The sequence below is a fragment of the Pseudoalteromonas sp. XMcav11-Q genome, from assembly GCF_040104525.1.
Classification (GTDB): Bacteria; Pseudomonadota; Gammaproteobacteria; order Enterobacterales; family Alteromonadaceae; genus Pseudoalteromonas.
Genome location: NZ_JBECOX010000009.1, coordinates 115,343 through 230,685, shown reverse-complemented (window position 1 = coordinate 230,685; position 115,343 = coordinate 115,343). Strand labels below are relative to the sequence as shown.

The following is a 115,343-nucleotide window of genomic DNA, read 5'->3' as shown; positions in this document are numbered from 1 at the left end:
TGTATAGAAGTGCTTACACACGCACTCAAGTTGAATGACGCTATTCAATGTATAATTCCTCCTTATATTTTTTGTTCCAATCTAAAATTACGACGCTTTTACCTAACACCATAGGAGCATCAATCACTACTCGATCCCCAATCCTTTCCTTAATAAGGATAGGAGTCCTAATAGCCTTACTCTGTTTATCCGAGTGAAGATATACGAATGTGGTATCACCTTTTTGAAACGTTGCTTCGGCTGGAAGTGTAGGTAGGATATTCTTATCGCTATTGGCAAGTTCTATTTCGACAGATTGGCCGACTTTAATGTTACCTTGCCATTCATCGGTATTTGGCATCTCAAGGTTCATTTTGAACTTTCCCTGCTTAATTAATGGGAATATTTTTAATATCTTTAAGTTAATATTTTTATTGTCTATCTTGGCTGTAGCTCTTGTTTCTTTATTGATTCGCTCTAGATAAAATTCATTTAACTCTACTTCAATTAAGTATTCACCCACCATATCTAGGGAAGCAAATTCTTCTTTAGGCAATATCTGTTGTCCTGACTCGACATCAAAGCCAACAAGGTTGCCTGTGATAGGGGCCCTAATAAGAAGCTGCTGCTCGCTCTCCTGAAGCTTGAGTAGCAAACTATTTAATATTTCCACCGTTTCACCTATCTGCTTTAGCTGATGTGTAATCTGATTATGTTGTGATTGGTAGTAATTAGTCAGAACACCTTGTTTCTCTTTCCATCGAGTCAGGTTACTTTTTATGTCTTCTACATCTGATTTTTGAGAAAGATTCTTTTCTAATAACCTGAGTTTTTGATCCAGTTCTCTTTCAAGTACATCTACGTTATAAAGGGCATCTTCTAATGACAACTTTGAAGAGGTAAGCTCACGCCTCAAATTTAATCTCATATTTTCCAAATTACTAATCTGTTCTGATATTTGAGCCATTTTTTCTGTCAACTTTAATGTGTAGTCATAGTTTTCTAGCTCTAAAATAACATCTCCCTTTTCTACAAGTGTATGTTGCCGATTGATAAAGCTTTTTACTCTGCCGCCAATGTCAGAGGACAGCTTGATAGATTTCATCGGACGTATCGTACCTATAGATGTAATTGCTGAATGAGAGTTTGTTACGGCAATAATTTTTGCTTTTTCATATGGTATACTTGATATCGACTTGTTGCTGTGGAATAAAAGAAAGAAAAAGATGAATGTCATTAATAAGAAGAACGCTACTATCTTTTTACGCTTACCTTTAGGGTTTTCTATTATAGTGTCCATTTAAATCTTTACTGCCTCTCTAGATACTTTTTGCTAACAACAAAAAAGCTAAGAATTATCACGCTGATGAAGATGGCTGCGATGGCCATAGAAGAAAATATATAGCTCGTAAAACCAAAGGAGAAGTTATCAGATATCAAAAGGTTGTCTTTAAGAATATAATAACCAATGCAAGTTCCAACTAAAGAAGAAAAAGTATATAAATAAATATTGTTTTTTAGGGTGTAAGAAAAGATATCTTTCAATCCAGCTCCTAGTTGCTTCATTATATCTAGAGTGTAACTATTACGCTCTACATCAACTAAGCTGTTGGCAATTGTATTTAGGGAAATCAAAACTATGTTCAGAGCGACAACCCAAAGTAAATAATTGGCGATTTTTGATAAGTCTGAATACTCTGACTCAAGTGCTGCATAGCTTGAGCTAAAATCTAATTTATTATTTATGCTTATACGATCGACAATTCGGTTAGAAGTGTTAAGTAATACCGATGTTGCTTTCTCTTCATTAAGGACAATCATAATAGGATCATGAAATGGTTTTACCTTACTTAAAAAAAAGTCACTAACTACTTTAACTATTTCAATTTCTTCTACGCCATTCCCCAAGTCAGCATAAAATTTATGCATTGATAACTTTTCGATAGGAATATTGTCATATAAATTTGCGAATGCTTGAGTTACTACAACCCTTGTCTTTCCATTTATATGGCTGTCATAATTTGAGTGAATGATACTGTCTAAGTCTAGCGGATTTAGACCAAATACTTTTATAAATTCTTCACCTGCATAAAAGTAGTTAATTGGTGTGATATTCTGATCTATTTTTTGTTGTGCTGTGGAAACCGTGACAAAGTGTGATGATTTATCAAATGGGTGCCAGCTAGCTACAGCAGAAACTTCTCCATATTCGGCATTGATTTTATTTCTCAGTGTAATAGGACTTACATCATTAACACCATCTAGCTTTATGAAGTGGATTTTTGCGATATCGTAGCCGTAGTCGGCCTTTTTTTCGGTAAACAGTTCATAAGTTAAGCTAACTGCGATAAAAATTACAATAGAAGTGATTAACATCTGAAGAAACACAGTGACTTTTGTAAGCCACATCGTTTTTAGTCCTGTCGATTTGGTGATGGACTCATTGCTTTGATACGACAGAACTCTCTTAATAACAAACACATTAGATAGAGTGTATAGGGATGTAATTGTTATTATTATCAAGGATAATGTAAATAATTTTTCCTCTGTGTTGATCGTAGATAAAATATCAAACTCACCGGAAAGAGGTGGGAGGATAAGGTAAAATAATATAGCTGATGTGATATTGGCTATGATAAGAGAGTTTTTGTTTTCTAGTAGAGAAATAAAGATAATCTGTATTTCGCTACCGCCAATGCTTGTTAATGTCTTTATACGATCTAATTGAGAGATTTTTATTGAGATTGTCGAGCTTAAAAATCCAACGGTTCCAAGAATGAAAGAAAATATGCAGATTCCAAAGATTAGATATAAGCTTGATTTTGAAAATGTAATTCCAAGCGCGTCAGGGTGATTCTTATCATAATGAAGATCTGAAACTGCTCTTTTTGAAAGGTTAATAAATGAACTTGGGGTGAAAGGCGCCCCAGGGCTCTGCGGTGCGTTACTACTAACGATTTTTTCTAGATCTAGGTCATTTCTGTTTACCAGTTCGACAAATAGATGAAGATGAGTGTCATACCAATCAGTATAACTTTCTTTTATTTTTCCATTATATAAATGATCGAAGTTAACAATCACATCTGGTTGGATTGATAAGGTGTCATCTATTTTTATTACTTTCTCTATTCTATATAAACCAGTATTGTTTATTTTTATTGTTTTTCCAATTATTTTACTCTTATCTTCCGCTATCTTTTCAGCGAGCGTGGACGAGATGAAAGCTCCACTTATACCCAGCTCTTCAGAGCCTAGATTTAGCATGAGTTGTGCAGTTTTATCTAATGCATAGACTTCAGTGCCTTTTAATTCTATATCATTATATAATATAGTTATATTCTCACGATAAACTTTGCCTACCCTTTTTACAGCTTGATCTTTTTCTAATACAGGTATAAGTGCAGCAGGCGCTTTAGAGCTTACCACGGTTTCACCGGATGGTAGGTTAAATTGGGTTTCAATTTTATATATGTCGCTGGAAAGTCCAGAATTTATAGAGCTGTCTGCTAGAAAAAAAATAAACATCAATCCAAGTAAGACAGCGCCCAGTGATAAAGATAAAACCCCGGTGACAGCGGAAAGTGCTTTTCCATCGCTCAATAGTTTAGACATCTTAACTACCTAAACTCTGCAAATTTTTGAGCGTGTCGAATAGTCTTTGTTCTATTTCAAACTTTGAATCAGTGATAGCATCTAAAAAGCTCGATGATGAAAAGCCTCTAGATGCTTGTTGTAGATAATAATATGCATTATCTGAAGGCTCATAAGCATACGCCTTTCGCCAGAAATTCTTCAAACCATACCAAGTGTAACAGGCTTGAATATAGGTATTTGGATCTAACATTCTACCTGTCCAAGGCGATTTGATGATACGAGAGTGAAATTTTGTTGGTAGACACGGCTCATACAATTCAGCTAGGTCAAATAGATTATGTGTCATCTCATGAACGATAGCATCGGCAATTGTTTCAACACTCACCTCACTAAGATTAGGATTAATCAAGACAATTAAGCCATTGCTAATATTAGTTGAAGCACAGTTAAAACGATTTTTTGTCTTATCAAACCGGATTGCTATTGAGCAAATGCTCTCTTTTAAAATTGTGTAGCACGGATCTGAAACCGCTTTTATGTAATCTAGCGCATTGTAAATTTTTGGAGTCGAGCATTGAATAAGCTCTGGAGTAATGCCCGTATCGTCCCAAGGAATATCTTTTTGGACACCTCTTGCTAGGTCACTAAAGTAGTCTAGAAGAATGTTTGAGTCGGGATGAACATTTTGATTTTTAAACAGTTTATCTGAGGATGCTTGATAACCAAGATCACCGCGTAAGTTCCAAGTGACTGAGGTTTCATCAATGAAATCACTTTGGATAATATAGTCAGGGTTAAATTCCAAGAAAGAAAGTTCTGTAATTAGTAATCTCTCTATCGTTGATTGATATTTTTCATCACCACGGCGTGCGATCAATGTATTCCAAAATCTTGGTAATTTTAAAAGCTGGTACAGATCATTAGTTGACAGTCTTTCAGAGAGCTTATCAAACAATTCTGAGAGCGGTTTGTTTGATAATACCTCTTTCTCAATGATATCTATCATTAATGTTAATTTACATCGCGTAAATATCTCAACAAAGGAGTCGTTCTCAAACTTCAGACAACTGGGTAATTCGCTCGTTAAAATATTCATAACATTCGTCCTAAATAAAGCTGTTAACACTGCACATCTTTAACAGCTAATCAACCAAAAGGTGGTTACTTCTCGAACGACTTAGACCAGTTCCAAGCGGTAATTGGTGGAGCAATCGCAATGCTATCAACACGAGATTGGTCAACGTTTGCAATATTTAGTGTTTGATCTGAAAAGCTAGCTTTTAACGCATCTAGTTTTTCTGCAACAGAAATTTTTTCTTTTGGTGCTTCAACGATCATTTTTAATTCCTTCTTAAAAGTTAAATTATACCTTGAGGATACATCCTCGAAATATTTGTACATTAAATGATAATGCAGTGTCAAATTTTTTATTTTAACTTGTTAGAGTATGACGTTGGTTTGCACTTATTTTCTTTAACTTAATTTTTTGTAAGTCATTGGATTGTTAGTTTTTATTGGTTTTTTATTTGATGGGCCTAGCTTGGGGCATGGCGAAGCTTACGCTGAGAATGAAGTTGTGTTGAATTTATGTTAATTTTATGGGTTTGTTGGTGGGCTGTTTGGCTATTTTTAGAGTTTGCATTATGGTGATAGATTTTTGGAAGATGTAGATGTAGATGTAGATGTAGATGTAGATGTAGATGTAGATGTAGATGTAGATGTAGAAGTGGAGTAATACATACTCCACTTATAAAACTTAATGCTGTGCTTTGGGAGGGAAGTTAGCCAATAGTTCTGAGATGGTTTTGTTTATTGACTCTGTTCTTTGATCCGGTGATTGATTGCTACGTAAGCGACCTTCTTTTGCTCCACGCCAAACTAGCTGGTTAGACGCTTTGTCTATCATATCGAGTACTAGCGTGCCCACTTCATATTCACGTGTTGTGGTCTGTGTTTGCCAGCCAATACCCCAGTAATTCCAACGCGCACCATATGTGGTGTGAAGCGAGTCAGATTCAATTTTTGTATCAACTGATGCGTGATAGTTAACCAGTAAGTCAGCCGATTGCGGATCGGTGAGAGTGAAACCTTGTTTGCTCATTTCGTTTTGAATTGCACTGCGGATCCGCTTTTCCATTAAGTCATTGACTTGGTATTCACGACCATTATTTTTTAGGTCCGCTTCAGGTGACCAAGCATAGGTTTTGTAGTTAGCGAATTGTACAGACTTATCATAATCCCAATCAGGGGTTTTGGCGCAGGCCGCTAACATCAGCACCAAAATGGCGATAACAATATTCTTAAACATGTGTCTTTACTCCTTAGTCGGATGTTTGCTCTACCTTAACGTGTTAAGGCGTTAAATGGTAGAGACAAGCACCCTTTAATAATTGTATCTAAGACATTAACTTGAGATTAATGTTCCACTTCTATCCAGTCTTTTTCATCTACCCAGTTTTGGCTACCTTGTGCAACACTGCGGATCGGCACTAGGTAGTCACAGCTGATCTGTGGTTTCACCGATGCAAAAATTGGCACAAACCCAAAGCTTAGTGCGGTTTCGATAATGGCCTTTTGGTTTTGTGGGTCGATATCCGCGGCTTCATCGATGTAAATCGGGATACGATACATTGCTTGCTCTTGATCAGATAACAGATAGCGAATAAATAACATGCCACATAAAAGCTTGATGGTGATCCGTGTACCGTTTGAGCCGGCCGAGTCAATTTTATCGAAGTGTTCAATGTCACCCGCGCGGTTGACCACTTCAAAGCGAATGTCAAAGAGGTCAGTTAACGTCAATCCCGCTTTATCACTTGCAAGTTTGATGATGTGATCTTTCGCCTCATTAACGGACTTTTCTGAGCTAGGCTGCTCGCTAAGTAAGTCTAAGCTTTCGCCTTTTTCGTATAAATCTGAAGTGCTGATAATGGTGTCTATGCTATCGATAAGCATTTTACGAGGGATCACATTAATCTTAAACGCTTGCAAGTTAGAGATACGATGCTGGCTTATGCCTTTGTTAAAGCTGTTCATCTCTCGGCGTAAGCGGTCTAAGTCTTGACGCAGTCCTTTAATGGTTGCGGCCACTTCAGTGAGCGCCACTCGTGCTTGTTTATCGACGGCATCTCGTTCGTTATCTAGGTTGTGATACGCGCTGATCAGCTTTTGATACTTAATAGTAACGTCTGACTCGTTTTCAAACTTAGTGATCCCAGCATTGTAGATATGCAAGTAGGTATTACGCACATTAACGTCTAAGTTTCTAAGCTCATTACAGTCTTTATTAAACTGGTGGGTCACTTCAGACAGGTTATCAAAATCAAGATTAATTTCGATTTCGTACGGTGCCAGTTTACCCGAGTATAGGTCTAGTGTGTGATCGATACGTTCTGACTTTACTTGTTTTAAGCGGTCGGCTTGGCGTACCAATAAGTCTTGCTTGCTTTTAATGATAGAGCGGCGATCTGAAATCGAACCGGCATTACGCTGAATATCATGTAAATATTCATCAACTTGCTCACGTTCCATCTCAAGCTGCTCTTTTAGTGCTTGCTGAGCATCGACGGATTGCAACATGGTTTGATATTGCTCAAAGCGTTTCATGGCCGCTTCGGTAGCCATTAGTTCATCATATAGAGCATCACGTTCTTTTTGTTTTTCAGCGACGTTTGCGGCGACTTCACGCTGCTGCTTTAAGTCGTTAAGCGACTGTTGTAGTGACTCCAGCTGTGCTTGCAGTTGGGCTTTGTTCTCACCGCTTTGCATTTGTACTGGACTCAGTTTTTTCAACTTAACGGTAGCACCAGGTACTTTAAGCTCACCACCTTGAACTGACTTAGATAGGGACTCCAAAAATGCGCCAAAGGCATCTTCGTCGGTGATATCAATTTCACCTTGAGAGGTGGTTGAAAACGATAACAAATCCGGATTCAAGATCCGTGAGATCTCTTCCACTTCTTTTAAAGAAAGATCTTCACGCATACGAGTAAACAGGTTGAACTCAAGGTTCTTGAGTTGCAGTTTTAAACTCTTAATCTGCTTTTGCGTTTCGTTGATGCGAAAATCAAGGGTATGGAGACTTTGCCCCTGTGCACTATTAATAGAGAAGGAAAGCTGCTCATATTCCTTTTTCAACAGAGTTAAATTGGTTTTAAGCGTTGCATGATTCGTTAGTTCAAATTCACGTTTTAACGCGTGGAAATCAGTAAACCATTGTTCTATTTGGGTTTGTTTACGCTCGATATCTCGAGACTGTTGGACGTACAGCTGCTGCTTAGACTCAAATTCGCGCTTTTCAGCTTCTATGTCTTCTAGCTGTGTTGCCAGCTCTGCAATTTGCTCATTGTGATAGTTATCATATTCAACCAAAGCTAAATCGAGTTTCGGTGCGTAAGCCGCCAGTTTACCTTTTAATACCGCCTCATTTTCAAGCATTTTCTCAAGGGCTGAAATTGGCTCTTGCATTGACTCCAGCGCATTTAGTTCACGACGCGCACGGTTAACCTTATCAAAAGCGCGACGCCAGACTTCATAAAAATCGACTTTCGAGTTCGACATATGGCGTTCGAACACCTTGAGCATAAAGCGCTTTACGTCTTGTGCACCGAGTTTGTGCAGATTCAAAATACGACGGAATATTTCTTTATATACAGGCGCATCTTGGACATTATTCAGTGGGATCATCTTCAGGTTGATATCGCCATCAAATGGTGTGGCGCCACCTGTGAGCAGGGCATTAAGTTCTTGTGCTTTTAGCTCTACAGGCTTAAGTTGTTTTTCCTGTAAGTGATTAAATAGCTTGGTGTACTTGATGATACTTTTACCCTGGGTGTAATCATCAAGATTCAGTTTGCCTTGATAGCAAAAAAATTGATGCGCGTAACCGGCGATTTTACCCAGTCCCGCAACGCCAATGACCACATCGCCGTGGGGGAGGTTGGCTTCAAGCAAAATATAGGATTGATCAGAAGAGAAGTAGAACTTACGCGTTTCTTCTAAATCGTGGCCATCCCATTCAGTCAGTCTTAAATCGTTGATAAGTGGAAACTGTAGCGCGTTGATCACCGAGCTTTTACCGGTGTTATTCGGGGCGCAGATAGACGCACTTTTATCCAGAGGAATGACACACTTAGCGTATCCGGCGGTATTTAATAATGCGAGTTTACTTAGGCCGTACAACTGCTCGCTCATAGCTCGTCCTCAATATCATATTGTTCTTCGTTTACTTCCATTAGCGCGTCAATGTAGCGATAAATCGGTGCAAGTAGCATAAAGCCTTGCTCAACCTCACGGGCTAGACCCAGTCTCACCATACGTAAAAACACGTCTTTTCTGAGATCTGAGCCCGAAAAAATCTCCAACTGGTCAAAAAGATGCTTATTGAGCTGTACTATGGTTTGCATTAGCTCTAAATCGCAGCTTTCATCAAATAGTACGCGAAGCGGATCTTTACCTTGGTTGGCATAGTGCTCAATTAAAATATAAATGGTTAGGGCAATCGCACGGGAAATTTTCCCCATATTTGGCGTGCTTTCATCGCTTGCCAAATAATAAAAACCACGGGCATCGTGCTGTAAGTCATGGCCTAAAGCTGAAAATAGCGCTTGATAGCTATCAATTTGCTGATCTAACTCTTGCCAAAGGGTAGTGTCTTGCTCACTGATATGATACCCGCTCACCAGTTTTTTATTAATGGCTTGGAGTTCATTGAGCATGTCTAAGTTAATTGTCGTCATAATGCTAATCTTGTTTTGCTTTGGCACTAAATGGATATAAAGAGAAGGTATGCGATGCGATAGTGATCTTACTCTTTTGTTGCTCTTGGCTAAGTGCCAAGTCAGATTCGTTGATCAGTTTTTGATAAAGGAACAGCATTTCGTCTGCTTCAAGATCAGGGTAGCTATCGCTTAAAAAGCCCAATAGTGCCTGGCGCTTTTTACCGGTTTGTTGAAATCTCGTTTTTACCGAGTTGTAATCTGGAATGTTAGGGCTTTGATAAGCTGGCACATCGTCGTGATCGGGCAGCTGATATTCTTCATGCTCAAATTCAACGAGACTTGCCATATATGCGACCATGTGACGCTTTTGCCCAAGGTTAAAACGTTGAATGTCTGACACAAATTCTGGTTGAACTGGTGAGAGTAAACGGTCAACACCGCGCTTTCTAATTTGTCCAAGGACTTTAGAGGCTTGCCGCGTAATGAGTGTATTGCGGCGTAGCTCTTCACGTAACGGCATGAGGAGATCGGCACTGCGGCTTAAACTTTCTCTACCAATGAGGTGCATATCTAAAATGCGTGTTCTGAGCTGCTCCAGCATGCGTTTGTCTGCAGCACCACGGCCTAATTGTTCAATCTCGTCAATTTGCTCACTGACCTGAAGCTCTATCTGATCGAAGCAGCGTTGGAAAGGGCCATGAATATCAACCATTTCCAACATAGGTTCGATATATTCGTCAAAAGCTTCTAATACGGCTTTATATCTCATGCCAAGAGACAGCGTTGAGGTGTCAGACTTTGCTTGTTCAACCAAGTTCATGATAGCGCTTTCGTTATGCTCGAACAGCTTAACAATTTTACGAACGCGTTCGTCCATAATGCGGCTAAAGCGGCGTAGCTCAGAGTAGTCAGCCTCTTCACCGGCTTGTGCGATGCGATTACCTAATCTTTCTAAGTCTTTTACCAGCACCGTGATCTCTTCCGCTAAACCGAGGCTTTCTTCTTGTAAAAGAAAGCTGGCGAAGTCAGCGATTGCACGGTTGATTTCTAACTGTGAAGATTTAGCTAAAGGAATAATAATTTCTTGTTGGAGTAATCGATTGGTTTCTTTATATATCCGTTCACTCGACCAGCTAGAATTTTTCTGCTTTAGGATGTTTTGTACATCTTTTAGACTGAAATCTGCGAGCTTAAATCGTTTAAAAAGTAGCTCGAGTACGCTCCAGTGTTCATTTATCGTATTTAATAATTTTTTTGCTGGGATCATAACTTTCCAGTGTGTAGTAGAGAAGTTTCATCACCACTTCATCAAATTGTCACAAAATGTTTATTGTACGTGGCATGGGGCCTGCGATGGTGCTAGAATCCGCCCCGAAATCGAACCCACCCCTTGTTACATTTAATTACAGGTTGTTTGCGCATTATGGTCACGCCCATTATTCTAACCCTGATCGCCATCGCTTTTATACTCATCGTTATAGAAGATATTATTCACGTAAACAAGGCCAAAACAACGCTTTTTTTTGGTACTTTATGTTGGATTATCGCCTTTATCTCTCCAATTCATGGTCAAAGCCCAGAAATTGTACAAATTGAACTAGACCATAACATTTTGGAAATCGCGACGCTTTGGCTGTTTTTAATGGCTGCCATGACGTTTGTGGCCTACTTGAACTCAAAAGGGTTTATCCAAAATATTGTTCACCGGATCATGCCAACCCATATTAGCGAACGCAAGCTAATGTTTTTGGTCGGTGCTTTTGCATTCGTATTTTCGTCAATATCGGATAACATCACCGCGACGCTTATTTCATTAGCTGTAGTCATGTCTTTGAAATTAGACCCGAAAAAGCTAATTAGATATGCGACATTAATCATCTTCAGTGTTAACTCCGGTGGGGTATCATTGATCACCGGTGATGTAACCACCTTGATGATATTTTTGGCCGATAAAGTAACCATCCCTGATCTGCTTTTACTAATTGCCCCTTCTATTTTTAGCGTATTTATCTTAGCTGCGATGCTATCAATCGGCATGAATGATAAGATCATTTTTGAAAAGGCTGAATTACGCAGAATTGAAAAGACCGATATCACCATTGCGCTCATCTTCTTATCAACCATTTTTGCTACGTTATTCTTAAGCGTGCAATACCATGTACCGCCGATGCTGACTTTCTTATTTGGCTTGTCTTTGATGTTCTTAATGGCGCAATTCTTGATGCGCAAGAAAGACGTTAATAAGAAAATCATCGACTATATCCGTGAAATTGAATACGACACCTTGTTGTTCTTTGTGGGTGTGCTGTTATTAGTTGGCGCGTTGAAAGAGGTCGGTGTACTGTCTAAGTTTACCGATTTATATCTGCATCTTGCACCGGAATACGCAAACTACTTGGTCGGTTTAATGAGTGCGGCGGTAGATAACGTGCCTTTGACGGCTGCGCTATTAAAAGCAGATATTACGATGACTCCAGCGCAATGGCTAACCTTTACTTATGCGACTGGGGTTGGTGGCTCTATGCTTATCATTGGTTCTGCAGCGGGGATCATTGCAATGAGTAAGGTTAAAGCGTTAACCTTCTCAAGCTATCTTAAAATGAGTATCTACCTGCTTATCGCATATACCATTGGATATAGTGGCGCGTATTTCGCGGGTCAGCTTATTTAAGACCAATGGATTTAATTTTTTAGCGCTTTGGGATAAGTTTTTCATAAATAACTTGACACCTAGACGGCTAAAAGATAATTTTCTCACATCGCCCGCATTTATTGCGGGCTTTTATTTTGCTTTTATTCAGATTAACAAAGGCAAAATAAACAGAAGAGGCGCGATGCTTAGGTAGTTAGTGTGAGGTGACGAGACCAATGACCACTAGTGAGGGAAGTATTCGCCGAGGAGAAAAGTTGCTCGTCGCAACGATTCTTCGGTTTACGAGGCTGAATCCTCGGAACTGTCACCGTATTGGTGGAGAGCTTCTGGCAAAGGTCATTTCAAGCGTTCGTCTTTTTAGAAATCCCATGCCGAGTTCTCCTTATAAAATTTGACTGTGCCAACAGTCGAGAGGAGAGAAAATGAATTCGCAGTATGTTGTAGCCAAATTTGGCGGTACCAGTGTCGCTGACTTTGAGGCTATGTCTCGTTGTGCTCACATTGTTCGTGACAACCCAAATGTTCGAGTGGTCGTTGTGAGTGCGTGTGCTGGCGTAACCAATCACCTTGTAACGCTAACCCAACAAAAGGAAGATGAGGCCGGGCGCAAAGCGGTTGTTGCAGCGGTTGAAAACATACAGCAAGCGATTATCGACCAAGTGTCTTTGGATGCTGATCTTGCTGAGGGTTACAAGCAAACTTTCAGTGAATTTGAAAGCCTTGCGAGTTTACCTGCACTTAGCAGACAGCAATGCGATGAAATGTTGAGCTTTGGCGAACGTTTTTCTTCTTATTTGTTTACCCAAATACTACGTAATAACCAGGTTCAGGCGTCGCGCTTTGATGTGCGTAAAGTGCTTAAAACAGATAATCAATTTGGTAAAGCGAATCCAAATGTTGCAGCTACGCGTGAAGCTGCGCAAACCAATTTGGTCGCGCTACTTGGCGACACAGTGCAGGTGACGCAAGGGTTTATTGGTAGTGACCAATACGGCCAGACGACTACGCTTGGTCGTGGCGGTTCTGACTATAGTGCAGCATTGTTAGCAGAGGCAATTGACGCGTCAAGTGTGCATATTTGGACCGATGTCGTTGGTATTTTCAGTACCGATCCGCGTTTGTGTGTAAAGGCTAGACCTATTCCTCGTTTGAGTTTTGATGAAGCGGCAGAAATGGCGACATTTGGTGCTAAGGTGTTACATCCCGCAACTATATTGCCAGCGAGTCGTAAAGGTATTTCAGTATTTGTTGGTTCAAGCCGTGATCCGCAAGCGGGTGGCACTTGGATTGAAAAAGAGAAAACGGCGCAAGCAGGCATTCGCGCAGTGACACAACGCAAAAACCAAATACTATTGACGTTAAAGAGCCCTGAAATGCTTCTTGCTAGCGGCTTTTTGGCTCGTATCTTCACCATTTTAAGCAATTACAATATATCGGTTGACTTGGTAACGACTTCGGAAATTAGTGTTGCACTTACGCTGGATAATGCGCCGAATGCTTCTCGACCAGAGCTAGAACAAGCTTGTTTGGATGAACTTGGCGAGTTTTGTCATGTGACCGTTGAAAATAATCTTACTTTGGTGGCCATGATAGGTTCTGAGATCCAGTTGAAGAAGTGCCAACTTAACCTGATGGATGTGTTGTCAGAGTTTAATATTCGATTGATATGCCATGGTGCGAGCAAGCACAATCTGTGCTTTTTAGTTGAGCAGCAGGAGTCAGATCAGGTCGTGCAGTCAATTCATGCTAAATTACTAGAGGTTGCGTAAGTGAATTTATTGTTTTTTAGGAACTAATAAAAAAGTTGCATTATTGAGTAATGGATGGCACTTTGTTTATAACGGTTAGGGTCTGCTGACCATCAAGTTTGTTTTTCCCTAGGAGTGCCATCATGAATTATAAAGACGTCTACGAATTCTGGTTTGTTGAATGCACTGAATCAGATTGGTGGAAGAAGTCTGCGGACTTTGATCGCATAATAAAAAATCGCTTCGGTATTTTGCACCAAATGGCGCACCAAGGTGAGCTTTCGAGCTGGAGAGCAACACCACTTGGCGCGCTGTGCGAAATCATTATCTTAGATCAGTTTTCACGCAATATATTCAGAGACACTCCAGAGGCGTTTGCCAGTGACGCATTGGCGCTAAGCCTCACCCAACACGCTATCGAAAAGGGCTATCACCGCCAGCTCAACGATACTGAATTGATGTTTTTATACCTACCTATGATGCATAGCGAAAGTCGCATCATCCATCGTGCCGCAGATCATTATTTTCGCGACCTGCCCAATTATGATTTTGAAGTCGCGCATAAAAAAATTATCGATAGATTTGGCCGATATCCCCATCGAAATGAAATACTCAATCGCGATTCAACAGAAGCAGAAATGGACTTTCTAGAGACGCCCAACTCGAGTTTTTGAGGCACGGCTCGAACCTCTCGCATTTTTAGCGGAAGTACGTATAATCGGCCGTCTACAAAAATAATGATTGATTACAGACATGGCTCATACGCGCGATGGATTTCAAAGCCGACTTGGCTTTGTGTTAGCAGCAGCTGGTGCGGCTGTTGGACTTGGTAATATTTGGGGGTTTCCCACACAAGCCGCAAACCACGGTGGCGGTGCATTTTTACTGGTTTATTTTGCGGTAATTTTCTTACTCGCATTACCTGCACTTTACACAGAATTGTACTTAGGCCATCAGGCACAAGCAAACCCAGTTAAAGCACTTAAGACAGCCTGGCGTGAAGGTAATCCGAAAATAGGAGCCGCGGCGGGGTATATCGGCCTTGCTGGTGCTATCGTGATGCTTAGCTTTTACTCCATTGTGGCTGGGTGGATGCTGTCTCATGCACTTGATCCTCTTGCGCAAATGGCTGAACTAGATGCTGCTCATCAGTTTCTTAGCGGTGATTCGATGCTGAGAAACTTTATCTTTACGCCACTAATGTTAATTTTGACTGCGAGCATTATTCTTAAAGGCGTAAAATCAGGCATAGAAGCTTGGTCGCGCAGACTTATGCCGTTGTTACTGGTATTACTGCTTTGCCTTATTGGCTATATGGCGACATTAGACGGTGCAGCAGAAGGGTTTAGAACGTATTTAGTTCCGGACTTTTCAAAAATTAGCGATCCTGACTTGATCATTGCGGCGATGGGGCAGGCATTCTTTTCGTTGTCGTTGGGTGTGGGCTGCATGATGATTTATGGCTCGTACTTAAAACCGAATGAAAATCTACCTAAGCTGACGTTTAGTGTTGCAATGCTAGACACCAGTGTCGCATTTTTGGCCGGTTTACTTATTATCCCTGCAATATTCGTTGCGCAGCAAAATGGTGTTCAAGTATTTCAAGACGGCAAATTAATCGGTGAAGGCCGGTTGATTTTTGCCATTTTACCCGAGCTATTTGCCAATATGGGTGAAATGGGATTATTAGTTAGCCTGACTTTCTTTGTGCTTATGTCTATTGCGTCGGTAACGTCTACCATTTCTTCAACAGAAATTCCGGTATCTTTCTTGGTTGAAAACCATGGCTTTCAACGTAAACAAGCGACTTGGTTGGTTACGTTAGTTATCTTATTAGCATCGAGCACGATTATTCTAAACTTTGATTGGTTGTTCGAATTGGTGATCAGTCTATTCACGCAATATCAGCTACCATTGATGGGGCTGTTCTACTTTATTACTGTTGGCTGGGTTTGGAAGCGCGGTAATCAGCTCCACTTAGAATCCCGTGGTGCACATTACTGGTTTGCTCAGTACGTTAGATTTGTTTGCCCAATCTTAATGACCGCGGTATTTATTAACGTAGCACTGGCAAAGTAGTGATCATTTATTCTCAAAAACGGGAAGCATTGGCTTCCCGTTTTGATTTTTATAACTAAGCTCAAAAATCTCGTGGGGAAACAAACTCCCCAGCTTGAATGCTTTCGTAAGTTCTTTGCGCCAATGAATCTAAGTTGGCTAAATCTTTTCCCATTGAAGCCAGTTGGTTTGTTACTGGAATAATATCGATATCTTCAACCCCAGAAAGCTGAGCTACTCTAGCAAAAGTATATGCATGCTTATACTTTTCGTGTTTGTAGAAAATACTGACTAAAGATGAATAGACTTCTGGGTTAGGGGTATGGCCTCTCTTGTTTAGCTCTAATACGCGGTAGAGAATATCAACGGTTTTATCGTCATCTACTTTGGCATAAAACTCTGCGAGGAAAAGCTGAATTTCGGGATCGTTTTGGACCCTAGGGTCGTCTTGCATATTCAGTAGCTTGTTCATTGCTGTGCGATCACTGTTACGAGACCAATGATAATAGAGCAGGCCTGGGTGGTTACTGCCTTTTGTTTCATTGTAAATACGCGTCATTTCTTTTAGTGCGGTGAGATGACCTTCCACTCGTGAAGTGGTTTTTTCTTTTAACTTGATGTGCTCAATTTTGGCGGCGCGAGAAACACATTGGTTGTAGCTTTCTAAATTTTGCAACAAGTCATATTTGTTTTCGTCCGTTGGAGACTTGTATTCGTGGTAGCGCGCGTAAATTAGCGACGCACGTTCGTCTTTACAGTGACTGTCTTTATTTAAGTCTTCACAAAAACCAGGCGTTTCGCTACACACTTGGTTCAAGGTTAGGGTGTCGTCGCAACCAGCAAGTAGTAACGCTGCAAAGACTAGCGACTTTTTAAACGCCATAGTTTGACCTCAATGATTTTTTATAATTATAGGGGGTTACGCCCGAATAAACAGGGTAGAGCTAATAGTTTACTAGTTTAACGCAATGAATTGTTCGGTAACAGTGGAGAATCACGGCAGTTTAAATTAGAATAGCCGTGCCCATTCGGGCTATCCGTTCAAAGAAAATTGTTTATTAGGCAGAAAAAATGACCTTATCTCACGAGCAAGAATATCAAAACAGCTGGCAAGAGCGTCAAGATTATGCAGAAAGCATGCAACCCCTAATCGGTCGTCTATACCGTAACAAAGGCGTTGAAATCTCTGTATACGGTCGTCCTCTTGTGAGCGCAAGCACCATTGATGTTATCAAAGCACACAAAACAGTAGCACGCTTTGAAGAGCGTAAACTACGTCTTCGTGAAAGCTTTCCATTCTTAGAAGTGATCAGCAAAATGGAATTAGCACCAGGTCGTGTTGACCTTGGTAAGCTAGCTTATGCCTACATTTATAAAAATGCAGGTGAAGGCCGCTCAATCGAAGAGTTTTTAAATGCAGAACTTGCAGAATTACTAAACCAAGGTGCACGTCCAGAGCCTCGTGACGTCGTTCTTTATGGTTTTGGTCGCATTGGCCGTTTATTAGCACGCCTACTTATCGAACGTGGCGGCTCTCACGCTGATTTACGCCTTCGTGCAATTGTTGTTCGCGGTGGCCGCGATGGTGATCTCGAGAAACGTGCAAGCTTATTGCGCCGTGACTCAATTCATGGTCCTTTCAATGGTTCAATCACAGTAGACCATGAAAAAGGTGCGATTAAAGCAAATGGTAACTACATTCAGATTATCTACGCAAACTCACCTGAAGAAGTGGATTACACAAAATACGGTATTGAAAACGCGCTTATCGTAGATAACACAGGTGTGTGGAAAGACGAAGATGGCTTAGGTAAGCACCTTAAGTCAATCGGTGCGTCTAAAGTGTTACTTACAGCGCCAGCTAAAGGTGACATCAAAAACATCGTTTATGGTGTTAACAACTCAGACATTCAGTCTGAAGACAAGATTGTGTCTGCAGCAAGCTGTACAACTAACGCAATCACACCGGTATTAAAAGCACTTAACGACAAGTTTGGTATTAAGAATGGTCACGTTGAAACGGTTCACTCTTACACCAATGACCAAAACTTGATCGACAACTACCACAAAGCTGAGCGTCGTGGTCGTAGTGCAGCATTGAACATGGTTATTACTTCAACCGGTGCTGCGAAAGCGGTTGCTAAAGCACTTCCAGAGCTTGCTGGTAAACTAACTGGTAACGCAATTCGTGTACCAACACCAAACGTATCAATGGCAATTCTTAACCTAAACCTAGGTAAAGAAACAACTGCTGAAGAGCTAAATGAATTCCTTCGTGAGTCTTCACTTTACTCTGAACTACGTGACCAGATTGACTACACTGCATCAACAGAAATCGTGTCTACTGACCTTGTGGGTAGCCGTTATGCAGGTGTGGTTGACTCAAAAGCAACCATCGTTGATGGCGACCGCGTAGTACTTTACGTATGGTACGATAACGAGTTTGGTTACAGCTGTCAGGTTGTACGTGTAATGCAAGACATGGCGGAAGTAAAATTCCCGAGCCTACCTCGCTAACACGAAATTTACGACAAAAAGCCAGCACCAGCTGGCTTTTTTAGTTTTTGAAACAAATTGGTTGTGGTAGGCTTGCAAAGATAGGTCAGCTACAATTAGCTAACAAAAAGTTACACCTTAACTTTGTGCAAAGGCAGGCACAGTATTACCTCTTTTTGAGGCTTAATATTGTTCTAGACTGAAGCAAAGTTGAGTATGGTAACAGTGTATTTACACAACAGTTTTTAACTTATTTAGGGAAACCTATGCGCATTACGAGTAATTTCGATAGTGGTAATATCAAGGTGGTAAAAGCAGAATCACCTGCGGATATTCAACTAGAAATCAATAAAGACAATGAGTCTGACTTTTTTCAATGGTTTCACTTTAGACTTGAGTCTACGCCTTTTTTAGAGCACAAAATTCATATCAACCAACTACTAAACTCAGCATACCCTGAAGGTTGGGATGACTATCATGCGGTTGCATCTTACGATCGTCAAACTTGGTTCCGTGTGCCAACCCGTTATGAGAATGGCACATTAACTATCGATTTTGAGCCTGAATGTGTTCATACCTACTTTGCTTATTTTGCTCCTTATAGTTATGAGCGCCATTTAGACTTAGTCTACTGGGCTCAAGCCCACGATGCGTGCGTTGTAGAGACGCTAGGTCAAACACTTGACGGCCGTGATATGAGCTTACTCACTATTGGTGAGCCGTCAGATGAGAAGAAAAAGATTTGGATCACGGCGCGCCAGCACCCGGGTGAAACGATGGCAGAGTGGTTTGTTGAAGGTCTACTTCACAAACTATTGGATGACGAAGACCCACATGCTGCTGCACTGTTATCGAAAGCGATATTTTATGTCGTGCCAAATATGAATCCGGACGGCAGCGTTCGTGGTCATCTTCGCACTAATGCAAAAGGCGTTAACCTTAACCGTGAATGGCAAACCCCGACACTTGAGAACTCACCTGAAGTTTATTATGTATTAAATAAAATGCATGAAACTGGGTTGGATATGTACCTAGATATTCATGGTGACGAAGCACTACCGTATAACTTCGTTGCGGGCAGTGAAGGTATTCCGAGTTATGATGAGCGCCTACAGCGTTTGGAAGAGTCTTTCAAGGCGGCACTGTTAACTATCACACCTGAGTTCCAAGATGAATTTGGTTACGATAAAGATGCACCGGGTGAAGCAAACCTTACTGTAGCATCATGTGCTGTTGGTGAAGCGTTCAAAGCGTTGGCTTATACCGTTGAAATGCCGTTTAAGGATAATGCAAATCTGCCGGATCCATACTTCGGTTGGTCAGACCGACGCTCATATCAGTTTGGTCAAGACACCTTAGCTGCAATCTTAAATGTGGTTGACGACTTAAGATAAGCTTAAAGACGGGTAATCACCATATTGATTACCCGCTTATTTTTGTGCGTTTAAAAGAACAACAAAATAATATTTAAAAATAATAAGGTAGAACACCTCAACAGGGTGTAATAACAACAATAAAGGGGAATATTCGTGGATGCGTTAGGCAGCTTATTAGATAGCTTGGATGGAATGTTAGGTGGTTCACCTTGGTTCCCGTATGTACTGTTAGGGGTAGGTTTGTTTTTTACAATCTACTTGAAATTTCCACAGATCCGATATTTCAAACATGCTTGTAAAGTCGTTACCGGAAAATATGATAAAAAGGGCCTAGAAGGGGATACCACACACTTCCAAGCACTCGCAACGGCACTCTCTGGCACAGTTGGTACTGGTAATATTGGTGGGGTGGCGCTGGCAATTTCAATCGGCGGGCCAGCAGCATTATTTTGGATGTGGATGACGGCCTTTTTTGGTATGACAACCAAATTTGTGGAAGTCACGCTATCGCATAAATACCGTGTACAAACAGATGATGGCACAATGGCTGGTGGTCCAATGTATTATATGGATCGCCGCTTAAACATGAAGTGGCTAGCGGTATTGTTTGCAATTGCTACTGTGATTAGCTCATTTGGTACAGGTAGTTTGCCGCAGATCAACAACATTGCTCAAGGTATGGAAGCGACCTTTGGTTTTGCACCGATGGCAACAGGTGCGGTGCTTTCTATTCTACTTGCTTTGGTTATTCTTGGTGGTATCAAGCGTATTGCTGCCATCACTTCTCGCGTTGTGCCATTAATGGCTGCGATTTATATTCTTGGCTCTTTTGCCGTTATTTTCTACAACATTGAGAATATCGTTCCTTCTTTCCTTTCTGTATTTACAGATGCTTTCACGGGATCTGCGGCAGCGGGTGGTTTCTTAGGGGCTTCTTTTGCGTATGCATTTAACCGTGGGGTTAACCGAGGTCTGTTTTCCAACGAAGCGGGTCAAGGTTCAGCGCCAATCGCGCACGCCTCGGCAAAAGCCGATGAGCCAGTGTCTGAAGGTATGGTTTCCATTCTTGAACCGTTTATTGACACAATTATTATCTGTACCTTGACGGGATTGGTTATTTTGTCATCGGGTGTGTGGACCGAAAAGTTCGAAACTCATTTTGAGCGCTCGTCTATGGTTATCTTAGACGGTAAATATGACGAATCGAATCAACAAGACCGAGATGCATTGTACGCCTACTTGAATGGTAAAAAAGAGCATACTGTCAAACCTTTCAATGGTGAGATTGAAGTCGTACAGGGTAAGGCGGTAACAGAAAACTTTACCGTGATCCACTCGCGTTCTATTGGTGAGCAAGTACGTTTTGGTATTACAGAGCGTCACAAGTACACAGGTACCGTCGAAGTGAAAGACGGCTTGCCAACAGACAATAGCATCAGCGTGATTGGTTACTCTTTAGTGCATTCGGCAGAGCTGACAACCAAAGCATTTACCCGAGGTTATTTGGGCGAAAATGGTAAATACATCGTTTCGATTGGCTTGTTGTTATTCGCGTTTTCTACGGCAATTGCGTGGTCATACTATGGCGACCGCGCGATGATTTATCTTCTGGGTAGCCGCTCGGTCATGCCATATCGCGTATTCTATGTTGCAGGTTTCTTCTGGGCGTCGTTTGCTGATACGACACTAGTGTGGAAGTTGGCTGCAGTGGCCATTGTAGTGATGACCTTACCTAACTTATTTGGTATTTTACTACTCAGAAAAGAAATGAAATCTTCAGTTAAAGAATACTGGGAAGATTTCAACAAAGAACACAAACAGTGAGTGAATTTTAATTAAAATTATCTTGTCATTTAAGGACAAGAGTTTGCAAAGGTAGTAGAATAGGGCGCCTCACAGGTGCCCTTTTTTGTATTATGGAGAAGTAACACGATGGCAATAGCACAGTGCCCAAGCTGCGGTAAATCTATTTCCTCCAAACATAAGTCCTGCCCGCATTGTGAAACCAATTTAGCAGACTTTTCTCAAGAAGACAGAGAGAGAGCGGCCTCTAGAAACCGTGTAAAACGTCAGCAATCAGTAATGAATTACTCGTTTATTGCACTGATCTTAGTGCTAGGCGGATTCTTATATATCTATTGGCAGCAGCCTGAACCTAACTCGTTTGAAATGATCGCAAGCAAAAGCGCTATAGGCATAGGTGCGGTTTGGTACTTAATTAATCGAGTCATCCTCGTTATTTTGAAAAAGAAAAAGTAGTAATGAATGTAGATAGCTTAGTTCAAAATATTACCCCTGAAGTATTCGAGCGTTTGCAATACGGCGCGTCAACTGGAAAGTGGCCTGATGGTACGTCGCTAAGTGATGCGCAAAAAGAGCAAACCGTGCAGTTGGTCATGCTATATCAAGCAAAAGTAGCCAAGTCCAATGAGCAGTTCACCATCAACGAAAAAGGTGAAATGGTGCAAAAATCCAAACGCGAATTACAACAAGAATTCAAAGCCGACAACGAAATAGCTAGGTTCAGTGAAAATGATCTTTAAACACCTTTTTACACCGAAATGGAAACACCCTAAGGTTGACGTTCGCTCACAAGCAGTGGACAAGTTAGACTTAAGCAAAGACGCAACTTTACTACATACGCTAGCACTTGAGGACGAGTCTGCACAGATCAGAAAAAAGGTACTTACTAAGGTAAATGACCTTGGTCTTTGGTGGAAAGTTTATAAGCAAGATAGTGAGCTAAAAGAGCTTGCTGAGCAGAAAATTTCGAGTGCGGTTATTAATCAAGACACCGCACTGCAGAGCAACATTCGTGATGAATACATTGAACGCTATGCACCAGCTAAAACGCTTGAGAAAGTCGCGTTAATTGAAACCGATTTAACGAACAAAGTTAAACTGCTTAAGCGCCTTGCGAACGCCACGTTAATCGAAAAATCCTTCAAAGAAGGTGATGAAGCACTTCAGATCGCTATGTTGGAACTGATTGCACAGCATTCACTTGAAAAGAGTGTCCTAAAAGCAGCCAAAGGTGAAGCGCTGACTTCTCTTACTGGATCACTGGAGCAGCAGCGATTAGCAAAAGAAATGCCTACTCAAGTTGCTGAGCAAACGCGGGTTGTACTTGCCAAGTTAAACGCGCTAAGAGATAAGCAAAGCTATGAAATTGTGAACGCGCAAGCACAACAGTTATTTGCACAGTGGCAAAGCATTGAGCTTAAGTGGTTAGATGCTGAAACGGTAACTGCACTAGATGAAAAGTATCAACAAGTAGCAGATAAATTAAACCGTCATCTCAATGAGTTACAAGTTAAACATCAAGCGCAGCAAGCTGAGTTAATGCAAAAGCAAAATGAAGCCCTAGAGGTTGCTGAATTAACTGCTGAACTTGAAGCCATTGAAAAATCGGTCGAAATTGCATGTAAAACACTAGACTTAGCCTCGCACGATGTACTGGTTAAGCGTAGTGAAGTATTAAAAGGCAAAGTGTCTGCACCTCAATATGTCACCGTTGAAGCGCTTGGCGAGTTCACCCGAAAACTGCAAAATATTGAGCGTGATCTTGCCGATTTGCCCGCACTTATTGCTGCAAGTGAAACCTTCAATAATGCCTTAGCAGAGTTGAAAGCAGTTGAAGTACCAACTTCATTAGAATCGCTTGATACCCAAGTGCAAGCACAAAAAGACCGCTATGTTGCAGCGCGTAAAGCACTAGATTCACTGCCTAAGGTATTGCATAGATCAGCAAAAGCTGAGCTATCAGATGCAAGCCAAGTGTTTATGACAGCTATCGAGCCGCTGAAAAATGAGCAAGAAAAAGTACTCAAAATCGCGAAGAAGAAAGCACGCGATGTGCAACGATTAATTGATCAGGGCCGATTTAACGTGGCATTTGGCGTTTTTAATGGCTTTATCGAGCAGTTTGAGTTGCTAACGCCAAGCTACAAAAAGCAGCTCGAAAACCAGCATGAAAGCTTGTCTCAAGCATTAAAAGATCTTAAAGATTGGCAAAAGTATGCTGCTACACCTAAACGTGAAGAATTGCTTGCGGAGCTTGATAACAAACTCGCTGAGGAGGCGGTTGACCCAGTTAAGCGTGCTGAGGAAGTAAAATTACTTAGAGTACGTTGGAACGAGCTTGGTCATGTTGAAACGGAACAGGAAAAGGGACAAGCCGCTCAATTTGATGAAAAAATTGAATTATTGTTTGTACCGTGTCGCACTTACTTTGCGGAGCAAGAAGTACAGCGTGAGCAGGCAAAAATTGCACGTGAAGCGCTGATCGAGGAAGTGAAAGCGCTGCTTGGTACTTTGGATAACGAAGGTATTGATTGGCGAGAAGTTGAAGCACAATTTAATCGCCTAGCCAAAGCATGGAAAAATGCTGGCAATGTGGATGCCAAAGTCTATCAAAAGCTGAATTCGATTTACCGTGAGCACCATCAAGCGGTTTACGAGAAACTTAAAGCCTTCCATCAAGCCAATGCCGTTGAAAAGACCAAGCTAGTTGAAACTGCACAGCAGCAGCTAGAGGCTGAAGATTTGGCAGCAGCTTGTGACTTACTGAAATCATTGCAAAAACAGTGGCAGCAAATTGGTTTTGCTGGTGCCAAACAAGAGCATACTCTGTGGAAAGCATTTCGTGCCCATAATGATGCCGTGTTTGAAAAGCGCAGCGCACAATATGCAGAGCAAAAAGCACAGGAGAAGTCGCAGGAAGCCGAGCAGCGTCAGTTGTTAGCAGAGTTCGACAACAAGGTCATAGAAGCGGTAACTCAAAATGAACTGGTTGCTATTCGTAACGAACTCAATACGTTTATTGTAGTGCCAGGACTGAAGCAAGAAAAGAATCGTTTATTGTCTCAAGTGAAGTCGAAATTAGATGATCTATTTTCTTCACAGCGTCGTGAAAAGTTCAATGAACTGGTGGAAGCAGTAGACACTGACGGTGATATTCCTAGCTCTTGGCAAGGCAATAATAAAACCTCGCTAAACGCTGCTCAGTTGCTATTGAGGCTTGAGATTTTAACGAATCAGTCATCACCGGAAGCGTTGCAAAGCGAAAGAATGTCTGAGCAAGTCGCGATGCTGGATGCAAAACTGCAAGGTGAAGAAAGCAGCCTTGAGACTTACCTTATCAGTTATCTAGCTGAGGCTGAAAAAGCCGATATAGTGACTTCAAAGGGGAGATTATTGGCGGTCTTAAACGCTTAACTTCCTATACAGCCAACTTAAACCGTGCGGTTTGAGTTGGCCTCTTTCCGAATCAAGACCTTCCATTATTTTTCTCCTTGTTATCGCTACTTTGTTGATTATATATTTGGATTGCGTTGATTTCGGCCTGATACAAGCTCAATCACTTTCAAACCCACCTAAATCTTAAGTTCATCAGACATGATTAACTTGCTTGATATCAGCTTTAGTAATGAGCACGAAAAATTTAGTTAAGAAAAGCTATTTTATAGATCTATCTATAACAACTTGTGATACTGTTAATTTTAGTAAGATATTGATAATAAGTGAAAGGCAAGCTTCTACACCCCTAGATAATTTAAATTGGAAGCGGTTTATGACTGAAAAAATTTTGCACGACTTTCTAACCATATGGGTCACCATCGACCCTATTGGCACTATGGCGATATTCGTTGCGCTTACAGCTAATCTCTCTACTGAAGAACGTAAGAAGACGGCGATCAAAACTATAGCCTATGCTTCCATCATTTTGATAGGGTCCATAATTATTGGACAAATTCTATTAGGAGCTTTGGGTATTAGCCTACTTTCTTTTCAGGTTGCTGGTGGAGTTATATTGTTCTTATTTGGATTACAAATGGTTTTTTCTAAAGAATCCAGCGAGAATACGAAAGAGCCGATGCATGATATTTCCGTTTTTCCTTTAGCAATACCTTCTACTGCATCTCCTGGTGCAATTTTGGCAGTAATTTTAATTACTGATAATCACGTTTATACCATTCAAGAACAGCTAGTTACAGCTACTACTATGTTGGTTGTATTATTTATCACACTTTTAATGTTACTTTATTCCACGCGAATACTTCAATTTATCGGAGTTGCAGGAGCGTCACTACTTACTCGACTTATGGGCATGATACTCGCAGCATTATCAGTAGAGTTCATTATGGAAGCCATTGGCGTCAGCAAGTGGGTAGAAAACGCGCTATGATTTCATTAAGTATATGCATGCTAATCAATGTGGTTACTACTGTAATAATCCAAATCAGTTTAAAAGGAAAGCCCAAACTCAGAAAGTAAGATTACCTATTGCTATAAGCACTAAGCTGCGTGAGCGTAATACGCTCACTTGTGCTCTTACTTAGCGCTAAGTATTTGCGCTAGTTTGTGTACATCATCAATAGCACGTTGTTTTGAGTGCTTATGCCTGTCATCTCCAAACTCTTGATACTCAGATGCGATTTCATAAAACGCCTCAGCACCTAAATATGGAGCCAACTGCTCGATATGGCTACTTAGATGATTCAAATGATATTGTGACTCACCTTTTTTAAATGCAAATTCTCCCCAAGATGCCAGTAATACGAGAGTTTTACCCGATAAAATTGGCTCAAGTGGTTTATCACCTCGTGCTAAATCAAAGCTGAAGGTTTTATTTACTCGGATCGCCAGATCAAACCAAGCCTTTAGCACGGCAGGCATGCCGTAGTTATACATAGGGCTTGCGATCACGATAATATCGGCATTGGTCACTTCTTTGATAATTTCGTCAGACTCAGCGAGTACTAAGCGTTGCTCTTCGCTCAACACGCCTTTTGCAAATGCAGCCGCTATAAATGCTTCATCGATGAATGCAGGTTGTTTCACGGAGAGGTCGCGATGGGTGATTTCCACTTCATGTGTGAAGCAGCTAAATTTTGTCAAAAATTGCTCACCTAACATCCGGCTAATTGACTGATGTTGCGAACTCGTCTCACTATACTTTCTTACGCTACTACTTATATATAGAATGTTTTTCATGGCTTTTCTCCAGTTGTGTCTTGTGTTTTATTTTGTGCCTGCGAGAGCAATGTGACAACTGAGAAGAATCCATAAATAGATGAGATAAACTAACTTATAGGTTTGCTATGTTCACACATTTACCGTCTTTGAATAACATAAAAACCTTTGCGGTTGCTGCGCACTACTTGAGCTTTAAAGATGCGGCGCGGGTACTTAATGTTACGCCTACGGCAGTGTCACATCAGATAAAGTCACTGGAATCACAGTTAAGGGTTCAGCTTTTTGAGCGAAAAACGCGAGCAGTGCAATTAACATTACAAGGACAGGCACTTGCAAAGGTGTGTATTGATTCACTCAATATGCTCGATAATGCGTTTATTGAGTTTACCGAGCAAAAGAATGATTTGCTTATTTCATGTTGTAATTCATTTGCTGCACTTTGGCTTGCTCCGAATATGGCTGCCATTAATCATGCTTTCCCAAACCAAACCGTCACAATATGCGCGAGCGATCAACTCATTGATTTAAATAAAGAGAAGCATATTGATATCGCCCTGCGTTATGGCAAAGAGGATCCGAATTCTAATGAAACTCATCTTATTACCGAGAAAATTGGGCTTTATGCTAGCCCAAATTATCGGGTGCCAGACCAAGGTAAACCTGTACTATTTCTCACCCATTGGCAAGACGAAACGGGGCTTGAAAATATTCCTTGGCGAGCGCACATTGACGAAAGCCATTATGACTTGCGTTATTTTGAGCAAGAACACTTTGTCTTGCAGGCGGCTGTGGCCGGGCAAGGGCTGGCACTATTGAGCGATGTATTAGCAGAGTTAGCAGTAATACAGGGGTGGTTAAGTAAAAGCCCAACAATGGAGGAATTTTCAGGCTATGGCTATTGGCTCAGGCAAACGACTTATCGCAAGAGTTCGGCGATTGTTCACCAGTTTGCCATTTGGCTGGCAAGCGCGTTACAAAATATCAAGGCCAACAAAGATAAGGACATAAGATAAAAAGATAAAGGACAGGCACTTTTATCAATGAGCAAATAAGCCGTTTTTTAATATTGATCTATACTTTTGTGGAGCTTAAGTCCTTATTCGAAAAGTGTTTATTGCTAGGTGGTGATGTGATGATAAAAATCCTGCTGATGAGTCTCATTTTATTTCCCGCTTTATGTTTGAGTGGTGATTATACCTTCGCCTTTGTGCCGCAGCAGTCTGCAAATAAGTTAGCCAAAAATTGGCAGCCTATTCTCGATTATCTCAGTGATAAGACCGAAGATAACTACACGTTTAAAACCGCTAAAGATATACCAACCTTTGAAGCCCGGGTGTTGAAGCAAGAGTATGATGTAGCATACATGAATCCCTATCACTTTGTTGTATTTAATGAGCAGGCAGGTTATCAAGCTATCGCCAAGCAAAGAGATAAAATGATCAAAGGGATCATCGTGGTTAAAAAGGGAACGGGTATTACTGACTTATCGCAGTTGCGAGGAGAGACGCTTGCTTTTCCGGCTCCTGCTGCATTCGCTGCAAGCATTTTGCCCCGTGGTGAACTTGTGAAACAAGGTATTGAATTTACACCAAGGTATGTCTCTTCCCATGATTCTGTTTATCTCAACGTGTCGAGAGGATTTGTCAAAGCGGGCGGTGGTGTTATGCGTACTTTCAACAACGCCGATCCCAAAATTAAATCACAACTCGACATTCTCTGGACGACAAAAGGTTATACGCCCCATGCATTTGCCGTAAAAAAAACAATGCCAGAAGATGCAAGGCAAAGATTAGTAGAGGCGTTGACCTCTCTTGAACTGAGTGAAGAGGGCATTAGGCTACTCGAAGCGGTGAATTTCAAAGGCATTATGGCGGCGTCGAACGAGGACTGGCAAGACGTAAAAGCATTAGAATTAGAAACCTTAGTTGGCAATTAGTACGCGGACTATTAAGAAGCCCCACAACTGAATGAAAAGGCTATCGTTAAGACTCAAAACCATGATTGGCACCGCTATTATTGAAGCGGTGTTGTTGAGTGCGCTCATATTTGTAGTGATTGATTTTATGATGGAGTCTGCAAATGACGCCATGAATAAACGCGCAACGACAACCGCAAGCCTGTTTGCGAGTGCGACCAAAGATGCGGTGCTGTCATACGATTTGGCCACACTGGATGCTTTTACCAATGAGTTATTAAGTAACCCAGATATCCTTTACGTTAAAGTCATCGATGGTGAAAACCAAACTCTTTCTTTTGCAGGTAACGAGCGCTTAAAAGAACGTACATTTGAAGGTGATACGTTAGTTGAAACAGTTACCGACGGTATTTTTGATATTCATGCTGATATTGTTGAGGGTGGGACCCTGTTTGGCACCATTCAAATAGGCATAGATATTGGCACCATAAATCGAGCTATGTCAGAGGTAAAACGCTGGACGGTTTCCATCGCGCTGTTTGAAATGGCGTTAGTTGCTATTTTCTCTTATTTTCTCGGTATATATCTCACAACCAATCTGTATATACTGAAGAATCAAGCTAAATTTATCGCTCGGAATGTCAAAAACGGCGTGTTTGATTTCAAATGGAAACCAATACAGAGTAAAGATGAGTTACAAGAGCTATCTTTGGCGTTTGATGAGCTATCACAAACCTTAGCCGAAGAGCATGAGCGTCGAGAGCGATATAAGCATGACTTGATTGAGCTAAATAAACATCTAGAAGAATTAGTGGCGCAAAGAACTGAAAAACTGAATCAGAAAAATCAGCAGCTTGAGGCTACCAATAGAGAGCTTGAAGCCGCACAGCAACAGCTTGTTCACTCAGAAAAAATGGCATCGGTGGGTCAATTAGCCGCCGGGGTTGCCCATGAAATAAATAATCCGCTCGGTTTTGTCATGAGTAATCTCGATGTGATGCGTCACTATCATGGCGATTATGCCGAACTTGCAAAGCGTGCGATTCAGCTTGAACTTGAACCCAGTACACTCGTAGCGTTTAATCAGTTTATTCAAGACAAAGACTTTGCTTTTATTAATAGCGATTGTACTGAGCTTATTGACGAGTCGATGACTGGGCTACAAAGAGTGTCTGCGATTGTGAACGACCTCAAACAGTTTTCAAGGGCAGATACTATTCAATTGCAACCTTGTGATATTAACGCCTGTATTAAGACAACGTTAAATCTGGTGGAGAGTAAGCTCAAATATCATGCTAATGTGATCACACAACTGAATGAAGTCCCTCAAGTGCTCGGTAATCAAGGTAAACTAATTCAAGTATTAACGAATTTACTGATCAATGCGGCTCAGGCATTGAAAAGCGAAGGAGAGATCCGCGTCTCAACAAGTCTAGAACAACAGCGTGTACTGATCCGAATTCAAGATGATGGGTTGGGGATCCCCGAAGAAATAAAAGATAAAATATTTGACCCATTTTTTACGACTAAGCCCATTGGCAACGGGACAGGCTTAGGCCTTTCAATAAGTTATGACATTATTAAAGAGCATGGTGGCGAGCTTGTAGTAGAAAGTGAGGTTGGGATTGGAAGCTGTTTTACTATCACCCTGCCTGTTTCTCCTTGAACTCGAAAAGCAGTTTGATCTTGCCCTTGTTATTCAACACTCAAGTATAAATTATCCGCAGTTCAGATCCGCATTCTGGTAATGAATATCAGTTGGTGTGAGCCTGAGACAAAGGATTTCTAAATAAAGGGTGATGGATTACCTTCACCCACTTAGGCTTTATATCTCAGAAGTATTGCAATTTTCATAAATGGTAATTATTATCATTCGCAATTTTTGCAAGGGCTTGCGTGTTGACTTATAAATGATGTATTCACAAGAAATATTACAGTCACTCTCCTCAAATGAATGTGCACTTAAACGTTTTCTGACTAGCAAGCTTGGTTGCTCAGATACAGCGTCAGACATTCTACAAATCATTGCTGAAAAGCTGTTAAAGATGAAAACAAATCGAAATGTAGAAAATCCAACTGCCTATCTGTATCGCTCCGCCCACAATGAAGTCATTAATTACTTCCGTACTGAACAGGCTAGAACCCAGTATGAAAAAGCGTACATGACGACATGTATTGATAGTCAAATAGCCGATATTTCAAAGTGCCATATCAGCTCGTGTGAGCTTCGTTGCATAAACTTGGCACTGGACGAGCTGCCATTGTTAACCCGGCAGATATTTTTTATGTACACCATCAAGGGTGTTAAACAACGAGATATTGCCACACAGTTAGCAATTAGCCTGTCAAATGTAGAAAAGCGTCTCACCGTAGCAATCAACTTTTGTAAAGAGGTACTGTCTCGTTAAGTTCAGGTGGCACTTTCGCTGCTCGCACATAAAAAGTATGACGAACACCTTTCAGTTACTACTTATCTTAATGCTCGCCGTTACGTTAAAGCGGATTTTTATAAGATTTTTACGGGTTTGCTAATTCGTAGACGTCTTAACGATGAATTATATAAATGGGTACATGAAAATAGAGGATGACCATGAAAAGCCATACTTTTAGAATAAATAAGTTTCAGCATGCGATAAATATATGTAGACGGAGCTTATTTATTTCTAGCGCAGGACTCATATTGGCAACTGCGAACGTTTATGCTAGCGATACTACGTACCAACTGAATATAGAACCCCAAACGCTTTCTACAGCGATAACCGAACTGTCGGCTGCAACGCAGCAGCACATTATTACAGATGGTGTCGCGCTAGCAGAGCAAAGAACGATACAAGTGAAGGGAAACTATACGACGGAAAAAGCACTTGAAATTCTTTTGAAAGGAAGCGGGTTTGTTGCAACTAAAGTTGGCGAAAATCGTTTCTCAATCCATGAAGTAGGCGCAGCTCTCGCGCGTGATAATGAAATTGAACGTATTGCGGTGACGGGCAGTTATGTGGTCAATGAACCAATAGACACGGCAACAGGTTTGGGTCTGACATTGCAAGAAACCCCGCAAACCGTGAATATTATTACCCGGCAAAGTATTGAAGATCAGGCGTTAACGTCACTAACCGATGTGATTAATAATGCTTCTGGCATTTCGGCCAAAGCTTACGATAGCTCAAGGAATGCGTTTTCGTCTCGAGGCTTCAATGTTGACAACTACCAAATTGATGGGGTGCCAGTACAGTGGAATGGCGCGCAGAGTGCTGGTGAGTCGCTCACCGACACGGCGCTTTATGAACGTATTGAAATCGTGCGTGGAGCAACAGGGTTGTTGACCGGTGCAGGAGATCCGTCGGCATCGATTAACTTGGTTCGTAAACACGCAAATTCGAGTGAACTTAGTGGCAAGGTAATTGCGCGCTTAGGGCGCTGGAACAATTATTATGCGAGTGTTGATCTGGGCACCGGGCTAAACGAAAGCGGATCTGTTAGAGGTCGAACGGTTATGGTGCTGCAAGAAGGCGACTCTTTTGTCGACTATGAAAAAAAGAGTAAACAGGTTTTTTATGCCACCGTTGATGCAGATTTGTCGAATGCAACCTTACTGCGATTAGGGTATAGCATTCAAGACAATGAACCCAAAGGCTCTCAATGGGGCGGGCTGCCAATATTCAACTCTGATCTCAGCCGTACAGACTTTGATCGTTCAGCTTCAGTGGCCGCAAAATGGAGTAGTTGGGCCAGTACACACAAAACATTTTTTGCAAACCTACATCACAGTTTTAGTAATGGATGGGAGTTGGTTGCCCATGCGAATAAAAATGTCAGCACTGCAGACATGTATTTACTTTGGGTATCCGGACTTCCTCATCCTGTGACGGGGGCTGGGATGACTGCTTCTGGATCGCGCCTAGAAAATGAAAGAGAGCAGATTGACTTTGGTGTCAGATTACAAGGCATGTACTCTTTATTTGACCACGAACATGAATTTGTAGTTGGGGTTGCAAAGAGCGATCAGGACTTTGTGTATTACGGCTATGAAGGTGGGGGGAGCAAAACTGCCAAACCAGTCACAAACTTTTTTGAGTGGAACGGGGAATTTGACCAGCCAGATTGGGGTCAAAAATACATCAGCCAGGATTACACCACTGAGCAAACAGGTTACTTTGCTGCGACACGAATACATTTGAGCGATAAATTTAAGGCAATTGTTGGTGCTCGGTTAGCGAGTTGGAATAGGCAGGGTGTATCCTATGGAACAGACCAAGACTATGGCGATGATGACGTATTTATTCCCTATGCGGGGCTACTGTATAGCTTAAATGACAGTCATACGATTTATACAAGTTATACGGAAATCTTTAAGCCGCAGAATGCGGTTGACGCTGATGACAATTACTTAGACCCCCTCACTGGGATCAATTATGAAATTGGTTTGAAAAGCACTTATTTCAATGATGCGTTACATACCAATATAACTTACTTTCAAACACAGCAGGAAAACTTAGCGGTTGTTGACCCTGATTTTGTTCCACGTCCTGATAAGTTAGCTGCATACAAGGAAGCAGATGGTGTTGAAAGCGACGGTTACGAGCTCGAAGTAGTCGGTCAGATCATGGACGGCTGGAAGATTAATGCCAATTATACTGCATTCGAAGCAACGGCTGAGGATAGTAGTGGCACATCAAATACGGTTAATACGCGATTTCCTCGAAAAATATTTAGATTATTCAATACCTTTGAATATAACCAATTTACATTGGGGGCAGGTATTTCTTGGGAGGGTGAAAATTACACTGACATAAAATCACCATTAGGCAATGTACGAGTTGAACAGCCAGCCTATTCACTTATCAATTTAATGGCTAGATACCAACACAACGAGGCGCTATCAGTACAACTAAATATTGATAATGCCTTTGATAAAGAATATTACAGTCAGATCGGCTTCTACTCGCAGCTAGCATATGGTGAGCCAAGAAATATTAGTTTGAGTCTTCACTACAAACTATAAATTTGAACTCCATATTCGATGGAAAAAAGGTATAGAGCTAGAAATAGCGCTATACCTTATCACTAGTAAACACGCGAATACGATGTCTATCAGGGTCTAATACGACAAAACTAGCGCCATATCCCTCGGCTTGCGGGACCTGAGCAAACTCAATATCTAGTAATTTCCATGTATCGTATAAAGCCAAAAGCGCTTCTTGGCTTGGTTGCATAATAGAGATTTCAGAACCGCCCCCGGTAATGCAACTTGGTGGTGTAAGGGCTGTGTTTTGTTTAAGTGCAATGGAGACGTTGTGTGCACATTTCATAGAAACAAAAGTTGGAGAAAGCTGCGCTGCCTCACATTGGAATAGCTGTCTATAAAACGCTTCGCTTAGCTTGATATCGCTTACATATAACACCAAAGAATCAATGGTGATCATCATGGGATTCCATCATTTTTTAAAAGTTGCAGCTAAGATACGCTCTTAGTGTGTCAGTTACTGTCAGTAGCTTTACGCTGAGTCCAAAACAGGAGTTTGAGCATTTAATCGAGACCGATAGTCCCATATCACTTTAACTTCATGTTATTAACGCTTAAAGTAATCTCGCACACTGTCTATCGGTGTGTAGAGCAATGTGAAACTGGTGTTTTTAACAAAAAGGAAAGGTTGTATGGTTACTTGCTACTTAAAATATGTTGTTGATCCGGCAAAAATTGCTGACTTTGAGGAATATGCGAAAATGTGGATCCCACTCGTCAATCGCTTTGGTGGGCAGCATAATGGCTACTTTTTACCATCGGAAGGTGCAAGTAATATTGCTTTGGCATTATTCACCTTTCCCAGTTTGGCGGCCTATGAAACGTATCGTAATGAGTCGTTTCAAGATGCACAGTGTCAGGCTGCAATTAAATTTGCAGAAGATACCGGTTGCATAATCAGCTATGAACGCAGCTTCTTTAGACCTGTATTTGAATAGAGGTGAGTAAATGGAGCTGAACATCTCGTGGAACTAGATATTTCTGCCAATCTCAAACTACAAAACCTTGCCGTGACGCATGCAAAGCCATTATTTTATTGCGTACAAAGCAGTCGTGCAAGTTTACAAAATGTGCTGCCGTGGGTTGCGACATTACATACCGAGGCTGATGCAGAGCGATACATCGACACACGTATAAACAACCAAGTCGGCGGACTTTGGTCTGCTATTGAATTTAATTGCGAGTTTTGTGGTGTGTTTGGGATCAAATATATGGATGCGCAAACGCAAACTGCTGAAATTGGCTATTGGCTTGGCGAAAAGGCAAGAGGTCACGGCTTAATCGGTCTAGTGCTTGAACAGGTTATTGCCAAGCTTCGAGAGGTAAGTGATATTAAAACTGTGGAGTTTCAATGCTTACAGTCAAATATTGCGAGCCAGCGGATCATTGAAAAAATAGGCGGCCAGTTTGTTGAGTCCTGTGTCAATGATTTGGGCGTAGCAGGTGACGAGTCGCTATATATCTATCGACTCGCACTCTAATTTCTTCTATTTGAGGGAATGAGCGCATAGTTGCTATGCGCTCAACTGATTAGTTTACCTCACACTTAGCAGGCACAGCTCGGCTTCGTAGGGTAGTGACGATAATTTGCGGTAATAGCGGCATTACAATCATGCCAACCATCAAACTATACTGAAGCGGCGTGAACGTCTCGCCCAGTAGCACCAACCCCGTCAAAATACCCGCAATTGGATTTGCGATACCACCAAAGGTAAAGTCCACCACAGACATCCGCTGTAGTAACCACACGTACAAGCTATAACCTAGCGCGGTGTTCAGGAGCACAACCCATAATATGCCGCTGAGATTAGTCATCGAGAAATTGTTAAAAGCCGCAATATACTTAGCTGGTGCAATAACACCGTGAACGCTAGATGCGAGCGTGAGAATAACGCCGCCAATAATGAGCTGCCAGGTTAACACTGTCCACCAATGCATGCGACCACCAAGAGACTTAGTGATTGAGCTGCCGATCACGATACAGGTTATTGCCGCAAGTATTGCCGCTAAACCAAGAGGGTTTAAACTCAGTGAACTCGGATCAAATAGCAACCAGGCCAACACAATAAGCGCCGCACCGCATAACGCTTGCACCAATCCTGGGCGTTGCTTATTGACCAACCAATGATAAAGCATGGCGAACACCGGCACAGACACCATGCCCACGCTCGATATGGCAGATGGTAGCGTTAACGACATCACGAAAATCATGCTAAAAAAAGCCGCGATATTAATCGCCCCAAGGCCGCATAGTATTTTCCAGTCTGCTTTTTTTGGCAAACTTGGCTTAACTGCCAGCAAAATAAGCCCAGCCGGCAGCGCTCTAATAGCGCCAAGTAAAAGAGGCGGCCAGTCGGCGAGGGTGTATTGTGTTACCGCGTACGTGGTGCCCCATAAAAATGCAGGGATCATCGCGAGGAGTATGTTCACATTAACTATCTTTATGTTGAGATACTTTGCGGTAAGGTATTACTAAAAACACTTTTTGTAAAGTATCTTTATGTTAAGATATTTCTTTACAAAGTTTGTTGTCGGGGCAAATATTGATGGATGCGATTGATAGAGTACAAGAGCAGTGGGCTCGCGAAAAACCACAGTTAGAAACAACGCCCATGGCGATAATGGGTCGCTTAGTGCGCATAGCTAAACATATGGAAGCCGAAGTTGAAAAGCTACATAAGCAATACGGATTAAATTTGGGCGAATTTGATGTGTTAGCTACCTTGCGCCGCAGCGGCAAACCATTTCGCTTAACCCCATCAGAGCTATTTAAAACCATGCTACTCACCTCTGGCGCGATGACCAATCGTTTAGATAAGCTAGCGGCAAAAGGCCTTATTAAGCGTGAGCATTGTAAAGAAGACCGCCGCAGTGTAACAGTTGAATTAACAGCAGAAGGCCTCGCCCTGATTGAAAAGCTGATTGAGCCGCATATCGCCATTCAAGCCCAATTGGTTGAAGGGATGAGTAAAGAGCAGCAAACCTTGTTAAATGGTGTGTTAAAAGAGTGGTTAACGCAATTTGAGTGAGGATATAAACAGTCTTGTAATATGTCGGTTAGGTTGGAATAAGTGAAGCACCACCACAAGTGTTTCATAGTGTAAATAATCTAGTGGGAGGCGGTTCACCCGCCGAGAAGTTATGTTTTCAAGCTATTGTTGATGATGAGTTTGCAGGCGACCACTTCGAGTTGACTAATGAGTAGAGCCTTCCTTGGCTAATATCAAAGCGCATCCACGCGTTCCTCGTTCATTCTTTTGAAACGACGCGGTCGAGCGAACCAAGAAAACGTCGCCCCGACATCACACTTAATCCTCAAATCCTAACCCGATATAGTGCAACCATCATGTAAGGCACATCCCTATGCCAGACAAGACTTAGCCAACATCCTGTCGGCACATTGCATATTGGTTTATACTTTTCGGGTGTGATGGAGGGGGAATAAGTCGCCTGTGGATTTCCACTTTCTCAATAGCAATAGAGTCGTTTACAAGTTCAGAAAATTGAGGCTCCAAATTCGCAGTATAAATATTTTTGTGGGAGGCGGTTCACCCGCCGAGAAGTATGTTTTTTAGGTGTGACGAAGGAGAATAAGTTGCATGTGAGATCTTCTACGACTTTACAGTAAAATCCAAACAAAAAAGCCACCTGGTTAAGGTGGCTTAATCTAACCCCGCATCCGGTTATTTATGCTTTACAGCCCACAGATGCAGTAGTTCGTGTGCAATGGTGGCGGCGGCGATTGCGGTGAGCTCGCTTTGGTCGTAGGAAGGGGAGACTTCTACTACGTCCATACCTATCATGTTTAGCCCTTGCAATGCGCGTAAAACCTTCAGCACTTTGTCGCTGGTTAGGCCGCCGCATACTGGGGTGCCGGTGCCTGGTGCGAATGCTGGGTCTAGACAGTCGATATCAAAGGTTAAGTACACCGGCAAGTCGCCAACGCGTGCTTTGATTTGTGCTGCTATTTCTTCGGCACTTAAGTCGTTTGCTGCCATAGCGTCAATCACGCCAAACTCGTGGCCTTGCTCTGTGTACTCGGTTCTAATGCCAATTTGCATTGAATGCTCTGGGCTTATTAGGCCCTCAATCGGAGCATGATAGAACATAGTACCGTGATCATAGCGTGAGCCTTGGCTGTACGTGTCTGTGTGCGCATCAAAATGTACAAGCGCCATTTTGCCGTGAATTTGCTGATGAGCACGCAGCAATGGCAGGGTCACAAAGTGATCGCCGCCTAGGCTTAATAGCGTTTTGCCTTGCTGCAAAATTTGCAGAGCAGCTAGCTCGAGTTGCGCAGTAAAATACTCAGGATCGCCAACCGGGTAAGTGAAATCGCCAGCGTCCTGAAGTTTAATTTTGTCCCACAATGCAAATGACCAAGGGTATTTTTTACTTTCCCAAGCTAAGTGCACGGATGCGCGACGGATTGCATCTGGACCCAAGCGTGCGCCTGGGCGTCCAGAGGTTGCCAAGTCAAATGGCAAGCCAAGTACCACAACGTCTGCATCAATATCTGTGATATTGCGTACCATTGGCTGACGTAAAAACGTCATGCCGTTGGAGTACAGAGAATGATCGGTGTGATCGAATAAGTGGCTCATGGGTTAAAAATCTTCCAAATAAGTATAGCCGTCAAGGCCGGTTTCAAGCTCTGCCAGGCAAGTAGCTCGTTCTTCAAGCGGTAGTTTGCTTTCAACTAGGTTGGCAAAGTTACGCTTAAATTGTTCAACATCAAGGTGTACATAACGCATCATATCGGCAACAGTGTCGCCCGCATCGACATTACCAAGCGCCAATTCGCCTTGGTCATCTAATGTGGCTACAACGGTGTGGGTGTCGCCAAATAGGTTGTGCATGTCACCTAAAATCTCTTGGTATGCACCCACCAAGAAAAATCCCAATAAATAGGGTTTATCTTTGCAAAACTCTGGTACTGGTAGGGTGGCTTCAATACCTTGGCCATCCACATAATGCTCCACCGTACCGTCAGAATCACAGGTAATATCCAGTAATACCGCGCGGCGCTTTGGCGCCTCTGTTAACCCGCTGAGTGGCAGGACAGGGAATACCTGTTCAATACCCCAAGCGTCTGGCAAAGATTGAAATAGCGAGAAATTCACAAAGAATTTATCCGCAAGCTTAGCACTGAGTTCGTCAATAATTGGGCGATGGAAACGGTTTTTGTTATCCATACGCTTGTTTAGCTCATAACATACGCGCAGGTTTACTTGCTCCGCCCAAGCTCTTTGCTCAAGGCTTAATAGGCCCATCGCAAATTGGCTGTGTACTTCTGCCAAGTCGCCCTGCGTATCATGAAAAATTTCAATCAACGCGCGGTCGTCGCTCTGCTCGTTGAGCGCCTGCCAAGACGTCCACATATTGTGTAGCAGTCTTGGGGCGTCACTTACCGGTGCAGTTATCTCTTCTACTTGATAGCTTTCGGTGCCAATCACATCGGTGATTAATACCGCGTGATGCGCCGTTAACGCACGACCCGACTCAGAGATGATCTTTGGCATTGGCTGATTGTATTGCTTACAGGTATCGCCTACGGTGTAAACGATGTTGTTTGCATATTCAGCTAAGCTGTAGTTCATCGAGTTGGACGACTGGCTACGCGTTCCATCGTAATCCACTGCAAGTCCGCCACCTACGTCTAAATTCAACAGGTTTGCACCTAAACGGCGTAATTCGCAGTAGAATCTAGCTGCTTCACCCACACCAACGCGCACATCACGAATATTGGCCATTTGCGAGCCTAAGTGAAAGTGCACCAGTTGCAGCGCGTCTAGCATGTCAGCTTGCTTTAATTGGTTAACAACCGTAAGGACTTGCGATGCAGACAGACCAAATTTGGACTTTTCACCGCCGCTTGCTTGCCATTTTCCTTTACCTTGTGATGCCAAACGTACGCGTAAGCCTAAACGTGGTTTAACGTTGAGTGCTTTGGCTTCTGCCATCACGATGTCGAGCTCAGAACGCTTTTCTAAAACGATATAAACCTGATGGCCTAATTTTTCACCGATAAGCGCAAGACGGACGTATTCTCTGTCTTTGTAGCCATTACACACGATCACTGCGCTGGTTTTCTCACTGAGCGCCAATACGGTAAGTAACTCAGCTTTACTGCCAGCTTCTAAGCCAAGCTGTTTTTTATCGCTGGCCGTTTGGCTTGCGATAAGCCCCTCAATGACTTCTTTTTGTTGGTTTACTTTAATTGGGTAAACCAATAAATAATCTTCTGGGTAGCTGTAATCAGTAATCGCCTGATTAAACGCACCAACAATATTATGTACGCGCTGTTCAAGGATTTGTGGAAAACGCACTAGCGCAGGTAGGGTATAACCCTCAGATTTAATTTGTTGTGCAATGTTTGTCAGAGTTACGGCGTGCTGTGGCTGCTGTTGGTTCGGCATCGCAGTAACCTCTCCCTGATCATTAATACCAAAGAAGCCTTGGCTCCAGTGGCGCACGTTGTAGCATTCACGTGCTTGCTCAGAAGAGGTAAATTTGGTCATTCAAGTTCCTTAACGTAAGTTAGAGTTCAGCCTGCAGTGCGCCATCAATGGCGGCTACTCACTGAGTGATAGGTAGAATTAACCTGAACTCAGCATAACAACTTATTCTCTGGCAGCTGTTACCCCCTACTACAGCGTTAAATTTGTTTGCAATAGGCCAGCTATTGACGCACAAATTTGCCTTGTATTAAGAAATAACATCTGGCCAGAGCGATATTACGCTTTTGAGCATGGATATTTTAGTTGATTAACTAACTTTTTATCCCGAGTTCAGGTTAATTAATTTTCGCGCATTAGACACAAATAGAAAGTCTCAGTCTAATGAGTTATTTTGCTCGTCAAGAGTGACAAATCTTTCCCTTAGTTTAGTTGCGCTATAACGTGAATTAAGTGAGTGTAAACAAGGAGTAGTAAATTCTACTCTCGTGGTTTTTTAAGCTAACATTCCATCAAAGCGCAAGATTTGCATCGTTGGCAATCAAGATTATTTATATCGCTTTGCTCGGTGTGCCTTTGCTTATTTTTGACGTGAAGCTTATTCGTCGAGAAGTTGATATCTTGTTTATGGGTTATGTAGCTTATTTCATTTATACGTTGAGTCAATAAAGTTTCAGAAGTTTCTGAAACTTCGTTGCGTTTATCGAGTAAACTAATTTAGTATGTTATTGGGAAAACTTAAAAATGAGAAAGGACAATGAAAACAATAACATCAGCAGTACTCGGACTCGTCGCTTACAGTTCAGTGGCCAGCGCCAACCAATCAGTTCATGAACACGATTATCAATATGTGGAAATAAACGGCAACAAACTTGCCTATGCTTGCAAAGGAGAGGGCGAGACTACCGCACTTTTACTAGCTGGTATGGGCCTTGATGCTCATGAAACCTACAAAAACACCATTCATAACATAAATCCAAAAGGCTATCGCTTATGTTTTTATGATAGAGCTGGCACCGGAAAAAGCACTTTTGCCAAGCCTCGAGTACGGACTATGTTGGAGCTTACACAAGAGCTTGAGGCATTCACTCAAGCCACTAAAATGGATAATTTGGTACTTGTACCTCACTCTTTTGGTGGGTTTGTTGCAAGGGCTTATGCCAACCGAAACCCTGAAAAAGTGAAAGGGATGGTACTTATTGATATCGCTCATGAGTCTTGGTATCACGATATGAAAAGTAAGATGTCTAAAGAAGCATGGAAGATAATGGAATGGATCATCAACTGGGAGCGAGATACTCATTCATTAGAAGATTTTGAAGAAGCTTCTGCCCATACAGAGATGTATAGAATCAACCGGAAAATGCCAGTTACCATACTGTCGCGAGGGATCCCTTATGTGACTATCCGCTCTACTGGTATGAGTTATGCTGATGTTGATGTTTATACTCAAACTTCAAAAGGCTCCCAAATAAAGCTGCAAGAAATTGGTGATAATGTTACGCCCATTACCATGAAATATGCATCTCACCTGTTTGATGAAACAGATCCATTTATTGCCATCAAATATATTGAAGAAATGGTGAAAAAGGTACGATAATATTTTTTACGCAAAGGGTTAGCGGTTATACTGCTGCTAACCCAACTAATAATAATAAAGCAATGTTCTCTCATCACATAATCAGTTCAAAAATCACGACTTTCTTAGTAGCTGCAGCCGGCTTTGCAGGGGTGGTATTGTCAGTACTGGGTGTATTTAACCATCCGGAATTGACGTTAATCCTCGACTTTACAGCAAGCTTTTTATGCTTGATGGTCGCGTATAAGTTATATCAAAAGCAACTCAGGGCCTTAAGTTGGGCAGCAGTGCTCGGCGCGCTTATGTCCGTTGGCGTAGTCGTCGATGATACGCTAATCCAATTTTCATCAGGGCTGCTATTAACGGTTCAGTTGAACCTAGAAACCATAGCCGTAAACATCAACTTGCTTGGCTTGATTATCATCGCGACTGCGCTCACGGCAAAAATAAAGCTAACTAATTCAAAGGAATAATTAATGGAGCTACTTACCTATCTGCAGACGCATTTTATTACCAAAGAGACTTTGCTACGCGAGTCGCAGTTATCCCATCTTGAATTGGCTATGTTAATTGAAAAGCGTTTGATGCCAAAAGCCGCCTATAAGTTAGCATTAAAGCTTGAATGTGATTCTTTCTTTGGTGAGCACAGTGATGAAAGCTGCCTAGAATTTTATCCGCAAGGCGCTTTAGTGTGGCTTGGTGCGGTATCACAAGTAACGGATGAAGCACAAGCCTTTACACTCTTTAGTAAACGTTATAAAAACCAACTGCATAGATTAAAAGCGCAAGGCTTTAATCCGAGAGGTGCAAAGCTGGATCAAGACATCGACGCGCACTTAGAAAGTGAGTGGCAACACTTCCTTGACGGTATTTACGGACTTTGTACTAAAACGGGTTTACCTGAAGATATTGCAAATAAAGAAGCCGCCATCGTTATCATCAATGAGTATTTGGCAAGAGATGAACACTTGAGTTCAGATGAACTAACCAACCTTCACCAAGTGGTCGATTTATTGGATGAGGCCAGTGCATTATTTGCGCCTCATGAGCGTGAACGTAGCTCACGCAAGCGCTTAATAGATGACGTGAGAGCAAAATTTCCAAAGCCTTTAACATCATAATTAACTGTTTTTCGCTTTTTAAATCATGTGAATTGACTTCACATCCATTTCACACCTGTCCGCATAAAGTGTCTGTAACAAAACAACACAAGGGTCAACAGGCCCGAGGACAGGATGATGAACAAATCACTATTAACCTTATCTCTCGTTGCTGCCTTATCAGCAACTTCAATCAATGTGGTTGCGCAAGATAAAAATACACCTCATGTGCTCATGGTGCTCAGTAGTTATGGCGAAATGGGGGCTGATGGCTCTTTAAGCAAACCTGGATTTGAATTTGACGAGCTCAGTAAAGCGTATGCCGTGTTCAAACAAAATGGCATAAAAGTCACGTTAGCCTCGCCAAAGGGCGGTGAACCACTTGCCGATAAGTTCGATAAGAACAAACCCTACAATCAAGCATACAGTAACGATACGACAGCGATGGTGCAGCTTAAAAACACTAAAAGACTGAGAGAGTTAGAGCCCTCGCAATACGATGCTGTATTTGTGGTTGGGGGCAAAGGCCCAATGTTCGACTTGCATGACTCCAAGCCGTTACAGGCGATTATTCGTGATATCTACGTTAACAACGGCGTGATTGGTGCGGTTTGTCATGGTCCTGCTGCATTGGTGGATGTAAAGCTTGAAAATGGAGAGTACTTAATCGCTGGCAAGCGAGTAAATGGCTTTACCAACGAAGAAGAAGCAGCGTTTGGTAAAAAGTGGACCAAACAGTTTCCATTCCTACTTGAAGATAAACTCATTGAACGTGGAGCATCGTTTGTGCAAGACGGGTTGATGTTGAATCAGGTCAGTATTGACGGTCAATTGATCACAGGGCAAAACCCTTTTTCTACGGTAGACACTGCTAAAGCGATGGTTGCGGCGCTAGGTCTGACGGTAAGCGAGTTACCGCGATTCAAAGACGATGAAAGTATCTTGTTGGTAGAAGAGTTCTTTTCAGATAGTAGCAAAGCGAAGGCGCGTTATTTAGCGGATAAGTCATCATTTGATCCTATGTTGCTCGGGATCTCTGGTTTATATCAAGCGCAGCATGCGCAAACTGCTCATCAACTTGCCGTGGCCATTGAGTTGATGCAATTAACCCTTGCAGATATCGATCACCCCATGTTGTACGAAGCGCTAGTAAATGCACAGCTCAAACTAAATGATGTATCTGGCGCAAAATCCACAATAAAAGCAGCGCTTAAAAAGCACGGTACGGCGGAGAGTTTGATTGCACTAAAAGAGAAAGTTTATGGTTAAGCAAAACTGGAGAAAAGCAATGTTAGTAGTGACTGGAATTATCGCGGGCGTTGCCGCTGTTTGGTATGCAGTATTTGGATTAAAGCCATACAGCGTTACGCCAGAGGAATTAACGCAAATATATAGCTATGAGCAAAAGGCGGTGGAGGTAAAGCTATCGCCGCTCGAGGGCAATCAATTTTCACTCGAATACATTAGTTTTGACGGTGATAAAGTGAATGGCCAAATCATTTACCCCACTAATTACGATGCTAGTAAACCAATGCCTATCATGGTGGGTGTCCATGCGATGGCTCGTAGTTATGTGCGTTGGATGCAGGAGAGTTTTAGAGGATATGATACGTTTGAGCAAACCGATGAACTTACCAAAATGGCACTAGCAAGCGGGTATGCCGTGGTGGCCATTGATTCAAGAAATCATGGTAAGCGTAAAGATCTCGAACATGGTATTTTTAAAATAATGGATGATTTAGATTGGTGGGGCAAGCGCGAACCGTACGAAAAGTTAATTATTGATTCGGTAAAGGATCACAGGGTACTGCTTGATTGGATTGCAACTCAACCGCAATTTGATCAAGACCAAATCAGTGTTGCGGGATATAGCATGGGAGGTCAAATCAGTTTAATTCTAGCGGCGCTGGATAAACGAGTAGATAATGTATTATCAATTGTGCCGCCTTACCTGACTAACGCTGTGGCACGAGTGGCGATTAAAAACTTTGCGACGGCAGTTGATTCTCCCAAGGTGTGGTTGGTCTCGGCTGATGACGATGAATACACAAGCGAGCGTGAAAATGAAGCACTATTTGAAGCCATTGCGAGTGTGCAAAAACATCATGTAGTCATTGAAGGTGGGCATCTCTTGCCTGAAGGCTACTACAAAAAACTACAAGGCTGGTATTAATGAAAGCAAGCTCACAACTCAATATTTTAGTGATTGAAGACAACCCCGCGATTGCAAGTAATATAGCCGATTACTTCGATATGCAGGGACATAATCTGGACTTTGCTTATACGGGAGAGCAGGGTTGTGAGCTTGCATTAACGCAATATTTTGACTGTATTATTTTGGATATTATGCTGCCAGATATTGAAGGGCTTGAGGTCTGTCAGCGATTAAGGCTTCAAGCCGACAGGCATATTCCCATCATCATGTTAACTGCTCGAGATACCTTGGATGATAAATTAGCAGGATTTGCGCAGGGTGCGGATGATTACCTCACCAAACCTTTCTCGCTAGAGGAGCTAGCTGCTCGAGTCAGCGCATTAACTTGCCGATTAAATCCCACTCCTGCTGCAAGAACACTCAGTGTAGGGGACGCAGATAAACAGGTTACGCTCAACTATCAAAATCAAACGGTAACACGAGGTGAAACTGTACTCGTGCTACCGCCCATATTGTTCAATATTCTTAAAATTTTGATGGAAAGTTACCCTCGAGCGGTATCAAAGAGTGAGCTCGTTGAGCGTATTTGGGGCGAGGAGGGCACTGACTCGGACTCTTTACGGTCACACATCTACCAATTACGTAAAGCGGTAGATAAGCCATTTCCAACTGCCATTATTAAAACCATTCACAGCGTTGGCTTAGTGCTGGATTTATAGCTGAAATTGCAACTGAGAAAAATGAAAACAAAACAACTAAGAAACCGCATCATCACTTATTTTGTCTCTATCGTCGTGTTGCTCAGTGTATTATTTTCACTGATCACTTTGCTTTTTAGCTACATCATAGAAGACAGTTTTTTTTATCAAATTTTAGAGGATGAAAGAAAGCAGATAGCGCTTCAAATCGTCAATAACGAGACACCAAAAGCACATTTTGACTTCGTCACATTTCATCCTACAACCGACACTTTACCCGCGGTGGTAAGAACGCTACTCGCTGAGGAACCAAACCGTAAAGAGTTTAGCGCTGAGGCGGGTAAACATTATCATATCGCCTTTCTAAACAAGGATGACCGTGGACAAGGTTTATTGCTTGCTGAAGTAAGCGGCCATCTTGTGGTGCGCGAACTTCGAGGCTTAATGCTTGGTTTTTCACTGACCTTATTGGTGATTGGATTAGTAATCGCGTTATTGTTAGCGCTCGGTACGGTAAAGCTGGCAAAAAAATTACTTAAACCTTTGGATGAGCTTATGGCTATTGTAGAGGCGAGTCCCGTTGAAAACCTACCGACCAATTTTGCATCTCAGTTTTCGCAAAATGAAATTGGTAAATTTGCACAAACGCTAGAATCGGCCCTTGCTCGCATTCGAGCATTCGTTGAGCGTGAACGCCAATTTACCAGAGATATTTCCCATGAATTGAGAACACCTGTCACCATTTCCCAAGGGGCGGTCAGTTTACTCAACCACACTGAGTTAAACAGTAAACAGCAAGAGCTGGTGGCAAGGATAGCGGAGTCTGATCAGCAGATGCAGCTAACACTAGAAGCGTTACTTGCCCTTGCCCGGGAAAAAGCAAATACACCGGAGCAGACTAATCTACAATCCGTGATTGAAGCCTGCATTATTAATAATCAAGCGCTGTTTGAGCATAAAGTCCTAAGTATTGACTTACCCGGCAATGTATTTGTTCCTATGGCCGCGCAGGAGCTAAGATTGGTAGTGCAAAACCTGTTACAGAACGCTGTACATCATAGCCAAGGCGAGCAAATTCATATTCGTTACAGAGATAATACACTAACGATTGCGGATAATGGCCAAGGGTTACCAGAGATCTTTACGGTAAACGAGCAAGCCTTTGAGTCTGGCATGCGGGGTCCTAATAGTTTAGGTACAGGCATTGGCTTATCGCTAGTAAAGCGTCTTTGTGAGAAGTTTTCTGTAGAGGTGATGATTGAAAGTAGTGAAACGGGTGTATCGGTTCACTTAAAGTTTGCTTAGGGTCGTTGTTGCCCCGACCCAACAGAGGATGAAAAGGCACGGCGACTTCCGTTATCGTGCCTTGAGAGAATTTAATTGAACTTAAGAAAACTCGGTGATAACCAATACTCTCTTGTGTTTAGCACTAAAAAAACAATCCCTTCACCACCACCCTCAAAATAAGTGGAGAAGCAGAAAGTACCAAGGTACGTAAAATCTACACCGTGCTCTTCATCAAAAAAGCCAATTTCACGAGTGGAGTAGTGGCTGTAATTCTCGCCACTTTGCTCTTCCATAGCGTCAAAATAGCACGTTTCGTCATCACCTTCTTCATCCCACAAATAGGCGTCCCAATTGCAACCGAGTATGGGTTGGCCGCCGAATTCAAATAGCGGATCGCTTTCTTCGTTTTCGTCAAGAGAGTAGTTAAGTCGTTGATGTTTGGCGTAGAAGCTGGCTGCTTGCTGATAGTATTCGCTATAGTCTTCAAAATCCTCCTTCTCTTCACTTAGGTTGTCAACGTTGTGAGCGTCAACCTGCCACCCATTGTCTGTCAGTGAGTAGGAGATATAAGGAAGGTCGCCATCAAAAATCTCCATAGAAATCGGTAATGCGATAAGCACATTATCATCGCTGTTTACGTCTAACTTTGAATAGGCAAGTAGTCCTATTGGTAATAGCTGAGTGTCATTAAACGCAACATCTTGGCTGCTTGGGAATGGTTTGTAAAAATCAGTCGCTTGTAACACTTTTGTCGCAGAGCATGTGACTGCCGAATCTTTAATGTAGAGGGCCATAAAATAACTCCTTTTTATGGTTTATTTTTTTTGGTAATTAATACGTTAGGCTTATATTTGGTGCACACCATATAGCGATGTGTGTGGAAAATCAATCAGTGATAATAATTGTTCGGGCGGCAGCGTGCCTGTCCTTTATATTTTCTCCAAATTTGTAGCTTATCATGCTTATGATAGGGCCATTGCAGTGCAGGATTGTCCGCTATAATACAAACTACATCAGGTGAGAAAAGTAGATACGCCATGGAAAATAGAACATTTAAAATAAAAGTAATGGATTTAACTGAATTAGAAATTGCAGCAAAGTGGGCTCTGCAAGAAGGGTGGAACCCTGGGCTTAGCGACGCACGGTGCTACTATCAGGCCGATCCGAATGGCTTTTTAATTGGCTATCTAGGCGATGAACCTATCGCTTCGATTTCGGTGGTTAAGTACGATGATTCATTTGGTTTTTTAGGCTTTTATATTGTTAAACCAGAATATCGAGGTAAGGGTTATGGGATGCAGATTTGGCAGGCTGGACTTCAATATTTAGCTGGTTGTAACGTCGCACTGGATGGAGTGGTCGCGCAGCAAGAGAATTACAAAAAATCGGGTTTTAAGCTCGCCTATCGTAATATTCGCTACGAAGGAGTGGGTGGCGGCGAAACGCCTGATTGCACAAACTTAGTGGCACTTGAAAGATTACCGATAGAAGAGGTCATTGCTTACGACAGTGCGTTTTTCCCAGCAAAAAGAGTAGCCTTTGTTGACGCTTGGATTAACCAGCCAAACTGCCACGCTTTAGGCATTAAACAGGATGACACACTTGTAGCCATAGGTGTGATCCGTCCTTGTCACGTCGGCTATAAAATAGGCCCTCTTTACGCTGATAACGTAGAACTTGCAGAAACACTCTTCTTAGCGCTTAGGTCCAAGGTATCAGCAACTGAGGCCATTTACTTGGATGTGCCAGAAGTAAATGCCGCTGCTGTTACGCTTGCACAAAAGTACAAGATGTCGCTTTCTTTTGAAACCGCAAGAATGTACACCGCTGAACGCCCCGATTTGCCATTAACGCGAGTGTTCGGTGTAACTTCGTTTGAAATTGGCTAATTTGATTCAATCGAAGCGGTATTGCTGATAGGTTGAAGTCAATAGCTCAACAAACTCCCGTACCTTTGCGGGAGTATATTGCTTCGACAAGTACAGCGCGTGAATAGGATAGCTTTCATCGTGTAGTTCAGGTAGTAGCTGTACACAACTGCCTATAGCTAATTCATCTTTAAATGCCCATAGCGGCCCGTAATGCACACCAAGGCCAGCATTTACCCAATTTTTTAGCACTGCAACACTGTTGGCGATGAGTTTACCACTTACCGCGACGGCTTCACGGTGCAGGCCTTTACCGAGAATGAGCTGATTATCAAGTTTAGGTTTATTGTAAAAGATAAAGTCCAGTTTGCTTAAATCGCTAAAGCGTTGTGGTTGCCCCATGCGTTCAATATACGATTTAGAGGCCACCAAGACCCGTGGTACATGACCTAGTTGTCGGCAGATCAAGGAGGAGTCATCCAGTTTGCCAATCCTAATTGCAATATCGATTTGTTTAGCCTTGAGATCTTCAAAATGACTGCCGAGCAGTAACTCGATATTGAGCTCTGGATAGGTGGTTATCATGGTTTGTACCACAGGTGCAATGAAGCGCTCGGCGAAGTCGTGTGGGGCTGCAACCCTCAATGTTCCAGAAGGCAGTGCTGAGGTGCCTGAAATCGACTCTTCTAATTCCCTTTTTTCATCAAGTAATTGCTTTACGCCTTTATAGTACTCAAGCCCAACCTCAGTTGCGGCTGTTTGTTTAGTGGAGCGCTGTAAAAGTTTTACTCCTAATCGACTTTCTAAGTTTGCGAGCTTTCGGCTTACCGAGGACGGATCGGTACCTATCACCTCAGCCGCAGATTTGAGGCTGCCAGATTCAACGGTAAGAACAAATAAATCTTCTTCAGTAATCGATTTCATAGCGGATGTAAAAAATGCAATTAGTAAATGACTAAAATCACTATACCTGTATCCCTTTCACCTAGCTACACTAAAAGTCGATTGAATATTTCAAGTAGGAGAAATAGGTATGTCTAAGCAATTAACAGGTAAGGTTGCGTTTATCACTGGGTCAGCCAAAAATATGGGGAAGGATTTTGCTATTGCGCTGGCAAAGCAAGGCGCTAATCTTGTTATTCACTATCATAGTGCCCATTCTAAACTACAAGCATTTGAAACCCAGAAGGAAGTTGAAGCGCTGGGTGTTAGGACGACGCTAGTACACGGAGATGTCAGCAATAAAGCGCAAGTAATGAATATATTTGAGCATATTATTAGTGAGTTTGGCGGCGTAGATATCGTTATCAACAATGCCGGCACTATCAGCAAAAAACCGTTTGTTGAATATAGCGAGGAAGATTTTGACAGGCTATTTGGGATCAACTGTAAAGGGGCATTTTTTGTGATGCAAGAAGCCGCTAAACATATTCGTGATAACGGTCGGATCATTAATATGGGCACTTCGCTGCTGGCAGCATTTACTGGAAATTATGCGCTCTATGCTGGCTCAAAAGCACCACTTGAGCATTTCACTCGTGCGCTGGCAAAGGAAATCGGACATCGAGGAGTGACCGTCAATACTATTGCACCAGGTCCAATTGACACAGACTTTTTCCGTGGCGAAGAAAACGAGCAAACCGTTAATTATTTGCAGTCTGCAAGTGTAATGAACCGGCTAGGGCAAGTAGACGATATTACTCCTGCGGTGCTTTATCTTGCGTCGGAGCAATCACGCTGGACGACTGGGCAAACTTTGTTTGTTAACGGAGGTTTTGTCACTCGTTAAGCATGCTATTAGGGCACAAGTTGGTTAGGCGGTTTGTGCCAACGTTTTGTTCGCCAACAAGATGGTAAAAGTGGTGCCATTTCCGGCTTTGGAATTGACTTTTAAGTCACCTTTTAAATGTTTTTTGACGAGATTATAGGTGACGGAAAGTCCAAGCCCGGCATGACCATGTTGGCGAGCTGTGGTGTAAAAGGGCTCGAAGATCCGGTTTAGGACCTCATTACTCATACCGATGCCTTCGTCTTTGACTCGAATAAATATTTTATTGTCAGTGATCTCTAAACGAACAGCAGCAAAGGGCTGGGTATTAATATCATCGCTATAGCCGTGAATTCGGGCATTCTCAAGCAGTTGTAATAAGGTTTGCTGTAGCGCATTAACGTTGATTTTGACCAGTTGTTCCAGTTTTCCTGTTGCGCTAAATTCAACGCGCATCTTTAACTGGAAACGTGCCGTTTGTTCGCAATAATCGCGAATAACGGCTTCTAGGTCGACAAGTTGCTCAACGTCCGTTTCTTGCTCTGCGGAGATATTCTTGAACTCTTGTACCAACTTTGCCGTTTTGCCAAGGTTTCGCTCTGCGATAGACAACCCAGAATCCAATGCCGCCATGATTTCTAAAAACTCAGGGTGCGACAGACGCTGCGCTTTCATGCCAGTTTCCATCACATCCACTTGCTCTTGGCAGGATGATATGGCGGTTATTGAAACGCCAAGTGGGGTATTTACCTCGTGAGCCAATCCTGAAACTAAACTACCTAGGCTCGATAATTTTTCCGCCTCTACTAATTGCTGGTGGATCACTTGAATATGGCTAAGGAGCTGATTGATGGCATGGCTAACATCAGTCAATTCATTGTGGTTATCAATGTCGATACGTTTTTCAAGACTCGAGCTCTCAATAATGTGATTAATTTGCGAGCGAATATGATTGATTGGATGTTGAATAGAGCGGTATAAAGCGAAGCCAACGGCAATTAAGCTCACCAATACGATCACAGAAAAAGTAGTGAGCAGCAGCTTGAGTTGGCTAAATTGTTGCTCGGTTTGTTTCACAATACCGAGTGCAACATCATTTTGTACTTCGGTGAGTACTTGTAATGATGCAGTTAACGGATCGAACTTTTCATAGAGTGCAGTAACAAACTGATTTTGTGGAATAGCTAAAAATGTTCCTTGATCTATCGCGCTTTGGATTGTGGCAATCTGCGTAAATACGGCCTGCATTTGAAACTCAATGAGTTCGACCTTGACTTGCTCCGCCGTCACCAAATAAGTATTTAGGTAGCGTTGCCACGCGTCGTTCATGACCCGAGTAGCATCTGCTATTTGCACCAGCACCTCGTCTTTGGGGACCAACCCTGCACGATACTTATGAAGTATGTCGACAACCTGAATCGCACCGTGATCTGATACTTTTTTTATTTGAATAAGCGGCACAACACGATCGGCGTATAGAGATTCTACTTCTGACTCAAGGTAAGCGTAACGGTTAAAAGCATATCCAAGCAGTAAGGCAAGCGCAATGACCGGAAACACAATTAGCAGCCATAGTTTATGGCGAATATTAGGGCCTGTTGATCTTTCAAGTTTGTTTTTGCAGCAGTTTGATTGGTATTTATACAAGGCAGAGCCAGCGTAGCATAGTCATTCTATGTAAGTCTGGCTATAACACAGTAGAAATGCTAATCAAGCGCTGCCCTTTGGGTTCATCTGAGTGCGCTTTGTTCATTGTTGCTCAACTTTTGCCTAGATTACTAGGCGGCAAGTCGAGCGTCGCGACCAAAACACACTCAGAAGAACAAAAATCAAACAGCAAAGGTCAACAGGCCCAAATTAGCTCTAGCACTACAGATAACTCATTTTTTGCATATCAACTTGAAGTATAAGTGCTGTTGATAATGTCGCCATTTTTCGTGGTGAAAATTAAAAAAACACAATGTGCGACTTGTGTCGCATATTTTTGTTTGTTAGTGTGTGACATATGTCGCAGTTGTGAGAAAAACAATGAAACCTAACTCAACCGAACTAATCGTTTTAAAGATCCTTTGGCGTGAACAGCCAAGAACGGGCAAAGAAATTCACACAGAAATTGGAGCAAAGCTCAGCTGGAGCTACTCATCAACTCGAAAAACTCTTGAGAGAATGTGTGAAAAGGGTTATCTCGCCGAGCAAATGCAAGGCAATAAAAAAATATACTCAGCTGTCCTTGCTAAGGTACCGACTCTCGCACTTTATGCCCAAGAGTTTGCAAAGCAAATCATGGAGTTGGATGAGCCTCTTCCAATCGCTATGTTTTCAGATAGTAAGTTAATTGCAGCGGATGAATTAGATGAATTGGAAGCCATGTTAGATGAGTTAGCTAAGACGCAAGGTGATAAAGAGTAGGGTATGGAACTAATATTACTTTCGGTCTTGCTGTGGGTGGCGCTTAGTGGCTTAACGTACGCGCTTGGAGTGAAATTTTCCGCTCGGTATGTACAGAATAAAGGACTTTGGTGGGGCGTGCTGGCAGTGACTTTTGTGCCTTGGATCCCACTTGAGCACATGGAGCAACACAACGCCATTCCAGCCATCTTGTTTAATGCCAATTTACAACAATTTGCAGAGCCGCTGCTGGCAATGACGAAGCGCACTCAAGTTGGGTCGGATTGGCTAAACCTGACGCTTATGGCTTTATTTATAGTTTATTGCGTTGGGCTAATCGCTCATCTTTTGGTACTTGGGCGACAGTATTGGCGCGTAAAACACCTTTGTAGTACTGCATCAAAAATAAAGTTCGGCGCACGGAGTTGCTATCAATTGCCAATTACTTGCTCTCCTTTTGTGTTCGGACTGTGGCAACCTAAAGTGTATTTGCCAGTGGAATTTGACACGCTACCAGAGGCAGAGCAGCAAGCACTTATTCTGCATGAGTTAACCCACATAGATAAAGGCGACCATATTGCTGTCGTAATTTGGCGAATACTCGCGACGCTTGCTTGGTTTAACCCGTTTATTGCAAAAATGGAACAGGGCTTTATTCGAGCGATGGAATATCGCTGTGATGAGGTGACGATAGCGAAGCACAGCCTTGAGCCTTTGGCTTATAGCAAAGCATTAATGAACTCTTTAAAACGGGCTGCTGCGCAGCCGAAAACGATGAATATGACAGCAAGTTTTGCGTCTAATTCACTGACTTTAGATGACTATAAAAAGCGTTTTAGCGTTATTCTTAAATCTAAAAAGAAGCCAAGTAATCTTGTGTTGATAGGGTTTTTTGTGTTGCTTAGTTCAGGTTTAGCCTATGGCAATATTCAATGGACAATGGGCACGGCGATGGTGAGTAAAACATGGACATACCCGGTCGTCACCCCTGAAATAACATCAAGGTTTGGGCATGTATCGAACTTTCGTCACAATAAAGCACATCAAGGACTGGATTTAGCTGGCGGCGTTGGTGAACCTGCGATGGCGGTTGCCAGTGGTACGGTCACGATTGCTGATGATAAAACCTTGCCTGAGAATTACGGTAAAGTGGTGTTGATCCATCATGACAATGGTTATCAAAGCCTTTACGCACACCTTGATAGCATTGATGTTGAAGTAGGTGAGCAAGTATCACAAGGAGAAGTGATCGGTACTATAGGTGAAACCGGTCGAGTCACTGGTCCACATCTACATCTAGAAGCTCTGCATAACAACACGCGGATTGATCCGCTGACCTTATTGGAAAATTAACATGATTAAAAAGCTTTCTATTGCCATTGCAATGATGGCAACTTTTGGCTGCTCGAAACAGCCCGAGCAGACTCATTCTGTCAATAAAGCGCAAGAGAATACGCTTGTGTCGGTACAAGCAGAACAAGGTCAAGTTGTTGTATTCAATAGATCCGCTGAAGACTCAGTCACGGCCCAAATCCAAATCACTCAGGAGCTAAAGCCAGTTCAAGATATTCGTTTACTTGAGCTTAAATCGGGTGAGAGTTTAGCGAATCTCTTAAGTGAGTTTGCGTTCAGTGACCGCGATAGTTGGCTGGTGGAACAAGCCGTGAGTACGTGGACATCACTGACTAAACTCAAGGCTGGACAGTTAATAGAAGCAGAGCTTGTAGACGGACAAGTACAGCAGATCCGCTTTGAATATGCATTTGCCCAGGTTATTGAGATTAAAAGAGTGGATGAGCAGTGGCATGCATCGCTAAGTGAGCTTGAAACCGTCACGCAAACAAAGCGTTTATCGACAAGCATAGATTCTAGCTTTTTTGTGGACGCCAGCAAAATTGGGGTGCCTAACGACATTATCAATCAAAGTATTGTCGCCTTATCTCACCTTGTCGATTTTCAAAGAGAAGTATATGCCGGCGATCAAATTGATTTTGTATTTCAAGAACAGCAGCTTGTGGCAGCCGAAGAGTTACTCAAGCAAATCTCCAAACCCATAGAATTACAACATGTTGCGCTACTTTCAGGAAAAGAAAAATACCGCTTATACCGGTTTACTGATAATAGCGGAACGACCGCTTTTTACCACTCAGATGGTACCCTCGCGCAAAGCTTTCTAATGAAAACGCCCCTTAACGGTGCTCGATTATCGTCAAACTTCGGTAAACGTCATCACCCAGTATTGGGCTATACCCGAATGCACAAAGGTATCGATTTTGGTGCGCCTGTTGGTACGCCTATTATGGCTGCGGGTTCTGGAAGAGTACTCAAAGCTGGGTGGGGCGGCAGCTTTGGTAATCGCGTAGTGTTAGATCACGGTAAAGGCTATCAAACACTTTATGCTCACTTAAATGGCTTTGCGAACGGTCTCAAGGCTGGGGGGCGAGTAAAGCAAGGCGATGTGATTGGTTATCTTGGGAATACCGGCCTGTCGCAGGCGCGTCACTTACATTATGAAGTGCATAAAGATGGAAAAGCCATCAATCCACTCACCCTAAAACAACCAAAAAACACCAAGCTAAGTGACACGCAATTTGATGAATTTAGCGCGCAGGTTGCACAAATTACCACACTGCTCGATAACGAAAACACAAAGCTTGCTCACCATGATGGACAGTCGGGCCGCATAGGTAATGCCGATGACTAGTCCTGAAAGAAATCGCATTAACAGCCTCGACTTTATTCGCGGGATAGCAATCCTATGTATTTTACTTATCAACATCGAAAGCTTTGCCTATCCCAATCCATGGGGCAGTTACCAATATGGCTTTATGACGGATATAGACAGTGAGGTAAGGTACTGGGTTTATGTATTTGCTCAGGGCAAGTTTTACGGACTGTTGGCGATGTTATTTGGCGCAGGTCTCACCATTATTCTTCAAAAACAGCCATTTGAATTTGCGATTAAATTAAGTGCGGCTAGGCTAGTGGCTTTATTTATACTCGGCCTTGTTCATGCTTATTGTATTTGGAGTGGCGACATTCTTTATCACTATGCCGTGATAGGAATGATTGCCACCACCGTCATATTACTTGGCACCCGGGCCATCAAAGTCAGCATAGTAATTTGTTTGGCGTTTATGTTAGTTGCAGGTTTTGGCAGAGCAGAGCACACCATCGCCCAATACGATGCTTACCAAGCAGCACTCACTGTGGACGAAGCGTCTCGCACACGAGACCAGCAAAAAGCGATTAATCGGTGGCAGAATAAAACCGAACCACGGACAGCCATCCATCGTACTTTGGAAGAAACGCCAAGCTTAACTGAGTATTGGCAGGAAAACTTTGACAGCCCGCAGGTCCACAAAGGTAAGCTGTTTTATTCAAGTATTTTTTGGTCCACGCTAATGATGATGCTGATAGGCTCGCAGCTGTTTCAATGGGGATTGTTCTCAAAGACTAAACTTAGCCCATTTGCGGTTGTGGCTTTACTTTGCTTGATTGCAGTGTCGTGTTATGCCACTCAAGCTCGCTATTTTCATTGGCTACAAAGTTCACATATCCCAGTGTTATCTTACGCTAAACAAATGATCATTGTACTTAACCGGGAGCTGCAAGCGATTGTTTACTTGGTTTTGTTATCTTTGCTATATAACCGTTGGTTGCATCGGTTCAAACCCCTGGAGGCGATAAATCAAGTGGGTCGATTTGCACTGAGCAATTACATTGGACAGTCACTGTTATTGGTGGTGATATTTTATGGCTTTGGATTACATAATACGCTAAGTCGCAGTGAGCTCTTGTTCTTATGGCTTGTTATTATGGCAGGGCAGCTGCTATTGAATGTGATTTACGGGCGATTCTTTAAAGTGGGACCCGTTGAACGTGTATGGCGCAAACTAACAATTAAGTTACATGCATAATCGACTCGAATTTTTTACAAATTCGAACTTCATACCTAAGCTAATTTTGACCTAATATTGAAGTCGATACATTAGCTTGAGGTAAAGTATGGAAATAGAAATAACACAAGGATGGGACATTGAGTATGCACAAGCGGCTGCTGAGCTTTATGTTGACGCGTTTGGTAGCAAATTCAAAGCTGCAGTGCCGGATCGCAATAAGCTGATCACTATTATCGCGAAGAGCTTCATCTCAGAATACTCTTTTGCTGCCTTTGCAGACGGCAAGTTAGTGGGGGTTGCGGGCTTTCAATATGGCAAAGGCGGTTTTACATCGAATATGGGCTTTACTGGACTCATTGATGAATTAGGCTTGCTAGGCGGGGTTAAAGCCGCAGCGGTGTTTACCCTATTTGAGCGAAAGCCTGCGCCCAATGAAGTAGTGATGGACGGCATCGCTGTTGCAAAATCGGTCAGAGGACAAGGTGTTGGCACTGCGCTTCTAGTGGCACTGCAGCGCTACACCAAACAAAGCGGGTTTCACGCTTTACGACTTGATGTAATTGATTCTAACCCCCAAGCAAAAAAGCTTTATATGAGAATGGGCTTTGTTGCCTCCCATCACGAAGATTTTTCTTATCTCAATTGGTTAATCGGTTTTAGCGGGGCAACAACGATGTTGTGGCGTCCATAAGACTGGTTTCCTTTGTTGCTAAAAATAAACGTGAAAGATAAGCAGGCCTTAACCATTTGCTTTTGCTGTGAAGTAACAAGTAAAATGCCGAACTTTACGCATAACCAGACACTGACATGACAGCAATAAACCCTGTATCGACCCTCCTTAATCATCTGCAAACCCAAGCAGTACCAAACGAGCTTAGGCGTCTATTTCATGGACGTGGTCGTTGCTATGAAGGGCTTGAACAAATCACAGTAGATTGGTTACAAGGTCAGCTCTTAGTCTCTTTATTCAAGGAGCACGACGTTGACCTTATTGCGTCGTTAAAGCAGGCACTATTATCACTTGTGGAGACAGAAGCATTTAACGGAAAACTCTCTGCTATTTTGCTGCAACATCGTTATTTGCCTGACTCAGATCTCGAGATCTTGTATGGTGAATTAACTGCTATGCCTATCGTTGAAGAAAATGGACTTAAATATGGCCTAAAGCTTGGCGTAAAGCAGAACATGGGACTGTTTTTAGATATGCGTTTGGGCCGTGAGTTTGTTAAAACTCAGTCTGCGGGGGCTCGGGTACTTAATCTGTTTTCTTATACTTGTGGGTTTTCTGTTGCGGCGATTGCGGGCGGTGCTGCCCATGTTGTGAATCTAGATATGGCAAAAGCGGCGCTCAAGCAAGGCCGAGTCAACCACCAACTCAATGAACACGACCTCAGCAAGGTGTCTTTTTTAGGCCATGATTTGTTTAAATCTTGGGGAAAAGTGCGTAAATATGGGCCGTACGACCTTATCGTAATTGATCCGCCAAGCTTTCAAAAAGGCAGCTTTGCATTGACCAAAGACTATCAACGTATTTTAAGAAAGCTTCCTGAGTTACTTACGCCAAATGCCCAAGTGTTGGCGTGTGTGAATTCTCCCGATGTTTCAAGCCAATTTCTGATTGATGAAATGACCAGAGAGGCACCAACGCTCACATTTGTTGAACGTTTACAAAACCCACTTGAATTTAAAGACATTGATGAGCAAAGCAGCCTCAAGTGTTTAAGATTTAAAGCAAGTTAATCTATTTTTTAGCACTTTAACTTGGATGTAAAAGTGTGGACTAATACAGATAACCATTTAGCATTGAAAAGCGACCATTCAGCAATATTCAGAGTGCTTTTCGACGCTAAATGCGTACCATGAACGTATTCAGTCACTATTTGTATTGATTATGGTCAATCTCACATTGCAGCGAAATGAACAATTCGCGATTTTAGCCATCGTTGCCGCAATAAGTTTTGCTATCAGTCTTACCGATTGGGTGCAGCGGGGCATGTTGTTGTCGGCAAATATCGCGCTTTCTTCTCTTTTGGCGGTTGTGTTCCTCTACTGGTTACCTATGGTGATAAGTTACGTACTCATCATCCGTTTCAAGATAGGCAATTGGCCGCTGCAATATATCGGCTTTTATGGACTGATGGTAATGGGCTGTTTATGTTGGGGTGTACTCAGAAGTGGAATGTTAAATACCCATGCATTTTCACTGTTTGAGGCGCTAACCATCGCACTGCCTTGGTCTAGCGGTATTTTTGTGGTGATTAAGTTCTACCTTTCCCAAAAGTTGTTAAAACAAGAAAAACAGCTTCGCCAACTTGCTGAAATTAAGTTATTGCACAGTCAGTTAAACCCGCACTTTATGTTCAACAGCCTCAACACAATTGCAGCCTTTGTACCAAATCAACCAGAAGCAGCACGGTCTTTGGTTCATAATCTCGCTGCGGTATTAAGATATTCATTAACGCATTCTGTGACAAGCGGAAAAATACCGAGCAAAGTGTCCGTTGCTGATGAGCTAATTGCACTAAATCAATGGTGCGAGATAGAGCAAAGCCGGTTTGGGGATGCGCTTATCATCGACTTTGATATCGACGATGCATTATTGAGCGAAGTAATACCGCCAATGATTTTACAGCCGCTTTTGGAAAATGCAGTAAAACATGGCAACAGTAGGCCGCTTCACATTGATGTATTAATCAAAAAGTTAGCGAACCAGTTAGTGTTTAAAATCAGTGACAACGGGGTGGGCTTTAAGGAGCGGGACATATTGAGTTCGTCAGATGCGGGACTCGGTCTTTCGATCACGCGCTCACGGTTAAAGTTAGAAGAAAATGCTGAACTTAGGCTTGGTAACGACATGCACACAGGTGGTGCGGTTGTCAGCTTTTCACTCACACGAGGAGCAAAGGAATGTTGAACATTGCTATTGTGGAAGATGAGCAACCAGCCATTGATAAATTAACGGAACAACTTAGCCAGATCACCAAGTACAATCTGGTACTGACTTGTAACACGCCATTAGTATTTCTTGATACATATCGAGAACTTGCGATAGATATTGTCTTTGTCGATATTAACTTGCCAGAATGCAATGGTGTTACTCTGGTCGAGAAACTTCAAGGGGCGGGGTTTTCAGGTGCGATAATTTTTACCACGGCCTACAGTGAGTTTGCGGTTGAGGCTTTTACGCTCGGCGCGGTTGATTATTTGCTCAAACCGTATAGTACTGAACGCTTAGCCCTAGCGTTATCAAGAGTTAATCGTGTTATCGCGACAGGATTCGCCACTACTTTAACGAGTAAGGTGGCGGGGAAAACATCACTAATTGATGTCAGCAGTATCGAACTTATAAAGCTAGAATACGGTCAAGCCATTGCGTTTAGTAATGGACAGCAATATCCCATTGATGGCTCCCTTGAGGAGATCCAACAGCAATTGCCAACACATTTCTTAAGAGTTCACCGTAATGCCATTGTAAACCAAAGCGCGATAACTGCGTTTGAACGCTGGGTTACTGGGGGTTACCTTGTCAAGTTGCGAGATAGCAATTTACAAGTTGTGACTAGCCGAGGTGGTGCAAAACTACTCAAACAACAACTGAGCAACATAGGGCTCAGCTAACTCAAAAAGGTAATAAAATGATGAAAACTATAATGCCATTTTCTTTGGTAGGGCTTCTTGCGGCCTGTTCAAACACGACTATACCAGATGTTAAACGTCAGTTTATCGATGATGGTCAGACTCATCCATTGGTTGTGGTGTTAGGTGGCAGCGAAGGGGGGAATACACTCGCTAATCCTCAGTGGAAACCATTTTTAGATGGATTTAATGATATTGGTGTCTCAGTAGCTGCACTTGGTTATTATGGCACTGAAAATACATCGAGCAGTGCAGCTGAATTATCTTTGGATGATATAGCCAAACGGATAAAAGCATTGAGTGCAGACCCAAAGATAAACCCAAATTGCGTGGCGGTGTATGGTTTTTCTAAAGGAGCGGAGCTTGCGTTATTACTCGGTGCGCACTTTGATGAGATAAACCATGTAGTGTCCGTCATGCCTAGTCACGTAAGCTGGAATGCTGTTAAAACCTTGTCTTCTCGCTCGAGTTGGATGCTTAGCGGCAATGCTCTGGACTACATTGATGCACCCCTGTTGTCATGGAAAATGCAAAAGGGGAACGTAACGGGAGAGTTTACACCTGCCTTTGAGGCTGCATTGGCAGAGGCAACGCCTGAAGCAATTGCAGCCGCTCGCATCCCGGTTGAAAACACCAATGGGCCAGTGCTACTGGTCTCTGCCAAACACGATGAAATTTGGCCATCGTACAAAATGGCCGGATATATTGAAGCTGATTTACGCGAAGCTAGTTTTTCTCATCCATTTAAACATATCGCACTTAACTCGGGTCACTATAGCTTTAACAAAAAAGTGCAAACCGAGGTAAATCAATTTTTAAGCGAAACCTTGGTAGCACGTTGCGCGAATAAGTAGCAATGAATTCACCTTGCTTTTATATTCTTGGTCGTTGAAAAATTTACCGAGCTGCAGGTAACGTTGTGTCTGCAGCTTTTAGTCGCTTTGTGTATTTTGCCGGTGTGATCTGAAAGATAGTTTTAAATTCGCGAATAAGATGAGATTGATCAGCGTAGCCGCAATCTAGTGCGAGTTGAGCGATGTTAATGTCAGGTGTTTCTCTCAGTTTTTGTTTAGCCAATCGAACTCTATAAATGCGAGCTAAATGTTTAGGGGTAATCCCACAATGTGTTTTAACTTGTCTCTCTAATTGCCGTTTTCCGATCGGAGTTTGAGCATATGCTTGCTCTAAAGGAGTCATTGAAACAATATGCTCAAGGAGTGTTTGGGTATGTAGGATAGAATTGTGTCGAGGAATTGGCATATTCAATATTGGTTCTAGGAGTTGAAGTAATGCTGTCAGGTTGGCACTACTTTTTTGTAGCGTGTTCAACAAGGGCAATATATTTTTGGGATTTGCTATAGGATGTTGCAGCGTTTTCAGAAATGCCAGTCCCGCGGGTTTAAAGCGGATCCCGAAAAAACATGCCTGTTCAGAATAGCTGACTTTGCTAGACTGAATGGCAATTGGTTGTAGATAAAAGGGGGCTGTGAGCTGATTGTCGTTGAAACTAACGAGCCCACGAAGAGGGAAGATAAATCCAGTTGCCCCGTCGCTTGGAAGCCAAGTTTCTCCGCGCTTGTGTGATTGTGCAAACCAGATAGCTTGCACATAGTTAGCGATTTCACCTGTTGGGTTTATTAATTCAAGCGTTAGATCTGTGCTCATTGAACTCTACATTCGGCTTAAACATTTTCACGATCCGATTCCAGCTGTTGATGGCATTAATAGCGATAGTTAACGTAGTCAAAGCTTTATCATCAAATTCTACATTGAGTGTTTGATAAAAAGCGTCGTCAATCATTTGTGCGTTTGTCAGCTTTTCACAAAGCGCTAATGCCAGTTTTTCTTTATTGGTGTATAACGGCATGTCTTGCCATGCACTTAATCCAATAATTCGATTAGTGGTTTCACCATACTCTAGTGCCTGTTTAGTGTGCATTGCAATACAAAAAGCGCATTGATTGATTTGTGATGCTCTAAGTTTAACGAGCTCCCAGATTGTGACTCCAAAAGTTGTATGTGCCTGCTGTTTTAATAATTCCTCTTGTCCCAATAAGTGCTGAATAAGCTCAGGTGCCTGATTGAAGTAGTCTGCTCTTTTCATTTCTGAATCCTCATGTTTAGTGATACGTATAGTGTAATGAGGTGTAAGCGGTAAAAATTGAAAAAAAACGTCTTTGTAATAAAATTTTAAGGAGGGAACACACAACTCTAATTTAAAGGATGGTTGTAAAATAATGTGCGATGTAAACCTTGCTCTAGCGCTTTATCATTTATCCACACTCAAAAAAATCTGGCTTCAGGCCAACGGCACTTTTACAAATAAACAGCAGCAGGTAGAGCCAGTTAGTTTCGAATTATATAAAGCGACTTTTGACATACTGGGCTTAAGTTTATCTCAAGCACATCAGTTACAGTTTCAATATGCTCATGATTACGATAGCTTTATTGATGCAATTGTAACAATTGCTCAGCCAAGTAGTGAAAAGATAGCACTGCTAAAACATGTCACCTGTCATATGCCTTGCCCCGGCAGTTATCAAGAAAAAATAGCTGCTGTTCAAAATATGCCGGATGTACTCACTGAGGACGACCTGAAATGCTGGCAGGACAACGGCTATGTCATCGTTAAGAATGCAGTGAGTGCTGAAGGCTGTGCTAATGCGAGAAACGCCATCCAAGACTATTTGGAGATTGAATTAGCAGATCCAAAGACTTGGTATAAGGTTAACCAAGAAAAAATGAGTCGAAGTATGGTGCATTTAGTACAACATAAAGCACTGGAAGACAATCGGAATTCAATAAGAATTCATAAGGCCTTTAGCCAGTTATGGCAAAGCGAACAACTGATAGTTTCAGCCGATCAGTGTGGTTTCAACCCGCCTGAAACTGCACAATGTAGCTTTCAAGGTCCTGATCTACATTGGGATTTAGATTTCTCTAAGCAACTCAAGTTTGGCACGCAAGGAATTTTGTATCTATCAGACACTGAAGAAAAACAGGGTGCAACAACGGTTGTACCAGGATTTCATACAAAGCTAGAGTCATGGCTTGCAACGGCTCCATGGGATCCATGTGTTCCAAACACAGAATACTTACATCAACTGGGTTCCAAAGCAATTGCAGCCAATGCCGGAGATATGGTGATTTGGCATCAATTTTTACCCCATGGTGGCAGCGCGAACACAGCAAACGCACCTCGTATAGTGCAATACATCAATATGCATCCATTTCCAGAAATGTAGAAGGTGAAAAATCTCTATTTGGTTAAATTTTGTCTTAACTTGGCGGCGAGCAAACAGTAGTATGATTGTTAAGTTTGGGAGAATGTAGCAACTCACCACAAGGAAAAGCCGTCGATGCAATTAGCACAACTCAATATAGCCACCGCTAAATACCAAATGGATGCGCCAGAAATTCAATATTTTGTAGAAAATTTAGACCGCATTAATTTACTCGCAGAGCAAAGCCCTGGCTTTATTTGGCGCTTGAAAGATGAAACCGGTAATGCAACAGAGATTAAGGCGTTTGATGATCCAAATATTATCGTGAATATGTCTGTATGGCAGTCGGAGCAAGCGCTCAAAGATTTTATGTTTAAAACCGCGCATAAGGAATTTTTGGCGCGTAAAAAAGAATGGTTTCACCGCGCTGAACAGGAAACTTACGTGTTATGGTGGGTTGAAGAGGGCCATGTCCCGACACTAGATGAGGCCAAAGAAAGACTCGATTACCTGCGTCGTTTTGGAGATTCGGCTTATGCCTTTACGTTTAGAAATAGTTTCACCGAACTAGACGTAAGGGAGAGGGAAGCTTGTGAAGAAGATTAATCTTGTGCACCGATGAAATGATAATCAACCCTAAGGGGGAGAGCCGCGTGGAGTGGTGAATAGCGATGATGTTGGTGGTACACTTATCGCAGATCATGATGTATGGATTTAACCAAAAATGCGCGCGGCACTAAGAAGCAAGATAATAGAAGTATGTGATAAAAAAATCGCACAAAAAGGAGATAACGTTGGCGTATCATTTTACGCTTTTTTTGCCAATAAAAACACGGACCCTGCATTACTTATGGAAGCGGCAACTTGGTGGATACAAACTCACGAACTAGACCACTTCGAAAAGGCGTTAAAGATAAAAGCAATGGTTGAAAGTGGAAAGTAGGCCCAAAGGACATGATCATGGGCCATCAACCGAGATGACCCAACTGGCAGTTACAGCGTGTAAAACGACACAAAAAATACGGCAACAGATGCAAGTGCAAACATAGTGTACTCAGTGATGGTTTGTTTGCGTTTCTCATCATCAGTTTTAGGGGCTGTCGCTATCATTAGCAGGCTAGTGACAAACATTGCTAATGAATATAAACATAAAATTGATAAGGTAGCATCTGTAAACATATAAGCCTCGACTTGGTTCTACTCATTTTAATTACGTGTATCATGGCCACACAGATCAACCTCAATACACGTTTATTTAAGTTGTATTCGCTTCTAATTACAGTAAATTATACTGTGTTTTTAGGTGTTTCTGAAAGGAGTAAAAGATGCAAGTTGAGTATTTTGTGGTTGACGCATTTACGCGTAAACGTTTCGGTGGTAACAACGCTGCAATCGTTGAGCTTGAAAATTGGCTTAGCGACGGCTTAATGCAGCAGATAGCCATCGAAAATAACCTTTCCGAAACCGCCTTTTTGAAGCCAATTGGTAACAATCATTATGAGATCCGGTGGTTTTCTCCAATTACTGAAATTGACTTTTGTGGTCATGCCACGCTTGCCGCGGCGTATGTGCTTTTTAATCACAAGGGAAAGTCAGGAGAGATAAAATTTCAAACCCAAGAAGTCGGGACACTCGCTGTTAAGCAAGTGGCTGATGGTCGCATTGTGATGGAATTTCCGAACTTAGTCCCTGAGTTAACTGAAGCCCCCGATGCACTGCTGGAAGGGCTTAACGTAACACCGACGCGGGTACTTAAAAATCGCCAAGCGTATTTTGTGATTGTTGAGACTGAGCAGCAAGTACGCAGCTGTGAGTACGACAGCGATAAACTGAAAACCCTTGCGCCTTTTGATGTTGTGGTGACTGCAAAAGGTGATGAAGTTGATTTTGTGTCGCGCTACTTTTGGCCCGCCAACGGGGGCGATGAAGATCCGGTTACCGGTTCAATTCATGCCGGGTTAGCGCCATATTGGGCAAAGGCGCTAAACAAACAGAAACTTCATGCACATCAGGCTTCAAAACGTGGCGGTGAGCTATTTTGTGAAGTGACGGATACGAATGTCATCGTATCTGGGTTTGGTGTACTTTACGCAAGAGGAATATTCGAAATTGAGGACGAATAAGATTCACTTCATACAGGCAAAAGAAAGTGACTTTGACTACCTAGTGGCGCTGCGTAAAGCGACCATGGTGCCGCACTTAGAAAATGCCAGACTGTGTTTGACTGACGCTGAACATAAAGCCAGAGTATTATACGAATACCCAAGCTCACATTTGATTTATATAAATGAAAAGTGTGTTGGCTTGGCTAAGTTTAAGCAACGTGAACATGACTATTACCTCTTTCAGCTGCAAATAGAGCCCCAGCAACAAGGAAAGGGGCTCGGTGCACAAGTCATTAAAAGCTTGATAGAAAACCACTCAACATTGCCTTGGGTATTGACGGTGCTTAAAGCGAATCCCGCGAAGCGTTTATACGAAAAGTTGGGATTTGTGCAGTTTGCTGACGATGAATATGAGTTTCATTTTAGGCGTGAACCTAATCCCTAAATTTAGTATTCTCTAGCCAATTTAAATTTAAAAGAGTTGTTATGGCAAAACAAATATGGGTAGATGCCGATGCCTGTCCCGTGGTGATAAAAGAAATGCTGTTTCGCGCTGCAGTGCGTACTTCTACCACGGTTACATTGGTTGCAAATCAATATCTAAAAACCCCTCCGTCTCCTTTTATTCAAAAGCTTCAGGTTCCAAAGGGATTTGATATTGCGGATAACGAAATCGTGAAGCGCGTTAATGAAGGTGATTTGGTTATTACTGGCGACATTCCACTTGCAGACGAAGTCATTGAGAAAAAGTGCACCGCACTTAACACGCGCGGTGAATTGCTGACGAAAGAAAACATAAAATCTCGCTTAAATATTCGTGACTTTATGGACACGATGCGTGCCAGCGGCGTACAAACTCAAGGGCCACCACCTTTGTCTCAAGCTGATAAGCAAAATTTCGCCAATCAATTGGATACTTGGATCACCAGAAACACAAAGGGGTAGGTATGGCTTACAAGGCGAGTTGTTTGTGTAAAGCGGTTCAAGTTGAGATCCGTGGACCAATCAGCGATATCATTCACTGTCATTGCTCCTTGTGTCGTAAGTCTACAGGCACAGCTTATGCGACCAATGGCTTTGTGCTGTGGAGTGATTTTGTGATTCTAAGTGGCGAAGAGGCACTGAACATCTTCGAGTTTAAACCTGGAAGAAAGCGTCATTTTTGCAAACATTGTGCAAGTCCAATTTTTAGTTCGAATGAAAGCGATCCAAAGCGGGTGAGGTTAAGACTTGGCATTTTGGACTCGGATATCAAAGAGCGGCCAATATCACATAATTTTGTCTCTTCAAAAGCCAATTGGGAGGACTTGGACGCGCCGCTTCCTCGTTATGATGCATTTGAACCTAGCCGCGATTTATCAACAACATCGGGAGGTAACTTGTGACGGGTATTAGCGATTTATCTCAATTATTAAAAGACATTTCCCCGACGCTTGATGAAACACCTTTTGTATTTTGTACAGCGCAAAAAAGCCTCGCTGAGTGCGTGATTTTCAATCCAATTGCGACCTTTATGGAGCGCGAGGGGTTAACGCTGGTAGTCACCAAGCAAATGGCAGACGAGCATGGATTGGATTACAGCTGTGTGATGAATAAAATTACCTTGCAAGTGCATTCGAGCCTAGAAGCTGTGGGATTAACGGCTGCATTTTCCAATGCGCTAAAAGATGTTGATATTAGCGCGAATGTAATTGCGGGCTTCTATCATGATCATATTTTCGTACCCGTAAATGATGCTAAGCGGGCGGTACTCGCGATACAAACGTTGGCAAAATGACATTGATAAATCTCGAAGATTGTTAGGAAGCATGAAAGTTTACTTTAAAAGAATGGCCTCCAAAGGTGTGTGTCCTCCGAGAAAACCGCTTAAGAAAATCCTTTGGTCATGGGTTGGTGCAATGGTGGGGATCTTGTTGATTACGGTGATTTCTAACCTCGCTTTACCATATGGTGTTGGCAGCGCATTGCTCATTGGCTCTTTTGGTGCAACTGCCGTTTTACTCTATGGCGCTCCTATGGCAGAGTTCTCTCAACCGAGGAATTTACTGGGCGGGCATTTCTTTTCAGCTTTACTCGGCGTCAGCATTTTTATTTTGCTTGGAGAAGAGAGTCTGTTTGCAGCACCGCTTGCGGTATCGCTCTCAATTGTTGTGATGCACTTTACTCGAACCTTGCATCCACCCGGTGGAGCGACCGCGTTAATCGCCATTATTGGTGGTGAGTCTGTTCATAACTTGGGATATATGTATGCATTTTATCCCGTGTTGGTGGGGGCTCTGCTGATGTTGTTGGTCGCGCTGTCTGTGAACAATATGTCGCGCAACCCCAAGCGGCATTACCCAGTTTATTGGTTCTAATTATTTATATAAAAACTTAAAAGGACAGGCATGTCAAAAATTGAATTCATCCCTTACCAATTAGTCCCAGCTAGCTTTAATCCATGGCGTGAAATATTTGTTGAAGTGGCAGAAGAAGTGATGGTGGCATTAGCACACCCTGAACTTGAATTTCTACACTTTGGTTCAAGCTCTTTTAAGGTTGCTGGCAAAGGGATCATCGATATCTCTGTGTTATACAAACCCGAGCAATTAACGCAAGCAGTTGAACATCTTAAAAATTTAGGCTTTAAAGATCAGCACAGCGATAATCCATTTCCTGATACTCGTCCTAGAAAAGACATCGCGGTGATGTATCAAGGTGAGTTGTTTCAAGTGCATGCGCATGCTATTGAAAAAGGAAGTGAAGAACATATAAAGCAAGAAAAATTTAAAGCTTATATGCTTAGCAACCCTAACGCGCGTGCGGAGTATGAAACTCAGAAGCAATTGGTAATATCGCAAGGTATAGCTTCTCAAGATGAGTATGGAAAAGCTAAAGCACCATTTGTAAAACGCACTTTAAAGGACATCCAATTTAATTAACTAAAGTTCGAATAACTAATATTTTGCTTGAAGTTAGTGATAAAATTAACTGCTGGTATCCAATCCCAATCGCTCATGGTGATCGCATAAATTATTCATAGTGGAGCACGGTTTGATGTTGCTCCTAAAACTTGCTAACTAGGCATTTGCGTTAAGACAGGAACCTCGCTCATTCTCCGAACCAGCATAAGGAGGTTAGCGTTTGCTGTATTTAAGTATCAAGGAGTAGGTGATAACTGGTAGCATGCAACTAAGGACAGGCATGAACAGATGCAAATGTTTACAAATTTGCGACATGGTCTAAGCTTTAATTTCTTCGATTAGCATTGATACGTTCAAGGAGAGAACAATGGGCTTAGCTAGAAAGTATCAAATCAACTTGTCAAATACGCGTTACTATCATTGTGTGTCACGTTGCGTCCGCCGTGCTTTTTTGTGTGGTGAAGATATGTTGACAGGAAAGTCTTATGAGCATCGGAGGGGTTGGGTTGAAACGCGTTTACTCTCTCTAGCCAAAATATTTTGCTTGGATGTTTGTGCTTACGCGGTAATGCCTAATCACACCCATGTGGTGTTGTATATCGATGATAAAAAAGCACAAAGGCTCAATGATAAAGCTATTTTACTACGCTGGAGCAAGCTTTATAAAGTATCTTCACACGCTCAGCAATTTTTACAAGGTGAATGCTTAAACGAAGGGCAAAAAAGTGAATTAAGCAAAGAAATCAATGAATATAGAAGCCGCTTAGCGAGTATTAGCTGGTTTATGAGAGGGCTCAATGAGCACATCGCTCGACGTGCTAATCAAGAGGATGAATGTACCGGACACTTTTGGGAAGGGAGATTTAAATCTCAGGCCTTGCTTGATGCTTCAGCCTTGTTAGCATGCATGGCTTACGTAGACTTAAACCCCATTCGTGCAAAATTGGCTAGTAACCTAGAAGATTCAGAACACACCAGTATAAAACTTAGGTGTGAGTTTGCAAAAAGATGCAAACAGCCGAATTATCTAGCGCGGTTTTTAGGAAATACCAAAAGACATGTACACAAAGGAATTCCTTTTGAATTACGGTCATACCTAGACTTAGTTGATTCAACAGGGAGGTGTATTCGTGCTGGTAAACCCGGGTTTATCGAACCGCGTCAAAAATCTATTTTGGAACAATTAGGTCTAGAAGCATGTAATTGGTTTCAACTTACTACCCAGCTTGAGCAAACTTTTCACGGTGCGATTGGTAGAGCAGATTCGATAGAGGCTTATTGTGAGCAACGCAATTTAAGGCGACGAAGTAATATTTCGCAAAGCCAGCGACTTTTTACGTAATATGAACTAACGTAAATGGCCAATTTAATCCGGTTGTAAGTGTTTAACTGCTCGCTCAGGTTGAGGGAGCAGTTAGTCGTGCACGTTGTATGAAACACTCAATCTTATTTGCACAAAACCATCGGTCTTACTTTATTTGGCTTTTCAGACTTCCAATTAATTGTTTCTACAAATTGATTATTTTAACCAGCCTAATCGGTTCACCATCAACGTCAAACTCACCCGTGATCTCAAGTAATCCATTTTTCAATCCTTGTAACTTATATACTTCAATTACTTGTGTTTGATAAGGTAAGAAAGTAACAGGCTGCTGCCAAAGTGAACCTTCATTTTGAAATGATTGAAATGGAGTAAAATCGACGCGTAATATACCACTCGATGCACCTGAATAGGGACCGGTTAGCGTGATGGTAATATTGTCACGAACAGTGACTTCCATTTTTACCCCATCAAAAGGTTTCTCTGACGTTAGAAGAGGCTTTTGTTGTGTTAATCCGTTCCAACTAATCACTAAGTTCTGAAAAGTATGTTTTGGCAATAGAACACGGTGTTCACCTGAAGCTAGAATTTTTTTGTAGTTACCGTAAGTTAGCGCAACAGCATGCTTACCGGGGTTGTTGACGTAAAGATAGTGCATTCCATCAGAAAAATAGCTTTGGGTGTTGATACCACTTAGCGTAAAGAGCGCATCGTCGCCAAGTGTTGATTGCCAACTTTGCATCAAGTGATTGAGGGTTTTATTCTCAGTTTCAGTGACTGTCCTTGATTTCTGTTTGTTAAATATTTCGCGAAGTGGGGTCATACAGTCACTTAACTGAGCACTATATTCCACACAGGTGTTAAAGGCTCTGCGCAGTAGCGATGCACCTTTAAAGTGCCAGGGATTAGTGGTTTGTTCATTCGTGATCAAGTAATCATGCGCGGCAAAGTAGGGCGCTATTCTATGATTATTATTTCGGCCAAGAAGACTGATTTTTTGCAAGCTAAGCGCTGAAATGTCGATTTGGCTCAATTGTAACCTAGCCAGTTGCTCATGATGTTGTGTTTTCATTTTAATAACTAGCGCATCGTCCTGCTTTGAAAGCGTGAGCGCAAGTTGATGATATTGCTTGATATCCATGCGTAATTGCGGCAGCAGTGCGATAGACTTCGAGGAAAACAATGCTTGATTGCTTGAGACCGTTAACTTTACTCCTTCTTGAAGGGTAAATTGCAGTAAGTTGTCTTTACTAAAATCAACTTCTTCAACTTTAGAGCGTCCAAGACGCGCATCTAAGCTTTGGTTTGTTAAATCAGCGATTAACGCAACGCCAATTTCCCCACGTCTAATCTGCTCCGGCTCGAAGTCGATTTGTGCTGCAACACTATTCTCATCAAGTGAGTTGATTAGAGGTGTTTTATCTGATGCGGGAAAATCCATCACGACATGTGTAGAAGAAAAGTTTGGATGAATGTCAAGACGATTAAGTGTTTTGTTTTCGGTATTTCTGAGCCAATATGTGGCACCGTTTTGCTCCCAAGGCCCATCGACAATATAAAAACTTGGTGTGGCAGAGCGCACAAATGCTGCAAACTGCTGTTCAAGCTGGGGCCAATTGGGGAAGGTCTGTTTTAAGAGTGCATTGGCAGTTGGCAAGGTATTTTCAGAGTGGGGGTTTGCTTCCATTAATTTGCTGATAAAGCGTTTAAAATATTGATATCGCTCAGGATCGCTCAATAAAAAATGTACGATAAAAAAGTTGAGCCCGCGTTTGAGTGATGGATCATCATTGATTGCTTCAAAAGATGGCTGTCCATTTTGGTGATACTGCTGTAAACCTAAGTGCAGATAGTTCATTGGAGCACGGTCGAAAACCATTACAGTTAACTGTTTTTTATTTGGATCATATACGTGGCTTGCAATGGCATCTGCCATCCCCTCAGTGATCCAGTTGGGTGCCCAAGTTGAGTGACCGTTCAGGGCCATATGAAACGCATGCATGGTTTCATGGATCACGATGTAGCGCTGGTGATGCTGGCGATGACTCGGAAAGTTGTACCCTGCGCGGTTATAAAACATGGTTTCGCCACCAGCCGTTTTATGTACGCCTCGCAAAAAACCGTCGTCCAGCATGGCTTCTTTTGTACGTTGGCGTGAACTGCCATAAACGACAGCAATTCTCTTTTTATCAATCGCTGCAGGCGCCATACCAAACAATTCAACATAGTGAGGGTAAGACATTTCTAATAATTCTAAATAGAGTTTTACTTTGTCCTCAGGAAAGTCACTTTTTAGCGCAAAATGTTTACTCACCCACCAGTCATATCCCCGCGAGTTAGCTATTTTTCCATCGCTATAAGTCAGCGGAATTTGTTTACCAACATGTTGGATATCAATGTGTCTCAACGTGCTGACTCGACCATTAACGCTTATTTCAGAGCGCATATCAGCGGGGCTTGGAATAGCAGCAATATCGCTTCGCGTAGTTTTACATCCGCAGAGTAAAGCAAGTATTGCAATTAGAGGAGCAAATCCTAGCCGCGGCTTTTGCATAGAGGGTATTCGCCAATAAAAGGTATGGAATAGATAAAATAAAGACATGATACTTTTCTCTCGTTATTATTTGTGTATATTGTATGCAATATAAAATAACAAAGATAACAGGTATTGTCATTATGCAAAATCAGCAGCAGTGGTGTGAACCCGATCTCAATGGAGCAAATCGGTCAAAGTCGTCTTCTGGGTTTGGTCGAACTTTTTACATTGCGAATATCATGGAAATATTTGAACGACTCGCTTGGTATGGTTTTTTCGCCGTGTCATCAATTTATATGACAACACCAAAGTCGCAAGGCGGTATTGGCTTTACTGATATAGAGCGTGGCGCCGTACAGGGGATTATTCCCTTCTTTTTATATCTTTTGCCTGTTGTAACTGGTGCATTGGGAGATCGCGTCGGGTATAAAAAGATGTTCTTTTTTGCATTTTTGGTGATGACACCAAGTTATTATTTACTGGGACAGGCACAGAGTTTTTGGCCGTTTTTTGCTGCGCTGAGCTTTGTTGCGCTGGGGGCTGCCTGCTTTAAACCTGTGGTCGTTGGCACCGTAAGCCACAGTACAAACGATGGTAATCGTGGTCTTGGATTTGGGATCTTTTATACCATGGTGAATATTGGTGGATTTTTAGGTCCATTGGTTGCGGGATATATGCGCGCCATTAGTTGGGATGCAGTATTTATGATGTCGGCAGTTTGGATTGCCATAAACTTTATTCCCTTGATGTTATTTTACAAAGACCCCCAAACATTACCTAAAACCAAGCAATCTCTTACTCAAGTATTAAAAACCGCACAGTCGGTGCTGGGTAATACACGTTTAGCACTTACGCTGTTTGTCGCACTGGCGCTATTGATGTCAGCTGGCGTTGGGTTTTCTAACTACAGTCAAGCGTTTACTTGGATTGCAATATGGTTAGTAGCTAACTGGGTGTGGGACAGAGTGCTTATAAATCGAGCGCCGACTAAAGCATGGTGGCAACAACCGATGAAGGTGAGTAACCTGCCGTTTGCGTTATATTTGCTGATCCTTGCTGGTTTTTGGACTGTGTATAATCAGCTTTTTTATACTTTACCTGTGTATATCCGTGATTATGCAGATACCCGAGATATATTGGCGTGGTTTGGCGATTCTGGCGTCGCGTTTTTAGCACATGTTGATATTGATAAGTTAACTGCTTCCATTTTTACGCTGTTCAACGAGCTTAAGGAAAGCGGCGCGGTATCCATCGAAACCATTAGGCTTGAATGGGTTCACCTCAAAGTGAATGTCCCGCATGAGCAAATACAGTTGATACTACAAACGCTAAATGCGCTTCACGATAATGGACAGGCACTTTCACAGCTCCAAGCGCAAGCCCTTGCTGAACAACTCGTACAATATCGTCAAATTAATCCTGAGTATCTCATTAATTTAGACTTTGCAGCGATTGTGGTCGCACAAATTTTGGTGAGCTTTCTCTGTCAGCGATTTAGACCATTTTATGTGTTAGTCACGGGCTTACTGGTGATGACGGTTGCGTTTATCGCATTACTTAGCGATAGCGACTGGTTAAGTGGTCAGCTCATTGTCACTGTCATATTGCTTATCGCGCTTGGTGAAATGCTTGCCTCTCCTAAAAGCCAAGAATATGTCGCGAGTATCGCGCCTCAATCTCAAGCTGCGTTGTATATGGGATACTATTTTGTTTCTATGGCGTTGGGCTTCTTATTTGCTGGATTTTTATCTGGTTGGAGCTATAAAGTGTTGGTGCAAGAAATGGCGGCACCAGAGTTAATGTGGGGGCTATTTGCCGCTATCGCATTTATAACCGCCATTGCATTATTCTGGTTTAACACAGTGATAATAGACAGAAAAACATAGCACTATTGAAATGGGAACAGTTATTGGTCGCGATCGGTTTGTTTGCAAGCCATATTCTTTCTACACTCAAGCAAAAAATGAGGAAGTAACATGAATAAAAAAATATGGATGAGCACGGCACTCTTTGTTTCAAGCAGTGTGTACGCGCAAACGTATGTTTTAAATGCTGACTCTGCGATTGATGTGGTGTCAGGCAAGCTTATCTCACCTGCAACTGTGGTCGTTGAAGACAATAAGATTATCTCAGTCGGAAAATCAAATCGTAAAGCCTATCCAAAAGACGCTGAAGTGATAGACCTAAGTGGCCACACATTATTACCCGGTCTATTTGATATGCATGTCCACCTAACTTCAGACGCACATGTTCATGGCTACAAAAGGTTGCAACGCACTGCACCTCGTGCGGCAATTACTGGTGTTAGAAACGCCAAGCGCACACTAGATGCGGGCTTTACGTCAGTTCGTAACCTTGGTGCTGCTGGCTATGCTGACATCGCGCTGCGCGATGCCATTATTGATGGTGACGTATCAGGCCCACGTGTAAACGCAGCAGGTCCTTCACTTGGGATCACTGGCGGCCATTGTGACAACAACCTCCTAACCCATGAGCATAAAGTATTTTCAGAAGGGGTGGCTGATGGACCTTGGGCAGTAAGGCAAAAGGTACGTGAAAATATTAAATATGGCGCTAACTTAATCAAGTTCTGTGCAACGGGTGGCGTTCTGTCTAAAGGCACTAAAGTGGGTGCTCAGCAATATTCCCAAGAGGAAATGACGGCGATTGTGACCGAAGCACACTTACGCGGTTTAACGGTTGCTGCCCACGCGCACGGCACTGACGGTATCAAGTCTGCAATTAAAGCAGGTGTGAACTCAGTAGAGCATGTAAGTTTTGTGGATGATGAAGCCATTCAGCTAGCCAAAGACAAAGGCACGTACTTCTCTATGGATATCTACAATACGGAATATATTCTTGGCGAGGGAGAAAAGGCAGGTATTTTGCCTGAAAGCTTGGATAAAGAACGTAAGGTGGGTGCTACTCAGCGTGCTAGTTTTACAAAAGCGGTAAAAGCAGGCGTGAATATGGTGTTTGGCTCTGACGCTGGTGTTTATCCTCACGGTGACAATGGTAAGCAGTTTAGCCGCATGGTGAAATTTGGTATGACTGAACTACAAGCTTTACAGGCTGCCACTATTAACTCGGCGACGTTACTCAAGCAATATACACAATTAGGCTCGCTTGAGGCGGGGAAACTTGCTGATATTATTGCGGTTAAAGGCAACCCACTAAAAGACATTAGTGTAATGGAAAACGTCACCTTTGTGATGAAAGACGGCCAAATAGAAAAGCAGTAATCTAGCGACTAGCGCAGAGCTTGTTCTAAGTTCTGCGCAGACGCTATGAAACTGTTGGAATTCTTTTTTAGCCTCACTCTCGCTTGCTAGGCTGCCTTAGAGGTTATAAGGAGGCTTTCCTGCACTGCCCATAGTTTTACCTTACTTAGTATGTTATTTACATTGACTCGGGGAATAGGGTATTTCTTACTATCTGTAAATTTTTATAACAGCCATTGATGCTGCGATATCCACATTCATTAGGGTATTCACTCCCTGCGTCAAAGCCGCTTGAGCAGTGACATTGTTATTTTGTTGCGCATTGATAGCGTTATGTGCAGCGTTTGACAATGCTTGGCTCACGGCAAGCATGAGCTTAATCGTTGCTAATGCTGGTGAGTCTCCAAGCACTTTGGTGTTTGTTTGAGACACTGAATCGGTAACTTGACTATTCACCGCAGTTGGAAATGCCATGTTTATCTCCTTTAAATAGCTGATACAAAAAGACACATAACCCCGTGGAGTGCAGAGATACTATTCTCGGCTCAGAGTATGCTTACATTCAGTCTAGTCTCTATATTAAAAAGTGCATTCAACCAATATGGTTAGTACAACAATTATCTAGAACTGAATGTAAAATTGACCGGCAGGGGGGTTACCTTAGCCGATATACGAACCGCATTTTTTGGCTCTGAGCGTCCTTGGACTTGGGAAAACTGTTGAATAATTTTGACGTTATCCGCTGACAAATGAACTAAAAAGGCGCACAATAGTAGGCGTTGCCAGACAAGGTATTTCATGATGGATTTGAAATACCTAAGTGCTTTTCCAAGACCCTAGAGTACTTAAGTATTATACTTTTAAGGGCAACATGATGAATACGCAACTTCCTAAAATCGTGATAGTCGGTGGTGGTGCTGGTGGCTTAGAGCTGGCAACACAATTAGGGCATAAACTCGGAAAAAAACGCCAAGCGGAAATCTTATTAATTGATAAAAATCGCAGTCATATTTGGAAACCATTGCTTCATGAAGTCGCGACAGGGTCTATAGACGCTGACTTAGATGGAGTGGTTTATTCTGCTCATGCAGCAAAGCATTATTATCAGTTTCAGCTCGGCAGTTTTAGCCACGTAGACTCAACCAATAACACCATCACGCTGAGCGAGCTAAAAGACGAACTCGGCCATCGTATTCTCCCAGAGCGACAAGTCAGCTATGACTATTTTGTGCTTGCCATCGGTAGTATTAGCAATGATTTTAATACGCCGGGGGTCAAGGAGCATTGCTTCTTTCTCGATTCAAATCAGCAAGCTGAGCGGTTTCAGCATGCACTCCTCGATAACTTTACACGCTTACACCAAGACGATGATCCAAAGCACTCGTTAACTATCGGTATTGTTGGTGGTGGCGCTACTGGCGTTGAGCTGTCTGCCGAGCTGTATCATGTATCAGACATGTTGAAAATGTACGGGCTGAATAAAATGACTGCCAAACGCCTTCGTATTGATTTAATAGAAGCAGGTCCTCGAATATTACCAGCACTACCTGAGCGTATTGCCAATTCAGCTAAACGGGAGCTTGTGAAGCTCGGTGTCACGGTGCGGAAAGGCACTCAGGTAAAGCAGGCAACTGAAGACAGTTTTATTACTAAAGAAGATGAACAGTTAAAGGCAGACATCAAGGTGTGGGCTGCGGGGGTAAAAGCACCTGACTTTATTAAAGAGATTGGACTGTTCGAGCTTACTCGTAATAATCAAATTAAGGTAAATCAATACTTACAAAGCAGTGTAGATGAGCATATTTATGTCATCGGTGATTGCTGTGCATTTACCCAAGCGGATGGTACTCAAGTGCCGCCGCGTGCTCAGTCCGCCCATCAAATGGCGCAATGTGTAGAGAAAAATCTAATCGCCACACTAAAAAATCAACCTTTACAAGAGTTTACCTATAGTGATCACGGCTCTTTAGTGAATTTATCTCGTTATAGCACCGTTGGTAGTTTAATGGGAAACCTAACCAGCAATAGCTTTTTTATTGAAGGCAAGATAGCGCGATTCATGTACATCTCATTGTATAGAATGCATCAGCGCGCAATCCATGGTATCGCAAAAACCTTTGCACTATGGATAAGTGAAAAGGTGCTAAGAGTGGTGCGGCCAAAAATGAAACTGCACTAAGTTAACCTGAACTTCAGATAATTAATGCCTTTCTAGCAGCCAGTTTTAGCGCTAACCGTAACCTTGCCTACAAAGGGTCTTTGTGGGAGTAGGACGCGAGAGCGTTGCTATCCGTAAAGCCTTTTCTCTAGACAAGGGGGAACATTAATGTAATTTTAAAACAATGTGTTAGCTCACTCTTTTTCCAACCCCGATTGAGTAGCATTTGGTGTATCTAAAACCAAAGACAATTGATTTTTTGCTTTGCTGTTCATATTCCAATTTTCAAAAACTTTTACGTGGCTGTCCACGATATCTATCAATAGTTAAAGTGCCTGTCCATGATAACGGTCTTTCTATTTCGTATGTCACATCAGCGTGATTTTGAAATTTTTATAAAGGCTACCTTACTCGATTTCACAAAAAGACTTCCCACCATTACTCAGCTATACAAAGCTTCTAGAGGTCATGTCTCGTGTGGTTACTTTGCTTTCAAGTTGTTTTAAAACCCTAAGACCTACCGATCGCGACAGTTGCTTCATCGACTTAACGAGCAGCAATGTTTGCCATAATTAGAGGGTACTAAGGACCAAAATGTAATTGTCCCCCTTTGGTTATCCTTATCATATGATTCAAAAAAGTAAAATTGTCTTCAGTATGAATGAATTAACTAACTAACCTGAACTCTTTGTGGATAATAAACTTTTGAAGTTTTCATGAGACTCAATTTTTGAAGATAATATCTTGTCTAATTTAACTCCTAACGAAGCAGTGCTATCATTTTGTTTTAATAGCTTGTATAAAGAGTTAAATGAATAACCACCTGCAGAGTGCGTGAAAAGCTCTTTGAGAAGTTTATATTTATCATCTTTGTCGAACTTAACGCTGAGGACATCAAAAATCACATGACCACAAGCGTAAGCAGCAAAGACTGAAGGGGTGTTATCAATACTTCCTAAAGCTTCTGTCTCAAGCACGCTAGAACACTTTTCTATGTCACTTTTATAAAAATAATCATGATAATCTTTAGATATCATGCCTAAGGACAGTAACAGTTGGTAGGATAAATATTCAGCACTACCTTCATATAGCCATGTAGGTGAATCTCCCTTATTTGGAAAAAGATAACCATTCCAAAGATGAACAGCTTCGTGCGCGATTATTAGTAAAATTTCACGTTCATATCTCAAAGGGTTTAAAATAAGATCATCTCCACTTAGAGTTAACACAATTTGACCTGGTAAAGCACCACCTTCAAAGCCTAGATAGTCTCTACTTTTATCATAATAAATTAAAACTTCAATGCTGCCAGGGTGGTTGTGATCTAAAGCCTTTCCTAATAGGTTTATAATTTTTATTGTATTCTCAATAACTGAATTAGTTAGTCTAATATCTATCTCTGAGCTGGTTTTGAAATTTACACCCTTAAATTCTTGTGTTTCAATAGGTGCTAAAAAGTAATAACTTTTAAAATCACCACCTCTAATTTTAAGGTGGTTTCCACTGGTTTTCTGATTGTTATCTTTCTCTTTACTTATAATTTCGAATTCTATTTCTTCATTTTTTTCCTTGCCCATCTTTGTGTAATTTATTTCATTAGGTAAGAAATAGTCTAGAAAAATACCAGTCCCACTTTTGAAAAATAGATATGGAGAATAAGCTCGAATTTCAGATGTGTCGAACCCCTTATCTATTGTTATAGATAAACTTTTTTTGGGGGTGGAAAACTCTATTTTTCCATTGGGTGATATAGTGGGTGGGTGGTTATCTTTAAACCTCCAATAATTCATTATGAAGTTTTCAGGTGCGTTTTTTATCGTTATTGATCTTACGCTTTCTCTAAAAACATACTCTATCTCAAAGTTTTTCTTACTTGTTTCTTTTGTTATTTTTATTTCCACATTGCTTGCAGTGCTTAAAAAGGTGGAAAAAAGAATGCTTAAAAAAAATATTGCCTTGTAAATTTTTATTTCTTTCATTGTAAATTTACCGAGTTAATTACTTCCTGACTTTGTATGATAAGAGAGTCACCTAAAAAATCTAAGTTTCTTTCAATTTCAACCACACTAAAGCCACTTGCTATTAAATAGTTCACGATACAAGGCGTCAACAAGATTGTTACGTGATGATGCTAATTGTAACGACCTAAAAATTACGATGCGTAATCAGATCATAAAAACCCAATACTCGTCAATTTAAACTTCGATCCCGCTCTGTTTCAACTCAGACATCGCTATAAGGGCAAAGTAAGGTGCCTGTCCACAAAAAGGCCAGATAACCAATGAAAGTTTGATGTAGATTAGTGATTAATCATTTCCTCTTTTTTGATTAACGAAAGCTGTCGTGAAGCTTGCACATTTGTCCTAGTATATTAATCAAGTGATTAATGGAGTTGAAACATGACAAATAAGCTAACGGAAGCCGCTGTTACCCCGAGAGAAAAGCTCATCACCGCTGGTAAATGTTTGTTTATTAACCGCGGATATAATCGAGTCACGACTAGAGCAATTGCGGACCTTGCTGAGGTAAACATTGCTTTGATTAAGTACTACTTCGGCGATAAAGCGGGACTGTTTGAAGCGGTATTTCGCGAGGTTGCAGCACCTCTACTGAGCTTGCTTGAAGGGATTAAAAAATCACAGTTACGTGAACTCTCACCGCTTATTTTAACTCAGTTTATAGAGCGCTACTTTCAGGTGATGAGCCAATACCCAACGCTACCTAAGATCATTTTTATGGCACTACATGATACGCACTCTAAAGAGCATGAAATCATAAAAAAGATTTTCTTTGAGCATGTAGAGAACGGTGTCAGTGCTTTAAATTCGACCTTTCAAACGCTTTCGCCTGCAGAGCCCATTCGAGCTGAATGGTTACTTTTAACCTGCCTTGGCTTGTCGGCATTTCCTTTTTTGGTGCCACCTGTGATGCAGCCGCTACTTGGTATCGAAAACTCGGATACTGAGCAGTGGCGCTCGCTTGGCAAACATCAGCAAGCTATTTTTAACGTGTTTCTATCCCAGCATATTGAACGGAAAACATTATGAAAACACCGTTTTACATCATCAGTTTTGTGTTATTGACGCTTTTGGTTGGTTGTTCTAAACCCGAGCGTAAAATCTTCGGCATTATCGAACGACCGCAGGTGCAGATCAGCAGCCCAACCGGAGAGTTATTAGTTGAGTTGCTGGTCGAGCGCGGCGATAAAGTGGTAAAAGGACAGCCACTGGCGAAAATCGATGACGTGGTGCAGCAACAACAGGTTAATGCTATTGAACAGCAAATCGCGCGCTTGCAAGCGCAATATAGATTGTTACTCTCTGGCACCCGAGTTGAACAAGTCAAACAAGCCAAAGCAAGGGTCCATGCAGCACAGGCCGCTTGGGAAGAAGCTCAGCGGCAACTTGTTCGACAGAGGCAGTTAATCAAAGACAAGTTGACCTCTCAAGATAGGGTCGATGCCGCCTCTGCCAATGTCGAGTCGACACTTGGTATTTTGCAAGAGGCCCAAGCGCGTTTGAAAGAGCTTGAAAATGGCACGAGAGAGGAGACAATCGAACAAGCAAAAATCGCAATTACAGAAGCACAAACACAGCTAATTATTGCCAACAAGCAGCTCGCTGATCTTACCCTTAAAGCACCAACTTCCGGCATTGTCGAGGATTTACCTTGGCTTGTTGGTGAGCGTCCCATTAAAGGTGCACCGATTATTCTGCTGGCTGCTGACGACAAAACATTCGCTCGACTTTATCTGCCGCAAACCCAGCTTGCTAAAGTTTCTTTGGGAAGTGTGCTAAATGTGCATTTCGATGGCAGTGATAAAAGTCTACAAGGCACCGTCAGCTACATTAGCCAAAGCGCGAGCTTCACGCCTTATTTTGCACTTTCACAAGAAGAAAGAGCACGTTTAATGTATGTGGTGGAAGTGGTGCTCACTGATAAAGTGACTGTCCCGTCAGGCACGCCGGTTTGGGTGGAGCTGTAAGAATGACCAAGGAAATCGTGATCCAAAGTGAAGGTTTGGGTAAGCAGTTTAACGACTATTGGGCGGTTTCAGACCTAGACCTTACCGTAAAACAGGGCGAAATTTATGGCTTTCTAGGGCCAAATGGCTGCGGAAAATCAACTACAATCCGAATGTTGACTGGACTGTTAACACCAACCACAGGTCATATCAGTATTATGGGAAAGGATGTGCAGGCACATGGTGAAAGCTTGCGTAATCGATTAGGCTACATGACGCAAAAATTCTCCCTATACGAGTCGCTAAGTGTGCTGGAGAATCTCGAGTTTGTGGCGAAAATTTATGGTTTATCACGCAATGATGTTAAGCGTAGAGTGGCTGAGCTGCTACAGGAGTACCAATTAGAAGATAAAAAATCGGTGCAGTCCGGTGCATTGAGTGGTGGACAAAAACAACGCCTCGCGCTTGCCGCCGCCGTTATTCATAAACCAGAGTTGCTCTTTTTAGATGAGCCGACGTCAGCGGTTGACCCGGAAAATCGTCGTGCATTTTGGGAGCAGTTATTTAGTTTAAGTGCGCAGGGCACGACCATTTTAGTGTCTACCCATTATATGGACGAGGCAGAGCGTTGTCACCGCCTTGCTATCTTAGAGCAAGGTGTAAAGCGTGCGGATGATAGTCCCATCGCGCTGATGGAACAGTTAAAGGTTTCGGTGTGCGAAGTTGTGGGTGACGACGTTGCGGCATTAAAAACACGTTTAGCTTCATTACCGAGTGTGATTTCCGTCTCCCAAATAGGTGCTCGCCTAAGGGTGTTGATAAACAAAAAAGAATCACAACCTCTGGCATTATTGCGAGCTGAATCTGGAGGTGGTTACGAAGTGGATTTCACTCGCGCTAACCTCGAGGATGTGTTTGTAACGAGCACAGGGAGGGGCTATGCTGAGCTTGCGTAGGTTAAATGCCATCGTCAGTAAAGAGTTTATGCAGCTGGCACGCGACCGTATTACCTTTGCGATGATTGTGATGTTGCCATTGGCGCAGCTGTTGCTATTTGGTTATGCAATTAATACTGATGTAAGACATGTTTCCGCAGGTATTGTTGATTTTAGTCAGACTTATCAATCCAGACAGTTGATCCAAACCGCAGCCAACACTCAAGTTGTTGACTTTATCGGCTATTATGATTCAATTGCGGCGGCTGAGCAGGCCATTACCAGAGGAAAGGTGAATACCGTGTTGGTTATTCCTGCTGATTTTGTGCGTCGGCAGCTCAATCGTGATTATCAACTAAGTGGCTATAAAGTGGGTAATAGTACAGCGCAACATAGCGTTGCACAGTGGTTGATTGATGGTTCCGATCCGTTATTGAGTGGTGCCGTGGCGGGACTCAGCAAGTTGCCAACTAGCATCAAAAGGTTACCTATGCCTGCACTGCCAGACCCAGCTTTTGCGCTGCAAAATTACTTTAACCCAGAGAAACGCTCGTCGGTTAATATTATTCCCGGTTTGATTGCAATTATATTAACGATGACGATGATCCTATTTACCTCATCAGCGCTGGTTAGAGAGCGTGAGCAGGGTAATATGGAATTTCTTATCACCACACCGGTTCGGCCAACCGAACTAATGTTAGGTAAAATTCTACCTTACATTCTTGTTGGCTTTATTCAAATGGCGATAATACTATTTTTAGGACATTGGCTATTTGATGTACCGCTCAATTTTGATATGGCAAGTCTACTTATCGTGACGTTGTTGTTTATCACCGCGAGCCTTACCTTGGGACTGTTGATCTCTACTAAAGCCAAAAACCAATTGCAAGCAATGCAAATGACGGTCTTTGTGTTACTGCCTGCAATATTGCTATCTGGGTTTATGTTCCCATTTGCCGCGATGCCAAGAGCGGCGCAATACCTTGCAGAGATCTTACCTGCCACACATTACGTACGGTCGATCCGAGCTGTGGTACTTCGAGGCGCGCATTTCAGCGATTTGTATTTTGATTTACTCTGTTTAGTCGCCTTTAGTGTGATTGGCTTTATGATTGCGACGATGCGCTTTAAAAAGCGATTAGATTAGTTGTGTAAATATTGAATACCAAAGGATGGGCATTAGTCTTTATTATGTTTACGCTTTTTAGTGAGCAAGCAAATGATACCTTCGGCGCGTTGGGCAATTTAATTCTGGTGTTATGGCTTGCGATACTCAACATTTCGGTGCATTTGGTGTGGATTAAAGCTGGCAACTTGTTGGCGCGAAGGTTTGATATAGGCAAAAATAAAGGCTTCTAAATGGAAGCCTTTATTTGTATACAAGTAATAGGGTGATTACATCACTCGCATGCCAGGCTGTGAACCTTCGTCTGGATTTAAGATGTAAATTTCTTTACCACCAGGGCCTGCAGCCAACACCATGCCTTCTGACATACCAAAACGCATCTTGCGAGGTTTTAGGTTTGCAACCATTACTGTTAACTTGCCGATAAGATCTTCAGGTGAATAAGCCGACTTAATGCCAGCAAACACCTGGCGCGTTTCACCACCTAAATCAAGCGTAAGTTTAAGCAGTTTATCTGCACCTTCAACATGCTCTGCGTTGGCAATTTTTGCGACACGCAGATCAACTTTGGCAAAATCATCGAATTCGATTTCCGCAGCGATTGGCTCTTTGGCAAGTGGGCTATTCGGATCTGCTGCTACAGATTGACCGCCCACTTTCTTTTCAAGACTTTCTTTAGACGACTCGATCATCGCATTCACTTTATCAAGTTCAACACGCTGCATTAGTGCCTTAAACTTATTGATTTCATGATTAACAAGGGCGTTGTCAACGCTTTCCCAACTTAGCTCAGTGTTTAAGAAAGCTTCTACATTTTTCGCCATACCAGGAAGGATAGGCTTTAAATAAGTAAGTAGTACGCGGAATAGGTTAAGACCCATAGAGCACACTTGATGTGCACGCTCAAGTGTCTCTTCATTCTTTGCAAGCACCCAAGGCGCTTCGGCATCAATAAACTGGTTTGCTTTGTCAGCAAGGGTCATGATCTCACGCACTGCGCGGCTGTATTCGCGGTTTTCAAAATGTGTCGCGATTGAATCCTTTGCAGCAACAAAGCTAGTTAGTAGCGCTTCGTCCATAACAGAGCCGCTTAGCTTGCCGTCAAATTTCTTAGTGATAAAGCCCGCGCAGCGACTCGCGATGTTTACCACTTTGCCCACTAAGTCTGAGTTTACGCGTGCCGCAAAATCTTCTAGGTTGAGGTCTAAATCCGTAACGCCACTGTTTAGTTTAGCCGCGTAGTAATAACGTAGATATTCAGGATCTAAGTGTTCAAGGTAGGTACGAGCCTTTACAAAAGTACCTTTTGACTTAGACATCTTAGCGCCATTCACGGTGACAAAACCGTGAGCGAATACGTTATTTGGTTTACGGAAATTAGCGCCATCAAGCATTGCAGGCCAAAATAGGCTGTGGAAGTAGATGATGTCTTTACCGATAAAGTGATAAAGCTCGGCGTCAGAGCCTTCACCCCAAAACTCGTCAAAGTTTAGGCCTTGTTTCTCGCAAAGGTTTTTGAAGCTTGCCATGTAACCGATTGGTGCATCCAACCAAACATAGAAATATTTGCCTGGCGCGCCTGGGATTTCAAAACCAAAATAGGGGGCGTCACGGCTGATATCCCACTGCTGCAAGCCGTCTGCAAACCATTCGTCTAGCTTGTTCGCCATTTCAGATTGCAGACTACCTGAGCGTAGCCATGTTTTTAGCATGTCTTCGAATGCTGGTAAGTCAAAGAAGTAATGCTCTGAATCTTTCAAGATAGGTGTCGCACCAGACATCACAGATTTTGGCTCAATCAACTCTGTTGGGCTGTAGGTTGCACCGCAGGCATCACAGCTATCGCCATTTTGATCTTCAGACTTACAAGTCGGGCAAGTACCAGTAACAAAACGATCTGGTAGGAAAATGCCTTTCTCTGGATCAAATAACTGTGAAATTGTACGCTTTTTGATATAGCCTTTTTCGTCTAAACGAGTGTAGATAAGCTCGCTTAGTTCACGGTTTTCGTCACTGTGTGTGCTGTGATAGTTATCAAACTCGATATTGAAGTCTGCAAAGTCACGCTGACGCTCAATACTCACCTGCTTAACCATTTCTTCAGGCGTGATACCTTGCTTCTGTGCATTTAGCATGATTGGCGTGCCGTGCGCATCGTCCGCACATACATAATAGGCTTCATGACCTTGTAGCTTTTGGAAGCGAGCCCAAATATCGGTTTGAATATATTCCAGCAAGTGGCCTAAGTGTGTGGGGCCATTTGCGTATGGTAATGCACTGGTAATGAGAATTTTTCTCTTCGTCATAACGATTCCATGAATTTAGCGCGATCTTTCTAATTGATGGTGTTGAATTGGTTGATTATTCACCGAGTTAACACTTGTAAGGACAAGTGTGCTTAGTGACTCACCTTCGTTCAGACCATGAACCGCGAATTGACTGGTTTTAATGAGTTGAATGTTACATAATTCCGTGGCTATTTTCATCATCCAGAGGAGTTTAATTTGTATGTTTGGACTGGAAAAATGGTTTGCCAAGGGAAAAAACACCAAACAGGCAATCATTGAGCTTTTAAATGGCTATCGTAGTGCCGCATTACCAGTGGGAATTGATGCAAATTGGGTGATCAAAACACAAGAATCAAAGGCGCAAATTCAAGTACAAATTAATTTTCCATTTGCCATCCAATGTGATCAAGAAATTACCAGTTATCTACAGCAACACTTAGGCAAGCCCGTTGAGGTGGCATCGAAAGTCGTCGTTGTCGGCAGACCAAAATTTAAAGCCATTAAACATATTATTCTTGTTGCCTCGGGTAAGGGCGGGGTGGGTAAGTCTACCACTGCGATTAATCTGGCGTATGCGCTACGTGCTCAAGGCGCGAAAGTCGGTGTGCTAGATGCTGATATTTATGGCCCTTCACTACCGAGTTTACTGGCTCTTGAGGATGAAAAACCTCAGGCGAAAGATGATAAAACCCTACTACCAATTGAAAAGTCGGGCATTAAAGCCATGTCTATCGGCTTTTTGGTCCCAGCAGAGGACGCCACTGTTTGGCGAGGACCAATGGCTTCTCAAGCGATTACTCAATTGTTAAATGAAACGGATTGGGGCGAGCTGGATTATCTGATTGTTGATATGCCACCTGGCACAGGAGATATCCAACTTACCATGACGCAAAAAGTGCCAGCCAGTGGTGCGGTGATTGTCACCACACCGCAGACCTTGGCGCTTGCAGATGCACAGAAGGGCATCGCGATGTTTGAAAAAGTGCAGCTCCCTATTTTAGGTATGGTCGAAAATATGAGTTACTTCAATTGTGAGCAATGTGGTAGTCGCAACCATATTTTTGGTCACTCTGGTGGCACCACGCTGGCGAGTCGCTATGGTGTGCCTCTGCTCGCGGAAGTACCGCTTAACGAACAGATCAGAACAGCAACAGAGCAGGGCGAAGATATCATTGCCACAGTCCGTGAGCCTAATTCAGAAAGTAAGACTGACAATCATGGTATAGCAGATCACTATGTTGATTGTGCCCAACTGGTTGCCAGTATGTTATATTACCAATCAGACTCAACATCGGGTGTTGAGATTGTGATGACGGAAGACTAAGAATGAGATTATCGGATACCCATATTCGAGAAGCGATTGAACAACAACGCATAATCATCGAACCTACACCTAAGCCAGATATGATTTCAGGCGTTACCGTGGATTTAAGACTGGGTAACAAGTTTAGAGTGTTTCAGGACCATGCCGCGCCTTACGTTGATCTCAGTGGTCCTAAAGATCAGATCAATGCCGCGATGGAATCCATCATGAGTGACGAAATTGTGTTAGAAGATGGCCAAGCGTTTTTCTTGCACCCTGGTGAGCTGGCGCTGGCAATGACGTATGAAAAAGTAACCCTACCTGCCGACCTTGTTGGTTGGTTAGATGGCCGCTCGTCGCTGGCAAGGCTAGGTTTAATGGTTCATGTTACTGCGCATCGTATTGATCCCGGTTGGTCTGGAAACATCGTATTAGAATTCTATAACTCAGGTAAGTTGCCTTTGGCACTTAGGCCAAACATGAAAATAGGTGCGATGAGCTTTGAAACGATGACGAGTGCTGCGCAATTCCCTTATAACGAGCGTAAAGACGCCAAATATAAGGATCAAAATAGTGCGGTTGCTTCGCGTATTAGTGACGACAGTTAATTGAATAGGTAGGCGAGAGGATTTGTGTGTAAATAGTTGGCCTATTACAAACAAATCTGACGCTTAGCTTGGGAATAACAGCGGCTGGAGAACAAGTTGTTGTTCCAATCTTATAATTAAATATTTAACCCCCTATAACGGCATGCCATCTTTACATTTTTGATCCCCCATCAAATAACCATAACGATTTAAATTCAATAATATTTTTGCATTTGCTTTGATCCAAACCATACTTATTGTAATGCGTTTTTTATGTTGTCGGCGAAAGCGTCATGCGAATGACTGCAGTAGACAAAGTGAAATAGGTATTAGTGCGCGAATGGCGTTGCCTACTGATTTGCAAAGAGAAGCTCATAGCCAATGTTTTCAGGTTGGTGTTTTTCTTGAACGTTAACGCTTGGTTCTTTGCATAACGAATAGGCTGATAAATCACCGTCAAAGTGACTCAAGGAGAATGGGTATGTGGCTTAGCGCTGCTAGGTATGCCACACTGATGTTTACGATAATTGTGTGTTGCATCTTTGCGATGTTGGCTACTGCTGAAACGCAGCTGGCCGCAGAAACTATAGAAGCAAGACCTTTAATTTCAGTAGGCTATGGTGACTTTTCCGAGGCCCAGTTTAATGTATCGCAAGAAACGGTAATTATTCCAAAGGGCGTTGCGGTTTGGCTTCGAATCACAAACCTCGTTCGCGATGATCTGTCAGACCAAGTGCTAACAGTCGCACGTCCATCCATGGGCAGTGTTGAGTTTTTTACCACGGACCCTATTGGAAAATTAACTCAAATCCCCGCAAGTAATAATCATACATCGTTATCCCACTTTTCCCCCCATTTGGTAATTGATGCAAATAGCCATATTGAGCCGATCGTTGTTAAAGTTCAATCACCCTATGTTTCCTTGTCTAGAGTGAGTATTGAACCTTATGAAGTTTATATAGAAGATACCAATGCTCATCTATTTTTAACAGGGTTGTTTCTAGGGGTGATGTTTTTATTGAGTATTTTCATGCTCAGTACCGGTATTATTTCGAAACGCGCAAGCCTGCTTTCGGTTGGTGGCTATTTGCTGTCATTAGCCTGCCTTTACGTCACCCATAAAGGACTCGCTGATATCTTTTTCAGCTACCAAAATAGCATTCATTTTTTACATTACAGTGGCAGCTTTGTGTGTTTTGCACTCGGCTTCAGCCTTTTGTTTTTTCATCATTTCCTTACTAAAAATAGGCTTGATAGAAAGATAAAGCTAACCATCAAGACGACCGCATATATCTACTTACTAAGCGGTGTCATTGTGGCGTTTGCGAAAGTGGATTTACCGTTTGCACTTCAGTCAATTATGGTTATTGGTGCAATTGTATTAAGTACGATGATTTTGGTAAGTCAAGATAAAGACAGCCGTAAAGAAGTCTATTTTTGCTGCGCAATTTGGTCTCCTATGGTGGCGGTATTAATTGGTTTTGCTGGGAGTCAATTAATACAACCAAGTGAGCAAATATCAATCGTAAACCATGTGTTGATCAGCCTACATTTAATGCTCTTACTACTGTTTGTGGTTTGGCATGATGCGGAAAAGCGGCGTATGTATATTCATTATGCTGAGTTTGATAAAGAGACTGCACTTCCCAATAAATTCGCCCTGTTTGGTTCGCTCGCTAAGCTTGAGGAGCAAAATAAAGCGCATACATTGTTGCTTTTTAAACCACTGATCCTGCCATCAATAAGACTGAGTTTTGGCTTAACCTTTGCAAATCAGCACATCAATAAGTTATTCAAAGAGGTCTCTGAGCAAATCAATACTTATGGTAGCGCTGCCGTTGCAAATAAAGGAAACACACCTATTTACCGCCTAGAAGACCAAGTGTTTGCCATCGTGCTTGATGGTAAAATAGAGGTCAGTCAAGTTGAGCAATATGTATGTATTTTATCTGCTGTATTCGAAGAAGGGGTTGGCTATAAAGACACGCAGATTGTCGATAGTCTAGAGGTTGGGGTAGCGAATTATCCAATGCATGCAAAATCCACTGAGAAGCTTATCCAGCGCGCGCTGCAGGCTCTTAATACTAAGTCACACAATGGTCAACGTTGGCATCTATTTGATGTTGAAAGCTCTATTTCGACTGAGCGACAATTAAAGCTCACCTCGTTTCTTAAAAGTGCGATAGAACATGAACAGTTCAGTTTATTCTTTCAGCCGCAGGTAGACCTCAGGACTGGCAGGGTATTTGGCTCGGAAGTGCTACTGCGCTGGCTTCACCCTGAACTTGGTTACATACCACCTGACGAATTTATTCCGATTGCGGAGTCTTCAGGGCAAATTTATGAGATCACCGAATGGGTGATTGAGCATGCGCTTCATTATCAAGCTGAGATAACCAAGTTATTGCCTGAGCACGTTATTTCAATCAACGTATCTGGTCGTGACTTGAGTAGAAGAGAGTTGTCGGTACAGCTTATTACGCTTATCAATGAATTATCACTCGCACCTTCTCAAATAATGATAGAGATCACGGAATCTGTAACGATAGGAAAAGAAGCAGAGCTTAAAGGGGTGTTAGATGATTATCGTTCAATCGGCGTAAAGGTGGCGATAGACGATTTTGGTACTGGATATTCCTCACTTGCATATTTGAGTAAACTTGGATTTGATGAACTTAAAATTGATAAAAGTTTTGTGATGGATATTGAGACATCTAAGAGCAACCAAACAATTTGTAAAGCGACGTGTGATATGGCGCACAGTTTAGGATCAAGGGTGGTGGCAGAAGGGGTTGAGGATATCAATAGCTACATTCGTTTGCAGGCCTATGGCTGCGACTTTGCACAGGGCTATTTTATTTCACGTCCGTTGCCGTTCACGGAATTTAAGAGTTGGTTAAGTAAAGTCACCTATGCTGGTGATATAAAATCTTTCCTAGTTCGCTGAAGTAGTGAAAAATGGGCTCAGCGCATCGTTTTCTATGTTCATGCTTTGGGTAAATCCCCAGTTTTTCTTGTTCTGAACCTTTAATTCCCGCGGCCAAAAATGAATTTGATATATCGCTGTGATAGGCAATAATGGCCTCGAACATCCGAGCTGTTAGCTCCTCGGGCAGGGCGTAATATATTTGTTTGTTTGCGCTATCAGCAATCTTGGCGGTATGAAAATACCGATTTGGTTGTTGATGTTGTTCATCTAAAAAGGTATGCGCAAAAAACGTTGCTAAAGCATTGTTCAGAGGGTGTAATACGGTTTCAGTAGAAAGTAACCAAGCTGACGATGCAAAAGGCTTTTTTGGCTGTGTTATTAAATGCTGGCAAATATAGTGATCAAATGCATGCCACCATTCGTGGGCAAGTGCGCCACCGCCGGCATTTTTTGCTAACGCGAGTGTTCTCGTATTTGCCGCGTAATGCGCTTGAATACCTTGTTGACCGCCTGTACCAAAAGCAAAATTAAGTGTTCCCCGAAGGCCAATGACTTCTGGTGGTACCTGTAATATTTGGGCTAGATCTGCGAGGGCATCATAAATGAAATTGGCGGATAAACGGGTTTCTTCGGGCGTAACCCAATGACCAATGGTCATGGTTTTAAAGCCAAAGGTCTGTTTAATTTCACTGAAATCAACTTGATCGCCGAATCGATAATTGGGTCCTCGGCGAGTGTATCCGCGCAGTAGTCTCGAGCTTGGCATTTTCTTCCTTTAATACCGAGCCTTAACATCATCAGGCATTCGCGTCATCTGTTCTTTCACCATGCCTGCTTGAAGTTTATAGAGATCCGCAGTTTCGCATTGATCTACAATCTCGAGAAATTGAGCTGCCGCTTCAAGTGTTGATAAACTGTATTCATGTTTAGATTTACGAATAGTATATTCACTCGCATTTACCGAATCGAACTGAAAACTGGGTAACTGGCTTAGCCACGGATTGAGCTTATAAAGCTTAGTGGCTTTCTTCCAAGTACCATCCAATAAGATGATGGCATCAAGATTTTGAGCGTGATTATGTTCTGTAGTTAAGGTCTTGGCGTGGCTGTTTGGGTAGAGTAGTGCAACATGGTTTCCGTTGCAGAAGTTAATCAACTCTTCAAAGTCAGTGGTATTTTCTCCAACATACAGCGCAAAACTGTCTAACTGCAAGGCGAGGAGCTTTGCGGTATTCTTGGCGACTTTTACTTCGCTTGGGTGCTGCATGATAATAACTTGAGTCGCATTTGGTATCACGTTACCAATATAGGAGCATACGCAAGTTTTTGTGGGAAACTGACAGACTGGACAGGTATTACGTTTCATGTTTGATGAGGTGTTTCTTAATATAAGTCATATTTTATCATATCTTGCCCGCATTTACTTTGCACAAGAAACCAGATTTGGCTAGCATAAGTAATAGAATATTAAATTTAAGGAAAATTATGAGCATCGTAATAGATGAAGGTGCCCTAGAAAACATGCAAATGTTGCTGGGCGAGCAATTCGAAGATACGGTTCATTTTTGTTGTTCTGAATTCGAGCGGTTAGAATCGGAGTTGATGCTGAATTTGAATCAGGATCAAGAAGCTGCCATTCGTCATGCTCACAGTTTGAAATCTAACGCTGCTCAGTTTGGGGCCGCTAGTTTGAGCGATTTAGCAAAGATGATAGAGCATGCCCTTATTCAAGGGGAGCAGGATATTGTTGATGATTCTATTGAGAAGCTGGCAGCACAAGTTGCAGGTTCAAAAGCGAAACTGCAGCAGTGGGTGAGTACACAGTCTTAAATCCAGCATAAGCCAAAGAGCGGAAATGAGGTCGTTTATACGGCCTTTTTTATTTTCTGAAACCTAATATTGCGCTTATTTATCCCACCCTAATCACTTCATTTTGTAAGTTGCTTTTTTGAAGCATAAAAAGTTATCACAAGCATAGAATTTAGACGGCATTGTGATATATGCTTGAGCAAAATGAGGGGGTTATAGATGCTACAAATAACAAAAAGTAATAAGCTCAACGGGGTGAGTTACGATATTCGTGGTCCAGTATTGGATCAAGCAAGAAAAATGGAAGACGAGGGCATGAAAGTCCTCAAATTAAATATTGGTAATCCGGCGGCATTTGGCTTTGATATGCCAGAAGATATGCACCGAGATATCATAAAAAACTTATATTCTGCACAGGGCTATTGCGACTCAAAAGGATTGTATTCTGCCCGAGTTGCCGTGTATCAATATTATCAGCAAAAAAGCTTTCCCAATATTAGTGTCGATAACATCTTCATTGGCAATGGCGTCAGTGAATTGATCCAAATGACCGCACAAGCCTTACTCAATGACGGTGACGAAGTGTTGATCCCCGCACCGGATTATCCGTTATGGACTGCCGCAGTTAAATTATCAGGCGGTAACCCAGTGCATTATCTTTGTGATGAAGAGCAAGACTGGTTTCCAGATATCGAAGATATCAAGCGTAAAATCACGAGTCGTACAAAGGCATTGGTGCTGATCAACCCAAATAATCCGACCGGTGCTGTATATGATAAAGCATTGCTTGAGGCATTAATTGACGTTGCCAGAGAACACAAGCTATTAATACTGAGTGATGAGATCTACGAAAAGATTTTATATGATGATGCGGAGCATTTTTCAATTGCGAGTCTTTGTGATGATATCCCAGTTATCACTTTCAACGGCTTAGCAAAAACCTATCGTGCGGCCGGGATCCGCATGGGCTGGATGGTGATCAGTGGTAAGCATTCAGTGATGCGGGACTTGATCACAGGCTTAGAAATGCTCGCGTCTATGCGATTATGCGCCAATGTTCCTGCACAGTTTGCCATTCAACAAGCGCTCGGAGGCATACAGTCCATCGACCAACTCATTGAACCGGGTGGGCGTTTGTATGAGCAGCGTGATATTGCGTTTAAAGGCTTAAACGATATCGAAGGGATAAGCTGTGTAAAGCCAAAGGGCGCGCTTTATGCATTTCCAAAAGTCGACGTGAAGCGGTTTAATATTAAGAATGATGAGCGCATGGTGCTGGACTTGCTCAAAGAAGAAAAAATTCTACTTGTCCACGGACGTGCTTTTAACTGGCCCAGTGCGGATCATTTTAGATTAGTGTTTTTACCACATAAAGATGATTTACAGCCTGCAATGGATAGAGTAAAGCGCTTTTTTGCGCATTACAGTCAGTAATACCTTGTAAAAAAGCTCGGAAATTTCCGAGCTTTTTTGTGGGCTAGTAATTTGTTACTTAGGGAGTATTAGAATTTAGCTCCGGTGTCGTTTGTTGGCTATCAGCCGAGCTTTTACCTTTAAACCATTTGCGGCCAACGCGTTTAACATCTTCAAGTGCCACATATTGACAAGGGATAAGTACTAGGGTGATCACCGTGGCAAACAACACACCAAATGCAAGCGAAACCGCCATTGGAATAACAATTTTAGCTTGTAGGCTCGTTTCCATAATGATTGGTACAAGTCCGATAAAGGTGGTCAACGAAGTGAGCAAGATTGCTCTAAAGCGTTTACATCCGGCCTCGACGGCTGCGGCTTTTAAATCGATACCTTCTTCGCGTGCTTTATTGACAAAATCAACCATAACCAAAGAGTCGTTCACCACAACCCCAGCTACGGCAATAATACCAAAGAAAGACAAGCTACTCATTGTCATTCCCAATACCATATGACCGAATACCGCGCCGACCACACCAAATGGGATCACAGACATGATGATGACAGGCTGAGAATAAGAACGTAGTGGAATTGCCAGTAGTGCGAAAATAATCATTAATGATAGGGCAAAGTCACGAATTTGCTCAGCGACACTCTCCATTTCTTCTTGTACGCGACCTGCCACTGCACTTTGAACGCTAGGATAATTCTTTAATAGACTAGGAAGATATTCGTCACGAACTTGCTTTGCTATCTCAAAAGGTTGTGCGATTTCTGTATCAACTGATGCCCAAACATTAATAGTGCGTTTGGCGTTTTCTCGGCGAATTCGGTTAACACCGTCTACCAATTTCACGTCAGCCACTTCTACCAACGGCACTTCTGCACCTTGAGGCGTTAAGATACGCACGTCCTGAATGTCACTAATGGCATCACGGTGTTCTTTAGGATAACGGATCATTACTTTGATCTCTTCACCATCACGTAAAATACGCTGTGCTTCAAGGCCGTAATAACTGAAGTTTACTTGGGATGCAACATCCGCCAACGTGAGTCCAAGGCTGTACGCTAATGGTTTAAGCTCAAGCTGCACTTCATCGGTTGCTGATTGCATAGAGTCATTGATATCACCAACACCTTCAATAGTTGCTAGCTTGTCTTTTAGTTTCTGTGCGACTTCACGAAGCTCTTCTTTGTGTTTGCCTTCTAACCTAAAGCTAATGTCTCCGTCATCACGGCCACCATTCATAATGCTATCTTGAATGTTTAGCGATTTAACACCAGGCAGTGCAGGCATTGCATCACGCCAGCGGGCGCTGAGTGCAAAGGTATCGATTGGACGTGCATCTGGTTCAACCAAGATCACCATAATATTTGCGCTTGTGCGGCCGTTCATATTCACCATGTAATCACGGATCATTTTCTTGCCATACTCAGCCTCAATTTCTTTGTCGACATTCAGTACCATTTGCTCAATTTTTTGAATTGACTCAAGCGTCGCGTTTTCTGACGAAGATAAGTTCATATCAATCGAGATACGTGGAAAATCATGTGGGATTTTTGGATTAGCAACAAACTTCACTAAGCCACCAGCAAACATCCCAGCGCTAACAATTAAAATGGTTAAAAATCCAACAATGACGGTATAGCGGTAGTGAATACAGCGGACAATGAATGGGCGGTACGTGTTTTCAATGAAAGATTGAAGGCCGCTATCCATTTTTTCTCTGAGGCGGTGGAACGGATTTTTAGGGTTGCTTGGTTTTTCTTTCATCGCTGCTAAATGCGCAGGTAAAACCAGCTTAGATTCAACCAAAGAGAATAGTAAGCAAAGAATTATTACGCCACCAATTGCTTTAGAAAATGCTGCCGTTGGGCCGGTTGCTAATGTTTGCGGCAAGAAAGCAGCAACAGTAGTAAGCACACCAAATGTGGCTGGGATAGCAACACGTTTTACACCACGAACGACATTATCGAGGCTATGACCATGTTTTTCTATTTCAGCATGGGCGGATTCACCGACGACTATTGCGTCATCAACGACAATCCCCAACACCAAAATAAAGGCAAAGAGTGAGGCTAAGTTAATCGTTACATCTAAATAACCCATTGGCATCATTAAAAATGCACCTAAGAAACTAACTGGCAACCCCATCATGACCCAAAATGCTAAACGCACACGTAAAAATAGAGCAAGCATTAGCATAACTAATACGCCACCTAACGCCATATTTTCTAGCATCATGTTAAGGCGGCCATTAAGGTAATAGGTCAAGTCAATAAAAGGTTCAAGTTCTACGCCTTGTGGCAGTGATCCTTTCTTTGCCTCAAGGTAGTTCTTAATGATATCTGCAACTTTGGTGATGTCTTGGTCTTTTGACGCGCTAACTTCATACACTAGTGAGTTCTTACCATTGTATTTAGAGTATTGAAGTCCTTCTTCAAAGCCATCGTTAATGGTGGCGACGTCGCCTAAGCTAACCTGTGCGCCGTCTGGTAGTGTTAGTAAGGGGAGTTTTCTAAACTCGTCACCGCGATAGGCTTGGTTTTCAACTCGCATTGAAATATAGCCATTCTCGGAGCGAATTTGGCCAGCAGACATGTTCGCTGAGAAGCTCTTTACTGCATCCGAAATTGCTCTAAAACTTAGGCCGTATTCGCGCATTTTATCAGGGCTTATCTCAATAGAGATTTCGTAGTTCAGGCCACCATCAAAGCGTACAAGGTTAACGCCAGGTAACGACAGCATTTCTTCATGAATGCGATTACCAAGCTCTTTAAGATCATGGGGACTCAAGTCGCCATTGAGTGACAACCACATCACTTCTTGGGTTGCTTTGTCGTGACGTACAATGGGGCGTTCCATTCCTGATGGGAAAGTTGAGACGGAGTCTACTTGCATCTTGACTTCGTCGAGTACCTCTTTGGTGTTGTACTGCTCGTCTACTTCTATCCAAGTTTGCGAGTAACCGCGATTAGAGTAGGTGATCAAGCGTTTGATCCCTTCGAGACCTTCCATGGATTCCTCGATCTTAATCGTGATCCCTTCCTCGACCTCTTGAGGTGCCGCGCCCGGATACACAGCTTGAACACTTATCCAGTTACTATCGTATTGTGGAAACATTTGCTTGCGGATCGAAAACGCGGTAAGCAAGCCGCCCACAATAATAAATATCATCAATAAGTTTGCTGCGACTGGGTTACGTGCAAACCAAGCAATTAAGCCTTTTTCTGTACTTTGACTATGCATAAACCTTACTCCTCTTTGAGCGCCAATTGGGTGTTTGCGCTTTGCGAAGGAGTATCGTCTGTACGTAGTTGCATCCCTTCAGACGGATAGTCCAGCGCTGAAGTAATGATCTGTTGGCCTGACTCAACGCCGTTATCAACGACGACCATGCCATTGTACTCTCTAATAATATTGACCTTTTTGTAACTCAGCTTGTTATCGTCATCCAATGTTGCAACGCGACCTTCTTTCACTAAGTGATGAGGAAGCATAGTGGCATTTTGCACTAACAAACCTTGAATATCAGCGTTGATATAAGCGCCAAAACGTAGTGGTTTTACGTTGTTGTGATAAGGCTGTTCGACTTGAGCAACAAGGTAGGTCATGCGACTTTTGTTATCGATAACGCCTTCACTGCGGACTATTTCACCTTTCCAACTCATCGGTTGACCAGCGACTTCTGCTGTGATCACGACATCGGTGCCAACACCTTGTTGCGGTAGGTATTTCAATTCATTATCGGCAACAGGGAGGCGTACTTCCGCAACAGATGTCGCATTGAGTTTACCAAAGCCATTACCGGGATTGACTACACTACCAAGGCTTACGGTGCGAGATTCTATAATCGCATCGTAAGGCGCTTTGATATAAGTACGCTCTAAATTTCGGTTCGCTCTTTTCACCGCTGCCTGCGCAGCTTTAAAGCTTGCTAACTTTTCAGCGAGCTGAGGTTTTCTTAAATAAAGTTCGGAAGGTATTTTTTCGTTAGCATTTGCTTTAATCCTTTGCCATTCTGCTTTTGCTACTTGCACCTGAGCTTGTTCTATTTCTAGCGCTGAGCTGGCTTGTGCTAAAGCCGCTTCGGCTTCAATCAGCGACGCTTCATAGTCATTCGGGTCGATGCGAGCAAGCACGTCACCTTCTTTGACAAAGCCACCTTTGACAAACTTGTCAGACAATGAAATGACTTGACCGCTGACCTGAGCAACAAGCTCAGTACTGTATTTTGGCATCACGATACCGTATGACGATACGTTTAGCCTAATTTGGTCAATATGAATAGGTTGAACCTGTACGAGAGGATGTACTATTTCTTCTTTCTTCTCTTCTGGAGGTTGTTTCATTGCAGACATGGCAACAGCCGCTGCAATTCCCACCGCAAGAACGGCAATTGGTAGAATTATTTGTTTTTTACTAGCCACGTTAAAATCCTTCCTGTTGAATGATTTTTAATGACCCAGATTAACGGCTCTAGATCATCGATAAGCTTAAGAATACGCGAATAGTTATGTCGAGGTGTTTAAATCCAGACTGAATATGTAACAAAGCTTTGCGTACCTATATTTATCGTTACATTCTAAGACGGCGTTGCCTTTGGCTCTTAGGAAAATCTAAGATTATCAATCATAACATCTCCTTTTTAACACTTTATTTTTAAACATAAAAAGGGTAAACGAGTCATTACAAAGAAACCTGTATTATCAGATTGACTATTTCATAGGTTGGCGCTTGTAGATTATGTATAAAGAGTTGATGAGTAAGAATTGAATGTACTAAAATACACATCAATTTTAAAAACCTCAGGTGGTGCAAGTATGCCAGTTGGTACATTCATAGCTACAGATAGTTCCCCGTGTGTTGATAAGGTGGGAAAAGGGTGTGGTGCATGCTGTGTGGCACCGTCCATTACAACACCTATTCCAGGGATGCCCGATGGAAAGCCTTCAGGTGTTCGATGTGTTCAGCTAGATAGTAATGATTTGTGTAAGCTATTTGGAAAATCAGAAAGGCCTAAAGTCTGCTTGGATTTCGATGTCGATATAGACATTTGTTTCAACAACAAAGAGCATGCGTATACATACCTTATTGAATTAGAGAACTTAACAGGCTAGACAGGAATTGGTTTCGTTTCCTGTAGCTAAAATCGTACTAGTGTAACTAGAGAACATGCCGGCCTCTATATTATATTCAGTATTTTTGCTCGCTATTGTGTCGTCGGTGTTTTATGTCAGTCTTACCTGCTTTAGAAGTGTCTATGTAATTAAGGATAAAGACAGCTTATTCATTGATTGAAGACCCATATAAACAGTAGTGGCGCCGCATGGGTGATAATTGCTACTGCTAATATTGCAAGGTTTTCGGCTGCGTGGGAATGTGGCCACTTGCTAGCGGTAAAGCTGAATATTTGCTTTTGGTAATCGAGCGCAGGATAGTAAGAGCTACCCGAGGTAGCTCTTGATTTTATGTTTTAATTGCCTCTAGTAAAAACTTGCGCGGCGCTATTATTATCTTGATATTGAATAATATCCGTACCATTTGCCGAATTGGCTTCGAGTACATCTAAAGATAAAGCTGAATTGGCTTGTGGCTTGATACGCTCACCTGTCCAACTCCACTTCAAGTTAATATGGTCAGTACATTGATAAATAGTAACACTATCAAAGTCACCGCTGGCACCTGTGCTGTCAAGGCAGTATAGTGGGTTATGTTGATTTCTAATAAACCCTGTTACCTCATCATATGCCCATTTTTGTCGTGCTGTGGTGTTACAATCCCATAATTGAACATTCAAGCCGTCATAGAAAGCGTCATTGCTTGGCTCAATACACTTACCGAGTGACTTTATTTCGGTATATTGTTTATCAATGATCGCTTTGGGGCCATTTATAATGTCAATTTTGTTAAAGTTAAGCACTTTATGAGCAGTCCCACCACTTAACCTGATGGTGTTTGCTACTGTAGTATGATTAACATTGGCATCTCCTTTTGCGATTGTGAGATAAGCTGTGGCATTATATTCACCACCTGAACCGTTATCATTCCAATAAAAATGTGCTTGTCCATCGACTAATAAATCATCGCGAACACATTTGATTGGTAGATTTGGACGACTTCTGTCGTGAGAACGAACAGCCACATCGCCCAGGCAGGTATATCCGCTAGGAGCAACTGGGTGCCAAAAGGTGATATCGTATTTACCACCAGTTTTCCAATCATTCCACTTCCAATCATAACGAATTGGATCTGCCAATTTTCCTGAACCATCATCATAAACCACAATTGACTGACCTGGGTGACGTGCATATCCAGAGGCGTGAGGGCCATCTGCGGCAAAGGCTGGGGTATCGCCAAGCATATACCAATTTGCACCAGGAAGCTTAGGGCGGTAGATGGCTAAGTTTAATCCGGCATCAGTATCTTCATCTGAATAATTGAAAGTATAATCGGTGACAATCGCCGCTTTTAAAAGTGACTCTTGCGGCGTCTCGTCGCTCAGCGCGATGCGGTCTTCTCCACTTAACCAGTGCTCGCCGTGACCTTTTGAGTAGTTAACCCAGTGATCGGTCAAGGCCGAAGCCATTTTTAACGCCTCGTTTTGCTTAGACGTTTTTGGCACTGAAAAGCGGAAATCATCACCAAATTCACTTTGACATTGAGATTCACCTGTAGACCAAGGGCCGGTGGCAGTAGTGACTTTCCATTCTCCTTCTGAGTTTTCGCAAGCGAACTTAAAACTCAAGCCGCAGCTATCGTCATAAAACCGACCTTGATGGCTCACAGCACAAGAAACGTTGTCAATGCCACCCGTACCCGCAATAGCATCGGGTTGATTGTCCGCCCAGCTCCAAACCGCAGCCTTCATACGAGCATCATTTTGCGCCGATAACCAATCAAAGCCGAACCACGTACCACCACATTTTGACCTGCCGCTCACTTCGCTAGCGCTTATATAAGAACCAGGCTTTGGGTTATCTTCTTCTCGCTGTTCAAAAAACAAGGAAAATTTGCCCTCGCCAGCATGTTTAGAACAGTTACTCCAAGGACCTTCATTACCTTCTTCTATGCCGTTGTATTGAAACATCCATTCTTTTGAGATGTCACTCTCGTCCGCTGACCATCCAAAAAACAATATTTGCTTACCTAAATCTAATAGATGTTTTGGCGTGAGGTCTGAAGGGATTGAGCTATATCGGCCCTCTGGGCGGTACACGATATCGCCAATTTGCATTTGTATACCTTCACGGAAATATACCCAATCTTCAGTTTCTAGATTGCCATTTTCTATCTTAATAAGTAGCACTTGGTCTGGATTAGCTTTCGCCCATGTTGCGACTTCTCGTAGTGCTGTATCAAAGTAGATATACTCGCTAAGGGTACCGGCCGCTGTACTACAGCGACCTGAACTATGGCATAGATACAATGCACCGTACTCAACGTCGCGGGTGCGATAAATGTCGAGTTCTAAAATTCTTGCTCCAGCATTAAGCTGTGCTGTAATACTGATATCTTGGTTTTCATAAAGTTTTAAATTATAAGCATTTGAACTGTACGAATTATGAGTACCAGCATAAATACCATCAACTAACGGTACTTGCTTCTGTAACCGTGATTGATGGCTTAGCGCATCACTTGCCCAATCTGCCATAACTGGCGTTGCATTAGATAATGCAAATGCAATAGCTGATGTCAAAATTGGTTTTTTCATATTTACTACTCCTTTCGTCAAATAACAAAAAATAAACCTTTTGTTAGCATTTGCGGTTTTAATGTTGCCAAATTTTGCCGTGCTCGTCTGTCAAGTTATGTCGTTTGCTGTCGTTAATTGTAAGTATTAACCTACTGATATTTTTAATTGTTTGCTTTTGTCTTTTGCTCTGTTTTTCGCGTTGCCTTGATGATAAAAAAAGATGCCTGCTTGTTAATTTTTTGAGTTTTCAGTGGGGCATGTGATTTTAGAATTTCAATTTAGAGGGGATAACCTTGAGAAAAATAGTTCCACTTTATTTACTCGTTATGTCTGGACATAGCTGGGCTAATGACGATCAAGTTTGTTTGTACCGTGATCCTGGTTTTAATAACTTAATGGGGTGTTATGGTGTAGGCGCTTACAATGATATGAATGAGAAAAACAAAGTGTCATCCATAAAAGTAGGTAAAAATGTTGCCATGTCTGGTTTTGAGCGTTCCCATCAGCGGGATGATTACTTTACTAGTTTTGTTAGTATTAAAGAGCTGGGGGAGTATGACGATGATATGGATTCTTTTGTTGTATTTAATAAGCCAAGCCAACATTTTGCATGTCTTTGGCAGCATCCAAATCAACGCGGTACCGCATTTTGTGCCGCGGAGGGTCAGTCAGTATCAAATCTGAATCGCTTTAAGAATGAAACTTCATCGGTGAGTATTCATGGCGATGTAAAAATTATCGGTTATGAACGAGCTAATTTTTCTAGTTCGACAATGACTATGATGTTACCTGTAGCCGAGATGAGTTCCTTTAACGATGATATAGATTCATTTAAAGTAATAAAGCGCAGTAGCAATAACTTCGCCTGTATTTGGCAGCATCCAAATTATCGTGGCTCTGCACAATGCGCAGAGGCTGGAGAGAGCGTTAGTAACCTGACTAACATGATTAATTCTAATTCGTCTTTGCGGCTTTCTGGAGAGGTGACGTTTACGGGATACTCTCACTCAAACTTTAGTGGCGAAAGCTTTACCAGTTACGAGGATATCTCCGAATTTGGTGAGTTTGATGATGATGTTGACTCTTTTAAAGTAGCACACCGCCCGAGTAATAATTATATTTGTCTGTGGGAACATCCAGAATATCGTGGTACTGCATTTTGTGCCGCTGAAGGTGAACAAGTGTCCAATATGCATCGCTTTAAAAATGGCACTTCTGCTATTTCGATGCATGGCTCTGGGATTGGCTTAAAGGGCTTTAGTTATGATGACTTTAGAGGCGTGACTTTTGAGACTGATTATCCTATCAGTAAAATGTCTCACTTTAATGATGAAATTGATTCGTTCCAAATTGTTTCTGGGGTTTTTGGTATTGATAAAAAACGCTGGATGAGTGAAATATATCAGCATATTAAAGACAAAAAACTCTCACAAATTGTGATCCCCGGAACTCACGATAGTGGTTCTTATGATATTGAACAAGGCAACCCTTTGGTGAAAAAAGAGGATATTTTCACCAAGGCTTACGAGCTTGGTTTTGAAGAAATAGTGTTTAACTGGGATAAGACTCAGACTGATGACTTTAAAGCGCAACTAGAAGCCGGTTTTAGATATTTAGACTTACGTGTTGCCGGCTTGCCTCAAGCTGATGGCAAGCTAAAATATGTGTGGTTTCACAGTGCAGCTGGAAGCAATGATTTAACTACATCGCTGCAACAGATTGCTGACTTTGCCAGTAATAACCCCGACGAAATTGTATTGTTAGAAATGAGTCGTTTTCATAAACCAGGTACTGGCAGCAATAAAGTTGATGGTATGACTGAAGTTGAAAAACAAGCGTTTTTTGACAAGGTTGTGTCAGTGATGGGTGACAGAATGGTGACCAAAAGTTCACTTGCTAACAACTTTAACCCTACGGTTTCGCAGTTACTGTCGACCGGTAAGAATATCATGGTGATGATTTCTGGTAATACGAGTAACAACCCTCATGATGACAAGTTCTGGACAAATGGCTTTCGATATAAATTTAAAGGTGAAACAAACCCTGAAGGCCTATTTAACGAGAGGCTTGGTAAGTTACAAGAATATTTACAAGATCCACAAGATACCATGAGCTATATGTCCGCCGCTGTCACACCTGATACGGCAAATATTATTGGTGGCCTACTGCGAGATCCTGGATCTGTCGGCATGATCACCGGTATGTGTAGTGCAGGGGCATTTGCAACGGGACCATTAGCGCCATTAGCAGCTGCTGTATGTGGATTAGCAGCGCCAGCGATGCCCACTTTTGCGGCCTCAATGAGTTTTGAGGGTACGGCGAGCAACTTGATTGAGATGGCAAAGAAAGCCAACCGCGAAGGGATGGATTCCCGTAACAATGATTTATATACCTCTTTGCCTTCGGTTCATCATCAAGGTATCAATGACATGCTGCGTTGGTATGTTACCCGAGGCTATCCACTAAACGTGTTTGGTGTTGACGATTTTACCTCAAGTACAGGTGTTGAAACTGCAATTAAAGCCAACATGGGTGGCTTAAAACGCCGAGTTGGTGTTTTCTTCCAAGGTGACGGAAAAGACGGGTACTTATCATATACCGATGCTTACACCACTACTGGAGGGATTGACGGTAAGTTCTGTACAAGCCATCAATTGCGTTACAGTGTCCGTTCTGGCGGTATTATTTTGGTTAATGATACCCGTATAGGTGATGGTAAATATGTTGAGTTTGAGCGCGGTCAATTCCCACCAGATGCAGAGGTGCGTATTCAAGCTTCAAGTCCAGGTGCCGGTTGGCATAACGTGAGTAAACGAGATGGGACGGTCTGGCGTAATATTGAATCCATGATTGATAATCGCCAAGACGTGTATGTACGTGGTGCCGACCAAGGGTTCGGTTACGGAAAAGCGTGGGCCAGTGATGATTATCGTGCCCATGTAAATTGCTTTGGTAATATTGTTGGCAGTCCCAGTGACAGTGAAGACAACCTAGGATATGCCGGCTGGTAACATAGCCATATGCAACGAAAGCTTAAACACTTTGGCTTCAAAGGGGTGATAGACCCAGACTCATAACTGGGTCTATCCTTTTACTGCTGGGGTCGCTTACACGATACTTTCATTGTTGTCTTTAGTTGATGAGTGTTTGACACCGCTGAATGGCTTTAAGGAGACTAACGTTACCTCGCTTACACTGCTGCTGTTAACTCTGCCATTCTTTTGGACTGAGGGTGTTGTGCACCGACACTCTACTCCTTGGGTGTTTTACATCATAATAACTCATTGCTTGTAAAGAGTATGCGTCATGGATCCAGCGTGTGTCACGAACTGTGTGAACTTTGAGTGCTCAATAGCTGGAATTACTTTGCACTCTGAATCGTAAATATAAAATATTATCACTTTTAACATAGTTTGAAATTTAACTTTCTATTAAGAACCAACTGGTTGAATTATTTAATTGAGCTTTTTGCTCGAAATTCAAGCTATTTATAACACTTTATAACAGTTGTGCTATTTACAATATGATTTAATGCAAATGTTGCATTAGATAAAATATTACAAAAAGAGGGATTAATGAAAATACATATTACTGCGTCGTGCCTTATACTACTTACTACTCTTGTAGGCTGCGGTGGCGGCAGCGATAAAAATAAAAAAGTTGAAGAGGTGGATGTGAAATCGGGAGTTGATACGACTACTGATAACACGGTGAACGTGACTGAGAGCATCCTAGGTATTACCGCCATCAATATGACGAACATTGAATTAGACCATAACTACCACTACGTGAAGGAAGTGGGCGACTCTCATACTGAAGTTAAGCGGACTACGTATAGTATCATGCCATACGTTACATCAGGTGATGTGTTTTTACCTAAAGTAAATGAAACAGTAAAGTTCACCTTAGGCTTTCCTGGCCAAAATAAAGTCAGCGTGACAACAAACAACGCAAACAATAAAGAGCAACTCACGTCGGGCTTTAGCACAGCCTTTAACGAACAAATCGATAATACATCTACTCTTTTGGTCACGTATCACAACGGTGAAACCGAGCTATCTCAGTCGCTTATTCATACCAATTTTGAGCCATCCTCACAAAGCGCTATTGTGATAGATGCGTTCGATTTATCAGAAAATGCAACATTGAATTTGGAGGGTAAATGTGCTGATGGCCAAAGTGCAAACTTAGTGCCTGGTGACTCCAATATTCACCATATTGTTTCGTGCAAAAATAATTCAGAACTGGTGTCGCTTACTGCAAAGTCAGGTTCAGATAGTGTTGTGATAGATTATAAATTTATCCTTAATCACCGTTATACACTGCTATTGGCAACAGACCACGAGAACAGCATTATTAGTACACTCATTAGTAAAGACTCATTCTAAGTTTTAGATTTGAATAGGATAAGAGCTAGTTTATTGTATTTACATGTAATCAAAGATTAGCCTCTTACTATGATAGAGATTGAAGAGTAGCTAAGCGCGAGCACTGACGCTAAGTTACTCATCTTTTCTCTATATTCAAGCATAAAAAGTCATACTCCTTCGTATAAAGCTATTCAACTTAGTACTTAAAAATGGACAATTATATGAATACCAAACAACTGACAGCGCTATCACTGCGGGTGGTCGCAATATGGATGCTGATCCAGGTCTGCATGAACGTGCCCGGAATCATTAGTTATTTTTTAACTAGTGGAGCAGACGAAGTAACCGCCAACGACGGCTTTGTGTATTTAGCTGTGGTTTCTTCCTCTATCTTAAGTGGTCTTATCTGTGCTTATTTTATTTTTAAGATTTCAGGTAAGATAGCACAGCATATTGATGATGTAGACGCAAAACCGTTTAATAAAAATGCAGAAGCATTTTTGATCCAGCTTGTTGGGCTGTATTTCTTAGTTGATAGTGTTAGTACATTACCAAGTGAAATTTACTTTGCGTTTTTTAGTGCAATTTCGAGTACTGCAGCTGACAGCTTTTGGATATCAGGAAGCGTACTTCAGTCAATGATTAGCTTTGCTATGATATTTAAACCCAATCTTTTCATTACCGTTTTTAGGTCGTCTGCTACTAAATGAGTTATGTTTGGGGGAGCGGTTATTAGTCTTGAGCATGATGTGAGATTTATTTGTAAGGGGCTAGCTGAATGTTGCAATGCTTTGTATTTGCTCATAGCTAATATCTCACTCATTTCTAAACGTGCTATCAACAATTCAATTATGCGGCAACCTGGTAAAGGCTCACGCTGCCCATCACAGACCCTCAAGAAAATTAGAACACGGGAAACATTATGAATACTTCTATCTTGATTGTTGAAGATGACTTTGAAATGGCTGAATTGACCGCCATGTTATTAGAGTCAGAAGGATATCAATGTAAAATTTGCACTGATGGTGAGGAGGCTATTGCACAAGCTAGAGTGCATACTCCTAATGTGATTTTATTAGACTTGATGTTACCAGGTAAATCAGGTCTTGAGATATGTAAAGAGTTGCGGTGCTTTTATCAAGGCGCAGTGATAGTGCTAACGGGCCAGGATAATGATATTTCTGAGGTTGCGCTACTCAAAGCCGGTGCAGACGATTACATACTAAAACCATTAAAGCCTCTTGTGTTAATTGCACGTATCAGTTCTATTTTAAGGCGGCTAAACGAAGTGAACAAAGAGGTTGGACGGTGTCTTTCAGTAAGCGGATTGAATATTTTCCCGGATCAAAGAATAGTGACTTTAAGCTCAGGGCAAGTACTCGATTTAACCTCCGCAGAGTTTGATGTATTACACCTCCTAGCAGAAAAAGCTGGTAGCACAGTATCTCGTGATCAGTGTTCTATGTTGGCAAGAGGTATTGAATGTGATGCTCAAGACCGCTCAATAGACATGCGGGTATCAAGTCTCAGAAAAAAACTCTCCACAGCGCTTATCGGCGATTCGATCATTGTTACCGTGAGAAATAAAGGCTATATGCTCGCAAAGACATAGCGTTAAGACCATAAGCTAGATATGCCTCTTTCAAGTTTATGGGGTAATAAATTTAATAGGTGTTATTGAGGGTGTATAAGGTTGAATAGGCGCATACATATATTCTGGCATTTCTTTTTTTGGATCTTATTGGCTCTGATCAGCATTTTACTTATTACCATCTGCTATTTTACAAATGTAGATGAAAAATATGCCACAAAGGCTTTTGTTATCGACATACAAAAGATATCAGTTGAGGTATTACAAGAGCATGATCCGGTCGCGTTCTCTCAAAGTAAATGGAACTATGACATTGATGGTCATGGTTTTTATGTTTGTTTTCTTGATGATGACAATCTGCAAGAGTACAAGCGTAAATTGACCTATTTAGAAACGCTAGAAGGGGTAGAGGTATATACTAGCGATGAGCTGGACGTACTTGTAGCAATTCAAACACGAGTAATTGCAAATCGTTCGCTCGTGATTAGAGAAATTAGTACGGCTCAAGAGCCTCATTTACTTACTGAGTTTCAGAAAAAGGAAGAGGAATTTCATCAACAAGAAGAAATGCTTTACGCAAGATTCCAGTTTACGGTACTGATTGCTGGGATCTCAGCACTTGCACTAATACTTATGTTGTTACTGCTATGGTTGAAACGGATACTTAAGCCAATAGAGCTTGCCAGCCATGACTGGCGTGCAGGTAAGCTTCAAACACGCATTCAAGCTCAAGTACCAGAGCCGCTTTTCTCACTTGCACAGACTATGAATAAAATGGCTGAGGATATTCAGCAGATGATGGAAGAGCAGCAGGTAATGTCCTACGCCATGTCTCATGAATTGAGAAATCCTCTCAATGGCCTTGCACTTGCGATAGAGGTGATTACTCGTAAACATGCTTTTCTAGAAGATGATACTGCTTTCTTTCAACTAAAGCGTTACGCTAATGAGCTAGAAGGTTTGTCGCTCAACATTCTTACACTAGCACGTGTGTCAAGTTTGCAGAGTAATGAGCGGCTCTCAATTTGTAATTTTTCTAATATAATTAAAGAGAGGACTAGATTTTTTATAGAAAATAACCAGCACATCCACTTTGACTGTAAAATATCAGATGAAATCAAACTAAAGGGTATACCGCTTTATTTTGAATTGATAGTGGATAATCTAATATCCAATGCAATTAGATACACTAGGACTCAGATAAAAGTAACACTTGCACTAGTAGACAACCTGATTAGCTTTGTAGTCGAGGATGATGGCCCTGGGATCCCAGAAGACTCAATTGATCATATTTTAATGCCATTTGCAAGGCTAGATTCTAGCAGAAATAAATCAAGCGGTGGCTTTGGGTTGGGTCTTGCAATAGTAAATACTGCCTCAAATCGTTTAGGCGGAACTGTTCAAATAGAAAATAAAAAATGCGACTCTGGATTGGTAGTATCTGTTATTATACCCAGTTTTGGATCTGAGTGTTCGGGCAAGTAAGGTGAGACAAAAACCGCAATAATACTTATTCTGTTAACAGAGCCTACCTGTCATAGTCGCACACCCATTGCATGAGAGCATGCCAAGCCTTGGCTATACCTTTCGTTATCTTCATTTTAGTAGCTGGCAAATTTGTCATGAAAGCAGTAGAGACAGGCTTTTATGGCCAAGCTGGATCAGGTTTTTTAGTAAAAAAACGCCCAGAAACTTACCTGCTAAGTTCTGGGCCTAGGGAAAGGCTCAAGATTGAGCCGTGCGCTAACTAAAAACACCTTCTAAGACTGTAGGGAGAAGTAGAAAGTACTGTTAAGTTTAGTTAACCTTTCATTCTTTTTACAAATAAATGAATCATTTATTAAGTTTATATAAAACAAAGAGTTGTTCTTTATATTCATAATCGGTCTTAAAAATATCAAAAGGGTATATTCAGGTTATACCCAAGTTATCAACAGGCCGTCTTTAATTAAATCCCGAGGCAAACTGTTTTTAACTTTGTTTTTTTGCCATTTCCCTAACCCGATGGCACTGCCACATAGCGTGAGGATCACCTCTCCCGTTAGTTTTGTCACCTCATCTAGGCGTATATCCTTGCCATTAAAGTAATCTTTAGCTTGCTCTTTTGTTAGCCCTAAAGTGTTTTTAGACGCTAAGTGGCCGAAAGTAGTGGCAAACTCATGCTCTAGTCTTACCCCATTTTTATGGGTAGTACCGATTAAAATCCCTATGCGAGAATATTTGATCTTATCTTGGATTGCTTCAAAGTTGTCAGGAAATAGCCATACCTCTTTATCGCGCTGCATCAACTTACCGTCAAGTTGGGCAATACCAAACTGTTTGTTTAGTACAGATAACAATAGTTGAGTGGTTTTCTTGTCCAGCGCTTCAAAAGGGAAAGCGCCTTTTTTCCGCTTTGGATTTTTAACGGCAACAGAGTGTAACTTCTTAAATCGAGCAATGAAAAACCCTTCGCTATCATATAGCTGAGGCCACACATGCAAGTATCCTTCGGACGTTGTTGCTTTTTCAGCACCCTCAAATAAAGTTGATAGGTTTTCGACTGCTACTGCTTGAGGGTAATTATCAATGAGGTGTTGGCATACTTGCTGATTTTCCAATGGTGTTAATGTGCAAGTTGAATACACTAAGGTACCACCTGGCTTTAAGGCTTGAAATGCACTGTCTATCAGTTGCTTCTGCACTTGTGCTATTTCAACATTAGACTCAATGGACCAGTTTTTAAGGGCATTTGGATCCTTTCTAACAGTGCCTTCTCCAGAGCATGGTGCATCAAGCAAGATGTTATCAAAACATTCATGCATATAATCGCCAAAGATACAGCCGTCAAAATGAGATAACGCAACATTTCGTATGCCCATACGTTTCATATTTGCCGCAAGCGCTTTGAGTCGAGATGAAGATAGCTCATTAGCGATTAGTACGCCGCGTCCATCCATGTAAGCTGCGAGTTGCGAAGTTTTCGAACCCGGTGCTGACGCCATATCCAAATTAATATCATCACTGCAGATAGTCGACTTCAATGCTGTTGGCGGCAACATAGAACTTGCTTCTTGGACATAGATGCAGCCACTTAAATGGATATCTGTGTTGCCTATAGCAAGATTAGCTTCTTCTTGTTCACTTCTTGATATCCAAAACCCTTCCTCACACCAAGGGATCGGTTCTGCCTGCCAATCACTTTTTTCGCAGTAGGCTAAGAATTCCGTGATAGACATTTTTAGGGTGTTGACTCTGACTGCTCGGCGTAAAGGAGACTGGCACTTATCTATAAAGTCTTCGATGCAAAGGTGATCTGGTAAGTAGGTTTTTATGTCGTCTAGAAACGCGCTGGGAATATAAGTTGATTTGTCCACGCAGTTACTCAATTTGAAAGCTTTATCACATTTTACACTTTCATGAGTGAAAAATGCATATTTGTTGTGACGATGCTGATTATTCAACCTGAACTCGGGATAACAACTTGTTCTCTAGCAGTTGTTATTCCTTACTACTGCGTTAAATTTGCTTGCAATAGGCCAGCTATTGACGCACAAATTTGCCTTGTATTAAGAAATAACTTCTGGCTAGAGTGATATTACACTTTTGAACTTGGATATTTTAGTGGATTAACTCACTTCTTATCCCGGGTTCAGGTTATTAAGCAAAACTCATGGCTGACAGTAAAAGACTATAGTTATATAATGCTCGCGAAATATCGCGAGGATTGCTATGTCTATTATCAAACACTTTTTGGCGGACCCTAAATTATTATTGAATGCGGTTGGAGAGGGGATCTATGGTTTTGACCTTTCTGGTAACGCTGTTTTTGTAAACCCGGCCGCAGAGCGTATGACTGGGTGGCAAAGTGATGAGCTTTTGGGGAAAAAAATACATCAGTACCATCATCATAGTCATGCAGATGGTACTGATTATCCTGCTGATGAATGTAACATCTACAAAACGATGTTTGATGGTAAAACACGACAGGTAACCAATGAGGTGTTCTGGCGTAAAGATGGGAGCTGTTTTCCTGTGGAATATACCTCAACCCCAATCTTTAAAGATCAGCAAATTATCGGTGCAGTCGCGATATTTCGCGATGTATCGCAACAGCACAAAACTGAAAATGCCCTAAGAGAGGCGCTGAATAAAGTTCAAGTACTGACTGAGCAACTTAAAGATGAAAATGCCTACCTGCTAGAAACATTAAATGAAAATTGGCAAGACTCGGGTTTGGTGGGTAGTAGCGCAATATTTCAGGCTATGTTGGCGCAGCTAGAACTGGTTAGTCAGACTGACAGTACGGTATTGGTTTTAGGAGAAAACGGCACCGGTAAAGAGCTTGTTGCTAGAAATCTGCACCGCCTTAGTGAGCGCTCATCGCAACCTTTCGTTAAAGTAAATTGCGCTGCTTTTTCACCAACCTTGATTGAATCTGAATTGTTTGGACATGAAAAAGGAGCATTTACTGGAGCGAATGAAAGACGTAAAGGACGTTTTGAGTTGGCGGATAAAGGGACCATATTTTTAGATGAAATTGGTGAGTTACCGCTAGAAGCGCAAAGCAAGTTATTACGTGTATTACAAGAGCGAGAGTTTGAACGTGTAGGGGGAAGTAAGTCGATTCAAGTAGATATACGGATAGTCGCAGCGACCAACAGAGATTTATGGAAAATGGTCGAGGGTGGGGAGTTTAGAATGGATTTATATTATCGTTTAAACGTTTTTCCTATTCGAGTGCCTGCACTAAGGGAGCGTATAGAGGATATACCCGTATTGGCCAACAATCTCATCGTGCAGCTCAACAAAAAGCTGGGCAAGCAACTACGCGGGATCTCTAAAAAGGCTATTCATGCGTTACAGCGTTATGATTGGCCAGGCAATATTCGAGAACTCCAAAACGTGTTGGAGCGCGAAGCGATATTATCTAAAGGTCGTTTAATTGATTTATCTCAAGCACTTAACGCTACTGAGCAGCATAAATCTGAAAACGGTGAACTGACTTTAGCGCAGGCAGAAGCTGAACACATATTAAGAGTGCTAGAAATAAGTAACTGGAAGATCGCTGGCAGCAACGGGGCGGCTGATAAGTTAGGACTACCCGAAAGTACGCTAAGGTCGAAAATGAAAAAACTAAAAATTGCTAAGCTTTCGTGATATTTCGCGCCTATTCGTGATATTTCGCGATGTTGAAAATGCAAGAAAAATAAATACAATAAAAATCAAAATGTTATAAACTTTCAGATTGGTCTGAAAGTTGCAATATCAAACTTGTGTATTACCAATGTAGCAAATAACATGAAGTTTGATATCAAAGAAGAAGACATGATCATTAAGCCCTATAAACAAGAAGGGCCTATTTACGTCAGAGAGCAAAAAGGTTTTTTCCAAAAAATAAGAAGAAACCTTGGCTGGTTTTTAATGTTAACTTTCGTTCTCATTCCTTGGATCCCGTACAACGAGCAGCAGGCCATCTTGCTTGATTTTGGTAAGCAGCAATTTAGGATATTTGGTGCCACCTTTCTCCCTCAAGACTTTATGATTCTAGCCTGGATTTTCATGGTGGGTGCCTTTGCTTTATTCTTTGTCACGACTTGGCTGGGTCGCGTGTGGTGTGGTTATACTTGCCCACAAACAATTTGGATGCTGATGTTCACTTGGGTTGAGCACCGAGTGGAGGGGACTCGCAACCAAAGAATAAAGTTGGACAAATCAAACTGGGATAGCAAAAAAGTCGCGAAGAAAACGGCCAAACACGCTATTTGGTTGATAATTTCGGTGTTTACTGCCACTTCATTTATGGCCTATTTTATACCTGCAAAAGAGCTGTATCTAGACATGTTTACGCTTGAGTGGACTGGCCTTACTTCCTTCTGGGTATTTTTGTTCGCACTTTGTACCTATGGAAACGCGGGCTTTCTACGAGAGAAAATGTGTACTGTGGCATGTCCATATTCTCGTTTCCAATCGGTGATGTTTGACAAAGATACGTTAGTCGTCACTTATGATAGCGAACGTGGTGAAAATAGGGGTCGTCGTAAACGCAAAGAAGACCCAAAACAGCTGGGGCTCGGCGACTGTGTAGACTGTAATTTATGTGTTGAAGTGTGCCCCGCTGGTATTGATATTCGTAATGGCTTGCAATACGAATGCATTAACTGTGGTTTATGTATCGATGCGTGCAACGAAACGATGAATAAATTCGGCTATCAACCAGATTTGATTAAGTATCAAAGTGAGCATCAGCAAGCGGGTAAAAAATCCAATCCGTTTAGGTTAAAAATAGTAGGCTATGGTGCTATTACCGTATTGATAGTAGTCACTATGGTGATTTGGGCATTCAATCGAACACCAATAGAAGCTTCTGTCATTCGCGACCGTAATGCGCTTTATCGTGTTAATTATGAGGGGTTAGTCGAGAACCCATACACCTTAAGTGTAATAAACAAAACACAGCACGATTTAACTTACACCGTGAGCTTAAAGGGACTGCCAGATGCGAAACTTACAGCTCCAATCACAACGCATATCGCTGGCGGCGACATGGCGTTAATCCCAGTAACAGTGACTGCTGATGGCTATGAGCTTAAAGGTAAGCGCACTCCAATCCAATTCACTATAGAGTCGCAACAAGATGCCAATATTAGCATAACGAAGGACAGCTACTTCTATAAAAATTAGTTTACACTCCCCCCGACTCAAGGCGCTTGTATTATGAAGCGCCTTTTTTGTGTGCATATATGCACAATCTGACGCTAAATTTATGGCTTTCTCTCTGAACTTTTAGCGTATAAGCTTACTCTTATTGAGAATGAGTTTTATTAGCTGAATATTATGTTTAAAAATACATCACAAAACTATGGTTTGTTAGCCATCCTCTTTCACTGGCTCAGTGCGCTTGTGGTATTTGGCATGTTTGGCCTTGGATTGTACATGGTCGAACTCAGTTATTACGATCCTTTCTACCGTGATGGCTTACATATTCACAAAAGCATAGGAATACTGCTAGCAGCTTTGATAGTACTTAGACTGATTTGGAAGGTTGCCAACCCTAGCGTGAAACCCGAAAGCGAAGCCACTCCCATGGACAAATTGCAAAACACAATAGCACATGTCGTTCACGTCGTTTTGTATTTAGGTTTGTTTGGGCTGTTTGTCACAGGTTACTTAATTTCTACCTCAGATGGTAGAGCAATAGAGGTGTTCAACTGGTTTTCTGTTCCAGGTATTGGGGAGCTGTTTGATGAACAAAGTGATATTGCAGGCACTGTGCATTTATATATTGCTTGGGGGCTCATTGGATTAGTGGCGCTGCACATTGTGGGAGCGCTAAAACACCACTTTATTAATAAAGATCGTACCTTAGTTCGAATGCTCAAGGTACCAAACGCTACAAAAGTTGAGGATTAAAACATGAAAAAAACAATCATTGCATTAAGCATGGCAGCTATGACCTTATCGGCCGGAGTAAATGCTGCGGATTATGTAATCGATACAAAGGG

Annotated in this window: 101 protein-coding genes and 1 riboswitch (2 of these 102 running past the window's edge); of the genes, 70 read left to right on the top strand and 31 right to left on the bottom strand. The window is 42.1% G+C overall.

Features of this window, described 5'->3' with window-relative positions; translation table 11 throughout:
* The 9 genes from ABMY45_RS15870 to ABMY45_RS15830 all read right to left on the bottom strand — a co-directional run.
* Window positions 1–48 carry the 5' end (the start) of an ABC transporter ATP-binding protein gene (locus tag ABMY45_RS15870; RefSeq protein WP_102056618.1) on the bottom strand. It extends 627 nt beyond the left edge of the window, so 48 of the gene's 675 nt are visible here — the first part of the coding sequence; its start codon is at window positions 46–48; its stop codon lies beyond the left edge, outside the window.
* Window positions 41–1,279 carry an HlyD family efflux transporter periplasmic adaptor subunit gene (locus ABMY45_RS15865; RefSeq protein WP_010604505.1) on the bottom strand — a complete coding sequence of 413 codons (1,239 nt, stop codon included), beginning with the start codon at window positions 1,277–1,279 and terminating at the stop codon, window positions 41–43. Before ABMY45_RS15865 ends, ABMY45_RS15870 begins: the two co-directional genes overlap by 8 nt.
* An 8-nt stretch (window positions 1,280–1,287) precedes the next feature.
* On the bottom strand, window positions 1,288–3,591 hold the full coding sequence (darB, locus tag ABMY45_RS15860; RefSeq protein WP_349289140.1) for a darobactin export ABC transporter permease subunit: 2,304 nt from the start codon (window positions 3,589–3,591) through the stop codon (window positions 1,288–1,290).
* A 1-nt stretch (window position 3,592) separates the two neighbouring features.
* On the bottom strand, window positions 3,593–4,669 hold the full coding sequence (locus tag ABMY45_RS15855; protein ID WP_206472738.1) for a hypothetical protein: 1,077 nt from the start codon (window positions 4,667–4,669) through the stop codon (window positions 3,593–3,595).
* A gap of 65 nt (window positions 4,670–4,734) precedes the next feature.
* Window positions 4,735–4,911, bottom strand: coding sequence for a darobactin family peptide antibiotic (gene darA / locus ABMY45_RS15850; protein WP_157782782.1), 177 nt, complete (start codon window positions 4,909–4,911; stop codon window positions 4,735–4,737).
* A gap of 418 nt (window positions 4,912–5,329) precedes the next feature.
* The gene (locus tag ABMY45_RS15845; protein WP_010604509.1) at window positions 5,330–5,881 is read right to left on the bottom strand and encodes a DUF4136 domain-containing protein; all 552 of its coding nucleotides are present in this window, start codon (window positions 5,879–5,881) and stop codon (window positions 5,330–5,332) included.
* 107 nt (window positions 5,882–5,988) lie between these two features.
* On the bottom strand, window positions 5,989–8,766 hold the full coding sequence (locus ABMY45_RS15840) for an ATPase (protein ID WP_174169034.1): 2,778 nt from the start codon (window positions 8,764–8,766) through the stop codon (window positions 5,989–5,991).
* Entirely contained in the window at window positions 8,763–9,311 is a 549-nt protein-coding gene (locus tag ABMY45_RS15835) for a hypothetical protein (RefSeq protein ID WP_010371906.1), read from the bottom strand. Before ABMY45_RS15835 ends, ABMY45_RS15840 begins: the two co-directional genes overlap by 4 nt.
* A gap of 4 nt (window positions 9,312–9,315) precedes the next feature.
* Complete coding sequence (locus tag ABMY45_RS15830) at window positions 9,316–10,560, bottom strand: hypothetical protein (protein ID WP_206472742.1); 1,245 nt, start codon at window positions 10,558–10,560, stop codon at window positions 9,316–9,318.
* A 156-nt stretch (window positions 10,561–10,716) separates the two neighbouring features.
* Between ABMY45_RS15830 and nhaD the strand changes: the two genes are divergently transcribed.
* The 4 genes from nhaD to ABMY45_RS15810 all read left to right on the top strand — a co-directional run bounded on the left by nhaD (window position 10,717) and on the right by ABMY45_RS15810 (window position 15,773).
* Window positions 10,717–11,964, top strand: coding sequence for a sodium:proton antiporter NhaD (gene nhaD, locus ABMY45_RS15825; protein ID WP_174169031.1), 1,248 nt, complete (start codon window positions 10,717–10,719; stop codon window positions 11,962–11,964).
* 145 nt (window positions 11,965–12,109) lie between these two features.
* Window positions 12,110–12,280, top strand: a riboswitch (Lysine riboswitch).
* 88 nt (window positions 12,281–12,368) lie between these two features.
* Window positions 12,369–13,715 (top strand): lysine-sensitive aspartokinase 3, encoded by a 1,347-nt coding sequence (lysC, locus tag ABMY45_RS15820; protein WP_017219273.1) that lies wholly within the window; start codon window positions 12,369–12,371, stop codon window positions 13,713–13,715.
* Window positions 13,716–13,837: 122 nt separating this feature from the next.
* Window positions 13,838–14,368: a DUF924 family protein gene (locus tag ABMY45_RS15815; RefSeq protein ID WP_174169030.1), complete on the top strand. Its 531-nt coding sequence runs from the start codon at window positions 13,838–13,840 to the stop codon at window positions 14,366–14,368.
* Between the two features lie 79 nt (window positions 14,369–14,447).
* Window positions 14,448–15,773, top strand: a complete 1,326-nt coding sequence (locus ABMY45_RS15810; RefSeq protein ID WP_237116190.1) for a sodium-dependent transporter — start codon at window positions 14,448–14,450, stop codon at window positions 15,771–15,773.
* A 61-nt stretch (window positions 15,774–15,834) separates the two neighbouring features.
* Here the strand turns inward: ABMY45_RS15810 and ABMY45_RS15805 are convergent, their stop codons facing one another.
* On the bottom strand, window positions 15,835–16,635 hold the full coding sequence (locus ABMY45_RS15805) for a DUF2989 domain-containing protein (protein WP_095727874.1): 801 nt from the start codon (window positions 16,633–16,635) through the stop codon (window positions 15,835–15,837).
* Between the two features lie 188 nt (window positions 16,636–16,823).
* Here ABMY45_RS15805 and ABMY45_RS15800 point away from each other — a divergent pair, with 188 nt between their 5' ends.
* The 7 genes from ABMY45_RS15800 to ABMY45_RS15770 all read left to right on the top strand — a co-directional run bounded on the left by ABMY45_RS15800 (window position 16,824) and on the right by ABMY45_RS15770 (window position 25,811).
* Entirely contained in the window at window positions 16,824–18,269 is a 1,446-nt protein-coding gene (locus ABMY45_RS15800; RefSeq protein ID WP_010604517.1) for a glyceraldehyde-3-phosphate dehydrogenase, read from the top strand.
* A 245-nt stretch (window positions 18,270–18,514) separates the two neighbouring features.
* Window positions 18,515–19,642, top strand: coding sequence for a carboxypeptidase family protein (locus tag ABMY45_RS15795; RefSeq protein ID WP_174169028.1), 1,128 nt, complete (start codon window positions 18,515–18,517; stop codon window positions 19,640–19,642).
* 135 nt (window positions 19,643–19,777) lie between these two features.
* Window positions 19,778–21,448, top strand: coding sequence for an AGCS family amino acid carrier protein (locus tag ABMY45_RS15790; protein ID WP_174169027.1), 1,671 nt, complete (start codon window positions 19,778–19,780; stop codon window positions 21,446–21,448).
* A 108-nt stretch (window positions 21,449–21,556) separates the two neighbouring features.
* Window positions 21,557–21,883 (top strand): hypothetical protein, encoded by a 327-nt coding sequence (locus ABMY45_RS15785; protein WP_010604520.1) that lies wholly within the window; start codon window positions 21,557–21,559, stop codon window positions 21,881–21,883.
* 2 nt (window positions 21,884–21,885) lie between these two features.
* Entirely contained in the window at window positions 21,886–22,167 is a 282-nt protein-coding gene (locus ABMY45_RS15780; protein ID WP_010604521.1) for a DUF1315 family protein, read from the top strand.
* Window positions 22,157–24,841, top strand: coding sequence for a DUF349 domain-containing protein (locus ABMY45_RS15775; RefSeq protein ID WP_206472751.1), 2,685 nt, complete (start codon window positions 22,157–22,159; stop codon window positions 24,839–24,841). The genes ABMY45_RS15780 and ABMY45_RS15775 overlap by 11 nt, the downstream gene beginning before the upstream one ends.
* Window positions 24,842–25,196: 355 nt before the next feature.
* A complete protein-coding gene (locus ABMY45_RS15770; protein WP_010604523.1) occupies window positions 25,197–25,811 on the top strand; it encodes a MarC family protein in 615 nt (204 codons plus the stop codon).
* 146 nt (window positions 25,812–25,957) lie between these two features.
* On the opposite strand, the gene ABMY45_RS15765 is transcribed toward ABMY45_RS15770, so the two are convergent.
* A complete protein-coding gene (locus ABMY45_RS15765; protein ID WP_102056631.1) occupies window positions 25,958–26,620 on the bottom strand; it encodes an NAD(P)H-dependent oxidoreductase in 663 nt (220 codons plus the stop codon).
* Between the two features lie 107 nt (window positions 26,621–26,727).
* Between ABMY45_RS15765 and ABMY45_RS15760 the strand changes: the two genes are divergently transcribed.
* The 5 genes from ABMY45_RS15760 (at window position 26,728) to ABMY45_RS15740 (ending at window position 33,519) form a co-directional block, all read left to right on the top strand.
* Window positions 26,728–27,615: a LysR family transcriptional regulator gene (locus tag ABMY45_RS15760; protein ID WP_349289139.1), complete on the top strand. Its 888-nt coding sequence runs from the start codon at window positions 26,728–26,730 to the stop codon at window positions 27,613–27,615.
* Between the two features lie 119 nt (window positions 27,616–27,734).
* Complete coding sequence (locus ABMY45_RS15755; RefSeq protein WP_206472983.1) at window positions 27,735–28,538, top strand: PhnD/SsuA/transferrin family substrate-binding protein; 804 nt, start codon at window positions 27,735–27,737, stop codon at window positions 28,536–28,538.
* Window positions 28,539–28,569: 31 nt separating this feature from the next.
* A complete protein-coding gene (locus tag ABMY45_RS15750; protein WP_349289138.1) occupies window positions 28,570–30,183 on the top strand; it encodes an ATP-binding protein in 1,614 nt (537 codons plus the stop codon).
* 244 nt (window positions 30,184–30,427) lie between these two features.
* On the top strand, window positions 30,428–30,925 hold the full coding sequence (locus tag ABMY45_RS15745) for an RNA polymerase sigma factor (RefSeq protein WP_174169024.1): 498 nt from the start codon (window positions 30,428–30,430) through the stop codon (window positions 30,923–30,925).
* Window positions 30,926–31,107: 182 nt separating this feature from the next.
* Window positions 31,108–33,519 carry a TonB-dependent siderophore receptor gene (locus tag ABMY45_RS15740; RefSeq protein WP_349289137.1) on the top strand — a complete coding sequence of 804 codons (2,412 nt, stop codon included), beginning with the start codon at window positions 31,108–31,110 and terminating at the stop codon, window positions 33,517–33,519.
* 49 nt (window positions 33,520–33,568) lie between these two features.
* On the opposite strand, the gene ABMY45_RS15735 is transcribed toward ABMY45_RS15740, so the two are convergent.
* On the bottom strand, window positions 33,569–33,943 hold the full coding sequence (locus ABMY45_RS15735; RefSeq protein WP_227387189.1) for a VOC family protein: 375 nt from the start codon (window positions 33,941–33,943) through the stop codon (window positions 33,569–33,571).
* A gap of 229 nt (window positions 33,944–34,172) precedes the next feature.
* Between ABMY45_RS15735 and ABMY45_RS15730 the strand changes: the two genes are divergently transcribed.
* Together ABMY45_RS15730 and ABMY45_RS15725 are read left to right on the top strand one after the other, a co-directional pair.
* Window positions 34,173–34,478, top strand: a complete 306-nt coding sequence (locus ABMY45_RS15730) for an NIPSNAP family protein (RefSeq protein WP_010604531.1) — start codon at window positions 34,173–34,175, stop codon at window positions 34,476–34,478.
* 27 nt (window positions 34,479–34,505) lie between these two features.
* A complete protein-coding gene (locus ABMY45_RS15725) occupies window positions 34,506–35,021 on the top strand; it encodes a GNAT family N-acetyltransferase (RefSeq protein ID WP_174169022.1) in 516 nt (171 codons plus the stop codon).
* 49 nt (window positions 35,022–35,070) lie between these two features.
* Here the strand turns inward: ABMY45_RS15725 and ABMY45_RS15720 are convergent, their stop codons facing one another.
* Window positions 35,071–35,970, bottom strand: coding sequence for an EamA family transporter (locus ABMY45_RS15720; RefSeq protein ID WP_349289136.1), 900 nt, complete (start codon window positions 35,968–35,970; stop codon window positions 35,071–35,073).
* Between the two features lie 116 nt (window positions 35,971–36,086).
* On the opposite strand from ABMY45_RS15720, the gene ABMY45_RS15715 reads away from it, so the two are divergent.
* Window positions 36,087–36,569, top strand: coding sequence for a MarR family transcriptional regulator (locus ABMY45_RS15715; RefSeq protein ID WP_174169020.1), 483 nt, complete (start codon window positions 36,087–36,089; stop codon window positions 36,567–36,569).
* A 654-nt stretch (window positions 36,570–37,223) separates the two neighbouring features.
* Here the strand turns inward: ABMY45_RS15715 and speB are convergent.
* Together speB and speA are read right to left on the bottom strand one after the other, a co-directional pair.
* Window positions 37,224–38,144: an agmatinase gene (speB, locus tag ABMY45_RS15710; protein ID WP_174169019.1), complete on the bottom strand. Its 921-nt coding sequence runs from the start codon at window positions 38,142–38,144 to the stop codon at window positions 37,224–37,226.
* A gap of 3 nt (window positions 38,145–38,147) precedes the next feature.
* A complete protein-coding gene (gene speA, locus ABMY45_RS15705) occupies window positions 38,148–40,061 on the bottom strand; it encodes a biosynthetic arginine decarboxylase (protein WP_174169018.1) in 1,914 nt (637 codons plus the stop codon).
* Window positions 40,062–40,755: 694 nt separating this feature from the next.
* Between speA and ABMY45_RS15700 the strand changes: the two genes are divergently transcribed.
* The 7 genes from ABMY45_RS15700 (at window position 40,756) to ABMY45_RS15670 (ending at window position 46,835) form a co-directional block, all read left to right on the top strand.
* Window positions 40,756–41,598 (top strand): alpha/beta hydrolase, encoded by an 843-nt coding sequence (locus tag ABMY45_RS15700; RefSeq protein ID WP_174169017.1) that lies wholly within the window; start codon window positions 40,756–40,758, stop codon window positions 41,596–41,598.
* 62 nt (window positions 41,599–41,660) lie between these two features.
* Window positions 41,661–42,050 carry a hypothetical protein gene (locus ABMY45_RS15695; protein ID WP_102056643.1) on the top strand — a complete coding sequence of 130 codons (390 nt, stop codon included), beginning with the start codon at window positions 41,661–41,663 and terminating at the stop codon, window positions 42,048–42,050.
* A 3-nt stretch (window positions 42,051–42,053) separates the two neighbouring features.
* Window positions 42,054–42,698: a DUF6058 family natural product biosynthesis protein gene (locus ABMY45_RS15690; RefSeq protein ID WP_174169015.1), complete on the top strand. Its 645-nt coding sequence runs from the start codon at window positions 42,054–42,056 to the stop codon at window positions 42,696–42,698.
* 114 nt (window positions 42,699–42,812) lie between these two features.
* Complete coding sequence (locus ABMY45_RS15685) at window positions 42,813–43,946, top strand: DJ-1/PfpI family protein (RefSeq protein ID WP_349289135.1); 1,134 nt, start codon at window positions 42,813–42,815, stop codon at window positions 43,944–43,946.
* A complete protein-coding gene (locus ABMY45_RS15680; protein WP_130126188.1) occupies window positions 43,939–44,850 on the top strand; it encodes an alpha/beta fold hydrolase in 912 nt (303 codons plus the stop codon). The genes ABMY45_RS15685 and ABMY45_RS15680 overlap by 8 nt, the downstream gene beginning before the upstream one ends.
* Entirely contained in the window at window positions 44,850–45,551 is a 702-nt protein-coding gene (locus tag ABMY45_RS15675; protein WP_349289134.1) for a response regulator transcription factor, read from the top strand. Before ABMY45_RS15680 ends, ABMY45_RS15675 begins: the two co-directional genes overlap by 1 nt.
* Window positions 45,552–45,572: 21 nt before the next feature.
* A complete protein-coding gene (locus ABMY45_RS15670; protein ID WP_253104603.1) occupies window positions 45,573–46,835 on the top strand; it encodes a HAMP domain-containing sensor histidine kinase in 1,263 nt (420 codons plus the stop codon).
* Window positions 46,836–46,906: 71 nt separating this feature from the next.
* On the opposite strand, the gene ABMY45_RS15665 is transcribed toward ABMY45_RS15670, so the two are convergent.
* Window positions 46,907–47,611 (bottom strand): hypothetical protein, encoded by a 705-nt coding sequence (locus ABMY45_RS15665; protein WP_349289133.1) that lies wholly within the window; start codon window positions 47,609–47,611, stop codon window positions 46,907–46,909.
* A 243-nt stretch (window positions 47,612–47,854) separates the two neighbouring features.
* On the opposite strand from ABMY45_RS15665, the gene ABMY45_RS15660 reads away from it, so the two are divergent.
* Complete coding sequence (locus ABMY45_RS15660; protein ID WP_349289132.1) at window positions 47,855–48,706, top strand: GNAT family N-acetyltransferase; 852 nt, start codon at window positions 47,855–47,857, stop codon at window positions 48,704–48,706.
* Window positions 48,707–48,712: 6 nt separating this feature from the next.
* Here ABMY45_RS15660 and ABMY45_RS15655 read toward each other — a convergent pair whose 3' ends face one another.
* Entirely contained in the window at window positions 48,713–49,609 is an 897-nt protein-coding gene (locus ABMY45_RS15655; protein ID WP_010604549.1) for a LysR family transcriptional regulator, read from the bottom strand.
* Window positions 49,610–49,718: 109 nt separating this feature from the next.
* Between ABMY45_RS15655 and ABMY45_RS15650 the strand changes: the two genes are divergently transcribed.
* Entirely contained in the window at window positions 49,719–50,474 is a 756-nt protein-coding gene (locus ABMY45_RS15650; protein ID WP_349289131.1) for an SDR family oxidoreductase, read from the top strand.
* 24 nt (window positions 50,475–50,498) lie between these two features.
* Here ABMY45_RS15650 and ABMY45_RS15645 read toward each other — a convergent pair whose 3' ends face one another.
* Window positions 50,499–52,013, bottom strand: coding sequence for an ATP-binding protein (locus ABMY45_RS15645; protein WP_349289130.1), 1,515 nt, complete (start codon window positions 52,011–52,013; stop codon window positions 50,499–50,501).
* A 468-nt stretch (window positions 52,014–52,481) separates the two neighbouring features.
* On the opposite strand from ABMY45_RS15645, the gene ABMY45_RS15640 reads away from it, so the two are divergent.
* The 9 genes from ABMY45_RS15640 (at window position 52,482) to ABMY45_RS15600 (ending at window position 61,233) form a co-directional block, all read left to right on the top strand.
* Window positions 52,482–52,862 carry a BlaI/MecI/CopY family transcriptional regulator gene (locus tag ABMY45_RS15640; protein ID WP_130126198.1) on the top strand — a complete coding sequence of 127 codons (381 nt, stop codon included), beginning with the start codon at window positions 52,482–52,484 and terminating at the stop codon, window positions 52,860–52,862.
* A 3-nt stretch (window positions 52,863–52,865) separates the two neighbouring features.
* A complete protein-coding gene (locus ABMY45_RS15635) occupies window positions 52,866–54,194 on the top strand; it encodes a M23/M56 family metallopeptidase (protein ID WP_349289129.1) in 1,329 nt (442 codons plus the stop codon).
* 1 nt (window position 54,195) lies between these two features.
* Entirely contained in the window at window positions 54,196–55,545 is a 1,350-nt protein-coding gene (locus tag ABMY45_RS15630; protein ID WP_349289128.1) for a peptidoglycan DD-metalloendopeptidase family protein, read from the top strand.
* A complete protein-coding gene (locus ABMY45_RS15625) occupies window positions 55,538–56,761 on the top strand; it encodes a DUF418 domain-containing protein (RefSeq protein WP_349289127.1) in 1,224 nt (407 codons plus the stop codon). The genes ABMY45_RS15630 and ABMY45_RS15625 overlap by 8 nt, the downstream gene beginning before the upstream one ends.
* Before the next feature lie 88 nt (window positions 56,762–56,849).
* On the top strand, window positions 56,850–57,434 hold the full coding sequence (locus tag ABMY45_RS15620) for a GNAT family N-acetyltransferase (RefSeq protein ID WP_010604556.1): 585 nt from the start codon (window positions 56,850–56,852) through the stop codon (window positions 57,432–57,434).
* 116 nt (window positions 57,435–57,550) lie between these two features.
* A complete protein-coding gene (locus tag ABMY45_RS15615; RefSeq protein ID WP_349289126.1) occupies window positions 57,551–58,483 on the top strand; it encodes a class I SAM-dependent methyltransferase in 933 nt (310 codons plus the stop codon).
* Between the two features lie 151 nt (window positions 58,484–58,634).
* Window positions 58,635–59,657, top strand: coding sequence for a histidine kinase (locus ABMY45_RS15610; protein ID WP_010371779.1), 1,023 nt, complete (start codon window positions 58,635–58,637; stop codon window positions 59,655–59,657).
* Entirely contained in the window at window positions 59,651–60,361 is a 711-nt protein-coding gene (locus ABMY45_RS15605; RefSeq protein ID WP_349289125.1) for a LytTR family DNA-binding domain-containing protein, read from the top strand. Before ABMY45_RS15610 ends, ABMY45_RS15605 begins: the two co-directional genes overlap by 7 nt.
* Window positions 60,362–60,378: 17 nt before the next feature.
* Window positions 60,379–61,233 carry an acyl-CoA thioester hydrolase/BAAT C-terminal domain-containing protein gene (locus tag ABMY45_RS15600; protein ID WP_095727840.1) on the top strand — a complete coding sequence of 285 codons (855 nt, stop codon included), beginning with the start codon at window positions 60,379–60,381 and terminating at the stop codon, window positions 61,231–61,233.
* Between the two features lie 43 nt (window positions 61,234–61,276).
* On the opposite strand, the gene ABMY45_RS15595 is transcribed toward ABMY45_RS15600, so the two are convergent.
* Window positions 61,277–62,044 (bottom strand): helix-turn-helix domain-containing protein, encoded by a 768-nt coding sequence (locus tag ABMY45_RS15595; RefSeq protein WP_349289124.1) that lies wholly within the window; start codon window positions 62,042–62,044, stop codon window positions 61,277–61,279.
* Window positions 62,022–62,483, bottom strand: coding sequence for a carboxymuconolactone decarboxylase family protein (locus tag ABMY45_RS15590; RefSeq protein ID WP_349289123.1), 462 nt, complete (start codon window positions 62,481–62,483; stop codon window positions 62,022–62,024). The genes ABMY45_RS15595 and ABMY45_RS15590 overlap by 23 nt, the downstream gene beginning before the upstream one ends.
* Window positions 62,484–62,616: 133 nt before the next feature.
* Here ABMY45_RS15590 and ABMY45_RS15585 point away from each other — a divergent pair, with 133 nt between their 5' ends.
* From ABMY45_RS15585 to ABMY45_RS15575, 3 genes are all read left to right on the top strand, one after another.
* Complete coding sequence (locus ABMY45_RS15585; RefSeq protein ID WP_349289122.1) at window positions 62,617–63,624, top strand: phytanoyl-CoA dioxygenase family protein; 1,008 nt, start codon at window positions 62,617–62,619, stop codon at window positions 63,622–63,624.
* A 114-nt stretch (window positions 63,625–63,738) separates the two neighbouring features.
* Complete coding sequence (locus tag ABMY45_RS15580; RefSeq protein ID WP_349289121.1) at window positions 63,739–64,209, top strand: DUF3291 domain-containing protein; 471 nt, start codon at window positions 63,739–63,741, stop codon at window positions 64,207–64,209.
* A gap of 118 nt (window positions 64,210–64,327) precedes the next feature.
* Complete coding sequence (locus ABMY45_RS15575) at window positions 64,328–64,546, top strand: DUF6500 family protein (protein WP_010371761.1); 219 nt, start codon at window positions 64,328–64,330, stop codon at window positions 64,544–64,546.
* A 50-nt stretch (window positions 64,547–64,596) separates the two neighbouring features.
* Here ABMY45_RS15575 and ABMY45_RS15570 read toward each other — a convergent pair whose 3' ends face one another.
* Window positions 64,597–64,782 (bottom strand): hypothetical protein, encoded by a 186-nt coding sequence (locus ABMY45_RS15570; protein ID WP_010604566.1) that lies wholly within the window; start codon window positions 64,780–64,782, stop codon window positions 64,597–64,599.
* Between the two features lie 146 nt (window positions 64,783–64,928).
* Between ABMY45_RS15570 and ABMY45_RS15565 the strand changes: the two genes are divergently transcribed.
* From ABMY45_RS15565 to ABMY45_RS15530, 8 genes are all read left to right on the top strand, one after another.
* On the top strand, window positions 64,929–65,726 hold the full coding sequence (locus tag ABMY45_RS15565) for a PhzF family phenazine biosynthesis protein (RefSeq protein ID WP_349289120.1): 798 nt from the start codon (window positions 64,929–64,931) through the stop codon (window positions 65,724–65,726).
* Complete coding sequence (locus ABMY45_RS15560; RefSeq protein WP_349289119.1) at window positions 65,713–66,153, top strand: GNAT family N-acetyltransferase; 441 nt, start codon at window positions 65,713–65,715, stop codon at window positions 66,151–66,153. The genes ABMY45_RS15565 and ABMY45_RS15560 overlap by 14 nt, the downstream gene beginning before the upstream one ends.
* A 41-nt stretch (window positions 66,154–66,194) precedes the next feature.
* Complete coding sequence (locus ABMY45_RS15555; protein ID WP_010371749.1) at window positions 66,195–66,653, top strand: YaiI/YqxD family protein; 459 nt, start codon at window positions 66,195–66,197, stop codon at window positions 66,651–66,653.
* 2 nt (window positions 66,654–66,655) lie between these two features.
* On the top strand, window positions 66,656–67,093 hold the full coding sequence (locus tag ABMY45_RS15550; RefSeq protein WP_174168998.1) for a GFA family protein: 438 nt from the start codon (window positions 66,656–66,658) through the stop codon (window positions 67,091–67,093).
* Window positions 67,090–67,485, top strand: a complete 396-nt coding sequence (locus tag ABMY45_RS15545) for an ACT domain-containing protein (RefSeq protein ID WP_010604570.1) — start codon at window positions 67,090–67,092, stop codon at window positions 67,483–67,485. The genes ABMY45_RS15550 and ABMY45_RS15545 overlap by 4 nt, the downstream gene beginning before the upstream one ends.
* Window positions 67,486–67,516: 31 nt before the next feature.
* Window positions 67,517–68,065, top strand: coding sequence for an HPP family protein (locus ABMY45_RS15540; protein WP_010371740.1), 549 nt, complete (start codon window positions 67,517–67,519; stop codon window positions 68,063–68,065).
* Between the two features lie 30 nt (window positions 68,066–68,095).
* Complete coding sequence (locus ABMY45_RS15535; protein WP_349289118.1) at window positions 68,096–68,629, top strand: GrpB family protein; 534 nt, start codon at window positions 68,096–68,098, stop codon at window positions 68,627–68,629.
* A gap of 349 nt (window positions 68,630–68,978) precedes the next feature.
* Window positions 68,979–69,953: a transposase gene (locus ABMY45_RS15530; protein WP_174168995.1), complete on the top strand. Its 975-nt coding sequence runs from the start codon at window positions 68,979–68,981 to the stop codon at window positions 69,951–69,953.
* Between the two features lie 166 nt (window positions 69,954–70,119).
* Here ABMY45_RS15530 and ABMY45_RS15525 read toward each other — a convergent pair whose 3' ends face one another.
* The gene (locus tag ABMY45_RS15525; protein ID WP_227387177.1) at window positions 70,120–72,534 is read right to left on the bottom strand and encodes a hypothetical protein; all 2,415 of its coding nucleotides are present in this window, start codon (window positions 72,532–72,534) and stop codon (window positions 70,120–70,122) included.
* Window positions 72,535–72,569: 35 nt separating this feature from the next.
* Here ABMY45_RS15525 and ABMY45_RS15520 point away from each other — a divergent pair, with 35 nt between their 5' ends.
* Both ABMY45_RS15520 and ABMY45_RS15515 read left to right on the top strand, forming a co-directional pair.
* Window positions 72,570–74,354 (top strand): MFS transporter, encoded by a 1,785-nt coding sequence (locus ABMY45_RS15520; RefSeq protein ID WP_349289117.1) that lies wholly within the window; start codon window positions 72,570–72,572, stop codon window positions 74,352–74,354.
* Window positions 74,355–74,444: 90 nt separating this feature from the next.
* The gene (locus ABMY45_RS15515; protein ID WP_239420775.1) at window positions 74,445–75,710 is read left to right on the top strand and encodes an amidohydrolase family protein; all 1,266 of its coding nucleotides are present in this window, start codon (window positions 74,445–74,447) and stop codon (window positions 75,708–75,710) included.
* Between the two features lie 189 nt (window positions 75,711–75,899).
* On the opposite strand, the gene ABMY45_RS15510 is transcribed toward ABMY45_RS15515, so the two are convergent.
* On the bottom strand, window positions 75,900–76,163 hold the full coding sequence (locus tag ABMY45_RS15510; RefSeq protein ID WP_349289116.1) for a RebB family R body protein: 264 nt from the start codon (window positions 76,161–76,163) through the stop codon (window positions 75,900–75,902).
* A 400-nt stretch (window positions 76,164–76,563) separates the two neighbouring features.
* Between ABMY45_RS15510 and ABMY45_RS15505 the strand changes: the two genes are divergently transcribed.
* A complete protein-coding gene (locus ABMY45_RS15505) occupies window positions 76,564–77,868 on the top strand; it encodes an NAD(P)/FAD-dependent oxidoreductase (protein ID WP_349289146.1) in 1,305 nt (434 codons plus the stop codon).
* A 653-nt stretch (window positions 77,869–78,521) separates the two neighbouring features.
* Here the strand turns inward: ABMY45_RS15505 and ABMY45_RS15500 are convergent.
* The gene (locus ABMY45_RS15500) at window positions 78,522–79,826 is read right to left on the bottom strand and encodes a hypothetical protein (protein WP_349289115.1); all 1,305 of its coding nucleotides are present in this window, start codon (window positions 79,824–79,826) and stop codon (window positions 78,522–78,524) included.
* Window positions 79,827–80,246: 420 nt separating this feature from the next.
* On the opposite strand from ABMY45_RS15500, the gene ABMY45_RS15495 reads away from it, so the two are divergent.
* From ABMY45_RS15495 to ABMY45_RS15480, 4 genes are read left to right on the top strand one after another with little or no spacing between them, the layout of a single operon-like run.
* Entirely contained in the window at window positions 80,247–80,894 is a 648-nt protein-coding gene (locus tag ABMY45_RS15495; protein WP_239420771.1) for a TetR/AcrR family transcriptional regulator, read from the top strand.
* Complete coding sequence (locus ABMY45_RS15490; RefSeq protein WP_239420770.1) at window positions 80,891–81,832, top strand: HlyD family efflux transporter periplasmic adaptor subunit; 942 nt, start codon at window positions 80,891–80,893, stop codon at window positions 81,830–81,832. The genes ABMY45_RS15495 and ABMY45_RS15490 overlap by 4 nt, the downstream gene beginning before the upstream one ends.
* Before the next feature lie 2 nt (window positions 81,833–81,834).
* Window positions 81,835–82,767 (top strand): ABC transporter ATP-binding protein, encoded by a 933-nt coding sequence (locus ABMY45_RS15485; RefSeq protein WP_102056677.1) that lies wholly within the window; start codon window positions 81,835–81,837, stop codon window positions 82,765–82,767.
* Window positions 82,751–83,893 carry an ABC transporter permease gene (locus tag ABMY45_RS15480; RefSeq protein WP_239420769.1) on the top strand — a complete coding sequence of 381 codons (1,143 nt, stop codon included), beginning with the start codon at window positions 82,751–82,753 and terminating at the stop codon, window positions 83,891–83,893. Before ABMY45_RS15485 ends, ABMY45_RS15480 begins: the two co-directional genes overlap by 17 nt.
* 248 nt (window positions 83,894–84,141) lie before the next feature.
* Here the strand turns inward: ABMY45_RS15480 and metG are convergent, their stop codons facing one another.
* A complete protein-coding gene (metG, locus tag ABMY45_RS15475; RefSeq protein WP_349289114.1) occupies window positions 84,142–86,178 on the bottom strand; it encodes a methionine--tRNA ligase in 2,037 nt (678 codons plus the stop codon).
* A gap of 202 nt (window positions 86,179–86,380) precedes the next feature.
* Here metG and apbC point away from each other — a divergent pair, with 202 nt between their 5' ends.
* The 3 genes from apbC (at window position 86,381) to ABMY45_RS15460 (ending at window position 90,997) form a co-directional block, all read left to right on the top strand.
* Complete coding sequence (gene apbC / locus ABMY45_RS15470) at window positions 86,381–87,484, top strand: iron-sulfur cluster carrier protein ApbC (protein WP_349289113.1); 1,104 nt, start codon at window positions 86,381–86,383, stop codon at window positions 87,482–87,484.
* Window positions 87,485–87,486: 2 nt separating this feature from the next.
* A complete protein-coding gene (gene dcd, locus ABMY45_RS15465; RefSeq protein WP_010371648.1) occupies window positions 87,487–88,071 on the top strand; it encodes a dCTP deaminase in 585 nt (194 codons plus the stop codon).
* A gap of 460 nt (window positions 88,072–88,531) precedes the next feature.
* A complete protein-coding gene (locus ABMY45_RS15460) occupies window positions 88,532–90,997 on the top strand; it encodes an EAL domain-containing protein (RefSeq protein ID WP_010604589.1) in 2,466 nt (821 codons plus the stop codon).
* On the opposite strand, the gene ABMY45_RS15455 is transcribed toward ABMY45_RS15460, so the two are convergent.
* Both ABMY45_RS15455 and ABMY45_RS15450 read right to left on the bottom strand, forming a co-directional pair.
* The gene (locus tag ABMY45_RS15455; protein WP_239420765.1) at window positions 90,957–91,745 is read right to left on the bottom strand and encodes a CLCA_X family protein; all 789 of its coding nucleotides are present in this window, start codon (window positions 91,743–91,745) and stop codon (window positions 90,957–90,959) included. The two genes, ABMY45_RS15460 and ABMY45_RS15455, sit on opposite strands and share 41 nt — an antisense overlap.
* Window positions 91,746–91,754: 9 nt before the next feature.
* Window positions 91,755–92,345 (bottom strand): tRNA-uridine aminocarboxypropyltransferase, encoded by a 591-nt coding sequence (locus ABMY45_RS15450; protein WP_239420764.1) that lies wholly within the window; start codon window positions 92,343–92,345, stop codon window positions 91,755–91,757.
* Between the two features lie 119 nt (window positions 92,346–92,464).
* Between ABMY45_RS15450 and ABMY45_RS15445 the strand changes: the two genes are divergently transcribed.
* Window positions 92,465–92,809, top strand: a complete 345-nt coding sequence (locus ABMY45_RS15445; RefSeq protein WP_102056684.1) for an Hpt domain-containing protein — start codon at window positions 92,465–92,467, stop codon at window positions 92,807–92,809.
* A 198-nt stretch (window positions 92,810–93,007) separates the two neighbouring features.
* On the top strand, window positions 93,008–94,222 hold the full coding sequence (locus ABMY45_RS15440; RefSeq protein ID WP_039495683.1) for a pyridoxal phosphate-dependent aminotransferase: 1,215 nt from the start codon (window positions 93,008–93,010) through the stop codon (window positions 94,220–94,222).
* A 58-nt stretch (window positions 94,223–94,280) separates the two neighbouring features.
* Here ABMY45_RS15440 and ABMY45_RS15435 read toward each other — a convergent pair whose 3' ends face one another.
* The gene (locus ABMY45_RS15435) at window positions 94,281–97,451 is read right to left on the bottom strand and encodes an efflux RND transporter permease subunit (RefSeq protein WP_239420763.1); all 3,171 of its coding nucleotides are present in this window, start codon (window positions 97,449–97,451) and stop codon (window positions 94,281–94,283) included.
* A 5-nt stretch (window positions 97,452–97,456) separates the two neighbouring features.
* Window positions 97,457–98,632: an efflux RND transporter periplasmic adaptor subunit gene (locus ABMY45_RS15430; protein ID WP_010604595.1), complete on the bottom strand. Its 1,176-nt coding sequence runs from the start codon at window positions 98,630–98,632 to the stop codon at window positions 97,457–97,459.
* 393 nt (window positions 98,633–99,025) lie between these two features.
* Between ABMY45_RS15430 and ABMY45_RS15425 the strand changes: the two genes are divergently transcribed.
* Complete coding sequence (locus tag ABMY45_RS15425; protein ID WP_349289145.1) at window positions 99,026–99,322, top strand: YkgJ family cysteine cluster protein; 297 nt, start codon at window positions 99,026–99,028, stop codon at window positions 99,320–99,322.
* Between the two features lie 356 nt (window positions 99,323–99,678).
* Here the strand turns inward: ABMY45_RS15425 and ABMY45_RS15420 are convergent, their stop codons facing one another.
* Window positions 99,679–101,916, bottom strand: a complete 2,238-nt coding sequence (locus ABMY45_RS15420) for a ricin-type beta-trefoil lectin domain protein (RefSeq protein ID WP_349289112.1) — start codon at window positions 101,914–101,916, stop codon at window positions 99,679–99,681.
* A gap of 275 nt (window positions 101,917–102,191) precedes the next feature.
* Between ABMY45_RS15420 and ABMY45_RS15415 the strand changes: the two genes are divergently transcribed.
* The 5 genes from ABMY45_RS15415 (at window position 102,192) to ABMY45_RS15395 (ending at window position 109,344) form a co-directional block, all read left to right on the top strand.
* Window positions 102,192–104,909 (top strand): hypothetical protein, encoded by a 2,718-nt coding sequence (locus tag ABMY45_RS15415; protein ID WP_349289111.1) that lies wholly within the window; start codon window positions 102,192–102,194, stop codon window positions 104,907–104,909.
* Window positions 104,910–105,473: 564 nt separating this feature from the next.
* Complete coding sequence (locus ABMY45_RS15410) at window positions 105,474–106,286, top strand: hypothetical protein (protein ID WP_349289110.1); 813 nt, start codon at window positions 105,474–105,476, stop codon at window positions 106,284–106,286.
* A 203-nt stretch (window positions 106,287–106,489) separates the two neighbouring features.
* Window positions 106,490–106,978, top strand: a complete 489-nt coding sequence (locus ABMY45_RS15405; RefSeq protein WP_349289109.1) for a hypothetical protein — start codon at window positions 106,490–106,492, stop codon at window positions 106,976–106,978.
* Window positions 106,979–107,190: 212 nt separating this feature from the next.
* Entirely contained in the window at window positions 107,191–107,880 is a 690-nt protein-coding gene (locus ABMY45_RS15400; protein WP_349289108.1) for a response regulator transcription factor, read from the top strand.
* A gap of 129 nt (window positions 107,881–108,009) precedes the next feature.
* Window positions 108,010–109,344, top strand: coding sequence for an ATP-binding protein (locus ABMY45_RS15395; protein ID WP_349289107.1), 1,335 nt, complete (start codon window positions 108,010–108,012; stop codon window positions 109,342–109,344).
* 431 nt (window positions 109,345–109,775) lie between these two features.
* Here ABMY45_RS15395 and rsmF read toward each other — a convergent pair whose 3' ends face one another.
* Window positions 109,776–111,215 (bottom strand): 16S rRNA (cytosine(1407)-C(5))-methyltransferase RsmF, encoded by a 1,440-nt coding sequence (rsmF, locus tag ABMY45_RS15390; protein WP_349289106.1) that lies wholly within the window; start codon window positions 111,213–111,215, stop codon window positions 109,776–109,778.
* A gap of 355 nt (window positions 111,216–111,570) precedes the next feature.
* Here rsmF and ABMY45_RS15385 point away from each other — a divergent pair, with 355 nt between their 5' ends.
* From ABMY45_RS15385 to ABMY45_RS15370, 4 genes are all read left to right on the top strand, one after another.
* On the top strand, window positions 111,571–112,998 hold the full coding sequence (locus ABMY45_RS15385) for a sigma 54-interacting transcriptional regulator (protein ID WP_349289105.1): 1,428 nt from the start codon (window positions 111,571–111,573) through the stop codon (window positions 112,996–112,998).
* 141 nt (window positions 112,999–113,139) lie between these two features.
* The gene (ccoG, locus tag ABMY45_RS15380; protein ID WP_010371615.1) at window positions 113,140–114,522 is read left to right on the top strand and encodes a cytochrome c oxidase accessory protein CcoG; all 1,383 of its coding nucleotides are present in this window, start codon (window positions 113,140–113,142) and stop codon (window positions 114,520–114,522) included.
* A gap of 153 nt (window positions 114,523–114,675) precedes the next feature.
* The gene (locus tag ABMY45_RS15375; RefSeq protein ID WP_239420761.1) at window positions 114,676–115,251 is read left to right on the top strand and encodes a cytochrome b; all 576 of its coding nucleotides are present in this window, start codon (window positions 114,676–114,678) and stop codon (window positions 115,249–115,251) included.
* 3 nt (window positions 115,252–115,254) lie between these two features.
* Window positions 115,255–115,343 carry the 5' portion of a YceI family protein gene (locus ABMY45_RS15370; protein ID WP_349289104.1) on the top strand. 484 nt of this gene lie beyond the right edge of the window, so the window shows 89 of its 573 coding nt (coding positions 1–89); it begins with the start codon at window positions 115,255–115,257; its stop codon lies beyond the right edge, outside the window.

Bases quoted from the DNA above. Each gene is read 5' to 3' on its own strand.
- ABMY45_RS15865 (WP_010604505.1), bottom strand. From the start codon at position 1,279: ATGGACACTATAATAGAAAACCCTAAAGGTAAGCGTAAAAAGATAGTA.
- darB (WP_349289140.1), bottom strand. From the start codon at position 3,591: ATGTCTAAACTATTGAGCGATGGAAAAGCACTTTCCGCTGTCACCGGG.
- ABMY45_RS15855 (WP_206472738.1), bottom strand. From the start codon at position 4,669: ATGAATATTTTAACGAGCGAATTACCCAGTTGTCTGAAGTTTGAGAAC.
- darA (WP_157782782.1), bottom strand. From the start codon at position 4,911: ATGATCGTTGAAGCACCAAAAGAAAAAATTTCTGTTGCAGAAAAACTA.
- ABMY45_RS15845 (WP_010604509.1), bottom strand. From the start codon at position 5,881: ATGTTTAAGAATATTGTTATCGCCATTTTGGTGCTGATGTTAGCGGCC.
- ABMY45_RS15840 (WP_174169034.1), bottom strand. From the start codon at position 8,766: ATGAGCGAGCAGTTGTACGGCCTAAGTAAACTCGCATTATTAAATACC.
- ABMY45_RS15835 (WP_010371906.1), bottom strand. From the start codon at position 9,311: ATGACGACAATTAACTTAGACATGCTCAATGAACTCCAAGCCATTAAT.
- ABMY45_RS15830 (WP_206472742.1), bottom strand. From the start codon at position 10,560: ATGATCCCAGCAAAAAAATTATTAAATACGATAAATGAACACTGGAGC.
- nhaD (WP_174169031.1), top strand. From the start codon at position 10,717: ATGGTCACGCCCATTATTCTAACCCTGATCGCCATCGCTTTTATACTC.
- lysC (WP_017219273.1), top strand. From the start codon at position 12,369: ATGAATTCGCAGTATGTTGTAGCCAAATTTGGCGGTACCAGTGTCGCT.
- ABMY45_RS15815 (WP_174169030.1), top strand. From the start codon at position 13,838: ATGAATTATAAAGACGTCTACGAATTCTGGTTTGTTGAATGCACTGAA.
- ABMY45_RS15810 (WP_237116190.1), top strand. From the start codon at position 14,448: ATGGCTCATACGCGCGATGGATTTCAAAGCCGACTTGGCTTTGTGTTA.
- ABMY45_RS15805 (WP_095727874.1), bottom strand. From the start codon at position 16,635: ATGGCGTTTAAAAAGTCGCTAGTCTTTGCAGCGTTACTACTTGCTGGT.
- ABMY45_RS15800 (WP_010604517.1), top strand. From the start codon at position 16,824: ATGACCTTATCTCACGAGCAAGAATATCAAAACAGCTGGCAAGAGCGT.
- ABMY45_RS15795 (WP_174169028.1), top strand. From the start codon at position 18,515: ATGCGCATTACGAGTAATTTCGATAGTGGTAATATCAAGGTGGTAAAA.
- ABMY45_RS15785 (WP_010604520.1), top strand. From the start codon at position 21,557: ATGGCAATAGCACAGTGCCCAAGCTGCGGTAAATCTATTTCCTCCAAA.
- ABMY45_RS15780 (WP_010604521.1), top strand. From the start codon at position 21,886: ATGAATGTAGATAGCTTAGTTCAAAATATTACCCCTGAAGTATTCGAG.
- ABMY45_RS15775 (WP_206472751.1), top strand. From the start codon at position 22,157: ATGATCTTTAAACACCTTTTTACACCGAAATGGAAACACCCTAAGGTT.
- ABMY45_RS15770 (WP_010604523.1), top strand. From the start codon at position 25,197: ATGACTGAAAAAATTTTGCACGACTTTCTAACCATATGGGTCACCATC.
- ABMY45_RS15765 (WP_102056631.1), bottom strand. From the start codon at position 26,620: ATGAAAAACATTCTATATATAAGTAGTAGCGTAAGAAAGTATAGTGAG.
- ABMY45_RS15760 (WP_349289139.1), top strand. From the start codon at position 26,728: ATGTTCACACATTTACCGTCTTTGAATAACATAAAAACCTTTGCGGTT.
- ABMY45_RS15755 (WP_206472983.1), top strand. From the start codon at position 27,735: ATGATAAAAATCCTGCTGATGAGTCTCATTTTATTTCCCGCTTTATGT.
- ABMY45_RS15750 (WP_349289138.1), top strand. From the start codon at position 28,570: ATGAAAAGGCTATCGTTAAGACTCAAAACCATGATTGGCACCGCTATT.
- ABMY45_RS15745 (WP_174169024.1), top strand. From the start codon at position 30,428: ATGATGTATTCACAAGAAATATTACAGTCACTCTCCTCAAATGAATGT.
- ABMY45_RS15740 (WP_349289137.1), top strand. From the start codon at position 31,108: ATGAAAAGCCATACTTTTAGAATAAATAAGTTTCAGCATGCGATAAAT.
- ABMY45_RS15735 (WP_227387189.1), bottom strand. From the start codon at position 33,943: ATGATGATCACCATTGATTCTTTGGTGTTATATGTAAGCGATATCAAG.
- ABMY45_RS15730 (WP_010604531.1), top strand. From the start codon at position 34,173: ATGGTTACTTGCTACTTAAAATATGTTGTTGATCCGGCAAAAATTGCT.
- ABMY45_RS15715 (WP_174169020.1), top strand. From the start codon at position 36,087: ATGGATGCGATTGATAGAGTACAAGAGCAGTGGGCTCGCGAAAAACCA.
- speB (WP_174169019.1), bottom strand. From the start codon at position 38,144: ATGAGCCACTTATTCGATCACACCGATCATTCTCTGTACTCCAACGGC.
- speA (WP_174169018.1), bottom strand. From the start codon at position 40,061: ATGACCAAATTTACCTCTTCTGAGCAAGCACGTGAATGCTACAACGTG.
- ABMY45_RS15700 (WP_174169017.1), top strand. From the start codon at position 40,756: ATGAAAACAATAACATCAGCAGTACTCGGACTCGTCGCTTACAGTTCA.
- ABMY45_RS15695 (WP_102056643.1), top strand. From the start codon at position 41,661: ATGTTCTCTCATCACATAATCAGTTCAAAAATCACGACTTTCTTAGTA.
- ABMY45_RS15690 (WP_174169015.1), top strand. From the start codon at position 42,054: ATGGAGCTACTTACCTATCTGCAGACGCATTTTATTACCAAAGAGACT.
- ABMY45_RS15685 (WP_349289135.1), top strand. From the start codon at position 42,813: ATGATGAACAAATCACTATTAACCTTATCTCTCGTTGCTGCCTTATCA.
- ABMY45_RS15680 (WP_130126188.1), top strand. From the start codon at position 43,939: ATGGTTAAGCAAAACTGGAGAAAAGCAATGTTAGTAGTGACTGGAATT.
- ABMY45_RS15675 (WP_349289134.1), top strand. From the start codon at position 44,850: ATGAAAGCAAGCTCACAACTCAATATTTTAGTGATTGAAGACAACCCC.
- ABMY45_RS15670 (WP_253104603.1), top strand. From the start codon at position 45,573: ATGAAAACAAAACAACTAAGAAACCGCATCATCACTTATTTTGTCTCT.
- ABMY45_RS15665 (WP_349289133.1), bottom strand. From the start codon at position 47,611: ATGGCCCTCTACATTAAAGATTCGGCAGTCACATGCTCTGCGACAAAA.
- ABMY45_RS15660 (WP_349289132.1), top strand. From the start codon at position 47,855: ATGGAAAATAGAACATTTAAAATAAAAGTAATGGATTTAACTGAATTA.
- ABMY45_RS15655 (WP_010604549.1), bottom strand. From the start codon at position 49,609: ATGAAATCGATTACTGAAGAAGATTTATTTGTTCTTACCGTTGAATCT.
- ABMY45_RS15650 (WP_349289131.1), top strand. From the start codon at position 49,719: ATGTCTAAGCAATTAACAGGTAAGGTTGCGTTTATCACTGGGTCAGCC.
- ABMY45_RS15640 (WP_130126198.1), top strand. From the start codon at position 52,482: ATGAAACCTAACTCAACCGAACTAATCGTTTTAAAGATCCTTTGGCGT.
- ABMY45_RS15635 (WP_349289129.1), top strand. From the start codon at position 52,866: ATGGAACTAATATTACTTTCGGTCTTGCTGTGGGTGGCGCTTAGTGGC.
- ABMY45_RS15630 (WP_349289128.1), top strand. From the start codon at position 54,196: ATGATTAAAAAGCTTTCTATTGCCATTGCAATGATGGCAACTTTTGGC.
- ABMY45_RS15625 (WP_349289127.1), top strand. From the start codon at position 55,538: ATGACTAGTCCTGAAAGAAATCGCATTAACAGCCTCGACTTTATTCGC.
- ABMY45_RS15620 (WP_010604556.1), top strand. From the start codon at position 56,850: ATGGAAATAGAAATAACACAAGGATGGGACATTGAGTATGCACAAGCG.
- ABMY45_RS15615 (WP_349289126.1), top strand. From the start codon at position 57,551: ATGACAGCAATAAACCCTGTATCGACCCTCCTTAATCATCTGCAAACC.
- ABMY45_RS15610 (WP_010371779.1), top strand. From the start codon at position 58,635: ATGGTCAATCTCACATTGCAGCGAAATGAACAATTCGCGATTTTAGCC.
- ABMY45_RS15605 (WP_349289125.1), top strand. From the start codon at position 59,651: ATGTTGAACATTGCTATTGTGGAAGATGAGCAACCAGCCATTGATAAA.
- ABMY45_RS15600 (WP_095727840.1), top strand. From the start codon at position 60,379: ATGATGAAAACTATAATGCCATTTTCTTTGGTAGGGCTTCTTGCGGCC.
- ABMY45_RS15595 (WP_349289124.1), bottom strand. From the start codon at position 62,044: ATGAGCACAGATCTAACGCTTGAATTAATAAACCCAACAGGTGAAATC.
- ABMY45_RS15590 (WP_349289123.1), bottom strand. From the start codon at position 62,483: ATGAAAAGAGCAGACTACTTCAATCAGGCACCTGAGCTTATTCAGCAC.
- ABMY45_RS15585 (WP_349289122.1), top strand. From the start codon at position 62,617: ATGTGCGATGTAAACCTTGCTCTAGCGCTTTATCATTTATCCACACTC.
- ABMY45_RS15580 (WP_349289121.1), top strand. From the start codon at position 63,739: ATGCAATTAGCACAACTCAATATAGCCACCGCTAAATACCAAATGGAT.
- ABMY45_RS15575 (WP_010371761.1), top strand. From the start codon at position 64,328: ATGCGCGCGGCACTAAGAAGCAAGATAATAGAAGTATGTGATAAAAAA.
- ABMY45_RS15570 (WP_010604566.1), bottom strand. From the start codon at position 64,782: ATGTTTACAGATGCTACCTTATCAATTTTATGTTTATATTCATTAGCA.
- ABMY45_RS15565 (WP_349289120.1), top strand. From the start codon at position 64,929: ATGCAAGTTGAGTATTTTGTGGTTGACGCATTTACGCGTAAACGTTTC.
- ABMY45_RS15555 (WP_010371749.1), top strand. From the start codon at position 66,195: ATGGCAAAACAAATATGGGTAGATGCCGATGCCTGTCCCGTGGTGATA.
- ABMY45_RS15550 (WP_174168998.1), top strand. From the start codon at position 66,656: ATGGCTTACAAGGCGAGTTGTTTGTGTAAAGCGGTTCAAGTTGAGATC.
- ABMY45_RS15540 (WP_010371740.1), top strand. From the start codon at position 67,517: ATGAAAGTTTACTTTAAAAGAATGGCCTCCAAAGGTGTGTGTCCTCCG.
- ABMY45_RS15535 (WP_349289118.1), top strand. From the start codon at position 68,096: ATGTCAAAAATTGAATTCATCCCTTACCAATTAGTCCCAGCTAGCTTT.
- ABMY45_RS15530 (WP_174168995.1), top strand. From the start codon at position 68,979: ATGGGCTTAGCTAGAAAGTATCAAATCAACTTGTCAAATACGCGTTAC.
- ABMY45_RS15525 (WP_227387177.1), bottom strand. From the start codon at position 72,534: ATGTCTTTATTTTATCTATTCCATACCTTTTATTGGCGAATACCCTCT.
- ABMY45_RS15520 (WP_349289117.1), top strand. From the start codon at position 72,570: ATGCAATATAAAATAACAAAGATAACAGGTATTGTCATTATGCAAAAT.
- ABMY45_RS15515 (WP_239420775.1), top strand. From the start codon at position 74,445: ATGAATAAAAAAATATGGATGAGCACGGCACTCTTTGTTTCAAGCAGT.
- ABMY45_RS15510 (WP_349289116.1), bottom strand. From the start codon at position 76,163: ATGGCATTTCCAACTGCGGTGAATAGTCAAGTTACCGATTCAGTGTCT.
- ABMY45_RS15505 (WP_349289146.1), top strand. From the start codon at position 76,564: ATGAATACGCAACTTCCTAAAATCGTGATAGTCGGTGGTGGTGCTGGT.
- ABMY45_RS15500 (WP_349289115.1), bottom strand. From the start codon at position 79,826: ATGAAAGAAATAAAAATTTACAAGGCAATATTTTTTTTAAGCATTCTT.
- ABMY45_RS15495 (WP_239420771.1), top strand. From the start codon at position 80,247: ATGACAAATAAGCTAACGGAAGCCGCTGTTACCCCGAGAGAAAAGCTC.
- ABMY45_RS15490 (WP_239420770.1), top strand. From the start codon at position 80,891: ATGAAAACACCGTTTTACATCATCAGTTTTGTGTTATTGACGCTTTTG.
- ABMY45_RS15485 (WP_102056677.1), top strand. From the start codon at position 81,835: ATGACCAAGGAAATCGTGATCCAAAGTGAAGGTTTGGGTAAGCAGTTT.
- ABMY45_RS15480 (WP_239420769.1), top strand. From the start codon at position 82,751: ATGCTGAGCTTGCGTAGGTTAAATGCCATCGTCAGTAAAGAGTTTATG.
- metG (WP_349289114.1), bottom strand. From the start codon at position 86,178: ATGACGAAGAGAAAAATTCTCATTACCAGTGCATTACCATACGCAAAT.
- apbC (WP_349289113.1), top strand. From the start codon at position 86,381: ATGTTTGGACTGGAAAAATGGTTTGCCAAGGGAAAAAACACCAAACAG.
- dcd (WP_010371648.1), top strand. From the start codon at position 87,487: ATGAGATTATCGGATACCCATATTCGAGAAGCGATTGAACAACAACGC.
- ABMY45_RS15460 (WP_010604589.1), top strand. From the start codon at position 88,532: ATGTGGCTTAGCGCTGCTAGGTATGCCACACTGATGTTTACGATAATT.
- ABMY45_RS15455 (WP_239420765.1), bottom strand. From the start codon at position 91,745: ATGCCAAGCTCGAGACTACTGCGCGGATACACTCGCCGAGGACCCAAT.
- ABMY45_RS15450 (WP_239420764.1), bottom strand. From the start codon at position 92,345: ATGAAACGTAATACCTGTCCAGTCTGTCAGTTTCCCACAAAAACTTGC.
- ABMY45_RS15445 (WP_102056684.1), top strand. From the start codon at position 92,465: ATGAGCATCGTAATAGATGAAGGTGCCCTAGAAAACATGCAAATGTTG.
- ABMY45_RS15440 (WP_039495683.1), top strand. From the start codon at position 93,008: ATGCTACAAATAACAAAAAGTAATAAGCTCAACGGGGTGAGTTACGAT.
- ABMY45_RS15435 (WP_239420763.1), bottom strand. From the start codon at position 97,451: ATGCATAGTCAAAGTACAGAAAAAGGCTTAATTGCTTGGTTTGCACGT.
- ABMY45_RS15425 (WP_349289145.1), top strand. From the start codon at position 99,026: ATGCCAGTTGGTACATTCATAGCTACAGATAGTTCCCCGTGTGTTGAT.
- ABMY45_RS15420 (WP_349289112.1), bottom strand. From the start codon at position 101,916: ATGAAAAAACCAATTTTGACATCAGCTATTGCATTTGCATTATCTAAT.
- ABMY45_RS15410 (WP_349289110.1), top strand. From the start codon at position 105,474: ATGAAAATACATATTACTGCGTCGTGCCTTATACTACTTACTACTCTT.
- ABMY45_RS15405 (WP_349289109.1), top strand. From the start codon at position 106,490: ATGAATACCAAACAACTGACAGCGCTATCACTGCGGGTGGTCGCAATA.
- ABMY45_RS15400 (WP_349289108.1), top strand. From the start codon at position 107,191: ATGAATACTTCTATCTTGATTGTTGAAGATGACTTTGAAATGGCTGAA.
- ABMY45_RS15385 (WP_349289105.1), top strand. From the start codon at position 111,571: ATGTCTATTATCAAACACTTTTTGGCGGACCCTAAATTATTATTGAAT.
- ccoG (WP_010371615.1), top strand. From the start codon at position 113,140: ATGAAGTTTGATATCAAAGAAGAAGACATGATCATTAAGCCCTATAAA.
- ABMY45_RS15375 (WP_239420761.1), top strand. From the start codon at position 114,676: ATGTTTAAAAATACATCACAAAACTATGGTTTGTTAGCCATCCTCTTT.